Source organism: Rhodococcus opacus (genome assembly GCF_012396235.1).
GTDB lineage: Bacteria > Actinomycetota > Actinomycetes > Mycobacteriales > Mycobacteriaceae > Rhodococcus_F > Rhodococcus_F opacus.
The window spans coordinates 57672-154041 of the sequence record NZ_JAAXPA010000018.1; the positions used below are offsets into that span (position 1 = coordinate 57672).

Sequence of the window (96370 nt, forward strand, 5' to 3'; positions counted from 1 at the left end):
GCTGCCGAGCGGGTCGAACTACTCCTGCTCGAATCTCTTCTTGAAGCGGTCTTCCATTCGCGACGAGAATCCGCCACTCTTGCGCCCGCCTCGGGGCTTACCGCGATCGGCACGGCCGGTCTCACCTTGCGTGGTCGAGCCACCACGTGAGGACTGTCCGGACTTGCTCTTTCCTCCACCCCACAGGAGGAGGACTCCGGCACCGAACATGACGATGAAGCCGATCAGGCTGATGACGGGAAAACCGCCCGGCTTGATCGGAAGGGCGACGCCGGCAATGAGCAGGACCAGCCCCAGAACGAACAGGGCCACCGCCTGCAATCGACGACGACTCGATGCCGCACGCATGCGACCGCCTCGCACAGTGGAGGCGAACTTGGGATCCTCGGCGTAGAGAGCGCTCTCGATCTGGTCGAGCATGCGCTGCTCGTGCTCGGAGAGTGGCACGGTACCTCCCCCGGCACTGGAGTGTTGGCCACCGCCTCACGGTGCGAGACGGTGGGTAACCGACTTTGGCGGCTACCTAGATTTAATAATACGAGCAGTTCGATCCCCGTACCACCTACTCCACGTACGAGTTCGACACCAACCTTACGGACTCCCGCACCGAACCCCGTTCGGGGCACCGCAATGTCGCGGACGCCTCACCGTTTTCCCGCCGTTTGCGGCCCACAGCCCGGGCTACGACGCCCGCAGATCGAGACCTGCGCCACGTCCGATGTGATCTTCGACGTGCTGGAGAAAGCGTCCGACCTCGACAAAGAACTCGTCCGCCTCGAGATCGGTGAGGGTACGCGACATTCCCGCCTCGATCGCGGCGCGGGTGGCCGAGTGCCCGGCGAAGTAGTCGGCCCAGTTCACGAATTCCGGCGCCGCGGCGGCCATGAGAACCCAGGCGTTACGCGTTCGTGTCCGTCTGCTCCCCGCCGCAGGCCCCTCGACGGCGGCCAGCACTGCGCCCGCGCCGCGGAGCGCGGCCAGATACGCACTGTGGAATCGATCCGCCGGCCCACCGGCCCCCACCGATTGGGCGAGGAGCGCGTCGGCGCGATCGAGCAGCGTCGAACCCCGCCTGGAGCCCGGGTTGCGTATGTCACCCGGTCGGCGCGAGTTCCCAGAGGCCGGTCCCGTGACCGGGTTCGTCATCACTTCGAACACCTCCAAAACCCCGGTGCAACCACCCCGCCGGGCGTAGTCGGTTCGTGAGTTCGGGGGCCGGCGATGCTCGCTTCCCTCGAGCATCGCCGGATCCCCGCTATCGAACATCCGTTCGACCTATTCAATATAGCTGGACCCACCGACACGTCGTCAAGAGAAAGGTGAGACCGGTCGACACGAACGCTGACCAGACTCCACTCGTGGTCGAACTCACGGCCACCGAGTTCCGCGACCGCCTGCACGAGGCGCTGTCGATCTACGTCGCCGCCATGGGCTATCCCCACGGCACCGAATACCACCGGGCGCCGATGTGGAACGAGCACCTGCAGCGATCGGGGTGGCGTGGCGTCGGCGCGCTCGTCCCGGCCGGTGACGGATCCGCCGACACCGCGGCCGCCCGTCTCGTCGCCGTCGCCTACGGCTACCGCGGGGCACCCGAACAGTGGTGGCATCAGCAGGTCCGTTCCGGTCTGCGCCACACCGGGTGGACCCGGGACCAGATCGACGTGATCCTCGGCAACTACTTCGAACTCACCGAACTCCACGTCCACCCGGACGCCCAGGGACATCGGCTCGGCGAGACCCTGCTCCTCCGCCTCCTCGACCACAGGCCCGAACGCGGCGTGCTGCTCTCCACCCCGGAAGTGGCGGACGAGGACAACCGCGCATGGCGGCTGTATCGCCGCCTCGGCTTCAGAGATGTCCTGCGCCACTTCCGATTCGCCGGGGACAACCGGCCGTTCGCCGTACTGGGACGCGGGCTTCCCCTGTGATCGACGCGGTGGTGGTGGGATCGGGACACAACGCCCTCGTGTCGGCGTGCTACCTCGCGCGGTCCGGATGGTCGGTCGAAGTGATCGAACGCGACACCGTCATCGGTGGCGCGGTGTCCACCGTCGAACGCTTCCCCGGGTACAAGGTCGACCGCGGGTCGTCCGCGCACATCATGGTCCGTCACACGGGGATCGTCGAGGAACTCGACCTCGGCGCGCACGGCCTGCGGTACCTCGACTGCGATCCGTGGGCGTTCGCCCCCGCCCCCGCGGGGTCGGATCGGCCGGGGATCGTGTTCCGCCGCAGCCTGGACGCGACGTGCCGGTCCATCGAGGAGTCCTGCGGCGCCGCGGACGCCGACGCGTACCGCCGGTTCGTGGCGGTGTGGGGTCCGCGCAGCGCACGTGTCATGCGCGCGTTCTCGAATCCGCCGACCGGGCCCGCGCTCCTCTCGTCGTTCTGGGGGCTCGACACGGGCGGCGGCGGCAGCGACCTCTCCCGGCAGTTCCTCGGTTCCGGCGACGCGCTGCTCGACGAGTACTTCGACGACGAACGCCTCAAGGCCGCCCTCGCATGGTTCGGCGCCCAGTCCGGTCCGCCGATGTCGGAGCCGGGGACGGCGCCGATGGTCGGATTCGCCGCCCTGCTGCACACCATTCCGCCCGGCCGTGCCGTCGGCGGCAGCGGAGCCCTGACCGCCGCTCTCGCCGCGAAGCTGCGCGCCGACTCCGGGACCGTCTCGCTCGGCGACTCGGTGGTCTCGCTGAGCCGCGACGGCGACTCCTGGACGACGCGGACGGCGTCCGGACGGGAGATCCGCTCACGTGCGGTGATCGCGGGCTGTCACGTGCTGACCACGCTCGGCCTGCTCGAGCGCGGTGGGTACGACGCGCTGACCCTCGACCGGTGGCGTCGCCGGATCCGCGTGGGCCCGGGGATCGGGATGGTCGTGCGGCTGGCCACCGACGCCCTCCCCGCCTATCCGAGTGCGCCCGACGCGTCGGTCACCCACGGGCTGCAGTTGCTGGTCTCGGATCGCGCACACCTGCGGCTCGCGCACGGCGCGGCACTCGCCGGGGAACTCCCGCCGCGGCCCGCGGTGCTGGGAATGAGCTTCAGCGGCCTCGACCCCACCATCGCACCCGAGGGCAGGCACCAGGTGACCCTGTGGTCGCAGTGGCAGCCGTACCGGCTCACCGGCGGCCGGCGCTGGAGCGACCTCGCCGGACCGGAGGCCGATCGGATCGTCGCGGAGATCGACGCGCTGGCACCCGGTTTCGGTGAGTCCGTCCTCGACCGGCACGTGCAGTCGCCGCAGGACCTCGAAGACGAGATGGGGTTGCTCGGCGGCAACGTCATGCACGTGGAGATGTCGCTGGACCAGATGATGATGTGGCGTCCGCTCCCCGAACTGTCCGGACACCGGGTGCCGGGGGCCGGCCGCCTGTACCTCACCGGCGCCTCGACCCATCCGGGTGGCGGGGTGTCCGGCGCGAGTGGCCGCAGCGCTGCACGCATCGCGCTCCACGACGACCGGCGGGGTCTGGGACGCCTGCGGCGCAGGCGATGACCTCCCGCCTGCCCCTGCTGCTCGCGGGCGCGGCGATCGCGGCGCAGATCGTCTACCCGCTGGTGCACGGCGGGATCCGTGACGTCGTCACCGTCCTCGTCGTCGCGCTGCTCGCCGCGGCGTCCGTCACCCACGCGGCCGCGACCCGGGGTGCCCGCTGGACGGTGGGACTGGTGCTCGTGACCGCGGGGCTCGGTCTGTGCTCCGAGATCGTCGGCACGGCCACCGGCTTCCCCTACGGCTGCTACGACTACAGCGTCGGGCGGCTCGGGCCTGCACTCGCGGGGGTGCCTCTGGTGGTGCCGTTCGCCTGGACGGCCGGGTTCTATCCGGTGTGGTGCGTGGCGTCCGTGCTCGCGCGCGGCCCGTACCGACGGCTGACGCGCATCGCACTGACGACGATCGGTGTCGTCGGCTGGGACCTGTACCTCGACCCGCAGATGGTCGCGGACGGGCAGTGGCACTGGTGTGTCACCGACGCCGGCCTGCCCGGTGTCGAACACATTCCGCTGACCAACTACGCCGGGTGGTTCGTCGTCGCCGCCGTGATGGCCGTCGCCGTGGACCGGATCGACCGTCGTCTGGACGCCGGGACCCGGCACCGTGACGGTGTCCCGATCGGGTTGTTCCTGTGGACGTGGCTCGGTTCGGCGCTGGCACACTCGGTCTTCCTCGGCGCCCCCGAGTTGCGGTATTCGGCGATCTACGGGTGGTTGGCGATGGGAATCCTGGGAGTTCCCCTGCTCGTGTCGCTGCTTCGGCCGCGCGCCCGGCGACCCCGGACCCACGACACGCACCCTCACGCCTGACACCGATCCACTCCCCTGGCACGATACGACTGTGCAGCCGCCCTCAGTTCCGACCTCCACCCGCTCGCGGAGGGCCTTGTCCCTCGCGGCCCTCGGCCTCCTTCTCGTGCCCCTCCTCGCGGGATGCCTGCGGGTTCAGGTGTCGATGGGGGTGTCCGCCGACGACCGGGTCTCCGGTCAGATCGTCGCGGCCGCCGTGCCGGCGAACGATCAGGACAAGGGCCCGCAACTCACTCCGCCCGACTCGCTGTCGGGCAAGGTGCGCGTCCAGGAGTACAAGAAGGACGGGTACGTCGGCAGCCAGGCGTTCTTCAGCGACCTCACGTTCGGCGACGTGCAACAGCTCGGCTCCATGTCGGAGCAGGCCAACGGAAGTTTTCAGATCTCGCTCAAGCGGACCGGCGACCTCGTGACCCTCGACGGGAAGGCCGATCTCGGTTCGGTACCCGCCCAAGGCACGGACGTGCAGTTCACGATTGCTTTTCCGGCGCGCGTCGCCACCACCAACGGCACCCGGGAGGGCGACTCCATCGTGTCGTGGAAACTTCCCGCCGGCGACACCTCGACGATCCGCGCCGAGGTGCGGTACTCGGACCCCAGCACCCGCAGCTTCGCGGGCTGGGCGGGCATCATGACCGGCGTGACGCTGGGCGTCGCCGTGATCGTCGGTGCGCTGGCCTGGATGGCCCGCAACAAGGATCCGGTGATCGGCAGCGGTCGCGCACGGGACCACTCGGAGGTGTGACCTCTCCGCCGATCGAGTGGGTCGTGCGGATCGGCTCCCTGATCTCGGTTCTCGGTCTCGTCACGGCCGGCGCCAACCTCGTCCGCGCCCCACGGCTCCCCACGGCGACCCGCCCGGTCACCGAACCCGTCACGGTCTGCATTCCGGCCCGGGACGAGCGTGACCGGTTGCCCGACCTGATCGGCGACCTGCGAGAGCAGCGAGGCGTCGGCGACCTGCGGGTGTTCGTCTACGACGACGCCTCCACGGACGGGACGGCCGAGGTCGCGGAGGCCGCGAGCGGCGCGGACCCCCGCTTCTCCGTGGTGCGGGGAACCGCGGAACCGCCGCCGGGCTGGGTGGGCAAACCCGCGGCCTGCCATCGGGTGAGTGAGCACGCCTTCGCGCAGGGCCGCGGTGACGGCGGGATACTCGTGTTCCTCGACGCCGACGTGCGGTTGCGTCCGGACGCCCTGACTGCCGCCTGCGCCGTGCTGCGCGAGTCCGAGGCAGCGCTGGTCTGCCCGTGGCCGTTCCAGCAGGCGGGGTCGGTGACCGAGGTCCTGGTGCAGCCGCTGCTCGCGTGGTCGTGGGCGGCGACACTGCCGATCCGCCTGGCCAACCGGTCGCGGCGCCCGTCGACGGCCGTGGCCTGCGGACAGTTCATGGTCTTCGATTCCGCCGGGTACCGCGGGGTCGGGGGCCACCGGGCCGTCGCGGACAGCGTGACCGAGGACCTCGACATCGCACGGCTGCTCCGTACGCGGGGTCGTGCGAGCACACTGGTCGTGGCCGGCCGGTCGGCGTCGTGCCGGATGTACGAGGACGCCGACGCGCTGCGCCGCGGTTACGACCGCTGGCTGTGGACGGCATTCAGCTCCCGCCTCGGCGCCGCCGCGGTGCTCGGTGCGGCAAGCGTGGCGTACCTCGTGCCGCCGGTCGCGTTCGCGGCCGGACGGGGACGCGTGCGCGGGTGGGGTGCGGTGGGGTATCTCGCCGCCACGGCGTCCCGGCTGTGCGCCCGCGCACTGGAACGTCAGGGCCGCCTCACCGCCGCCGACGTCGCCGGCGCGGTCGCGCACCCGCTGTCCGTCGCCGCGGTGACGGCCCTGACTGTGTCGTCACACCGCAATCATCGACGCGGGCGCACCCGATGGAAGGGGCGGACGCTCAGCTGACCCGAGCCGGGGTGACCGGGGTGGGATCCGCCACACCCGAACCGACCTTGTCGCCGAGCCGGGCCAGCACCTCGCTGGTGGCGCGCGCGAAGTTGAGGGTGATGAAGTGCAGGCCGGGCGCACCCTCGGCGATGAGACGTTCGCTCATCTCGGTGGCGACGTCGATGCCGATCTCGCGCACGGCGGCGCGGTTCTCCTCGGGACCGTCCCCGGCGGCCGTGGCCAGACGCTTCTCGAGGTGCGCCGGGAGACGCGACCCCGACAGTTCGAGCACGCGGCGGACCGACCGCAGCGACGTGATCGGCATGATCTCGGGGATGATCGGCTTGGCCCCCTGCTCGGGGTCGTACGCCGAAACCCGGTCGCGCAGGCGCAGGTAGTCGTCGACGTCGAAGAACATCTGGGTGATCGAGTACTCGGCGCCGGCCCGCAGCTTCGACACCAGGTACCGGGTGTCGTGCGCGAGATCGGGCGCGCGGTAGTGGCCTTCGGGGAACGATGCGACGCCGACGTGGAAGTCGCCGAGGTCGCGGACGAGCCGGACGAGGTCCTCGGCGTACTCGACGCCGTCCGGATGCTTCTCCCACTCGCCCAGCGGGTCGCCGGGCGGGTCGCCACGCAGAACCAGGATGTTGCTGATTCCGCGGTCGGCGTAGGCGCCGACCATCGACCGCAGTTCGTCGACACTGTGCGACACGGCAGTGAGGTGCGCGACCGGCAGGAGGGTGGTCTCCTCGGCGAGCTGGCCGGTGACGCGGACCGTGCGGTCCCGCGTCGACCCGCCCGCACCGTAGGTCATGGACACGAAGGCCGGACCCAGCCGCTCGAACTCCCGCACCGCACGCCACAGACGAGCCTCGGCGGCCTCGTCACGCGGCGGCGAGAACTCGACGGAAAAGGGGACCCGGCCGTCGCTGGACGACCGGATCCGGTCGACGATGGACGGAGTGCGGGTCACCCAACCTTCGCTGGCCCGCCCCCTGACGGAATCGAATGTCACCCGTCCAGCATAGGTAGTGCCCAGGGCAATGCACCCACTGCGTCTACACGGGGCGGCGGGATCCGGGTATCCGGCCACCCGGGAGGGCGCCCACTATGGTGGTGTCGACGCCTGTCGCCGGTCTCGGCGCGCACGCGAGAATTCGATCCTGGAGGCAACACTGTCCGTTGGAACGCGCCCCGCCGCCCTCGCGGCCGAGGTCGAAAATGCGCTTCGCGACTTCTTCACCAGCCGGCAGGTCCTCGTCGACTCCGTGGGCGGTGGTTACCGCGAGGCCGTGACCACCCTCGAAGACTTCGTCCTGCGCGGAGGCAAGCGGGTCCGTCCCGCCTTCGCGTGGACCGGCTGGCTCGGGGCGGGCGGCGACCCTCGCGGCCCCGAGGCCGGACCCGTGCTCCGCGCCTGCTCCGCGCTGGAACTTGTTCAGGCCTGCGCACTGGTCCACGACGACATCATCGACGCGTCCACGACGCGCCGCGGGTTCCCCACCGTCCACGTCGAATTCGCGGAACAGCATCGTGCGGGGGCGTGGAGCGGTGATTCCGCTCACTTCGGCGAGGGCGTCGCGATCCTGCTCGGCGATCTCGCGCTGGCCTGGGCCGACGACATGATCCGCGAATCGGGCATCACCGCGGACGCGTCGGCCCGCATCTCCACCGTCTGGTCCGCGATGCGCACCGAGGTGCTCGGCGGGCAGTTCCTCGACATCAGCAACGAGGCCCGGGCGGACGAATCGATCGACGCCGCCATGAAGGTGAATCGGTACAAGACGGCGGCATACACCATCGAGCGGCCCCTGCACCTCGGTGCGGCGCTCGCAGGCGCCGACGAGACCCTGGTCTCGGCGTACCGCCGTTTCGGCACCGACATCGGTATCGCCTTCCAGCTCCGCGACGACCTGCTCGGCGTGTTCGGCGATCCGGCCGTGACGGGCAAGCCCTCGGGCGACGACCTGCGGGCGGGCAAGCGCACCGTCCTGTTCGCGATGTCGCTGCAGCGCGCCGACGCCGAAGACCCGGCGGCGGCCGAACTCCTCCGCGAGGGCATCGGCACCGATCTGTCCGATTCGGACGTGGACACCCTCCGGACCACGATCACGTCGCTCGGCGCGGTCGCGGACGTGGAGAAACAGATCGAGGAACTCGTCGAGAACGCGCTGTCGACGCTGGCGGCGAGCACCGCCACCGCGGAGGCGAGGCAGCAGCTCACCGAGATGGCCGTCGCCGCGACGCGCCGCGACTACTGAGGGTCCGGGATGGCCCGCGCGCTCCGGACGGTTCCCGGCCGCACCGATCACGTCGTGGTCGTCGGTGCCGGCCTCGCCGGTCTCTCGGCCGCTCTGCACCTCGCCGGATCGGGCCGGCGCGTCACCGTCCTCGAACGGGAGTCGTCACCGGGCGGCCGGGTGGGCACCTACCGTGGTCCCGGCTACGACATCGACAACGGTGCCACCGTCCTCACGATGCCCGAACTGGTCGGCGAGGCCCTGGCCGCCGTCGGCGCGGATTTCGAGTCCACCAGTCCGGCGCTCGTCCTCGAGCGGCTGGCGCCGGCGTATCACGCGCGGTTCGCCGACGGTTCCTCGCTGGACGTGCACTCCGATCCCGAGGCGATGGTCGCCGAGGTCAGCCGGGTGTGCGGGCCGGAGGAATCGGCCAGGTACCTGCGGCTGCGGCGATGGCTCGGCCGGATCTTCGACGCCGAGTACCACCGTTTCATGGACGCGAACTTCGACTCGCCGCTCGATCTCGTCTCGTCCCCCGCAGCCGCGCGGGATCTGCTGACGCTCACGGCCCTGGGCGGGTTCGGCAGGCTCGGAGCCCGGGTCGACCGCACGATCACCGATCCGAGACTCCGCCGGATCTTCACGTTCCAGGCCCTCTACGCCGGGGTCGCTCCCGCCGACGCCCTCGCGGTGTATGGCGCGATCGCCCACATGGACACCTCGCTCGGCGTCTACTTCCCCCGGGGCGGGATGCGCTCGATCGCGCTCGCCCTCGCCGACGCCTTCACCACCGCGGGCGGTGAGATCCGGTTCGACACCGAGGTCGCGGCGCTCGAGCGAAGCGGCGACCGCATCGGCACCGTCGTCACGGCGACGGGTGACCGCATCGACTGCGACGCGCTGGTACTCACCCCGGACACCGCCGTCGTCGACGCACTGCTCCGCCCGGTGACACGCCGGACGCCCCGCCGGGTGCGGGTGTCGCCGTCCGCCGTGGTCCTGCACGGGACCGTCCCCACCTCGGTCGCGTCCCAGTGGGCCGCCCAACGGCACCACACCATCGACTTCGGTCACGCGTGGAAGCGGACGTTCGCGGAGATCACCGCCCGCGCGGGGCGCGGACGGCTCATGACGGACCCGTCGCTGCTGATCACCCGGCCCGCCCTGTCGGATCCGGGCCTCGCCGTGGACCGGGCGGGCACTCCGTCGGAACCGCTGTCGGTGCTGGCGCCCTGCCCGAACCTGCACAGCGCACCGCTGGAGTGGTCGTCGCTGACCGGCCCGTACGTGAACGAACTGCTGCGCGAACTCGAGACGCGCGGGTACACCGGAATCGCGGAGCATTTCACGATCGACCACGTCGACACCCCCCTCACCTGGCTCGGCAAGGGCATGGCGGCGGGCAGTCCGTTCGCGGCGGCGCACGTGTTCCGGCAGACCGGACCGTTCCGGCGCCCCAACCTGGTCAGGGGGCTGGACAATGTCGTGCTCGCCGGTTCCGGCACCGTCCCGGGGGTCGGAGTTCCGACCGTCCTGCTGTCGGGGAAGCTCGCGGCCGCCCGCGTCACCGGGCCCACCGCAGCAAGAAGTGCAGAAAGACACACGAAAGCATCCAGTGCGGGAGGATAGGGCGAGGCGTGGCGGGAACTGGTGCCGGCAGCAATTAAACTGGTTCCTCGACCATGCGATGCGCACGACGACGAGCGCACCGACCGCAACCGAACGCACATCGGGGGAGGAATCTGCACTCATGACGTCCTCTGCCCGGCAGGCGACCGTCGCCGCTGCGACGCCCACGCCGCAGCGGTCGTGGCCCCAGACCACGGCCGACTTCCTCCGCAGCCCCGAGGGGCACGCCGCCATCCTCGGTTTCGTAGGCGCCGTGATGACCACGTTCGGTGGTTTCGGTGCGGGCAGCGTCCGCCGCGAGGACCCGCTCCTGGAGGCGATGCACCTGTCGTGGCTCCGGTTCGGTCACGGTCAGATCCTGTCGACGGTCATCGTGTGGGTGGGTGTCGTCGCGATGATCACGGCCTGGGTGCGGCTGGGCCGCGCCACGCTCGGCGGCGACGTCACCCTCCGGCAGTTGCGGATGGTCGTCCCGGTGTGGACGGCGCCGCTGCTGCTGGCCGTGCCGATGTTCAGCCGGGACGCCTACTCCTACCTGGCGCAGGGTGCGCTCCTGCGTGACGGGTTCGACCCCTACGCCGTCGGGCCGGTGGTCAACCCGGGCGTGCTCCTCGACAACGTCAGCAACGTGTGGACCACCACCACGGCGCCGTACGGTCCGCTGTTCCTGCTCCTCAGTCAGGGGATCACGGGGCTGACCGGCGACAACGTGATCGCCGGGACGATGCTTCTTCGCGTGACGATGCTGCCCGGACTCGCGCTCATGGTGTGGGGAGTCCCGCACCTCGCGCGCCACCTCGGCGGTAATCCGGCGATCGCCCTGTGGCTCGCCGTGCTCAATCCTTTGGTTCTCGTCCACCTCATCGGCGGTGTCCACAACGAACTGCTGATGGTCGGCCTGATGATCGCCGGCATCGCGCTCGTCCTCGAACGACACCATCTCGCCGGGATCGCCCTCGTGGCGGTCGCGGTCGCGATCAAGGCGACCGCAGGCGCCGCGCTGCCCTTCATGGTCTGGATCTGGATGCTCCACGAGAGGGAGAAGGCCGAGGCGGAAGGGCGCACACCCGCGTCGCCGCTCGCGTCGTTCGCGAAGACCGCGGGCGCGGGATTCGCCGTGTTCGTGGCCGTCTTCGCGGCCGCGTCCGCCGTCGCCGGTGTCGGGCTCGGCTGGATGACCGCGCTGTCCGGGTCGAACAAGATCATCAACTGGTTGTCGCTGCCGACGATCCTCGCCCACATCGTGACCGTCGGAACGTCGTGGTTCGCTGAGCTGCGGCTGGGTGAGGTGCTGGCCATCACCCGCCCGATCTGCGCGGTCGCCCTGGTTGCGATCGTGCTGGCGGCCTGGTGGCGCTACCGGAAGACCGAGCGTGAGGCGATTCTCGGAATTCTCATCGTCCTGGTCGCGATCGTGATCCTGTCGCCCGCGGCACTGCCCTGGTACTACTCGTGGCCGATCGCCATCGCGGCCGGCTTCGCGTTGTCGACGCGGACCCTGATGATCCTCGTCGGGTTGTCCACCTGGTTGATGCTGGTCTTCCAGCCCGACGGCTCGATCGGTCTCTACACGTTCGCGCACGTCGTGCTCGCGACGTTCGCCGCGGTCGTCGCGGCGGTATCGCTCCGCACGGTCGATCCGCTGCGGCTGCGCGCACCCCGGCCCGTCGAGCACGAGCGCACCTCCGGCCTCACAGATGCTGCGGCGTCGTCCCGCGTCGAATGACCGGTCGATGACCGAGCTGGCCGACAGTTACCGGTTCTGCGGCGCGGTGACGGCGGAGCACGGTCGCACCTACCATCTCGCGACCCGGTTGCTCCCCGAGCGCCGCCGGGCCGCTGTGCATTCCCTCTACGGGTTCGCCCGCACGGTCGACGACATCGTGGACGTCGATCCCGGTCGGACGGCCGGCGACTGCGCCGCCGAACTCGATCGGATCGACGCGGCACTGCGACTCGGCTTCACCGACCGGAACGCGGTCGGGCCGGCTGCGTGCGCACCGGAGATGCAGCGGGTCCTTCCCGCGTTCCTCGACACCGTGGCTTCGTTCGACATCCCCCACGACTACTTCTTCGCGTTCCTGGAGTCCATGCGGATGGATGTTCCGGGAACCGCGGAGCATCGGGCCGAGTACGGCACCATGACCGAACTCCGGACCTACATGTACGGATCGGCCGTCGTGATCGGGTTGCAGATGCTGCCCGTCCTCGGAACCACCGGGCCCGCCGCCGATGCCGAACCACACGCTGCGGCTCTCGGTGAGGCGTTCCAGCTGACCAATTTCCTTCGCGACGTCGGCGAGGACCTGGATCGGGGCCGGGTCTACCTCCCGGCCGACGAATTGGCCGCGTTCGGTGTCGACACCGAACTCCTCGCGCACAGTCGTCGCAGCGGCACGACGGACCAGCGGATCGTGCGGGCCCTCGCCCACCTGATCTCGATCACCCGTTCCGTGTACCGGGACGCGGAACCGGGCATCGCGATGCTGGACCGACGGGTGCAACCCGGGATCCGGACCGCGTTCGTGCTGTATTCCCGCATTCTCGACGAGATCGAGCGAGGCGGTTACCGGGTTCTCGACCGGCGCGCCACCGTGTCCCGGAGACACCGGTGGGCGACGGCGCTGCCTCAGTTCGCCCGGCTCGCGGTGCCGGCCCGTGGCCGAGCGTGGTGACCGGCGGTCAGAATCCCATCGCCTGAGCGCGGCGGATCACTTCGCGGGCGAGGTCGCCGTGCAGGGCCTGGACGGGTGCGCCGGGGAGGCTGTCATCCTCACGGAACAGCCACTGCAGGATTTCCTCGTCCTTGAATCCGCCGTCGTGCAGCACGGCGATGAGACCGGGCAGCCACTTGACCGTCTCGCCGGTCTCGTCGAAGAAGAGTTCGGGAACACCGAGGACGCCGTCGCGTCGGACGGCGATCAACTGCTGATCGCGCAGAAGCTGCTGCACACGGGTGACGGCCACACCGAGGTTCTTCGCGACGTCCACCAACTGGAGGAGCGAGACGGAAGGGTCCAGGACATCGTCACAGTAAGGGATGGCACTCACTCCCCTAACGTTATCTGGTCGCTTCCTGCGTGGCGCTACCGGTCGGTGTCGCTGGCTACGATTGAGGGACGCGTGGCCGGGCCGCGCGCACTGACGGGGGAACGGACACTGTGCACGATGGAGGTCAACGTTTGATCGGCGAGCTGCTCGACCGGCGCTATCGGGTGGATGCCACGATCGCGCGTGGCGGCATGTCCACCGTCTACCGGGGGCTCGACACGCGTCTCGACCGTCCGGTAGCCATCAAGGTGATGGATCCGCAGTTCGCGGCCGACCCGGCGTTCGTCACCCGGTTCGAGTTCGAGGCCCGCTCGGTCGCACGACTCAAGCACCCGTCGCTGGTCGCGGTCTACGACCAGGGGCACGACCGCGAGCACGCGTTCCTGGTGATGGAACTCGTCGACGGCGGAACGCTCCGCGAACTGCTCCGGGAACGCGGGCCGATGCCGCCGCACGCGGTGGCCGCGGTCGCGGGCCCGGTTCTCGACGCGCTCGCCGTCGCTCACCGGGCCGGTCTCGTGCACCGCGACATCAAACCCGAGAACATCCTGATCTCCGACGGCGGTGAGGTGAAGATCGCCGACTTCGGTCTGGTGCGGGCCGCCGCCGCGTCGACCACCACGTCAAACAGTGTGATTCTGGGCACGGCGGCATATCTGTCGCCGGAGCAGGTGACGTCCGGGATCGCGGACACCCGCAGCGACGTCTACTCCACCGGTGTCCTGCTGTTCGAACTCCTCACTGGACGGACCCCGTTCACCGGGGACACGTCGTTGTCCGTCGCCTATCAGCGGATCAACCAGGACGTTCCGAGGCCGGGTTCGTACATCGCGGGCGTCCCGCCCGAGTTCGACGAACTCGTCGCGGAGGCCACCCACCGGGAACCGTCGCACCGCTTCGCCAACGCCGAGCAGATGGGCTCGGCCCTGCGCGGCATCGCGGCGGCGCTCGACCTGCCCGCCTATCGGGTGCCCGCCCCGCGACGCTCGGCGCAGCACCTGAGCGCCGCGGCCGCCGCGAGCGCGCCTCCCCTGAGCGCGCCGCCGGGCCCCGCCGCACCGCCCACCGTGCACCTTCCCCCCGCCGCGCCGCTGTCGCCGCCCAGCCCGCTACCGGCGCAGCCCGGTGTCCAGCACACGCGGGTCGTCACCACCCAGACTCCGCGCCCGCCGATCGACGAACCGTCGTTCGGGGTGGAGGACGAACCCGACGACGGCTACCACTACCCCGACTTCGCCGCCGAACGGCAGCGGTCGCGCCGGACCACGATCGTGTGGTTGCTCGTGATCCTGATGCTCGCCCTGGCGGTGGGTTTCGGTGGCTGGTGGATGGGTTCGGGCAGATTCACCGCGGTCCCGACCACCGACGGTCTCGATCGCGGTGCGGCGGTGACGGCGATCGAAGCGGCCGGTCTGTCGACGGAGATCCGGGGGCAGTATTCCGACACGGCTGCGCTCGACACGGTGCTGGGTACCGATCCCACCGGCGGTTCGCGGATCTCCCGCGACGGCACGGTGGCTCTTCTCGTCTCCCTCGGGAGGCCGACGGTCCCGCCGCTGCCCGCGGGCGGTGAGCGCGCCGGAATCGAGCAGGAACTGCGGAACCGCACGTTCACCCCGGTCGACGGCGGTCAGGCGTTCAGCGCGAAGGTCCCGATCGGTGCGGTGGCCGCACTCGACCCGGCACCGGGTACCGAGCTCGCGACCGGTTCCACGGTCAAACTGATCGTCAGCAAAGGTGCACCGCCGGTCGACGTTCCCGACGTGAAGGGCATGTCGGAAGCCGAGGCCCGCGCGTCACTCGAGGCGGTGGGCATCGTCGTGCAGGACGTCACCACGGACTTCGACCGCAACGTCGCCGCCGGGGACGCGATCGCCACCAGCCCGAAGGCGGGCGCCCGCGTCAATGCGGGTACCAGCGTGACGTTGAGTGTGTCGAATGCGGTGCGAATTCCGTCGATGCTGGGCCGGACGGTCGGATCCGCGCGGGACGAACTGAGCCGTCTCGGACTCGACGTCAAGGTGCGTTCGGTGACCGACACGGACAGGTCGTTCGTCATCAGCCAGAACCCGGGCAGCGGCGATCTGGTGAAGCCCGGGAGCACGGTCACCCTGGTCTCACTGCCCTGACCCCGCAGGTGCAGGGCAGTGAGGGTCCGAATGATGCGGGCGATCAGCCGCGCAGCATCTCCGCGACGAGGAACGCCAGTTCCAGGGACTGCTGGGTGTTCAGGCGAGGGTCGCACGCCGTCTCGTAGCGACCGGACAGGTCGAGGTCCGAGATGTCCTGCGCGCCGCCGAGGCATTCGGTGACGTTCTCACCGGTGAGTTCGACGTGGATGCCGCCCGGGTACGTGCCGAGACCGTTGTGGACCTCGAAGAATCCCTGCACCTCGTCGACGATGCGGTCGAAGTGGCGGGTCTTGTATCCCGTGGACGCCTCGTGCGTGTTGCCGTGCATCGGGTCGCACTGCCAGATCACCTGGTGACCGGTGGCCTGGACCTTCTCGATGATGGGCGGCAGCAGGTCGCGGACCTTGTTGTTCCCCATGCGCGAGATCAGGGTGAGGCGACCCGGCTTGTTGGTGGGGTCGAGGCGCTCGACGTACTCGACCGCCATCTCCGGTGTGGTGCTGGGTCCGATCTTCAGGCCGATCGGGTTCGACACGAGTTCGGCGAACGCGATGTGCGCCCCGTCGAGCTGACGGGTGCGGTCGCCGATCCACAGGAAGTGAGCGGACAGGTCGTACAGCTTGGCGTGGTCGTCGTCGTTGTCGAGGCGCAGCATCGCGCGCTCATAGTCGAGGACGAGCGCCTCGTGGCTGGCGAAGATCTGCGCGTGGTGCAGGCTGGGATCGGTGACGCCGCAGGCGTTCATGAACTGCAGCCCGCGGTCGATCTCCGCGGCGAGTGCCTCGTACCGGGCCCCGGCCGGCGACGACGCCACGAACTCGCGGTTCCAGTCGTGCACCTTGTGCAGGTCGGCCATGCCCGCGCCGGTGAGCGCGCGGACCAGGTTCATCGCGGCGCTGGCGTTCGCGTACGCCCGCACGAGCCGCGACGGGTCGTGGGCGCGCACGGCCTCGTCGGCGACGAGGGAGTTGATCATGTCGCCGCGGTACGACTGCAGGCCCAGGGCGTCCACGTTCGACGACCGCGGCTTGGCGTACTGGCCGGCGATGCGGGCGACCTTGACGACGGGCAGGCTCGCTCCGTACGTCAGGACCACGGCCATCTGCAGCAGGGTGCGGATGTTGCCCTTGATGTGCGGCTCGGTGTTGTCGGCGAACGTCTCGGCGCAGTCACCGCCCTGGAGGAGGAACGCCTCGCCGCGCGCGACCTGGGCCAGCTTCTCCTGCAGGGCCACGACCTCGCTGGCCACCGTGATCGGTGGCACGCTCTCGAGGACCGTCCGCATCGCGGCGGCCTGACCCTCGGGCCATTGCGGCTGCTGGGCAGCGGGCTTGGCCAGCGCTGCATCGAGGCGCTCACGCATCTCGGTGGGCAGCGGCGGGAGTTCGGGCAAGCGGTCGATCGGCACGTCGACAGTCCAGTTCACCCATACAGGATATTCGCTCGACCGGAGCGATGGCGAGTCAGGTCACCGGAGTGAGCGCGCCGCCCGAACTGCCTCGAACTTCGCCAGGTTGTGCCGGGCGTCGGCGAGGGCGTCGTGCGCGTCACCCGGTGCAGGTGGGAGCGCCGGGCTGCCGTGTTCCTCCCAGTACTGGCGGAGTTCCCGCGTGTACCGGGGCAGCGACTGCGGCAGCTCCGTCATGTCCCCCCACAACTGGCAGAGGGCGACGTGGTCGTAGGCGGCCACCCACGCCCACAGTTCGGGGACGATGCCGGGCCGGGGAATCAGGAACGCGTAGAGGTCGTCGCGAATGCGGGCGCGGCTCTTCCAGAGGGGCGACGACGGCGGCGGCAGCTTCGGCAGCACGTTCCTGCGCACCCACTTGCCCGCGCGGTCGGGATCGAACTCGGTGGACACCGCGTAGAATTCACGTCCGTCCTCCGCGACCACCCCGATCGACACCAGGTCGATCGTGCGACCATCCTCGATGAACTCGCAGTCGTAGAAGTAACGCACGCCCGCAAACTATGCCTCACCCGTTGGCGTCATCCGGATCCACCCCTACCTCGTGAAGGAGGCCTCGGTGCGCGCAACCTCCGACGGTCGACAGTCCGCCGCCCCTGTCGCGGACCTGATCGACCCCCCGCGGGTGCCTCTGCATCTCCGCATCGGAGGTCTCGTCGTCCGAGTCCTCGTCCTCGCCGGGCTCGCAATCGGATTCGCCTACAACCTGCTCGGACTGCCCGGCCTGCGGGACTTCGGCAGTTACTACCGGCTGGATCTCGACGTCTACCGCCTGGGCGGTTCGGTGTTTCTGCACGGCCCGACCCTGTACGGGTCGATGCCGGCCACCCAGATGGGCAACTTCCTGCCGTTCACTTACCCGCCGCTCGCCGCCGTCGTCTTCAGTCCGCTGTCGACGGTGTCGCTGGCGACTGCCGGGACCGTCGTGACGGTGTTGTCGCTGATCGCGTTGTTCGGTGTTCTCGTCGTCACGCTCGACTCGCTGGGCATCGCACCCCGCACCACGCTGGTGTGGACTGCCCTCGGTGCGCTCGCGGTGTCGATGGCCCTCGAACCCGTCTCGTCGACCCTGGACTACGGGCAGATCAACATCCTGCTGATGCTGCTGGTCGCCGCGGACTGCCTGCCGAAGAAGACGCCGTGGCCGCGCGGCGTGCTGATCGGCCTCGCGGCGGCGGTGAAGCTGACGCCCGCCGTGTTCATCCTGTACTTCCTGGTGCGCAAGGACTTCCGCTCCGCCGTCGTGACCGGGGTCAGTTTCCTCGCGTTCAGCGCAGTGGGCGCGATCGCGACGTGGAACGACTCCGTCACCTACTGGACGCACACGCTCTTCGATTCCGATCGGATCGGCACCCCGGCGTATCCGGCGAACCAGAGCATCACCGGTGTGCTGGCCCGGCTCGGCCTGAGCGACTCGGTGCGCACCCCGTTCTGGCTGCTGCTGAGCGTCGTGGTTCTCGCACTCGTGATTCTCGCGATGGCGCGGGCGCTCCGGTCCGGCGAGACCGCGCTCGCGCTCGGACTCAACGCCGTTCTCGGACTGCTCGTCTCCCCCGTGTCCTGGTCGCACCACTGGGTGTGGTCGGTGCCGGTGATCCTCGTGCTCGGGGTCCTCGCCTACCGCCGTCGAAGTGTCGCCCTGGCGGTCACGGCCGTGGCCGGCGTCGTCGTCGTGAGGCTCGCCGCGCACTGGAAACTCGGGGTGGGCCGCTGGAGCGGAACCCACTGGAATCTGTGGGATCAGTTCCTGGCGTCGTCGTACGTGTGGTGGGGACTCGCCGTGGTGCTGGTCGCGATCGTCGCGTTCCGCACCCGCCCCTCACAGTCCGACGAGGACGATCGGTCGGAGACCTCCGACGATCTCACCGTCCCCGTCGGCTGAGAGGTCGCGGCGGTCAGCTCGCCCGCGTGTCCGGCAGTCGCGTGACGGTGGTCGCGTCGCTCGCCGGCGCCACATCGGCCACCGAGGCGTCGGCGGCGGGCGCCTTCTTCTTCAGCGTCGCCGCGTAGATGTCGACGTACTCCTGACCCGACAGCTTCATCAGCTTGTACATGACCTCGTCGGTGACGGCCCGCTCCACGAAACGGTTGCCGCCCATGCCCTCGAACCGCGAGAAGTCGATGGGCTCACCGACGCGGATGGTGACCTTCGAAGGACGCCACACCCGGGAGCCGATCGGGTTGACCTTCTCCGTTCCGATCATGGCGACCGGGATGACCTTCACACCGGATTCGAGAGCCATGCGGGCCAGGCCCGTCTTGCCCTTGTAGAGGCGGCCGTCGGGCGACCGGGTGCCCTCCGGGTAGATGCCGAGCAGCTTGCCCTGCGAGAGGACGCGCAACCCGGCGTTCAATGCGTCCTGCGCGGCGTCCGCGCCCGTCCGGTCGATCGGCACCTGGCCGACCACCGAGAAGAACCAGCGCTGGAATGCGCCCTTGAGTCCCGTCCCGGTGAAGTACTCGCTCTTGGCGAGAAAAGTGATCCTCCGCGGCACACGCAACGGCAGGAAGAACGAATCCAGCACGGCCTGATGGTTACTCGCCAAGATGGCGCCACCCTCCGCCGGAATGTTCTCCGTACCCTCCACGGTCGGCCTACCCAGCCCCCAGAGAACCGGCCCCAAAAACACGTACTTGAAGAGCCAGTACCACATGGCGTCCCTCCCGTTCACAACCCAAGCTTCGTTCGGGTCGACTCTACTTCGGGTGGGTGAGGGTCGCTACACACGCCCGGGAGCCCCGCACAGCATCACACTCTGCGGGTTTACAGCAGTAGGCCGGACGTCAACCCACCCGATCGGGCAGGACGGCCCGAGCGAGTTCCGCCGCTCCGATCATGCCCGCCGCCTCCCCCAGCTGGGTAGGCCGGATGCGGGCGAGCGGCCGGTGCCCGGCCCCCGTCGTCAGCGCCGCGTAGTGCTCGCGGGCCTCGTCGATGAACAGCGGTGAGGAACTCGCGACCCCACCGGCGATCACGACGAGATCCGGGTCGTACACGTCCCCGATGAGCGCCAGGCCGACGCCGAGCCAACGGGCGAACTCCCGCATGGTCTCCAGTGCCAGTGGATCGCCGTCCTGTGCCGCGCCCGCGATCCGCCGGCCCGTCAGCGCACCGGGATCGACCGCCACCTCCCGCGCCAGGACGGTCGACGTCGCCGGATCCGCGGCCAGAAGTTCGATCGCGGTGTCGACGAGGGCCGTCCCGCTGCAGTACCGCTCCCAGCAGCCGTGTTTGCCGCACGCGCACGGGCGCCCGTCGGGGACCACCTGGATGTGGCCGAGTTCGGGTGCGACGCCGTGGCTGCCGCGGTACAGCCGGCCGTCCGCGAGGAGCGCCGCGCCGATACCCGTGCCGATCGCGAGCATCACCACGTTCCGGCCGCCTGCGGCCGCACCGAACCGGTGCTCGGCCCAGGCCGCCGCGTTCACGTCGTGCTCGAGGATCACCGGCAGACCGAGACGCTGCCCGAGGTCCCGGCCGACGGGTGCACCCACCCACGGCAGATGCGGCGCGAACCGCACCGTCGTGCGGTCGGGCGTGATGAACCCGGCGACCGCCAGCCCCACCGCGGCGACGTCGTGCCGCGCGGACAGCTCCCGGACCGCGCGGTCCAGGCCGTTCTCGAGTGCCTTCGCCGACGCCGGGGTCGGCGACTGGAGCGAATCGAGCACCTCACCGGCCGAGTCGACCACCGACGCACGGATGCTCGTTCCACCCACGTCGATGCCGATGGTCAGCGCCGCGCTGCCGCCACGTTCGCTGCCCGTGCCTGTGCTCATGGAGATGATTGTGCCCATGCCGGATCGCCGACGTGCACGAGTCCGGCGATCCGGTCCGCGCAGAGCACACTCAATGCTTGATGGTGACCGTGATCGGCTCGAACGCCGAGCCGCCGTCCGGTTCGGGCGTTCCACCGCCCGGGCCGGGTTCCGGAGTGTCGGGGCCGCCGGGGTCCGGGGTGTCGTGAACGGCATGCTCGTCGAGGACCTGCCGCAGCACCGCGATCAGCACGGACGCCTGGCCGGCGAGCAGGGTCACGAGATCGTGCTGCTCACCGCGGATCAGGGCCGCGAGTGCGCACACCGGGCACCACGTGCACCCCGACCACTGCCCGGTTCCGGGCACCCCACCCTCGGCGTCCGCCGGGGCGTGCGGCGCCGCCGCGCGCTGGAGAATCGGCTCGAGACGGTCCAGTGCGGTCTCGGCGAGCGCCCGCAGCTCGGCCACCAGCTGCGCGTGGTCGTCGTTCATACCGGCCACACCTGCGGGTCGGGCGTGAAGCGCACGACCAGATCGCTTCCGTCGAGTTCTGCGCCCGCGACGACGCACCGGCGCAGGACCGAGGCGAGGCGGACCCGGCGGCGCACCCCTTCAGCTCCCACGACCAAGTCGTCCTCCACTCGACCCAACGTGAGGGTCGACGGGTTCACGAGCGGAAGATACATCCGCATCGTGTACACAGAATCCACACCGGCCCCCGATTCCAGCCCCACCCGCACTGCAGGCGGGTTCTTCCCCAACACCGCAACCGCGTCCGTGTCGTCGGCATACAACTCCCGGGCGATTCCGCCGAGATCGGCCCACCCTACCGGCTCCGTCACCGACCGGGTCACCGAGAGGATCACCGTGGCGCCCGCGGAGGCGGTCAGCTCGGCGAGCACCCGCTGCTGCAGGGCTCGCCGCCTGATCAACCATGCCACACCGGGATCGTCGTGTCCTGCCGGCGAATCGAAGTGCGGCAGAAGGTTGTTCACGAGGATCGCATCGATGCGCAGGCCGGACAGCGCGGCCACCGCCACGGTGCGCCGGGTCTCCGTCAGCACCACCCGCTCCGGCGTCGTCACCAGTCGCACAGTGGTTTTCGCCCGGTTCGCGAGCATCTCCCGGACCTCGCCGACCGCGGCGACGACCTGTTCGATCAGCGTCACCAGCATGACGAGGCGCGGATCGGAACCCAGGAGCGCGACGATGCGGCGGTGCTGCGGCCACACCCGCTCGATGTACTCGAGGGCCATTGCAGGCGCGGCGAGCGTCCGCAGGCAGTCCGCGGTGGGCGGGCAGTCGACCACGACGGCGTCGTAGTCGCCCTCGGTGGCGAACCGGACGATCTCGCGCAGCCCGAGCACGTCCTGCACGCCGGGAAGCCCCGTCAGCTCCTCCGGTTCGAGCGCCGACAGCTGGGCACCGTGGTCGTGCGATCCGGCGGCGGCGAGAACCGCTGCCAGACTCCGGAATCTGTTCTCGAGCAACGTGAGGGTGTCGAGTTCGAGCACGTCGAGGGTGTCGGTGACGGACACGAGGTCCCGGGCGGCGGCGATCCCGATCACATCGGCGAGGGAGTGCGCCTGGTCGAGGGAGACGAGGAGAGTCCGGTTTCCCGCCTCTGCGGCCGCCTGCGCCGTCGCGGCCGCAAGCGTCGTCTTCCCGACGCCCCCCTTCCCTACGAAGAACTGGACCCGCGCAGGTCCGGCACGACCCTCGCTGCTCAGCCTTCCACCCGCTTCTTGAGTTCCTTGAGCGCGGTGTCGGTGATCGCCTTCTCCGCCTTGCGCTTGAACAGGCCGATCATCGGAATGGTGAGGTCGACGGTGAGCTCGTATGTGACGGTGGTGCCGCCGCCCGGCTCGTCCTCCAGAACGTACGAACCGAACTGCGACTTCTGGATCTCACCGGACTCGAGCTCCCAGCTGACCGATTTGCCGTCGGGAGCCCAGTCGTAGCGGAGTACGTACGTGTCCTTGACCATGCCCGCGTCGAGCACGAACCGCACCCGGTCGGCCCGGCCGCCCTGTCCGGGTTCCATGACCTCGACGGACTTCGCTGCGGCCACCCACGCCGGGTACGCGTCGAAATCGGCGATCACATCCATCACCCGGGCGGGCGGCGCCTCGATACTGATCGACCTCTTGGTCCTCTCGGGCATGGAGTGAACGCTTCCTTTCGCCTGGCCGACCCGCTCGTCGATCGCGGGGCCACGCCGTTACCGGTGTCGTATGTCTGTGTTGTGCCCGACTATCACACACGATCTCGGCGCCCTGACACAATGCCGACCCCGCCGCGCGGCCGGATCTGCCTCAGGACGGCGGTTCTCCCGCAGCGCGACCGGCCTCGAGTTCCTTCTTCACCTCGAAGGACATGACCTTTCCCTCGACGCGCCTGCGACGGTTCAGTGCGGCCAGATCGGGGGTGCCCTCGCTGCGGGCCGGTTCGGCGTGGAGGAAGTAGTGGACGATCGCCCCGTCCAGCACCGGCTCGAGCCACACTTCCATCGTTCCGGTGAGGGGTCCGGCCACCGTCCACCGGATGCCCTTCTCGGCCCGGTCCTCGCGGACGGCGAGAGTGAGATCGGGCCACCACCGGCGCCAGCGGGCCGGCGGGGCGATCGCCGCCGCGACCTGCTGTGGTGGGGCCGCGATGAACGTCTGGTCTGCGACCTGAATGCTGCTCACGGCGACTAGCTTCACATACCGCTGCCGGCGGTGGCCGCGGGGTTCCGCAGCACCTCGCCGGCAGGGCTCTGACCACGCTTCTTCGGCCTGGAAGCAGGCCGGGCGGGGGAAGGTCTAAAGTTGGGACGACAATCCTACTCGTCAGTATCTTCAGTGTCGGAGGTTTTCGTGCCCGAGTTCAGCGCGCCACAGTCGTTCACGATCGCGGAGGACGCGTCCGCGGTCGACTCGGTGTTCGCCCACGCCGTGGCCGACCCGACGCTGGTCGTGTACAAGCGCAAGATCGGCGGACGCTGGACCGACGTCACGGCCGCCGAGTTCGCGGCTCAGGTCACCGCGGTCGCCAAGGGTCTCATCGCCCTCGGCGTCCAGCAGGGCGACCGGGTGGCACTGATGTCGGCCACCCGGTACGAGTGGCCCCTCGTCGACTTCGCGATCTGGGCAGCGGGCGGCGTCACCGTCCCGATCTACGAGACGTCCTCCGCCGAGCAGGTCCGGTGGATCCTCGAGGACTCCGCCGCGATCGATCTCGTCGTCGAGAACGCGACGCACGCGGCAACCGTGAAGGCCGTCGCGGCCGAGGCGACCGCGCTCCGCGGCGTCTACCAGATCGAGGTGTCCGACGGCGGCCGTGGCGTCGTCGAGGAACTGACCGAACTGGGCGCCGACGTGCCCGACTCCGAAGTCCAGGCCCGCGTGGCCGCGCTGAAGTCGAGCGATCCGGCCACCCTCATCTACACCTCCGGCACCACCGGCAGGCCCAAGGGCTGCCAGCTCACGCATTCCAACCTCATCGCCGAGTCCAAGGGCATCCTCGATTCCAGTCTCGGCACCCTGCTGAAGACGCCCGGCGTCAGCACCCTGATGTTCCTGCCGATGGCGCACGTCCTGGCGCGCGCCGTCAGCATCGCGTCGTTCGACGCCGGCGCCGCACTCGGACACACCAGCGACATCCCGAACCTCGTCCCCACGTTCGGCGAATTCCGCCCCGACTTCATCCTGTCCGTGCCGCGTGTGTTCGAGAAGGTGTACAACAGCGCCCGCGCCAAGGCCCACGGCGAGGGCAAGGGCAAGATCTTCGACGCCGCCGCCGAGACGGCTATCGCCTGGAGCGAGGCTCAGGACAAGGGCAGGCCGGGGCTGGTGCTCAAGGCCAAGCACGCGCTGTTCGACAAGCTGGTGTTCTCGAAGCTGCGGGCGGCGCTCGGCGGCAAGTGCCAGCTGGCGATCTCCGGCGGCGCCCCGCTCGGCGCCCGCCTCGGCCACTTTTTCCGCGGCATCGGCATCACGATCTACGAGGGCTACGGCCTCACCGAGACGTCCGCGGCGTTCGCGGTCAACACGATCGGCGAGCAAAAGGTCGGCTCGGTCGGCAAGCCGTTGGCGGGCAATTCCGTTCGCATCGCCGACGACGGCGAGATCCTGCTGTCGGGGCCGGTCGTCTTCAGCGGCTACTGGCGCAACGAGAACGCGACCGCCGACGCGATCGAGAACGGCTGGTTCCACACCGGCGACCTCGGATCGGTCGACGCGGACGGGTACATCACCATCACCGGCCGCAAGAAGGAGATCATCGTCACAGCGGGCGGCAAGAACGTCTCCCCCGCCCAGCTCGAGGATCACCTGCGTGCGCACCCGCTGATCAGCCAGGCCATCGTCGTCGGAGACCAGCAGCCGTTCATCGGCGCGCTGATCACCATCGACGCCGACGCGCTGCCCGCGTGGAACGAGCGCAACAGCAAGCCCGCAGGCACGACGGTCGCGGATCTGCTCGCCGACGCCGACCTCACGGCCGAGATCGACGAGGCCGTCGCGGAGGCCAACAAGCTCGTGTCGCACGCGGAGGCCATCAAGAAGTTCCGGGTCCTGCCCGTCGACTTCACGGAGGAGACCGGCGAGCTCACGCCGACGATGAAGCTCAAGCGCAACGTGGTGCACGACAGCTTCGCCGACGACATCGCCGCCATCTACGCCAAGTAGTGCCCTCCGGGCTCGTGAGTACTTGTCAACCGCGGGCGGTTGACAAGTACTCACGAGCGGTCATGCAAGCAGTGCCTGGAGCTTGGCGGCGAGCACGTCCCATCGCCACTCCGCCCTGACCCATTCGCGGCCGGCCGCCCCCATCGCGGCCGCGCGGTCGCGGTCCGACAGGACCGAGATCACCGAACGCGCCACCTCGGCCACCGACGTGCCGTCCACGACCATGCCGGTTTCGTTCTGCCGCACCGTTTCCGGGGCGCCACCGGACTGTCCGGCGACGACCGGCACACCGGTGGCGGACGCCTCGAGGAAGACGATGCCGAGGCCCTCGACGTCGAGTCCCGCGCCCCTCGTGCGGCACGGCATCGCGAACACGTCGGCGATCGTGTGGTGCGCCGCCAGCTCGGCGGACGGCACCGTGCCCGTGAACACGACGTGGTCCTCCACCCCGACCGAGCGCGCGAGCGAGCGCAGGCGGTCCTCGTAGGGGCCGCCGCCGACGATCACGAGCACGGCGCCGTCGATGTGCTCGCGGATGCCCGGGAGCGCCTTGATGAGAATGTCCTGGCCCTTGCGGGGCACGAGACGGGACAGGCACAGGACCGTCGGCCGCTCCCCCAGCCCGTAGCGGGACCGCAGTTCGGCCCGCGCGCCGCTGTCCGGGGTGAACAGGTCGGTGTCGACTCCCGGCGGCAGGTGTTCGAGCGCGGCACTCGCGCCGAACGCGGACGCGAAGCGGCCCCTCGTGTACCGGCTGACATACGTGACGACGTCGGTCCGGTCGCCGATCCGTCCCAGGGCCTGTCGCGCGGCGGGGAGCATCGACCAGCCGACCTCGTGCCCGTGGGTACTCGCGACCACCCGTTCCGCCCCGGCGCGGCGCAGCGTCGAACTCAGCAACGCGAGCGGGGCGGCTGCGCCGAACCAGACGCCCGTGCAGTCGTGTTCGGCGAGCAACGTGGCGGCGCGGCGGGCGACGAACGGGGTGGGCACCATCAAGGTGGTGGGGTGCCGGACGACCTGAAACGGTTGCCGCGCATCGAACTTGATGTGCGAGTCGCCGCGCCAGCGCGGGGCGTAGACGACCAGGTCGTCGGCGGGCAGGTGCTTGGCGAAGGTGTGCAGGTACGACTGAATTCCGCCGGGTCGCGGCGGAAAATCGTTCGTCACCAACAGGGTTCGGCGCATGTGATCACCGTAGGCGGTGGACCGTGCGGCGACGGACGCAGGGTCACCCCAGGTGAGCACCCACCCAGTCGGTCCAGCGGTCGCGGAATTGACCGGCGTCGACGCCGAGGACGTCGGACAGCCGCCCGTCGACCGTTTCCGGATCGGCCTCTCCCACGGCCAGCGTCCGGTACAGCTCGGTCAGCCTCGATTCGCCGTACTGCTCCGCGACGAAGGCGTTGATCGACCACGCCGTCTCGTAGGCGACCGAACCGCGTTGTCCGTACCCGGAGAAGTCGGTGTCCTCGGGAAAGTCGGTCGGCGGACCCTCGGCACCCACCTGCGCGGTCAGTGCCGGCGCGATTTGCCGTTCGGCCTCGCCGGTCCCCCGGTAGGCCGCGTACTCCGCGTAGCCCTCCAGCACCCACATCGGCGAGCGGTCCACCGTCTCGGCGCGTGCCGCCACGTGGATCAGCTCGTGCCGCAGGATCGCCCGCCGGGTGATCTCGGTCAGCCGGTCCGCCGACGCGGGGCTGAACACGATTCGCTGTCCGGTGACCGTGGCGGCGTCAGGGTCGACGGCGTCCGAGATGGCGACGGCGGCGATGTCGCGTCCGTCGTGATTCGGCCCGACGAGAGCCGTGAACTCGTCCTGCGATCCCGCGACCCACACGAGCGCGCGGCCCGCCCAGTTCGAACCCCACAGCTGGGTGGCGTTGACGACGGCGGCGGGGAGTTCGTCCGCCAGCCGGTCGACCATGGTGGCGTTCTCGGGATGTCCGAGCACCACCGACGTCCGCCCGTCACCGGTTTCGACGCGGCGCGACACGACGGGTCCGAAATCCCACGGTCCGCGCCAGGTCCGCCGCTCGCCGTCCACGGTGGCGCTGTCGCTGACGAGTGCCCAGCGGTCGCCGCGCCGGGCGACGACGAGAGCCACCGGTTTGCGGGTGGGACTCTCGTCCGCGATCGCGTAGCGGAGTTGCACGGCGGGGGCCCACACCTCGTCGGCCCCGATCGCGTCGACGAGACTCGACGGCACCGCCGTCTCGGCTCCCTCGGCGATCTCGTAGCCCCAGTCCGAGAATTCCACCCCGGCAACGTTGCCCGCCCGCCGCGTCTCGGCGGCCAGGAATCCCGGTGCCGCCGCCCGATCCATCAGACCGGACAACCGGGCCGCGTCGTTCGTCCGCACGGCCGACGCCCAGGTGTCGAGGAGCGTCTGGACGGCTGCCGCACGCGCCTCGGCGTCGGCCTGCACGGTGCCGACGGCTCCGTCGGCTGCTCGCTCGGTCCGGGAGAACCCGGTCAGTGCGAGTACGACGACGACGGCGAGAACGAGTCCGGCCAGTGCGGCCAGCTCCCACGGGCGCGCCTGACGGCGCGAGGTCGGATCCGTTGCGGGAGACGGGTCTGAAGCGGGCACGCCGGTGAGTGTATGAGCACGCCCGGGCGCCGCCGTCGGACGGTCGCCGTCAGTAGCGGCGCGCCCCGTAGAAGGGGAACTTCGCCATCGACTCGATCTTCACCGGAACACCGAACGTCGAGGCGTGGAGAATGTTGCCGTTTCCGGCATAGAGGCCGACGTGGGACGCGTCGTTGTAGAAGAGGACGACGTCGCCGGGCTGCAGGGCGTCGCGGGACACCGGGGTGCCGCCGCTGGCCTGCGCCTGACTGGACCTCGGCAGCGTCTTGCCGATCTGCTTGTACGCCCACACGACGAGTCCCGAGCAGTCGAATTCGTCCGGACCGGTGGCGCCCCACACGTACGGGTCGCCGATGCGGGTCATGCCTGCCTGCAGCGCGCTCGTGCCCGAACCGGGGGTGAGGTGCGCGAGGATCGTGTTCGGGTCGAAGCCGGGCGGGAAGGGCGTCCCCGCCAGCTGGTCGCGTTCGGCGCCGGTGAGATCTCCGAATGCCTTGATCACGTCGGCGATCTGCGCCTGCAGGTCGCTCTGTTTGCGTTGCAGGTCGTCGCTCACGGCTTTGGCCTGCTCGGTCGCGGACCGCGCGGCATCAGCGGACTTCTTCGACGCCTCGGCCGCCTCGGTGGCTTCCGACGTGGCCGATTGGAATTGCGCGACCTGATTGCGGGTGTCGTTGGAGATGGCGTCCAGAGCGGACATCTGGTCCAGGAGTTGCTGCGGCGAATCGCTCACCATCACGGCGAAGAGGCGATTGGTCCGTGCGCCCTGGTAGTTGGCGGTGGCGAGCTTGTTCACCACGGGCTGGAAGACGGCGACGCGCGCGTTGGCGGCGTCGAGCACACCCTGGTCGGCCGCAAGCTTGGCGTCGGCGTCGCGTTGCGCCGACTGTTTGGCCTCGAGATCGATCTGCGCGTTGTGGAGTGCTTCCGACGTCTGCTCGGACTGCCGGGACAGGTCACCGAGCTTCGTCAGCGCTTCGGTCGGGTTGGTGGTGACCGGGTCTGCACCCGCCTGGATCGCGGGCAGCGACACGAGCGCCACCGACAGCACGCCGGCTGTCAGCACGCTGCCCAGGGAGCGCTTCATCTTGTGTGAGGCCACGGAAATGCAGTTCTCCGATCGTCGATCTCCACCAGCCGGGTCGGGTGTCCGATGCGCGGCTCAGGGATTTCCGCGGCCGAGGCGACCGTGGAGTGCCGAAGAGGTGGTGACCCGCGTTGCCGCCCGGTTGGCGCGACAAGACTTCGCAAGGTCTCGGATAGGTTACGGAATGGCATACGTTTGTGTCCACCCATGTCACGAACGGGTGGCGGGGACCACCGGCGAGTGGACGACTCGCTGTCTGCCTGGGGCGCAACGACATCGAGGGTGGGTTCGAATCGTGATTCGAACCCACCCTCGGTGGTCGTGCGAGATCCTACGAAGCTACCCCGTGCATCCCCGCCCTCGACTCGGTGGATGCCTCGCCTCGTGTGTGGATCAGTAGCGGCGTGCGCCGTCGAAAGGCATGGACGCGATGGGCGCCAACTTGACGGGCTGACCCTCGGTGGAGGCGTGAATCACGTTGCCGTTGCCGGCGTAGATGCCCGAGTGCGATCCGCCGTAGAAGGAGACCACGTCGCCGGGGCGGAGATCGGACTGCGACACGGGAGTGCCTGCCGCTGCCTGCGCGTAGCTGGTGCGCGGCAGATTCAGTCCGGCCTGCTTGAACGCCCACTGCACCAGGCCGGAGCAGTCGAACGAGTTGGGGCCGGCGGCGCCGTAGACGTACGGCGAGCCGAGCTTGGTCTGAGCAGCCTGAACGGCCTTGTCACCTGCGGTGCTGGCCGGCGCCGGGGGCGCGGGGAGGTTCGGGACACCGGGGATCTGCGGGATGACGACACCCGGGATCTCGAAAGTTCCGACTCCGGGGATGGTGACGGGATCTGCGGCCGCGGGGGCCGCGGTAGCGGTGAGCGCTCCGACTGCGAGCGCGCCGGCGACGACTGCCCGTCGCACATTCCGCTTGGAAACTTGTGACGCCACGAAAGGGGTACTCCGTTTCTTCCATTCATCCGCCGACCGAGTTAGCTGACGGGTTCGGGCTGGGAAGATCAGCCCTACCCACCGGTGCGTGAGGACGTCCCGGCGGGATTCACCCCAGTAGAAACTTGGGTTCCCGGTACGACCGCTCTCGCGAGTGGCCGATTAGGCGGTGACTAGCGATGCTGCCCCGGTGTTGGGGCTGCGAGACTCCGCTAGGTCTCAGGAAGGTTACGAAATGGAATACCCCGATGTCGACCGGAACACGCGGAAAGTGTCCGTTTGGGCCGATTCCGGCTTTGCGGGCGCGCGATACCCACATTCGGTAACGACTGGATAACAAGCGGTTTGTTTCCGATCTCTTTCCGACAGCGGGAGTGGGCATTTCGCGGACCCTCACGACTCCCCGATTCCTCCCCACGCCGTGTTCCTGCTGTTCAACGGGGTGCCGCGGACCGAACCCGCGGCACGCGCCGGACCCGCCGCAACCGACCGCCGCACCATGCGAATCCCTCGTTCGCGGCCCCGCGGCCGCCCCTCGCACCGCCCGCGACCGCCGCCCGAGACGGGCAGTGTGATCCTCGTCTCTCCGGGCTCTCCGGGCGGTTCTGTCGGTGCCCGTCCATACGCTCCGATCCGTGAGTGTCCCCGGTGTACCCGAACAGCTGAGATTCGACGAGCTCGACACCCCACTGCGGGACACCACGTTCGTGGTGGTCGATCTCGAGACCACCGGTGCACGGCCGGGTGAGGACGCCATCACCGAGATCGGCGCCGTGAAGATCCGCGGAGGCGAGGTGATCGCCGAAATGGCCACTCTCGTCGACCCGGGACGGTCCATCCCGCCGCACATCGTGGAGATCACCGGCATCACCACCGCCATGGTGATCGACGCCCCGCGGATCGAGCGAGTGCTGCCGGCGTTCCTGGAGTTCGCACGCGGGGCCGTGCTCGTCGCGCACAACGCCCCGTTCGACACGGGCTTCCTCAAAGCCGCGGCGTCCGCCACCGACACCCCCTGGCCCAAGTTCACCGTGCTCTGCACCGTCAAACTGGCCAGGCGCGTCCTCAGCCGCGACGAAGCGCCGTCCGTCAAGCTGTCGTCGCTGGCCCGGCTGTTCGACGTCGGGACCACTCCGACCCACCGGGCACTCGACGACGCCCGTGCCACCGTCGACGTCCTGCACGCCCTGATCGCGAGGGTCGGCAATCAGGGGGTGCACAGTCTCACCGAACTCGTCGACTACCTGCCCGACGTCTCCTCACACCAGCGGGCGAAACGCTCACTCGCAAGCCATCTCCCCCACGCTCCCGGCGTCTACCTGTTCCGCGGACCGTCCGACGAGGTCCTCTACGTCGGCACGGCGACCGATCTGCGCCGGCGGGTGCGCAACTACTTCACCGGCTCCGAGACGCGTGGACGGATGAAGGAGATGGTGGCCCTGACCACCCGGATCGACCACGTCGAGTGCGCGCATGCGCTCGAGGCCGGTGTGCGCGAGCTCCGGCTGCTCGCCGCGCACACGCCGCCGTACAACCGGAGGTCCAAGTACCCGAAACGCGGCTGGTGGATCACGCTCACCGCGGAGGCATTCCCCCGGCTGTCGGTGGTGCGTACCCCGGCCGCCGACTCGCTCGGTCCGTTCCGGTCCCGCTCGACCGCAGTCGACGTCGCCGACGTCCTCGCCGAGTACTGCATTCTCCGGACGTGCACGAGCCGCATCCCGAAGGGAAGGGAGCACGGTCCGCAGTGCCCGCCCCGCGAGCTCGGACGCTGCCCGGCGTCCGTCCACGACCGCATGACGGAGGACGCCTACCGTCCCGGGCCGGAACTCTTCCGGCAGTTCCTGCGCGGCCTGGACGACGCCCCGCTGCACCGCATGCGCGCACGGGTGGAGGAGCTGGCCGCCGGCGAGTTGTTCGAGAACGCCGCACGCCTGCGTGATCGCACCGCGGAGGTCGTCCTCGCGTTGCGCAGAATGCAGCGCCTGGCCGCCCTCACCGCCCTCGATCAGCTCGTGGCCGCTCGCCCGGCCGTCACCGGCGGCTGGGAGTTCGCGGTGATCCGTTCCGGGCGACTCGCGTCCGCGGGCTGCGCCCGGCGCGGAATCCATCCGATGCCGGTGGTCGATGCGCTCGTTCTCACCGCCGAAACCGTCGTTCCCGACGCAACTCCGCTTCGCGGCGCGTCCCCCGAGGAGGCCGGGCTGCTGGCGCGCTGGCTCGACCAGGAGGACACCCGCATCGTCAGCGCCTCCGCGGGCTGGTGCGAGCCCGCACGGGGCGCCGGATCCTGGTCCGAGTGGTGCGCACTCGCGCGAGCGGGCAGCGCGTCGACACGGGACGCCGAGACCCGACCACCCGCGCCGAGTTCCGCCGACCACCGCTTAGGCTGGCGATCATGATCAACGCCATCGTCCTGATCCACGCCGAAGCCCACCGCATCCCGGAGACCGCTCAGGCGGTCGCCGACATCGAGGGCGTCGACAAGGTCTATTCCTGCGCAGGCGACGTCGACCTGATCGCGATCGTGCGGGTCCGGGACCACGCGAAGATCGCGGAGGTCGTCACCGAGGGAATCAACAAGGTGGACGGCGTCTCCCGGACGGCGACGCACATCGCGTTCCAGTCCTACTCCAGCGCCGACGTCGAAGCGGGCTTCTCGATCGGCGAATAGTTCCGCCGGCTATTTGCTGGCGGAAAGGCCCGACGTGAGTTCGGCCCACCGCGCGAGCAGCGTCGCGGCCGCTCCACTGTCGATCGACTGTGCCGCCGTCGAGAGTCCGTCCGACAACGCGTCTTCGAGCGTGCGGCCGCCGAGTCCCCGGTACGCCGCGATCGCCGCCGCGGCGTTGAGGAGGACAGCGTCGCGGACGGGTCCGGTCTCACCGGCGAGGAGTCGCCGCGCCACCGCCGCGTTCACCTCGGCATCGCCGCCGCGCAGTTCGTCGAGCGACACCCGCGCGATCCCGATGTCCCGGGGATCGAGCTGACGGGTGGTCACCGCCCCGTCCGCCACGATGTACACGGTCGACGTCGTCGACGTCGTCAACTCGTCCAGGCCGTCGTCACCCCGCACCACGAGCGCCGAGTTGCCGCGCTGCGCGAGCACACCGGCCACCACCGAGATCAGGCCCGGGAACGCGCAGCCGATGAGGCCGGCCCGCGGACGCGCCGGATTAGTGAGCGGTCCGAGCACGTTGAAGACGGTCGGGATGCCGATCTCCTTGCGCGGCGCGCCGGCGAAGCGCAGGGCGGGATGGAACACCGGCGCGAAGCAGAAACCGATGCCGACCTCCCGGACGCAGCGGGCCACCTCGTCGGGACCGAGATTGATCTTCACCCCGAGCGCCTCGAGAACGTCCGCCCCGCCGCTCTTGGAGGACGCCGCCCGGTTTCCGTGTTTGACGACGCGAATGCCGGACGCCGCGACCACGAGTGACGCCATCGTGGAGATGTTCACGGTGTTGGATCGGTCACCTCCGGTTCCGACGATGTCGACGACGTCGTCGTCGACGGGGACCTTGCGCGCGTGCCCGAGCATCGAGTCCGCCAGTCCGCGCAACTCCTCCGGTGTCTCGCCCTTCATCTTCAGGGCGACACCGAACGCCGCGATCTGCGCGGACGTGGCGTTGTCGGACATGATCTCGTCCATCGCCCACTTCGCCTCGTCCACCGAGAGGTCACGTCCGTCGGTGAGCGTGCCGAGGACCGACGGCCACGTGCGTGCCGGCCGCACACCGTCGTTCGTCCCCTGAGCAGTCGGGCTCTGCATCGTCGTGTCCCCTTGTACTAGTGGCGGATCCGGTCCTGGAAGCCTAGTCACCGGACGGATCGGACTCGCGCGCCGGTTGCGTCGCGTCCCAGCCGTCGACCGAGCCACCGAGTCGCTGCGCCAGCCCGGCCATTCTCGACCGTTCCTGAGAACAGTGCAGCGCGTCGAGGATCTGGACTCGCTGCAGCACGAGTCCGACCGTCGCACCGTCCTCGCCGGGGGATGCCGGCCCGTGCGGATTCTGCGGTCGGTAGCCGTCTTGGGCGGCGATCGACACGGCGTCGGCCACCGACGACGCGGGCAGCCGCAGATGGTGCCGCAGCACCGCTTCCGCGTCGGCGTCCCACCGCGGTTTCTCGGCGGCGGCGCGGTCGAGAGCGGTCGAGCACGCCTCCACGTCGTCGAAGCTCGAGGCGACGACCACGAGGTCGTGCCGATCCTGATCGAGAGGGGCCGGTTGCCGACTGCCGAACAGCCTCCGCAGCCACCCCGTACTGTTGTCACGAGAGCGCATGGCTCCACCCTTTCACGGTCCGCCACCAGGGCTGTCAGCAGGGAGAATCGGACAAGCGGGGCGCATCGACGCGCCGAGGGTGGACCCGGGTAGTCGTCTCTTACGACGAAGCGTCATACTTCTGTCTGTGACGAGCGCAGTAGGGACTTCAGGATCAGCAATCACCCAACGCGTGCACTCGCTGAACCGACCTAACATGGTCAGCGTTGGCACCATCGTGTGGTTGTCAAGTGAGCTCATGTTCTTCGCAGGGCTCTTCGCCATGTATTTCGTGGCGCGAGCGCAGGCGAATGGGAACTGGCCGCCGGAGCCGACCGAGCTGAATCTGTTCCTCGCCGTACCGGTGACGCTGGTGCTGATCGCCTCGTCGTTCACCTGCCAGATGGGTGTGTTCGCGGCCGAGCGCGGCGACGTCTTCGGCCTCCGCCGGTGGTACCTCCTGACCCTGGCGATGGGCACGTTCTTCGTCCTCGGACAGGCCTACGAGTACATCCACCTCGTCGAGCACGGCACCTCGATCTCCAGCAGCGTGTACGGCTCGGTGTTCTACATGACCACCGGCTTCCACGGCATGCACGTGATCGGCGGCCTCATCGCGTTCGTCTTCCTGATCGCCCGCACCAAGGTCAGCAAGTTCACGCCCGCCCAGGCCACCGCCGCCATCGTCGTCTCGTACTACTGGCACTTCGTCGACATCGTGTGGATCGGTCTGTTCGCCACGATCTATTTCATCCGTTGATCAGCTGAACGCCCCAGGCAGCCCCCTGACGTCCAGTCCGTCCCGACATACCAAAGGGATACAGATGAGTTCATCCCCCCCTCCCGCATCCGATACCACAGCGTCTGCCGCGAAGGCACGCCGCCAGCGGAAGCTCCGCAGGCGCGTCACGGGCGCCCTGGTCCTGATGATGGGACTGGTCAGCGCCGGTTTCCTCGCGTCCGCGTTGACGCCGACCCCGCAGGTGGCCACCGCCACCGACGATCAGGCAGCACTGATCCGCGAGGGCAAGCAGTTGTACGACACCTCGTGCATCACGTGCCACGGCGCGAACCTGCAGGGTGTGCAGGACCGCGGCCCGAGCCTGATCGGTGTCGGCGAGGCCGCCGTCTACTTCCAGGTGTCGTCGGGACGCATGCCTGCCTCGCGTAACGAAGCCCAGGTCGAGCGCAAGCCCGTCAAGTTCGACGCCGAGCAGACGGACGCCATCGGCGCGTACGTCCAGGCCAACGGCGGCGGCCCCACGGTCATTCGTGACGAGAACGGCGAGGTCGCCCAGTCTTCGCTGCGCGGTGGCGACATCGGACGCGGCAGCGAACTGTTCCGCCTCAACTGCGCGTCCTGCCACAACTTCACCGGACGCGGCGGTGCACTCTCGTCCGGTAAGTACGCGCCGGTCCTCGACCCGGCCAGCGAGCAGCAGATCTACACCGCGATGGTCACCGGCCCGCAGAACATGCCCAAGTTCTCGGACCGTCAGCTGACCCTCGAGGAGAAGAAGGACATCATCGCCTACATCAAGTCGTCAGGCGAGACGAAGCAGCCCGGCGGCTACGGACTCGGCGGCATCGGTCCCGCCTCCGAGGGCTTGGCCATGTGGGTCATCGGAATCATCGCTGTCGTCGGTGCAGCACTGTGGATCGGAGCAAGGTCATGAGCGACGCTGGCCAGCCGGGCGGCGCCACGCCAAAGAAGTACACGGATGCAGAACTCGAGAACCTGAGCCGCGACGAACTGGTCGAGCTCGGAACCAACCTCGACCATGTCGACGTCGCGTTCCGCCGCAACCGCTGGGCGGTTCCGGGGACGAAGGCCGAGAAGCGCGCCGAGCGGTCGGTCGCCTTCTGGTTCGCCCTCTCCGGCATCTCCGCGATCGCGTTCATCGCGATCTACCTCTTCTGGCCCTGGGAGTACGCAGGCGCCGGCGAGGAGCACTACTCGGCCTACAGCCTGTACACGCCCCTGATCGGCCTCACCATGGGTCTGGCCATCCTCGGCCTCGGTGTCGGTGCGGTGCAGTTCACCAAGAAGTTCATCCCCGAAGAGGTGTCCATCCAGGACCGCCACGACGGTGGATCGTCCGAGGTCGACCGCAAGACGATCGTCGCGGAACTCGGCGACTCGTTCGACACGTCGACACTGGGACGCCGCAAGCTCCTCAAGCGCACCCTCATCTTCGGCGGCGGTGCCCTCGGCATCATGTCCGTCATGCCCCTCGGTGGTCTGATCAAGAACCCGTGGGCCAAGCGCGACGACTCCCCGCTGTGGGTGTCGGGATGGACCCCCCGCTACGAGGGTGAAACCATCTACCTGCGCCGCGACACCGGTCGCCCCGAGGACGTCGTCCTCGTTCGCCCGGAAGACCTGGACGCCGGCGCCATGGAAACGGTGTTCCCGTTCCGTGAGTCCGATCGCGGCGACCACGACGCGCTGCTCGAGGCGCTGCGCGGCATCCGTAACGCAACCATGCTCATCCGCCTCCGCACGGAGGACGCGGCATGGGTCACCAAGCGCAAGGGCCAGGAGAGCTTCAACTACGGCGACTACTTCGCCTTCTCGAAGATCTGCACCCACCTCGGCTGCCCCACCTCCCTGTACGAACAGCAGACCAACCGAATCCTCTGCCCGTGCCACCAGTCGCAGTTCGATGCGCTGACCTACGGAAAGCCGATTTTCGGTCCGGCCGCTCGTGCACTTCCGCAGTTGCCTATTACAGTGAACGAAGAGGGTTTCCTAGTCACAACGGGTGACTACATCGAAGCTCTCGGCCCGGCATTTTGGGAGCGTCGACCGTGACCGACAACAAACCGTCCAAACTGAGCGCGATGGCCACCGGCCAGGCCGAAGCGATGGACTCGCGCTACCACCTCGCAGCGGGAATGCGGCGGCAGATCAACAAGGTCTTCCCCACCCACTGGTCGTTCCTGCTCGGCGAGATCGCGCTGTACAGCTTCGTCATCCTGCTGATCTCCGGTGTCTACCTGACCCTGTTCTTCGATCCGTCGATGGCGCACGTCGTCTACAACGGTGCGTACGAGCCCCTGCGCGGCGTCACGATGTCCCGCGCGTACGAGACCACGCTGAACATCTCGTTCGAGGTCCGTGGCGGCCTGTTCGTCCGTCAGATCCACCACTGGGCCGCGCTGATGTTCGCGGCGTCGATCGTCGTGCACCTGATGCGCATCTTCTTCACCGGCGCCTTCCGGCGTCCGCGTGAGGCCAACTGGGTCATCGGCTGCCTGCTGCTGATCCTGGCGATGTTCGAGGGATTCTTCGGCTACACCATCCCCGACGACCTGCTGTCCGGCACGGGCCTGCGCGCCGCGTTCTCCGGCATCACGCTGAGCATCCCGATCGCAGGCACCTGGATGCACTGGCTGATCTTCGGCGGCGACTTCCCCGGCGACCTGATCATCCCGCGCCTGTACGTCGCGCACGTCCTGCTGTTCCCGGGCATCATCCTCGCCTTGATCGCCGGTCACCTCGCGCTCGTCTGGTACCAGAAGCACACGCAGTTCCCCGGCCCCGGCCGCACGGAGAACAACGTCGTGGGTGTGCGCATCCTCCCGGTGTTCGCCGTCAAGTCGGGTGCGTTCTTCGCGATCACGTTCGGTGTTCTGGCCGTGATGGGTGGCGTGCTGCAGATCAACCCGGTCTGGACCATCGGCCCCTACAACCCGTCGCAGGTGTCGGCCGGTTCGCAGCCCGACATCTACATGATGTGGACGGACGGCCTGGCCCGTCTGTGGCCGGCATGGGACATCTACCTGTTCGACCGCTACACCATTCCGTCGGTGTTCGCTGTCGCGTTGATCATGGGTCTGGTGTTCACGGTGCTGATCGCCTACCCGTGGATCGAGAAGCGCCTGACGAAGGACGACGCTCACCACAACCTGCTGCAGCGTCCGCGTGACGTTCCGGTGCGTACCGCGATCGGTGCGATGGCGATTGCGTTCTACGCCGTCCTGACGATCTCCTGCATCAACGACATCATCGCGTACCACCTGAGCATCTCGCTGAACGCGATGACGTGGATCGGCCGCATCGGCATGGTGCTGCTGCCTCCGATCGCCTTCTGGGTGGCCTACCGGTTCTGCCTGGGTCTCCAGCGCAGCGACCGTGAGGTCCTCGAGCACGGCATCGAGACCGGCATCATCAAGCGGATGCCGAACGGTCAGTACATCGAGATCCACCAGCCGCTCGGCCCGGTCGACGACCACGGTCATCCGATCCCGCTCGAGTACCAGGGTGCGACCGTCCCGAAGAAGATGAACAAGCTCGGTTCCGCCGGCAAGCCCGGTTCCGGCAGCCTCGTCACGGCCGACCCGGTCGAGGAGAGCCTGGCTCTCGAGCACGCCCTGCACCACGGCGAGCACGAGCAGCTCACGATGCTGCGGGAGTACCAGGACCGCGCCCACGGCAACGGTTCGTCGACTTCCGGCAACGGATCGTCCGGCAACGGCGAGGCCCACTAGCCTCACCTCCGCAACCGAGCAGAGCCCCGAACCACTTCCGGTTCGGGGCTCTGCTCGTCTGTGGGCGTGCCCGCTCCCCTCCCCCGCGGCTGTGCGCGGAACACGAGCGCGACCGCCCCGAGTCCCAGAAGTAGACCGAGCGCGGTGAGGATTCCGAACGGCTCGCCGAACATCACGGTCCCCCAGATCGCCGTCACCGGTGCCATCAGGAACATCAGAGCATTGACCCGGGTGACCCCGCTCCGACGCAGCACGAGCCAGTACAGGCCGTAGCCGCCGAACGTGGACAGGCCGATCAACCAGGCCACCGACCACCAGAACGATGCCGTCGGCGGTGGCGACACCTGTCCGGCGCACGCGGCGAGGGCGGTGAAGAGCACGGCACTGGTCGCGCAGTGCACGGTCATGGACACGACGGGGTCGGTGTCGGTCGGTGAGCGACTCTCCAGGAAGGTCGCGGCCACCAGCGACAGCATCCCGGCGAACGGCACGAGATACGCCCACCACGACACACCGGACCCAGAGGTGGCGTCGCCTGCGGTGACGATCACGACCCCCGCCAGTCCCAGCAGCAACCCCCACCACTGCCGGGGCGCGACGTACTGCCCCAGCAGCGGGCCGGCCAGTACGGCGACGACCAGGGGCTGGGTGCCGTCGATCAGCGCGGTGGTACCGGTCGAGACGCCGAGCCCGATCGCCTGGTAGACGGTCAGCAGATATCCGGTCTGCGACAGCGCGCCGACCGTCACCTGACGACCGAACGCACGGGACCCGAGTCCACGCCACCGTGCGCGGTCGAACAGCGCGGCCGCCAGGGCGAGTGCCACGGCGAGTGGCAGGAACCGCCAGGTCAGAACCGTCAGAGGGGACGCGTCCCCGGCGCCGAGTTTTGCCCCGATGAAGCCGGAGCTCCAGCACACGACGAACAGCACGGCGAGAAACGCATTCACAACTGACCACCACCCAAGTAAACAGATCGGTATACCTCTTCAACCTATACCGATCTGTATACTTTTGTCATGGATTCTGTGCCGTCACCGCGACGCGTCGCACTGACCCCGGGAGCGAGGCGAGCGCTGGACGCGGCCGGCCGCCTCTTCTACGAGCGGGGAATTCACGCGGTCGGCGTGGATCTCATCGCCGCCGAGGCCGGCGTCACGAAGAAGACGCTCTACGACCGTTTCGGATCGAAGGAACAGATCGTGGTCGAGTACCTCGCCGACCGGGACGAGCGGTGGCGGGCATTCCTCGCAGTCCACCTCGACACCGTCGGCGACTCCCCCGAGCGGCGCCTGACGGCGATCTTCGACGCGTCCGGGGAGTGGACCGCGGAGAACAGCGCGAAAGGGTGCAGCATGGTCAACGCGCACGCTGAGATCAGCGACCCGTCACATCCGGCGTACGCGGTCATCATCGGCCAGAAACGGTGGATGCTCGACCTGTTCACGGGGGTGTGCCGGGACGCGTCGGTGCGCGATCCGGAGACACTCGCGCGCACCATCATGCTGCTCCACGAAGGTGCCCTGGTCTCGCACGGATTGCACGTGTTTCCGGAGGCGGTACGACTCGCGTCCGATCAGGCGGCGGCACTCCTCGCCGCCGCGGCGGACCCGGCCGGCTAGGGCCGACGACAAAGCGGAGGCGCCGAACCCCGGTGGGATTCGGCGCCTCCGCTGTCCGACTGTGGGTGGAACTAGTGCTTCTCGGGCCCGACGTAGTACTCGAAGACGAGGCCTGCAGCGGCCGCGAGCACGGCAATCACGGCGACCACAATCATCCACGGCTGGAAGAACGCCATCGCTACTGCGACGAAAGCAGCAGAGGCGGCGAGCAGGATCGGCCAGTAACTACCGGGGCTGAAGAAGCCCAGGTCGCCTGCGCCATCGGCGATCTCCGCGTCCTCGTAGTCCTCGGGACGGGTGTCGAGGCGACGGGCGACGAACCGGAAGTACGTTCCGATGATCAGCGTCAGTCCCGCCGACAGGCAGATGCCCGTCAGACCCGCCCACTCGATACCGGTTCGTGAAACGGCGGTGAAGACGCCGTAGACGATCGCGACGAGAATGAAGAATACCGTCAGGATCTCGAAGAGCTTGGCTTCGATCTTCATATCAGCACTTGTCCTTGGTCAGTGAGGTATCAGCAGCAGGTTCAGTTACCTTCGACACCGCTCGCCTGCTTGTAGCCGCGATCGGTGGTGAAGGGAGACGTCGACGTCGCAACCGGGGACTCGCCGATGGCCTGCAGAGCCTCCGCCGTGGTCAGATCCCGGCCGCCCTCGCTCGCCGGCTTACGCAGCTCGATGTACTGCGCGAACTTGTCGGGGCTCACGGCGCGAACCTCGAAGTTCATCATCGCGTGGAACGTGCCGCACATCTCGGCGCAGCGCCCGACGAAGGCACCTTCCTTCTCGATCTCACTGATCTGGAAGACGTTGTCGGAGTGGTTCTCCTTCGGGTTCGGGTTCACGTCGCGCTTGAACAGGAACTCCGGCACCCAGAAGGCGTGGATGACATCGGCCGAGGCCAGTTCGAACTGGATCCGCTTGCCGGTCGGCAGGACGAGGATCGGGATCTCGTTGCTCGAGCCGATCGTCTCGATCTTGTCGTAGTGCAGGTAGGACAGGTCCTGCGGGGTCTTGCCGTGGATTGGCCCGGGCTGAGCGTGCTCGCCCTCGGCCTCCGCCTCGGATGCCGGTGCGGACTCGACCGCAGCCTGCGCTTCCTGATCGACGCCGTCGTACTTGCCGCCACCCTCACCGAGGTCGATGGAGCGGTAGCCGAACTTCCAGTTCCACTGGTACGCAGTGACATCCACCACCACGTTGGGGTTGTCCTCCTTCTCGAGGACATGGTTCTGCACGATCACCGTGAAGTAGAACAGCACGGCGATGATGACGAACGGAACCGCGGTGTACGCCAGCTCGAGCGGCACGTTGTATGCCGTCTGCCGCGGGAACTCGGGTGAGTCCTTCTTCTTACGGTGGAAGATCACCGCCCAGAAGGTGAGTCCCCACACCAGCACACCCATGACGAGGGCGGCGATGACCGACCAGGTCCACAGTTCACGCATGCGGTGCGCCTGCGGGGTTACGCCCGAAGGCCACCCGAAACGAAGCACCTCGTTGTCGATTGAACAACCCGACAGCAGCAAGGCAGCAATGCCCAAAGATACTGCCAACCCTGCCCGCCGAAGGATCCGACCTTGCGCCACGTTCACGCCTTCCTGATCGCCGCAAATTCCACTAGGGCACACCCGATGGGAAGGCCCAATTACTACGCAGCGTAGACCAAAGGTGGCGGCTCTCCATCCTCGGGTCGGGCGACGACGTGTCGCTGCCGACGCCGCGGCGGTGCCGCTGTTCGCGCCGGGCACCGTCACCGGCGGCCCGAACCGGACGCTCCGGCAATCTGCGGCATACTTTCCGGCAGAGATCCCTGACCACTCCACCTCGTGGAGCCTTCCAAGATTCTGAATTGAGGTACCGGACGCTGTGTGCGGACTGCTCGGGCTACTGACCTCTGGAGAAACCAGCGACAACGCCGTCTCACAGGTCGACCAGGCGATGCACTGCCTGCGGCACCGTGGGCCGGACGAGCACGGGACCTGGCACGACGACCACCTGGTCTTCGGGTTCAATCGGCTGTCGATCATCGACATCGAACACTCCCACCAGCCCCTGCGGTGGGGTCCGGTGGAGAATCCGGAACGCTACGCGCTGACGTTCAACGGCGAGATCTACAACTACCTCGAGGTTCGTGCCGAACTCGCCGAGCAGTTCGGTGCGCAGTTCGTCACAGAGGGCGACAGCGAGGCCATCGTCGCAGCGTTCCACTACTGGGGCGAGGACGCGGTCCGCCGCCTGCGCGGCATGTTCGCGTTCGCGATCTGGGACACGGAGACGCGGGAATTGTTCCTCGCGCGCGATCCGTTCGGCATCAAACCGCTCTTCCTGGCGACGGGCGTCGGCGGCACCGCGTTCGGTAGCGAGAAGAAGAGCCTGCTGGAACTGGCGAGCCTGATCGGCATCGGCACCGAACTCGATCCGCGGGCCGTCGAGCACTACACCGTCCTTCAGTACGTGCCGGAGCCGGAAACCCTCCACAGGCAGATCCGCCGGCTCGAGTCCGGCTGCTTCGCGCGTGTGCGGCCGGGCGAAGAACCCGTGATCACCCGCTATTTCGCGCCCACGTTCCCGGTGCGTCCGTTCGCCGCGGGCACCGAGCAGGCCCGGTACCGCGAGATCGCGGAGGCGCTCGAGGATTCGGTCGCCAAGCACATGCGCGCCGACGTCACGGTCGGTTCCTTCCTGTCGGGTGGCATCGACTCGACGGCCATCGCGGCGCTCGCGATGCGTCACAACCCGAACCTGATCACGTTCACCACCGGTTTCGAACGCGAAGGCTATTCCGAGGTCGACGTCGCAGCCGAATCCGCAGAAGCGATCGGCGCGCGTCACGTGGTGAAGGTGGTGAGCCCGTCCGAGTTCGCCGCCGCCATCCCCGAGATCGTGTGGTACCTCGACGACCCGGTCGCCGATCCCGCGCTGGTGCCGTTGTGGTTCGTGGCCAAGGAAGCGCGCAAGCACGTCAAGGTCGTCCTGTCCGGTGAGGGCGCCGACGAGCTGTTCGGCGGCTACACCATCTACCGCGAGCCGATTTCGCTGAAGCCGTTCGAGTACCTGCCCAAGGGACTGCGGCGGGCCGCCGGGAAGCTGTCCGAGCGCATCCCCGAGGGTACCCGCGGAAAGAGCCTGCTCAACCGCGGTTCACTGACCCTGGAAGAGCGGTACTACGGCAACGCGCGCAGCTTCAACGACGCACAGTTGCGCGCCGTCCTGCGCGACTTCCGGCCGGAGTGGACGCACCGCGACGTCACCGACCCGATCTACGCGCAGTCGCAGGGGTGGGATCCGGTGGCCCGGATGCAGCACCTGGACCTGTTCACGTGGTTGCGCGGCGACATCCTCGTCAAGGCCGACAAGATGACGATGGCCAACTCGCTCGAACTTCGGGTGCCGTTCCTCGATCCCGAGGTCTTCAAGGTGGCGTCGCAGGTGCCGCTGGATCAGAAGATCACCAAGAGCACCACCAAGTACGCGCTGCGTCAGGCGCTGGAAGGCATCGTGCCCGGGCACGTGCTCCATCGGGCGAAGCTGGGCTTCCCGGTGCCGCTGCGGCACTGGCTGCGCGGCACCGAACTGTTCGACTGGGCACACGAGCAGATCGCGGCGTCGGGCACCGATCACCTGCTCGACAAGGCGGCGATCGCGAAGATGCTGAACGACCACCGGGACGGCGTGTCCGACCACAGCCGTCGCCTGTGGACCGTGCTGATCTTCATGGTCTGGCACGGCATCTTCGTGGAGAACCGCATCGTTCCGGAGATCGCCGAGCCGGCGTACCCGGTCTCGCTGTAGGCGCTTCGCGCCCGTGCGCCTTCTTGGTAGTTGGCGCTACCAAAACGGCGCACGGGCGGCGGAGCCGCCTGTTACGGCAGAACGGCAGCGATCTCGTCGGCGGCGGTGGAGCCGTAGGCGTCCGCGAGGCGCTTGACGGCCTCGTCGCGGTCAAACGTCCATTCCTGGGTTCCGACGGTCTCCAGCACGAGCACCGCCACCAGCGACCCCAGCTGCGCGGAGCGCTCGAAACTCAGGCCCGCGCTGTGCGCGAGGAGGAATCCGGCCCGGAATCCGTCACCGACACCGGTCGGGTCGACCTTCGCCTTCTCGGGAACGACGGCGACGCGGGTCCAGTTGCCCTCGGAGTCGACGATCTCGACGCCCTTGGAACCGAGGGTCGTGACGCGGACGCCGACCTGAGCGCGGATCTCCTCTTCGGTCAGTCCGGTCTTCTGCCGCAGCAGTCCCCACTCGTACTCGTTCGTGAACAGGTATTTTGCACCGCGGATCAGCGCCGACGCCTCCTCGCCGTTCAGTCGGGCGAGCTGCTGCGACGGGTCGGCGGCGAACGGGATTCCCTGCCGGCGGCATTCCTCGGTGTGGCGGATCATCGCCTCGGGGTCGTTGGCGCCGATCAGGACCAGATCGAGCGCTTCGGCGTCCTGCGCGATACCGGACAGCTGGATTTCGCGGGCCTCACTCATCGCACCGGGGTAGAACGACGCGATCTGCGCCATGTCCTCGTCGGTGGTGCACACGAAACGCGCGGTGTGCGCGGTGGTCGAGATCCGGACGGCGGTGCAGTCGACACCGTTGCTCTCGAGCCACTGGCGGTAGTCAGCGAAGTCGGCCCCGACAGCCCCGACCAGCAGTGGAGATCCACCGAGGACGCCCATGGCGTAGGCGATGTTGCCGCCCACTCCCCCGCGCCGGACTACGAGGTCGTCGACCAGGAAGCTCAACGAGATGTGGCTGAGCTGATCGGCGAGCAGCTGCTCGGCGAACCGGCCCGGAAACCGCATCAGGTGGTCGGTGGCGATGGAACCGGTAACCGCAATTGTCACGGGCGGATGCCTTTCGATGAGTTCGGTCGGGATTTCTCACCGTACCCCGGGGTACCACCACGATCGGTCGGCAGCACGGGGACCCGGGTACGTGGAGATCGGGCACGAAAAAAGTCTGACGCGGCAGCCGGTCGGCGCCGCGTCAGACTTGTCGATTCAGTTGTACTTCGGCCTGGGACTCAGTTGAAGGAGTCGCCGCAGGCGCACGAACCAGTCGCGTTGGGGTTGTCGATGGTGAAACCCTGCTTCTCGATGGTGTCGACGAAGTCGATCGAGGCACCCTCGACGTACGGTGCGCTCATCCGGTCCACCGCGAGGGCGACGCCACCGAAGTCCACGATCAGGTCGCCGTCCAGGTTCCTGTCGTCGAAGAACAGCTGGTAACGCAGCCCTGCGCAGCCGCCGGGTTGCACGGCGATACGCAGTGCGAGGTCGTCACGACCTTCCTGATCGAGCAGCGCCTTCGCCTTGGCGGACGCGGCTTCGGTCATCTTGACGCCGTGGACGGCGGTCTCGTTCTGCACAGTCATGGGCTCTCCCTGTAGTTCGTAACAAACCCGTGAACGCTTCAACGGTACTCCGCGCCCGACTTATTCCCGGGTTCCATTCCCTGCGGCAGCGTCCGCAGATCGATCCACGTCCATGGTATCCGACGTCGCGGATTCCGGTTACTGCCCTGCGGCCGCACCGTCCCATCCGCGGGCTGCGGCCGCGGCAAGGTCTCTCAGCTGCGCGTATGCGTCCGACATCGCGAGTTCGACCGATCCCGCGTGGTCCACCAGCGACAGTGCCTCGTCGATGCCCGCGCTGTCGAGATCCGCGGGGTCGAGGAGCACCTGCCCGGCCAGGACGAGCGTCCCGATCGACCGCCGGCGGGCGGCAGCGGCAAGCGCGATCACGAGTTTCCCGCGCAGCGACTGCTGGTCGAGCCGGCCTTCCCCGGTGATCACGAGCTGGGCGGAGGCGAGTTGCCGATCCTGCCGGGTGCGTTGCGCGACCACGTGAGCACCGGATTCTCGGGTCGCGCCGAGGGCGAGCAGCGCGGCCCCGATGCCACCGGCGGCGCCGGCCCCGGCCTCGGCGGCGACCTCCCGGGCCGTCACCCGCTGCAGTTGCCCCGCCCATGCGGCGTTCCGGTCCTCGAGGAATGCGACGGTGTCGGGGTCGGCGCCCTTCTGCGGTCCGAACACGCGGGCGGCGCCGTGCTCGCCGAGCAACGGGTGCTCGACATCGGACGCGGCCACCAGTTCCACCGAGCGCAGGCGGGCGACGGCGGCATCCGCACTCCCGAAACCCTGCGCGAGGGCTTCGACGAGGCCGCGGCCGCCGTCGGTGCAACTGCTGCCGCCGAGACCGACGACGATTCTGCTCGCCCCGGCATCGAGGGCCGCTACCACGAGTTGGCCGACGCCCCGGCTGTGCGCGTCGCGGGCGGTGCGGGGCGTCGGCGGTCCGCCCAGCAGTCCGAGTCCGCAGGCCTGGGCGGATTCGAGGTAGGCGTCGGTGCCGTCGAGGAGCCAGCGGGCCGTGACGTCGGCGCCGAGGGGCCCTTCCACGACCGCGGTCCGGACGGTGCCGCCCGCAGCCGCGACCACGTCGACGAATCCGGGGCCGCCGTCGGACTGCGGCGCCTCGATCAGCTGGTCGTCCGGGCGCACGGCCGACCATCCCGCCGCGATCGCGGCGGTCGCCTCGACGGCGGTCAGCGTTTCACCGAAGGAGTCCGGTGCGATCATCACTCGCATCGGCGAAGTGTATGGCGACGGGCGCGACCCGGCATTTCGATGTGAGGGCGGTTTTCCTCCCGGCGCCGTCTTCCCATACTCTGGAAGGGTGAAATTGCTACGCCGCGGTGATTCGGACAATTCAGACAAGCGGGACGTCGAGGTCGCCGAGTCGTCCACGGCCCCGGAGGCGGAGTCCGCCGAACAGGCAGGCAAGGGCCGCCCGACCCCCAAGCGACGCGACGCCGAGGCGAAGCGACGCGGACCGGTCGCGCCCGCGCCCCTGACGGCGAAAGAGGCACGCGCCCGTAAGAAGGCCACCCGCGGTAGCAGGGAAGAGCGCAAGGTCGCCGCGGCGGAGCGACGCGCCACCGCCGCCGAGCGACGCGCCCGCATGCTCGCCGGCGAGGACAAGTATCTCCTCCCCCGCGACAAGGGCCCGGTCCGCGCGTACGTCCGCGACATCGTGGACGCCCGGCGCAACCTGGTCGGCCTGTTCATGCCGCTGGCCCTGGTTCTCATCATGGCGATGTTCGTCAGCCCGGCGTTGCAGGCGATCGTGACGCTCGCCATGCTCATCATGATGATGTTCATGGCCATCGAGGGCGTCTGGCTGGGCCGCAAGATCAACAATCAGGTGCGGGAGCGCTTCCCGGACACCCCCGACGGCGGTTTCAAGCTCGGGTGGTACGCGTTCGTGCGTGCGTCGCAGATCCGCAAGCTGCGCGCCCCCAAGCCGCGGGTGCGCCCCGGCGACGCCATCTGACGGTCAGTTGTGGGGCGCGCGGTGCGTCTCGGCGAGCAGCCGCCCCAGGTCGGCGTCGCGGTCGTAGGACAGGTCGGTCATGGGATCGGCCGGTCGGAAGAAGTTGTCGCGGTAGCTTTTCCGCAGTCGCGGATGGAGTGGACCCAGGTGCCGACCGGCGTACATCACGGCCGCATGCAGCACGAGGAGAAGTGCAACGAGGACGAGGAATTCGGTCATGGCTGAAATTTTCCGCCCATTCACTTCCCGCCAACAGTGGCGGAATTGACGTTCTTCGTCAAAATACTGCCACTCCGGTCGGTTGGTAGCGTTTCCCTCCGTGCCCACCGCCGATTCCCCGGACCGCCCGAGCCGTCCGAACCAGACGTCGCGAACACTCGTGCTCGGCGGTGCACGCTCCGGAAAATCCGCTCACGCCGAGGAACTGACCCAGGCCCTGGCCGGGGCGGGCCGGGTGCGCTACGTCGCCACCAGTCACCGCGACCCCGACGACCACGACTGGGAACACCGCATCGCTCAGCACCGCGATCGGCGTCCCCGCAGCTGGCTCACCGTGGAAACCGCGCACCGGCTCGACCTCGCCGACCAACTGCGTTCCCCCACCGAAACTGCGGCCACCCTCGTCGACGATCTCGGCACCTGGCTCACCGTCGAACTCGACGGCGCCGCAGCCTGGGACTCGCCGCGCGGCACCATCACCCCACGCACGGACGAACTCGTCGCGAGCGTCCGCGACTACCGCGGCGCACTCGTGCTGGTGACTCCCGAGGTGGGCCTCGGCGTCATCCCCGAGACCCGGTCCGGTCGCCTGTTCCGCGACGAGATCGGCTCCCTCAACGCGCGGCTCGCCCAGGTCTGCGATCGCGTGGTCCTCGTCGTCGCCGGACTGACCATGACCCTGAAAGATGATCCCGCACGCGAGTCGTGCGGGGCAGAAGTGTCCACTCGAGCGAGAGGCCAAGCGTGACCAGCGAGTCCGTGAGCACCGACCCCGGTCGGTTCGAACCCGTCACCCCACCCGACGAAGGGGTGCGCGCACAGGCCGAGGCCCGTCAGTTGCAGCTCACCAAACCGGCCGGCTCGCTCGGACGCCTCGAGACGCTCGCATGCTGGGCCGCGGCCTGCCAGGGTGTCTGCCCGCCCGTCCCCTTCGCGCGGGCGCGCGTGGTGGTGTTCGCCGGCGACCACGGAGTGGCACGGACCGGCGTCTCGGCGTATCCGCCCGAGGTGACGGCCCAGATGGTCGCCAATTTCGTCGGCGGCGGGGCCGCCGTCAATGCTCTCGCGAACCGGGCCGGCGCAAGCGTGCGCGTCGTCGACCTGTCCGTCGACGGCGACACGGATCCGTCGGTGTCCACGTTCAAGATTCGCCGCTCGTCGGGGGCGATCGACCGCGAGGACGCGCTCACACACGAGGAGACACTGAAGGCCATCGAGGCCGGACGGTCCATCGCCGACTCCGAAATCGATTCCGGCGCAGACCTGTTGATCGCCGGCGACATGGGAATCGGCAACACCACGCCGGCCACCGTTCTCATCGCCGCGCTGACGGACACCGAACCGGTGGCGGCGGTCGGCCGGGGCACCGGTGTCGACGACGCCGGCTGGATCCGGAAGACGGCGGCGATCCGCGACGCGATGCGCCGGGCCCGGCCGGTGGTCCGGGACACGGTGGCGCTCCTGCGTACGGTGTCGGGCGCCGACCTCGCCGCGATGGCCGGCTTCCTCGCCCAGGCCTCCGCCCGCAAGACCCCGGTGATTCTCGACGGCGTGGTCGTCACGGCGGCCGCGATGGTCGCGGAGGAACTCGCGCACGGCGCCCGCGCGTGGTGGCTGGCCGGCCACCGTTCCACCGAACCGGCCCACACGATCGCACTGAAGCACCTGCAACTCGACCCCCTCCTCGAACTCGACATGCGACTCGGCGAGGGATCCGGCGCCGTCACCGCGCTGCCGATCCTGCAGGGCGCCGTCGCCACGCTCGCGGAGATGGCGACGTTCGCGGAGGCCGGAGTCAGCACCCGCGACGCCGAAAACGGCGAGGACACCGCCCCCGGCTCCGCCGCCGATACCGCGGGCTGACCGTGTCGGGCGTACTGCTCGCGTTCTCCTGGCTGACGGTCCTCCCCCTGCGCGGACCGGATTCCGTGGACCGCGTGTCGGGCCGCCGCGCGATCCGGGCGGCGCCGGTGACCGGGGTCGCGCTGGGAGTCCTGGCCGCGGTGCTGCTGTGGGCGCTCGTGTCCGCCGGTCTCGACCCCGCCCTCGCCGGCCTGATGACGGTGGGTGCACACGCTCTCGCCACCCGGGGGATGCACATCGACGGTCTGTCCGACACCGTCGACGGGCTCGGCTGTTACGGGCCGCCGGAGCGGGCGCGGGCCGTGATGCACAGCGGCGGCGCGGGCCCGTTCGGGGTGTGCGCCCTGGTGATCTGCCTGGGCGCGCAGGGACTGGCGTTCGGATCTCTGGCCGCCGCAGGACAATTCGCGTGCGTGGCCGTCGCCGTGGCGGCCGGGCGGGTGGCGGTCGTCTTCGCCTGCCGGCGCGGAATTCCCGCGTCGTCGACGGAAGGATTCGGCGCACTGGTCGCCGAGACCCAGTCACCGTGGACCGGCATCGCCTGGACCGTTCCGCTCCTCGCGGCGGCCGCGTGGTGCACCTCGCCGTGGTGGCAGGGACCGATCGTCGTGGCAGTCGCGCTGACGCTCACCGCGTTCCTGGTGGCTCACTGCGTCCGGCGATTCGCCGGCCTCAACGGCGACGTGCTCGGCGCCGTGCTCGAGATCACCGTCACCATCTCGGCGATCGGTCTCACGTTCTGAGCGACCGCCGAAACCGAGATCAGCGCAGTTTCGTCATCCACCCGTGGGTGTCGGCGAACGTTCCCCGCTGAATGCCGGTCAGCGTGTCGCGCAGGGCCATGGTGACCTCGCCGGGCTCGCCGTCGGCGATCGTGAACTCACCCTCGGCCGACTTGACCCGGCCGACAGGCGTGATGACCGCCGCCGTACCGCACGCGAACACCTCGGTGATCTCGCCCGACTTGGTCTTGGTGCGCCATTCGTCGGTGCTGATCCGACGCTCGTCCACCGCGAAACCGGCGTCGGTCGCGAGGGTCAGCAGCGAGTTACGGGTGATACCCGGCAGCAACGAACCGGACAGGGACGGCGTCACGAGGCGGGCGTCGGATCCGGAGCCGAACACGAAGAAGAGGTTCATGCCGCCCATCTCCTCCACGTACGACCGTTCGATGGCGTCGAGCCACACCACCTGGTCGCAACCCTCGTCGGCGGCCTGCGCCTGCGCGAGAAGCGAAGCCGCGTAGTTACCCGCGAATTTCGCGGCGCCGGTGCCACCGGGTGCGGCGCGCACGTATTCCGTCGACAGCCACACGCTGACCGGCTTCACTCCACGCGGGAAGTAGGCGCCTGCGGGCGAGGCGATCAGCAGGTAGCGGTACTCGTCGGCCGGACGCACACCGAGTCCGGCCTCGGTGGAGAACATGAACGGGCGAAGGTACAGCGCGTCCTCACCACCGGCGGCGGGCACCCATTCGTGATCCAGCTCGAGCAGTTCGGTGATCGACTTGACGAACAACTCCTCCGGTAGTTCCGGCATCGCGAGACGACGCGCCGACGTCGCGAGTCGTTCGGCGTTCGCCTCGAGGCGGAACGTCGAGATGCCGCCGTCGGGCTGCCGGTACGCTTTCAGCCCCTCGAAGATGGCCTGCCCGTAGTGCAGCACCATCGCGGCGGGGTCGAGCTGGAGCGGCCCGTACGGTTCCACCTTGGCGTCGTGCCAGCCGAGCTCCGTGGAGTAGGTGATCGACACCATGTGGTCCGTGAAGTACCGACCGAATCCGGGCGCCGCCAGTATCTCTCGCCGTACCTCGTCGGAGGTGAGGGCGGGATGCGGGACGCGAACGAACTCGGTGACACCTGTCATGCCCGTGATCTTATCGAACGCCTTCCGCCGCCCCACGGCCGACAGGTCGTCCGCGACAGGCGCTTACTTGGTGTTGATCTCCACGAACGGCGGAGACACCACCTCGGCGCGCAGGGAGCGTCCCCGGACGTCCACGGCGATCTCGTCTCCCGCCGACACGCCGGCTCCGGAGTCGAGCAGCGCCAATGCGATCCCGACCTTGAGCGTGGGCGAGAACGTGCCCGACGTGGTCTCGCCGATCGACTCGCCGTCGCGCAGCACGGTCTGACCGGCGCGGAGAACCCCGCGGTCCATCGCCTTGATGCCCCACAGCGTGCGCGCCGGGCCGGACTCCTTTTCGTCGGTGAGCGTCTCCTTGCCCCAGAACTTCGGCTTCTTCCACCCGATCGCCCAGCCGCATCGCGCCTCGAGCGGGGAGATCTCCAGCGACAGTTCGTGCCCGTGCAGTGGGTATCCCATCTCGGTGCGCAGCGTGTCCCGGGCGCCGAGACCGGCGACCTGGCCGCCGTGGGCGCGGACCTGCTCGACCGCGGCCCGGAACAGCTTCTCGCTGTCCTCCCAGCGCGGCAGCAGTTCGAACCCGACCTCGCCGGTGTACCCGCTGCGGCACACGCGGACGGGGACCCCGTCCCAGGTGGCGTCCGCGAAGGCCATGTACTCGATGTCGGTGGGCAGGCCGAGGGCGGTGAGTACGTCCGCCGACTTCGGGCCCTGGACGGCGATCACACCGAAGTCCCGGTGCTGGTTCTCCACGGTGACGCCCTCGGGCGCCGTGGCGGCCAGTGCCGCGACCACGTCCGCGGTGTTGGCCGCGTTGGGGACGAGGAACACCTCGTCGGGGCTCACGTAGTAGGCGATCAGATCGTCGATCACTCCGCCCGACGGCGTGCAGCACAGCGTGTACTGCGCCTTGCCGGGACCGATCTTGTCGAGATCGTTGGTCAGCGCCGAGTTCACGAAGGCTGCGGCGCCGCTGCCCCGCACGAGGGCCTTGCCGAGGTGGCTGACGTCGAACACCCCCACCGACTCGCGCACCGCGGTGTGTTCGGCGACGACACCGGCGTACGAGACGGGCATCTCCCAGCCGCCGAAGGGAGCGAACGTGGCCCCGAGTTCGACGTGAACGGCGTGGACGGGGCCTTGGGACAACTGCTCCTCGGTCATGGGCCTCAACTTATCCGACCCCCGGGCGCACCGGGTAGGCGACGGCGGACGAGCACTACCATCGGAACGGACGTCAACCATCCGACACCACCCGATCCCGAACCGCTGCAGGAGAGACACCGTGAGCACTCACACAGCCCGACCCCTCGGACCACAACTCGCCCTGGCCGGCACTGTCGGCAAGCGGGTGGACGTGCTGGTGATCGGGTTGACGTCGAGCTCGGACGGACCCGAAATCGCCCTCGGCGACGGCATCGTCGACGAATCGGTGCTGACCGATCTGCTCGACAAACTCGTCGCGGTCGGCGCCTCCGGCAAGGCGGAGGAGACGACCCGCATCCCGGCACCCGACACGCTTCCGGTCGACAGTGTGCTCGCCGTCGGACTCGGTTCGGCCGAGAAGCTCGACGCCGAGCAGATCCGCAAGTCCGCGGGCGCCGCGGCGCGTTCACTCAGTGGCGTCGGCACCGTCGCGACCACCCTGTCCGTGCTCGATCTCGGTGCCGCAGCCGAAGGTTTCGCCCTCGGCGCGTACCGCTTCAACGAGTTCAAGTCCGCGAAATCCGCTCCCGGCCCGGACGCACAACCTGTCTCGCGGGTGGAGCTGCTGGTGTCGTCTCCGCGTGCGAAGGAGTCGAAGGAGACCCTCGCGCGCTCCGCGGCAATCGCCGACGCCGTCGCCACTGCGCGCGAATTCGTCAACACTCCCCCGAGCCACCTCTTCCCCGCCGAATTCGCCGACCGCGCAAAGGCTCTCGGCACCGACGCCGGACTGAAGGTCGAGGTCCTCGACGAGAAGGCGCTCGAAAAGAACGGGTACGGCGGCATCCTCGGGGTGGGCAAGGGCTCGTCTCGTCTGCCGCGGCTGGTCCGGCTGAGCTACTCCGCCAAGAAGCGGAACGCCCCCAAGGTCGCGCTCGTCGGCAAGGGCATCACGTTCGACACCGGCGGCATCTCCATCAAGCCCGCCGCAGGCATGGAGAACATGACGTCCGACATGGGCGGCGCCGCAGCCGTTGTCGCCACCGTGGTCCTCGCCGCCAAGCTCGGACTGCCCGTCGACGTCACCGCCACCGTCCCGATGGCCGAGAACATGCCGTCGTCCACCGCGCAGCGTCCCGGCGACGTCCTCACCCAGTACGGCGGCACCACGGTGGAGGTCATCAACACCGACGCGGAGGGACGTCTCGTCCTCGCCGACGCCATCGTCCGCGCGTGCGAGGACGACCCCGACTACCTCATCGACACCGCGACCCTCACCGGCGCGCAGATGGTGGCACTGGGCAACCGGACGCCCGGTGTGATGGGCACCGACCAGTTCCGCGACCGCGTCGCCGCCATCTCCCAGGAGATCGGTGAGAACGCGTGGGCCATGCCGATGCCCGCCGAACTGCGCTCGGACCTCGATTCGAAGGTCGCCGACCTCGCCAACGTCACCAACCATCGCTGGGGCGGCATGCTCGCGGCGGCCCTGTACCTCAAGGAGTTCGTCGCCGACGGCGTGCAGTGGGCGCACATCGACGTCGCCGGACCGGCGTACAACTCGTCGGGACCGTGGGGATACACCGGCCGCGGCGGCACCGGGGTGCCCGTGCGCACCATGATCTCGGTGATCGAGGACATCGCCGCCAACGGGTAGGCGCTCCGCGCCCGTGCGCCTTTCCGGTAGCTGGAACAACCAGAAAGGCGCACGGGCGGCGAAGCCGCCTACAGGTCGCGCTCGCGCTCGCGCTTCCGCTCGATACGGCGCCGCGCGTCGTGATCGCGCATCCGCTGCGGGTAGCCGGTCTTGCGGACGTCGTACACGGGGATGCGGAGGTCCTCGCCGAGTTTGCGGGCGCCGCGTTCACCGCCCACCCGGCGCCGGGTCCACTCGCCGTCCGCCGCAACAAGCACGACAGTGACTTCCGTCACCGTCGTCTGAGGTTCCACGTAGGCCTCCACACCGGGGTGCGTGCGAGTCCAGTTCGCGAGATACGCGGCGTCCTCGGGGGACGCCTGAGATCGACCGGACCGAGGCCGCGAGAATCGGTCGAACAACCCCACGTCGAGCCTCCTCGAGTGCGTGCGCCCGACGATGCCGGCGACTGTCCTCCAAGTTTGCCAGCGAACGCCCGGTTTCCGCCGCACACGAAAACTACTGGCCGGTAGCGATTACGTCGCGACACACCGGAGTCCCCGACGGGTGCCCCTCGGCGGACACGCCCGCCGGATCAATGGAAAGATGTGGAGCGCCGACACAGCGAGTGGGTGACGACGAATCGGAATTACCTGCAAGTAGACGCAAGACACGTGCATCTCGAAGCACAATGGTTCACGACCACAAGTCGACAAAATTCAACAACCCGAACACAACTGTCGAGGAGTCAAAAGACATGGCCTTCTCCGTCCAGATGCCAGCGCTTGGTGAGAGTGTCACCGAGGGAACTGTCACGCGGTGGCTCAAGCAGGAAGGAGACACGGTCGAAGTTGACGAACCCTTGCTCGAAGTCTCCACGGACAAGGTGGACACGGAAATCCCGTCTCCCGTGGCCGGCGTTCTCAGCAAGATCGTTGCTCAGGAAGACGACACCGTGGAAATCGGTGGCGAGCTTGCCGTGATCGGCGACGCCGGTGAGGCTCCTGCCTCCGACTCCGCTCCCGCACCCGCCGCCGAAGAGCCCGCCGCAGAGCCGGCTCCCGCCGCGGAGGCGCCGGCCGCCGAGCCCGCGCCCGCAGCATCCGGCAACGGTTCCGCCGAGGGCACCGCCGTGAAGATGCCCGAACTGGGCGAGTCCGTCACCGAGGGCACCGTCACCCGCTGGCTCAAGGCCGTCGGCGACGAGGTCGCCGTGGACGAGCCGCTCGTCGAGGTGTCCACCGACAAGGTCGACACGGAGATCCCGTCCCCCGTCGCCGGTACTCTCCTCGAGATCAGCGCCGAGGAAGACGACACCGTTTCCGTCGGCGGTCAGCTCGCCGTCATCGGTTCGGGTGCACCCGCCGCCAAGCCGGCCGCGGAACCGAAGCCCGAGCCGACCCCCGAGCCCGCGAAGCCCGCTCCGGCCCCGGAGCCCGCGAAGCCCGAGCCCGCCAAGAGTGCACCGGCAGCATCCGCGCCTGCTCCCGCAGCCGCCGCACCCGCTCCCGCGGCCACGTCCGGAGACAGCACCCCGTACGTCACCCCGCTGGTGCGCAAGCTCGCCACGGACAACAACGTCGACCTGTCCTCGGTGACGGGCACCGGAGTCGGTGGCCGCATCCGTAAGCAGGACGTCCTCGCTGCCGCCGAGGCCAAGAAGGCACCGGCCGCCGCTGCCGCGCCTGCTGCCGCCGCTCCCGCAGCCGCCTCCGCCGGGGTCCGCCCCGAACTGGCCCACCTGCGCGGAACCACGCAGAAGGCCAACCGGATTCGTCAGATCACCGCCACGAAGACGCGGGAGTCGCTGCAGACCACGGCGCAGCTCACCCAGACCTTCGAGATCGACGTCACCAAGATCGCGGCCCTGCGCGCGCAGGCCAAGAACACCTTCCTCGAGCGCGAGGGCGTCAAGCTCACGTTCCTCCCGTTCTTCGCGAAGGCCGTCGTCGAGGCGCTGAAGTCGCACCCGAACATCAACGCCAGCTACGACGAGGCGAACAAGCAGATCACCTACTACGACGCCGAGCACCTGGGCATCGCGGTCGACACCGACCAGGGCCTGCTGTCCCCCGTGATCCACAACGCCGGCGACCTGTCGCTGGCCGGCCTGGCCCGCGCGATCGCGGACATCGCCAAGCGCGCCCGCTCCGGTGGGCTCAAGCCGGACGAGCTGTCCGGTGGCACGTTCACGATCACGAACATCGGCAGCCAGGGCGCCCTGTTCGACACCCCGATCCTCGTGCCCCCGCAGGCCGCGATGCTCGGAACCGGCGCGATCGTCAAGCGTCCCGTGGTCGTGACCGACGAGTCCGGCAGTGAAAGCATCGGCGTCCGCTCGATGTGCTACCTGCCGCTCACCTACGATCACCGCCTCGTCGACGGCGCCGACGCCGGCCGCTTCTTGACCACGATCAAGCAGCGTCTGGAGCAGGGAGCGTTCGAGGCCGACCTCGGCCTCTGATCGTCACCGGACTTCGAGCCGAACGTAGTTTCGCAGGGGCACCATTTCCATCAGGGATGGTGCCCCTGCGCTGTGAAGGAGGCTGTTGCACATGCGAGTGGTCATCGCCGGTTCCTCCGGGCTGATTGGCACCGCTCTCGTCTCGTCTCTCCGCGGCGACGGTCACGACGTCGTCCGCCTCGTCCGCCGGTCGTCCGCGGGTCCCGACGAGTCACGCTGGGATCCGCAGAAGGACCGGATCGACACGGGGATCCTCGCGGACGCGGATGCGGTCGTGAATCTGTGCGGCGTCGGGGTCGGCGACAAACGCTGGACCGGGGCGTACAAGCAACTGATCCGGGACAGTCGCATCGCCGCCACCGACGTCCTGGCCGAGGGCGTCGCGGAGGCCGCGGTGCCCGTGTTCGTGAATGCGAGCGCGGTCGGCTACTACGGCGACACCGGCGATCGGGTCGTCGACGAGACCTCGCCCTCCGGGACGGGTTTCCTCGCGGACACCTGCCGCGACTGGGAGGCCGCGACAGCCCCCGCCGACACCTCGAAGATCCGGACGGTTCTGCTGCGGAGCGGCATCGTCCTCTCTCCCCACGGCGGCCTGCTCGGCAGGCTGAAGACGCTGTACACGTTCGGGCTCGGCGGCCGGCTCGGCAACGGCCGCCAGTACCTGTCGTGGATCTCGTTGGAGGACGAGGTCGATGCGATCAAGTTCGTCCTCACCCGCGACGACGTCGCCGGCCCCGTGAACGTCACCGGCCCGGCGCCCGTCACCAACGCCCAGTTCAACGGCGCGGTCGCGCGGACGCTGCACCGCCCCGCACCGTGGATCGTTCCCGGGTTCGCGCTCAGCGCGCTGGTCGGAGAGTTTGCGCAGGAGGGCATTCTGGCCGGACAGCGCGCGATACCCACGGTGCTCGAGAATGCGGGATTCCGGTTCCGGCACAACACCATCGGGGAAGCGCTCGACGCCGCCCTCGTGCAGTGAACCCAGGTCGTGCCGGTGCGGCCGCAGCCCCGGCGTAACCTCTAGCGCATGAGCAGCGCGACACAATCCGCCCGTTTCAGCCCCTCCCCGATTTCCGTCGAACATCTCGGCACGATCGGGTACGTCGACGCCTGGGATCGACAGCGCGAGCTGGCGGCCGAACGCGCCGAGAACGTGGGTACCGACACGCTGCTCCTGCTCGAACACCCGGCCGTCTACACCGCGGGGCGCCGGACCGAACCCGAGGACCGTCCGACCGACGGCACTCCCGTCATCGACGTCGACCGCGGCGGGAAGATCACCTGGCACGGTCCGGGTCAGCTGGTGGGCTACCCGATCGTCAAGCTGGCCGAACCGGTCGACGTCGTGCGGTACGTGCGCCGGCTCGAGCAGGCACTGATCACCGTGTGCACCGACCTCGGCGTCGACTGCGGCCGGGTCGACGGTCGCTCCGGTGTGTGGCTGCCGGCGTCCCTCGACAACGGGCAGTGGCTGCCCGAGCGCAAGGTGGCGGCCATCGGCGTGCGGGTACAGCGTGGTGTCGCACTCCACGGCTTCTCGCTCAACTGCAATTCCGTTCTCACGGGGTTCGACGCGATCATCCCGTGCGGTATCCGCGACGCCGGGGTCACGTCGCTGTCGCGGGAACTGGGCCGCGACGTCACTGTCGAGGAGGTCACGCCCGTCGTCACGGCGGCCGTCGTCGCCGCGCTCGACGGCGAACTTCCGGTGACCGAACACGACATCGAGCGGGTCACGTTCGACTCCGCCGCCGCCGGGACGACGTCCTCCGCGCCCACCTTCACTACTGTTCAGTACGGTTGACCTCCGCTCCCCGGCCCGCCGGGCGCGACGGGCCGGGCGTACGATCGTCTCCGTGACTGTGGCCCCAGAAGGACGCAAATTGCTCCGCCTCGAGATCCGAAATGCGGAGACTCCGATCGAACGCAAACCGAACTGGATCAAGACGAGAGCGAAGATGGGCCCGGAATACTCCGAGCTCAAAAGCCTCGTCAAGCGCGAGGGTTTGCACACCGTCTGCGAAGAAGCCGGCTGCCCCAACATCTACGAATGCTGGGAAGACCGCGAGGCGACCTTCCTCATCGGCGGTGAACAATGCACCCGCCGCTGCGACTTCTGCCAGATCGACACCGGCAAACCCGACGACCTCGACCGCGACGAACCCCGCCGCGTCGCCGAATCCGTCCAGGCGATGGGACTGCGCTACTCCACCATCACCGGCGTCGCCCGCGACGACCTCCCCGACGGCGGCGCCTGGCTCTACGCCGAAACCGTCCGCCTGATCCACCAGCTCAACCCCGGCACCGGCGTCGAACTGCTCATCCCCGACTTCAACGCCAAACCCGACCAGCTCGCCGAGGTGTTCTCCACCCGCCCCGAGGTGCTCGCCCACAACGTCGAAACCGTCCCCCGCATCTTCAAACGGATCCGGCCCGCGTTCCGCTACCAGCGCAGCCTCGACGTGATCACCGCCGCCCGCGAAGACAACCTCGTCACCAAGTCCAACCTCATCCTCGGCATGGGCGAAACCCCCGACGAGGTCACCCAGGCGTTGCACGACCTGCACGACGCCGGCTGCGACATCATCACCATCACCCAGTACCTGCGTCCCTCCCCCCGCCACCACCCGGTCGAACGGTGGGTCAAGCCCGAGGAATTCGTCGAGCACTCCAAGACCGCCGAGGAAATCGGCTTCGCCGGCGTCATGGCCGGACCCCTCGTCCGCTCCTCCTACCGCGCCGGCCGCCTCTACGCACAGGCGATGGCCCACCACGGCCGCGAATTGCCTGCAGGACAGGCACATCTCACCGAAAGCGGCGATGCGTCGCAGGAGGCAAGTTCCCTCATGGCGCGGCTCGCCCGCTGACCTCCCCGCGTGCGCGGTGGTCGACACCGGACGGGTCATCACCGCGCACGGCCAGGGACGTATCCTGAAGAGCATGGCGAACGGCAGTAAATCCGGTAAAGCGGGCAAACCCAGTAAAGAAGCAAAGGCAGCCGCCAAGGCAGCCCGCAGGCAGGCGTCGAAGGAACGCAGAACTCAGCTCTGGCAGGCGTTCCAGATGCAGCGCAAGGAAGACAAGCTGCTGTTGCCGCTCATGCTCGGCACGCTCATCGGACTCGCGGTGGTGTTCTTCCTCGTCGGTCTGATCTGGGGCCTCCAGTGGTTCCTCCTCCCGATCGGTCTCCTCCTCGGCGTGCTCGGGGCCTTCATCATCTTCGGCCGGCGCGTCCAGAAGACGGTGTACGGCAAGGCCGAGGGCCAGGCGGGCGCGGCCGCGTGGGCGCTCGACAACATGCAGGGCTCCTGGCGCGTGACCAGCGCGGTCGCGGGCACCACGCAGCTCGACGCCGTTCACCGCGTGATCGGACGTCCCGGCGTCATCCTCGTCGCCGAGGGATCGCCGCAACGCGTGAAGTCGCTCCTGGCCCAGGAGAAGAAGAAGACGGCGCGCCTCGTCGGCGACACCCCGATCTACGACATCGTCATCGGCAACGACGAGGGCCAGGTCCCGCTGTCGCAGCTGCAGAAGCATCTGAACAAGCTCCCGAAGAACATCGACACCAAGCGGATGGACGCCATCGAGTCGCGGCTCGCCGCGCTCAGCAGCCGCGGTGGCGGTGCCGCACTGCCCAAGGGTCCGATGCCCGGCGGCGCGAAGATGCGCGGCGTGCAGCGCACCATCCGTCGTCGCTAGAAGCCTGTCGCCCCACTACTCCGCCCGATGTCGATCCGACATCGGGCGGAAGACGTTCTGCGGGGTCAGCGGGTGCGAACCAGCGCGGTGCCGGTGGCCCGGTCCTGCATGCCGCGACCGTCGATGTCCGTGATGGTCCCGGGCACGACGAACACGAGCAGCGCCTGACGCACCAGGGCCCGGACGAAGCCGACCCGGGCGGGCCCGTCCACCCGCGCCACCTGCATGCCGAGGAACAGCTGCCCCGGTGTGAAGGAGAACAGCGACACCGTGGCGATACCGACGACGAACCAGACCAGCAGAGTGAAGGTCGAGAACGGACCCTCGAAGAAGTTGTCGCCGATGATCAGTGCCGCGACGCCCGCCGACGACACCCAGTCGATCATCAGAGCGGCGAGACGGCGGCCCGTGCTCGCGAGTGAACCGGGACCTTCCGCCTGCAGGCCGAGGCGCTCGCCCCGGAAGGACTGCTTCGTCTCGTCCGCGCCGTTCGGCAGGGCAGCCGAAGGTCCGGAAAGCCAGGAACCGGTGATACGTGCCATGCTGTCCAGGATAGGCGTCGACTCTCCGAGGACCTCACACCGGAGCTTTGGGCTGTGTGCGCAGTCACAGCCGGTGCAAAAGCCCAGGAAGATTCGACGCGTAACACGGGCGAAACAAAAGGTTGACCAGCGGGCAACACCAAGTCCTTACCGTCTGGCTCGACGAATTCGCCAATATCCACTTGGCTGAAGCGACTTAAGGAGCACAAGCGTGGCGTTCACCACGGCCGAAGAGGTCATCAAGTTCATCAAGGACGAGAACGTCGAATATGTCGACATCCGGTTCAGCGACCTGCCGGGCGTGCAGCAGCACTTCTCGATCCCGGCGTCCGCGTTCAACCAGGACGTCTTCGAGGACGGCCTCGCGTTCGACGGTTCGTCCGTCCGCGGCTTCCAGTCGATCCACGAGTCGGACATGATGCTCCTTCCCGACGTCGCCACCGCCCAGCTCGACCCGTTCCGCGCCGCCAAGACGCTGAACATCAACTTCTTCGTGCACGACCCGTTCACGCGTGAGTCCTACAGCCGCGACCCGCGTAACGTCGCGCGCAAGGCCGAGGAATACCTGAAGTCGACCGGCATCGCCGACACCGCCTTCTTCGGCGCCGAGGCCGAGTTCTACATCTTCGACTCGGTCCGCTACGACTCCGGCATCAACGGCGCGTTCTACGAGGTCGACTCCATCTCGGGTTCCTGGAACACCGGCAACGACGTGAACGCCGACGGCAGCCCCAACCTGGGCTACAAGGTCCGCCCCAAGGGTGGATACTTCCCCGTCGCTCCGTACGACCACTACGTCGACCTGCGCGACGAGATCTCCACCAACCTGCAGAACGCGGGCTTCGAGCTCGAGCGCGGCCACCACGAGGTGGGCACCGGCGGCCAGCAGGAGATCAACTACAAGTTCAACACGCTGCTCGCGGCCGCGGACGACCTGCAGCTGTTCAAGTACATCGTGAAGAACACCGCCTGGCAGCACGGCAAGTCGGCCACCTTCATGCCGAAGCCGCTGTTCGGTGACAACGGTTCGGGTATGCACGTCCACCAGTCGCTGTGGAAGGACGGCAAGCCGCTGTTCCACGACGAGGCCGGCTACGCGGGTCTGTCCGACATGGCGCGTCACTACATCGGCGGCATCCTGCACCACGCACCGTCGCTGCTGGCGTTCACCAACCCGACGATCAACTCGTACCACCGTCTGGTGCCGGGCTACGAAGCCCCCATCAACCTCGTGTACAGCCAGCGCAACCGCTCGGCGGCCGTGCGTATCCCGATCACCGGCAACAACCCGAAGGCCAAGCGCCTCGAGTTCCGCGCCCCCGACTCCTCGGGTAACCCCTACCTGAACTTCGCGGCGCAGATGATGGCCGGCCTGGACGGCATCAAGAACAAGATCGAGCCGCAGGCTCCCGTCGACAAGGACCTCTACGAGCTCCCGCCGGAGGAGGCCCGCAACATCCCGCAGGCTCCCACCAGCCTGTCGGCCGTCATCGATCGCCTCGAGGCAGATCACGACTACCTCACCGAGGGTGGCGTGTTCACGTCCGACCTGATCGAGACGTGGATCTCGCTCAAGCGTGAGCAGGAAATCGCTCCGGTCAACCTGCGTCCGCACCCGTACGAGTTCCAGCTGTACTACGACGTGTAAGTCGTCAGCAGCCGCTGACCTGCGTCGGGGCGTTCGGTAGAGCGCCCCGGTACGCAGTAGCTTCGGTCGAGCCCACCCGCGCCGCGATCACTACACCGATCGCGGCGCGGGTGGGCTCTTCTGCGTCCGGCCACAGATGGCCGGGCGCGGTCGGGCGCGGGGCGAACCTTCTACTTGTCGCCCTGTCGGCGCACCATCTCGGTGATCCAGACGGGCGCGTACGGAGACGTGCAGCCCGGGGACGTCGGGTAGTCCTTCAGCACCTCCAAGCGCTCACCGATGTCGAGTGCGCGGGCGCGGTGCTCCGCGTGCTCGATCCCGATCTGAGCCAGGCAGTGGTTCATCGCCCACTGCAGGCGATCCGGGGCGTCTTTCATCTCCGCCTCGATGACGTCGAGTAGTCCCGCGAGGTCGAGGTCCTCGGGCTTCTTCGCCACGCGTTCGGTGGTCAGCGCCCAGCCGGCACTCGCGACCACCGGATCCGGATCGGCGGACCACGCCAGGCGCAGCTCCTCGGAGTGCGGGTTCTTCTTCACCACGTAGTTCACGAGCCAGTCGTGCACCTTGGGTGCGCGCGCCTCGCGCACCATGACGTCCAACTCGTCACGCTCGAACACCCTCGGGCGGCAGATCAGGATCGCCAGCAGTCGCGCCGCGGTGTCACCCGTCTCCCAGAGCCGGCACGCCAGTTCCTGCTGCGTCTTCAGCCTCTTCGCGAGCGCGCGCAGCTTGCCGAGGTTCACACCGTGATCGTCACCGTGCTTCTCGTTCACCTCGCGTGCCCTCGGGTCCTCGAGCTCGGCCAGCTCGGCCATCACCTCGGCGACCGTCGTCTCGGTCAGCGTCGTCTCGGCCACCTGAGCCTCCTGTCCGTTCCTGGGAGAGTCAGCCTACGACGGACGCGGGCCCCGTCGTTTCGTACGTCACTCCCCGGCCGCGCGGTCCGGAACCCGCCCGAGTGCCGCGGGCCGCGTCGTATGATCCAGGGAACCGACCACACGGACCGTTGCGGAGCGTGCGGTCGACGCCTTGCGGGATACTTGCTCCGTTCTCCAGCCCCCTCGGGTCGAGAAGCAGGTGGTGCGGGATGTCAGTGCCCACGACGCCGTCCGGCGTGCCGGTTCCGCGCCGTGTCGTGGTCATTCTGCTGCTGGTGATTCCGCTCAGCCAGATCCCGCTCGACATCTACACCCCGGCATTGCCGCAGATGGTGCTCGACCTGGACGCGTCCGCGGCCGTGGTGCAGAACACGGTGACGGCCTACATGCTGGGCATGAGCCTGGCGTTCATTCCGGTCGGACTGATCGCGGATGCGGTGGGCCGCAAGCGAACTCTGCTGACCTGCCTGGCGATCCTCGTCGTCACCAGCGTGGGATGCGCACTCGTGCAGAACATCACGCTCCTGCTCGGTCTGAGATTCGTGCAGGGTATCGGTGGGTGCGCGTGCCTCGTCCTCGCCTACGCGATCGCCGCCGACTGCTACCGCGGCGCCCGGCTCACGTCCGTGTCCGGTCTCCTCGGGGCCGCGTGGGGGCTGGCACCCGTTCTCGCACCCGCCGTGGGTGGGGTACTGGTGCAGTTCATGTCGTGGCGTCTGGTGTTCGGGCTGATCGCGCTTCTGGCGGCCCTGGCCGTTCCCCTCGTCGTCGCGGGATTGCCGGAGACGCTTCCACCGGAACTGCGGGCACCGGTCGACGTCGGCGCCGCGGCGCGGGTGCTGGGTGCGGCTCTGCGCCACCGCATCTTCGTGGGGTTCGTGCTCGTGTTCGGACTGATGGCATCTGCACAGATGGTGTTCGGTGTCGTCGCGCCCTTCCTCTACCAGCAGATTCTCGGATTCTCCCCGGCCGCCTACGGTGCGGTGGCGCTCGTCGTGGGCGGCGCCAACCTCGTCGGCGAACTCGCCTGCAGCGCGCTGGCTGTCCGGGTCGGCACACGCAGGCTCGCGTTCGGCGCGTGGTGGGTGTTCGTGGCGGGCGCGCTCGTACTCACCGTTACGGCCGGGCTGTCCGTCGTCACCGCACCGGCCATCACGATCGGCGCCTGCCTCGCGCTCGCCGGATGCGGGGTGCTCTGCCCGCAGATGTACGGGCTCGCTCTCGGACTGTTCACCCGCAATCTCGGACTGATCGGCGGGGTCGTCACGGCGGCCTGCTATCTCGTCGTCAGTGCGGCGATGGCCGTCGCCGGAGTACTACCGGAGAACAGCCAGGCACCGCTGGGCTGGCTGTACCTGACCCTGGGCGCGGGAGCCGGGATCCTGCTGCTCCTCACCACGTCCACCCGGCGGTCCCAGGGTTCCCCCTCCGCCGCGCCTGCACCACGACCAGAACGGAGGTGACCTCACGTGCCGCATTCACACCCGCGCAGCCCTGCCGCGTCCCCGGTGTCGGTGATCTTCCAACGCCGGATCGACGACGCGAGTTACGCCGACTACGCACGGTGGCAGAAGCGTGCGGCGGAGGCCCTCGCGACCGTTCCGGGTTTCATCGATCAGGACATCGTGCCGCCGTCGCCGCCCGTGCAGGACGACTGGGTGGACGTGCTGCGGTTCGCCACCGTCGAGGACGCCCGCGCGTGGCTCGACAGCGACCGCCGGACGGAGCTCGTGGCGGAGATCAAGCACGCCTTCATCGGCAACGAGGACGTCCACCTGCTCACCGGCGAGCAGACCCGGGAGCAGTCGGCGACGTCGGTGGTCATCTCCTGTCACGTCGCCCCCGAGGACGAGTCGGCGTTCATGGACTGGCAGCGGAAGATCTCCGCCGCCGAGGCGGGGTTCCGGGGTTTCCGGGGGCACAAGGTCGAGAGGCCGGTGCAGGGGATCACCGAGGACTGGACGATCGTGCTGAGCTTCGACACCGAGGACAACCTGGCGTCGTGGATGGATTCACCCGAGCGGGCTGCCCTCCTGAAGGAGGGCGAGAAGTTCAACAAGAATCTCCGAATCCGCAAAGCGAGCTACGGTTTCGACTTCTGGTTCCGCGGCGCGGGCGGTGACGAGCCGCCCCCGGTGCCCGTTGCCCGGAGCAATCTCCTGGCGCTGCTGGTGCTGTATCCGCTGGTGGTGATCTGGGGCCATTTCGTCAGCGCACCGTTCATCGAGGCGCACGGGGTTCCGATCGCCGTCGCCCTGTTTCTCGCGAACCTGGTCACCACTCAGATCCTCGGCTGGTGGGCGGTTCCGGCTGCGTTCAAGGTGTTCGGATGGTGGATGGACCCGGCGATCTCCCCCCGCCGGCGGAACCTCGGTTACGCCGTGATGATCGCGCTGTTCGGGATTTCGATCGCCGTGTGCACCCTGCTGTTCATGATCCCGACCACGTAACAGACTTTCCGATTCACCTGCGCGATGTTCGGGTACGTAGCACTGTGAAGGACCGAGGTCTGTTTCACATCGGGAGAAAGGTGTTCACGGTTGGACATGCAGCAACTGTGGGACTTCGTCTCCGCCCGCAAGCAGCAACTGGTCACCGACTCGTTCCTGCACGTCAGCGCAGTCGTGCAGTCGGTGGTGATCGCCACGATCGTCGCGGTGGCGATCGGTATCCTCGTGTACCGCAGTCCGGCGGGCTCCTCGATCGCCACCGCACTCGCGAGCACGATCCTCACCATCCCGTCGTTCGCTCTGCTCGGCCTGCTGATCCCGATCCTCGGCCTCGGTGTCGCCCCCACCGTCACCGCTCTCGTGCTGTACGCGCTGCTGCCGATCATCCGGAACACCATCCTCGGACTCGCCTCCGTCGACCCCGCGGTCACCGACGCCGCCCGGGGCGTGGGAATGAGCCGCACGACGGTGCTGAGCAGGATCGAACTCCCGCTCGCCTGGCCGTCGATCCTGACGGGAATGCGGGTGAGCACGCAGATGCTGATGGGCATCCTCGCGATCGCCGCCTACGCCAAGGGTCCCGGGCTCGGCAACCTCATCTTCTCGGGACTGTCCCGTGTCGGCAGCCCGACCGCGATACCGCAGGCCCTCACGGGGACCGTTCTCATCGTGATCCTCGCCCTCGTACTCGACGGAGTCCTCGCCGTCATCGGCCGACTCACCACCTCCAGGGGGATCCGTGACTGACCTCGATACACCGCCGACCAACGGAAGCACCGTCTCCGGAGTGGACATCGTCCTCGAAGACGTCGTCAAGAGCTACCCGGGCCAGGAGAAGGCGGCCGTCGACAACGTGTCGATGCGCATCCCCGCCGGCGAGATCGTGGTTCTCGTCGGCCCGTCCGGCTGCGGCAAGACCACCACCATGCGCATGATCAACCGGCTCATCGAACCGACGTCGGGGAAGATCACGATCGGCGGGAAGGACGCCCTGTCCATCGACCCGGACAAGTTGCGGCGCGGCATCGGCTACTCGATCCAGCAGGCCGGACTGTTCCCGCATCTCACGATCGCCAAGAACGTCGGCACGGTCCCCGGTCTGATCGGCTGGGACAAGAAGAAGATCGCCGACCGTACCGACGAGATGCTCGACCTCGTCGGACTCGAACCCGACCTCTACCGCGAGCGCTACCCCCGGCAGTTGTCGGGCGGTCAGCAGCAGCGGGTCGGGGTGGCGCGGGCACTGGCCGCCGATCCCCCGGTACTGCTCATGGACGAGCCGTTCGGCGCGGTCGACCCGATCACGCGCGGACTGCTGCAGGACGAGTTGATGCGACTGCAGTCCGATCTCGGCAAGACGATCGTCTTCGTGACGCACGATTTCAACGAGGCGGTCAAGCTGGGTGATCGGATCGCGGTCCTGGGCAACCAGTCGCACATCATGCAGTACGACACTCCGGATGCGATCCTCGCCCATCCCGCCAACGACATGGTGGCCGGGTTCATCGGCGCGGACGCGTCGCTGAAGCAGCTGACGCTCACCCGGGTGGCGGAGGTCGAACTCCTCGACTGCCCCACCGCGTACGAGGACGGCTCGGTGGACGATCTGCGGGCGGCGATCGCACCCCGCAAGATCAAGTGGGGCGTCCTCCTGGACGCGCGGGACCGACCGACCCACTGGGTGTCGTTGCGGCATCTGGCCAACGCCACCTCGCTGCGCGGCATCGGCGACCCGATCGAAGAGGTGGTGTCCACCCAGTCGACGCTGCAGGACGCGCTCGAAGCGCTCCTGGCGGAGAGCAGTGCGTCGACGATCGTCACCGGCCGGCGGGGCGAGTACCGCGGCCTGATCACCATCGACACACTGGTGACGCACCTGTCCGCGCTGCGTGAGGAACACGCGCACGACGACGAGGACAGCGAGCCGAAGCAGAACGGGGCGAGCGAGGGCGGGACACCGTCATGACGGCTGCCGTCGCCACGACGCCCACCGCACCGGCCGCCCGGCGGTCGGAGCGGGCCCGCTTGCTGGTCCAGCCGATCATCGTCGTGATCCTGGTGGCGGGTGTGCTCGCCTGGGCCTTCAACCGCGAACTCACCGCCACGCAGAAGGGCAGTCTCAACGCCGCCAACATCGCGACCCTGACGTGGCAGCACGTGCTGATCACAGTCGCGGTGGTCGCGATCGTCGTCGTCATCGCGGTTCCGCTGGGGATCCTGTTGACGCGGCCCGGGTTCACCAAGCTGGCACCGATCTTCCTCGGAATCGCCAACATCGGACAGGCCGCGCCGGCCATCGGACTGCTGGTGCTGCTCTTCCTCGCGACGGGGACCACCGGATTCTGGATCGGGGTGCTCCCCATCGCGTTCTACTCTCTCCTGCCCGTTCTCCGGAACACGATCCTGGGTCTGCAGGAGGTCGATCCCGCCGTCATCGACGCCGGGCGCGGACAGGGCATGACCGCCGGTCTCGTCCTGCGGAAGGTCGAGTTCCCGCTCGCCGTGCCGTACATCCTCGCGGGACTGCGCACGTCGCTCGTGCTCGCCGTGGGCACCGCGACACTCAGTTTCCTCGTCAGCGCCGGCGGTCTGGGAATCCTCATCGACACCGGATACAAGTTGCGCGACAACGTGACTCTGGTGGTTGGAGCCGTGCTGGCGGTCGCGCTCGCGCTGCTGGTCGACTGGTGCGGCGCCCTGGCCGAGGAGTTCCTCGGCCCGAAGGGGCTGCGCTGATGGACCACCTCCGGAAGGCGATCGCCGCGACGGCGGTGACACTGTGCGGTGTCCTCGCCGCGTCCTGCGGCCTCGAATCCGGTGGCGCCCTGCCGCTGTCGGTGGAACCGGGCAGCATCCAGCCCGTCCCCGAACTCGAGGACGTCAAGATCACCGTCGGCTCCAAAGACTTCACCGAGCAGGTCACCCTCGGGTACATCATCGAGTTCGCGCTCAGTGCCGCCGGCGCCGAGGTGCGCGACCTCACCAACATCCAGGGGTCCAACAGCACCCGGGACGCGCAGCTGGACGGGCAGATCGACGTCACCTACGAGTACACCGGGACCGGGTGGATCAACTACCTCGGCAACGAGATTCCGATTCCCGACCCGACCGCGCAGTTCGAGGCGGTCCGCGACGAGGACCTCGAAAGCAACGGCATGGTGTGGGTGGATCCGGCCCCTATGAACAACACGTACGCACTCGCGATGAGCAGGCAGACCGCCGAGGAAACCGGGATCACCACCCTGTCGGAGTACGCGGATCTGGTCAACCGCGACCCCGCCGCCGCGACGACCTGCGTCGAAACCGAATTCAACGTCCGGCAGGACGGGTTCCCGGGTATGGCCGCCAAGTACGGCTTCGACCCCGCCCGCGCGAACCGCCAGATCCTGCAGACCGGCATCATCTATCAGGCCACCGCGGACGGGACGCAGTGCAAGTTCGGCGAGGTGTTCACGACGGACGGCCGCATCATCGCGCTCGATCTGGTGCTGCTGGAGGACGATCGCCAGTTCTTCCCGAAGTACAACCCGGCGATCACCATGCGCAAGGATTTCGCCGAGGCACATCCGCAGGTGGCGGAGGTGATGGCCCCGATCTCCGCGGCGCTCACCAACGAGGAGATCACCGAACTGAACCGGCGGGTCGACGTCGAGGGCGAGGAACCAGCGGACGTGGCCCGGGACTGGCTGGTGGAGAAGGGATTCGTCACGCTCCCGTGACGCTCAGCTGCCGAGGGCGATCTTCGCGATCAGGCCTCGATGATCCGAACCCGTCAGGACAACCGATTCCACGGACTCCGCCTGCGCTCCGCTCGTGACGATGTGATCGATCGCGATCATCGGCGGGAACGGCTGCCGGTCTGCGGGATACGTGTTCTGGATTCCGGCACCCACCTGGTCCGCGGCATCGCGGTAGCGTCCGGTCACGAGGTTGCGGTACTTCACGTGGTCGCGGGTGGAGTTGAAGTCGCCGCTGACGATCACCGGTCCCGAGTCGGCGGGGACGGCGTCGAGAATGGTCTGGATGCGGTCCATTTCGCGCGACCACAGCGACGGATCCGACGGCCACGGCGGGACCGGGTGGAATGCGTACAGTGCCGTGCTCGCACCGTCCGGGAGTTCCACCCGCGCCGACAGCGCGGACAGGACGAATTCCGAGTGGTGGACCTTGTCGTTCAGCGGGTACCGGCTCCAGATCCCGGTTCCCTCGCCGCCACTGCCGGGCATGAGGAACGAGAACGGCAGCGTCGATTCGATTCCCGCGGCCACCAACCGGTCGACGGCCTCCGGTGTCAGTTCGTTGGTGGTGAGCACGTCGACGTCGTGGTCCCGGATCTGCCGGACGAGGGAGTCGGCGTCCGCGTTGCCGAGCCAGATGTTGGCCTGCATCACCGTCAGTTCCGGCCCGGACGCCGTCACCGAACTGTTGGCCACGTACAGCGGGCCCTGCGACAGGGTGGCCACCGCGGCCACGGCCAGCGCGACCCCGAAACCGATCCAGTGCCGGGTGATTCCCAGCAACAGCACCCCGGCCGCGGCGGCCGCCATCAGGTACGGCGCCGCGGACGCCAGCACGAGCAGACGCTGGTTCTGGACGTCGAGGAATCTCAGCACGACGCCGAACACGCCGACGAGCACCGCGAGCCACCCGAGCGCCGTCAGCGCCCGCACCCCCCAGGTGGCGATCACTCCCCGAAGACTCTCTCCACCACCGCCTTGGCCCGCCGGGTCACCCGCAGGTAGTTGTCGAGGAACTCGCCCGCGTCGCCGCCACCCCAGCCGGCGATCTGCGCGACCGCGGACAGCACCCGGCCCGAGCCGGGCAGCTGATCGGTGGCCTTGCCGCGAACGAGCACGAGGCAGTTGCGCGCCTTCGTCGCCGTGATCCACGCGTCACGCAGCAGATCGACGTCGGACTCGCTGAGCAACTCGGCGGCGCCGATCGCGTCGAGTGTCTCGAGAGTCGACGTGTTGTGCAGCGACTCGATCTCGTGGGCGTGCCGGAGCTGGATCAGCTGCACGGTCCATTCGATGTCGGCGAGACCGCCGCGCCCGAGCTTGGTGTGCGTCGCGGGGTCGGCGCCGCGCGGCAGTCGCTCGGAGTCGACGCGCGCCTTGATGCGCCGGATCTCACGGACCGCCTGCTCCGACACCCCGCCCTCCGGGTAGCGGGTCTTGTCGATCATGTGCAGGAAGCGCAGTCCCAGATCGGCGTCGCCCGCGACGTGATGCGCGCGCAGCAGTGCCTGGATCTCCCAGGCCTGCGCCCACTGCGCGTAATAGGCCTCGTAGGACGCCAGCGTGCGCACCATCGGGCCGCTGCGTCCCTCCGGGCGCAGGCCCGTGTCGACCTCCAGCGGCGGATCGGTGCTGGGCGCGCCGAGCAGAGCCCGCACCTTGTCGCCGATGCTGTTGGCCCACTTGACGGCGACCGTCTCGTCGATCCCCTCGCGCGGCTCGCACACGAACAGCACGTCCGCGTCGGAACCGTAGCCGAGCTCACCGCCACCGAGCCGGCCCATGCCGATCACCGTGAAGGTCGCGGGAGCGGGCGTGCCGAGTTCCTTCTCGCTCGCCTTGGTCACGGCCGCCAGGGCGGCATTGAGCACGGCCGCCCACACGGACGACAGCGCCTTGCAGACGCCCGGCACGTCGAGCATGCCGAGGATGTCCGCGGAGGCGATACGGGCCAGCTCGTAACGGCGCAGGGAGCGCGCCGCCGCGATCGCGCGGGCCGGGTCGTCGTGGCGTGCCGACGCCGTCAGGATGCCGCGCGCGACGTCCTCCGGCTTCGACTCCAGCAGCCGCGGTCCGGCCGGCGAATCCGCGAACAGGCGCACCACGTCCGGCGCCTTGATCAGCAGGTCGGGAACGTAGGCCGAGGATCCGAGTACCGTCATCAGCCGCTCGGCGACCGAGGCCTCGTCACGCAGCAGCCGGAGGAACCAGGTCTGATCGGTCATCGCGTCCGACAGCCGCCGGTACGCGAGCAGACCCGCATCGGGATCCGGTGTGTCGGCGAGCGATTCGAGCAGCGTCGGCAGCAGCAGCGCCTGGATACGGCCCTTGCGGGACGCGCCGCTGGTGAGTGCGGTGAGGTGCCCGAGCGCGTTCTCCGGGGCGGTGTAGCCCAGCGCCGCCAGCTGGCGGATGGCCGCGTCCGGGCTCAGCCGCAGAGCCTCCTTGTCGATGCGCGCCACCGATTCGAGCAGCGGCCGGTAGAACAGCTTGGCGTGCAGCCGTCGCACGCGGTGCGAGTTGCGCTTGATCTCCGCATTGAGAACGCCGAGTGCGTCCTTGCTGCCGTCGGGCCGCATGTGCGCCGCGCGAGCCAGCCAGCGCAGCGCTTCCTCGTCGTCGGCGGGCGGGAGGGTGTGCGTGCGTCGCAGCTTCTGCAACTGCAGCCGGTGCTCGAGCAACCGCAGGAACTCGTAGGACGCAGCGAGATTCGCAGCGTCGTCGCGGCCCACGTAGCCGCGGGCGGCGAGGGCGGTCAGCGCGTCGATGGTGCTCTGGACGTGCAGCGCCTCGTCCGCGCGCCCGTGCACGAGTTGCAGGAGCTGGACGGCGAACTCGACATCGCGCAGACTGCCGCGGCCCAGTTTCAGTTCGCGTTCGCGGAGTTCCGGCGGAACCATCTCCTCCACCCGGCGGCGCATCGCCTGCACCTCGGGAACGAAGTCCTCGCGCTCCGACGCGGTCCACACCATCGGGCTGAGGGCGTCGACGTACTGCTGTCCGAGCGCGACGTCGCCGATCATCGGGCGGGCCTTGAGCAGCGCCTGGAATTCCCAGGTCTTGGCCCAGCGCTTGTAGTACGCGACATGCGAATCGAGGGTGCGGACGAGTTCGCCGCGCTTGCCCTCCGGCCGCAGCGCGGCGTCCACGTCGAAGAAGGCCGAGGACCCGACGCGCATCATCTCGCCCGCGATCCGGCTGGCGATCGCGTCGGCGGGTTCGGCGACGAAGACCACGTCCACGTCGCTGACGTAATTGAGTTCGCGGGCACCGCACTTGCCCATGGCGATGACGGCCAGCCGCACGGGGCACGGCGCGTCGGGACACACGGCTGCGACGGCCACCGCGAGGGCGGCGTTCAGCGCGGCGTCCGCCAGATCGGACAGCTGATGCCCGACAGTCTGGTACGGAAGTACCGGTTCGTTCTCGACAGTCGCTGCGAGGTCGACGGCGGCGAGCAGCATCAGCTCGTCGCGGTACGCCTTGCGCAGCGCCGCGATGGCATCGGGTCCGGTCACCTTCGCCCGGTACAGTTTTGCGTCCGGGTGGGCGCCGTCCTCGGGTTCGGCCCCGACCGCGGCCATCATCGTGGCGGTCGCCTCGTCCTTCGACGGGAGGCGGACGTCGCCGGCGAGGATCTTCCAGGACGCGGGATCCGCGACCAGGTGGTCGCCGAACGCGCTGGACGCGCCGAACAGCCCGAACAACCGGCCACGCAGGCCCTTGTCGGTGCGGAGCGCCGCATCGAGTTCGGCCCAGCCCTCGCCGAGCCCGTCCTTCAGGCGCACCAGGGTGCGGAGGGCGAGGTCGGCGTTCGCGGCCCGCGACAACGACCAGAGCAGTTCGATGCTGTCTTCACCGACCCAGCCCAGATCGCGGAGTTCGGACGGAGCGGTCGGCTCGACGAGACCCAGACGACCCGGACCGGGAACGGCAGAACGCGCTGCCGGAGGCTTCACCATGCTCTTGCTCACAACCCCAGATACGTCTTGAGTTCGAACGGCGTCACGTGGCTCCGGTACTCCTCCCACTCGCGACGCTTGTTGCGCAGGAAGAAGTCGAACACGTGCTCGCCGAGTGCTTCGGCCACCAACTCCGACTTCTCCATCTCGCGCAGCGCGCCGTCGAGGTTGCCGGGCAGTTCCCGGTAGCCCATGGCGCGGCGCTCGGCCGACGTCAACGCCCACACGTCGTCCTCGGCCTCCGGGGGAAGTTCGTAGCCCTTCTCGATTCCGCGCAGACCGGCGGCGAGGAGCACCGCGAACGTCAGGTACGGGTTGCAGGCCGAATCTGGGCTGCGGATCTCGACGCGACGCGAGGACGCCTTGTTCGGCGTGTACATCGGGACGCGGACCAGCGCCGACCGGTTGGACGGGCCCCAGGACGCCGCCGTCGGGGCCTCGCCACCGTGGATCAGACGCTTGTAGGAGTTCACCCACTGGTTGGTGACGGCGCTGATCTCGTTGGCGTGCTCGAGGATGCCGGCGATGAACGCCTTACCGGTCTCCGACAGCTGCATCGGATCGTCCGGGTTGTGGAAGGCGTTGGTGTCGCCCTCGAACAGGCTCATGTGGGTGTGCATCGCCGAGCCGGCCTGATCGCTGAACGGCTTCGGCATGAACGTGGCGCGCACGCCCTCGGCGATCGCGACCTCCTTGACGACGTAGCGGAACGTCATCACGTTGTCGGCCATCGACAGGGCGTCCGCGTACCGCAGGTCGATCTCCTGCTGGCCGGGAGCCGCTTCGTGGTGGCTGAACTCGACGGAGATGCCCATCGACTCGAGTGCGTCGATCGCGTGCCTGCGGAAGTTGGGAGCGGAGTCGTGGACGGCCTGGTCGAAGTAGCCGCCGGAGTCGGCGGGCTTCGGCGGCGTGCCGTCGATCGGCCCGTTCTCCAGCAGGAAGAACTCGATCTCGGGGTGCACGTAGCAGCTGAAGCCCAGATCGCTCGCCTTGTTCAGCTGACGGCGCAGCACGTGCCGCGAATCCGCCCAGGAGGGGGAACCGTCGGGCATGGCGATGTCGCAGAACATGCGGGCGGAGTGCTGATGCCCCTTGCTCGAACTCCACGGCAGCACCTGGAACGTGGAGGCGTCCGGCTTCGCGACCGTGTCCGCCTCGGACACCCGGGAGAAGCCCTCGATCGCGGATCCGTCGAAGCCGATGCCCTCCTCGAAGGCACCTTCCAGTTCCGCGGGGGCGATCGCCACCGATTTCAGGTATCCGAGAACGTCCGTGAACCACAATCGGACGAACCGAATGTCGCGCTCTTCGAGGGTGCGAAGCACGAATTCCTTTTGGCGATCCATGTCCGCGAGAGTAAGCAAAGTTCGTTAAATCTGTGTTACTTCGTTGATTCGACTATGCCGGATTCCGCATCGTGCCAGCGTGCGGGCACCTCGGACGATCCCATCACAGGCGTGGGTCAGCACGTCAGGTCCGCGGGCGGCGCCGCGAGGTCGACGAGATAGTCCGAGACGGCGTCGTCGACGCACGCCTCGCCGTCGAGAACGACGGTGTGCTGAGTGCCCCGGTACGTGACGAGCGAGCCGTTCATCTGCTTCGCCAGATCCACGCCCGCCTGGTACGGCGTCGCCGGGTCCTCGGTCGTCGACACGACGACGACAGGCGGGATCCCGGGCGCCGACACGGTGTGCGGCGAGCCCGTGTTCGGCGCGGGCCAGAACGCGCAGACGTCCAGCGGCGCGCTGCCGGTGCCGCGACCGTCGTCGAGGAACGGCGCCGCCTGGCGGTACCGCACGTCCGCCTCCCCGACGGCCGCGCGGTCGGTGACGGGCGGATCGTCCATGCAGCGGATGGAATTGAAGGCGTCGTTGAGGTTGGAGTACGTGCCGTCGTCGGCGCGCCCCTCGTACAGATCGGCCAGCATCAGCAGCGAATCGCCCGTCCCCGTCTGCAGGCTCTCCAGGCCTCCACGGAGCGGGCCCCACAGATTCGGCGAGTACAGGGCCTGCTGGACGCCGGTGATCGCATCGGTGTAGCTGAGTCCGCGCGGGTCGGTGGTCGCGGCCGGCCTGGCGATCAGCGGGTCGACGAGCGCCCGGAACCTCGCGTTCGCCTGCGCCGGGTCGGTGCCGAGCGGGCAGTCCGGTTGCTGCATGCATTCCGCGGCGAACGCGTCGAACGCGGACTGGAATCCGGCCGCCTGCAGGATCACTTCCTCCGTCGGGTCCTGCTCGGGATCGAGGGCACCGTCGAGGACCATCGCGCGCACGTTGCCCGGGAACGTCTCCGCGTACGTCGAGCCGAGCCGGGTGCCGTACGAGTAGCCGAGGTAGTTGAGCTTCTCGTCACCGAGCACCGCCCGGATGACGTCCATGTCGCGCACCACGTCGTACGTTCCGACGTGTGCGAGGACGTCGACGCCGGTCCGCTCCGCACACTTGTCCGCGTACTCACGGTTCTCGGCCTCCGTCTGCGCGATTCCGGCGGGACTCATGTCGACGTCGTCGTCCTTGCGCCGCGCGTCCACCTCCGGCGGGGTCAGGCAGGTCACCTGCGGCGTGGACGCGCCGACGCCGCGCGGATCGAAACCGATGACGTCGAACCGCTCCGCGATGTCGGTGCCGTCGGCCACGGACGCCAGCCCGATACCCGACGCCCCCGGGCCACCGGGGTTCACGAGCAGCGATCCGACCTTGTCGCCGGTCGCCTTCGACCGGGAGACGGCGATCTGCGCGGTCGCACCCCCGGGGTTCGCGTAGTCGTTCGGCACGGTCACCTTCGCGCAGTCGAGAGTGTCGCCGAGCGGAGACCCGTCCGTGCTGTAGCCCTCGCACGACCCCCACTGCACCTGCTGCGTGTAGAACTCCTCGAGCCCGGCGGGGATCGGTCCGGCCGGAGCCGCCGCGGCCGCCGACGGTTCGGCGACGGCCTCACCGGTGTCCCGTCCGCCTCCCGCACAGCCTGCGACGACAAGGACGACGGCGATGCACCCCGCGAACGCGGCCGGTACCCGAGCACTCTTCGACATAGGACGATCGTGCCAGGGGTTCTGCGCCGGCAGGCCTTCCCGCAGGTCAGAGGACAGACGGTGGGTGTGACCTATCGCACCCGCGCGAGCCCTTCGCTCCCCCGCGGGGCGGTGGCAGACTGTAGGCGTCATCACCCGCACCCGGGGACCCGCCAAGGGCCTCGAGGCCAGAAAGGGACAACGATGTCCGATAGCAAGTCGTCCGCGAGCACGTCCGAAGATCGGCTCTACGGATCAGCACCATCGCACGACGTTCCCAAGCGCAAGACCCGAACCCACCACCTGCAGGCCATGAAGGCCGAGGGTGAACGCTGGGCGATGCTCACCGCCTACGACTACTCCAGCGCCCGCATCTTCGAGGAAGCCGGGATTCCCGTTCTCCTCGTCGGCGACTCGGCTGCCAACGTCGTCTACGGATACGAGACCACCGTCCCGGTCACGATCGACGAACTCCTCCCCCTCGTTCGCGGCGTCGTCCGCGGTGCGCCGCACGCTCTCGTGGTGGCGGACCTCCCGTTCGGCAGCTACGAGAGCTCCCCGGAGCAGGCTCTCGCGTCCGCGACCCGGTTCATGAAGGAAGGGCTGGCCCACGCGGTCAAGCTCGAGGGCGGCGAGCGTGTCGCGCCGCAGATCGCCGCGATCACCGCGGCAGGCATCCCCGTCATGGCCCACGTCGGGTTCACCCCGCAGAGCGTGAACTCGCTCGGCGGTTTCCGCGTACAGGGCCGCGGCGACGCCGCCGAGCAGTTGGTCGCCGACGCGATCGCCGTGCAGGAGGCCGGCGCGTTCTCCGTCGTCATGGAGATGGTGCCCGCCGAGATCGCAGGCCAGGTCACCCGCAAGCTCACCATCCCCACCGTGGGCATCGGAGCGGGCGTCGAGTGTGACGCCCAGGTCCTCGTGTGGCAGGACATGGCCGGCTACACCAGCGGCAAGACGGCGAAGTTCGTCAAGCGCTTCGGTAACGTCGGTGACGAGTTGCGTAACGCAGCCGCCGCATACGCGACCGAGGTACGCGCCGGAACGTTCCCGGCGGAAGAGCACAGCTTCTAGGTCGTCCTCGACTCACCGGGCCGGCACACACTCGAGGGGGATGTTCATGGGACAGCGACGCGTGCAGGGCACCGGACGTCGTCACCGCCCGGCCGTGATGGCGGCCGCGGCGGTGGCGGCCGCGGCGGTCGTCACGGGGTGTGCCGGACCGGGCCCCGCACCCGCACCCGGCACCACCCCACCCCCGGCCACCACCGCGGTTCCCGGCCCCGGCCTGGTGCCGGGTGGTGTCACCGAGGCGCAGGCCGCCCAGCTGTGCACCGACCTCGAAGGTCAGTTGCAGAGTTGGCGCACCTACACCCCGACCATCGGCAAGACCGGGTTGAACGGTCTGGTCGGCACGTGGATCGCGAAGAACAACCTCAACGCGCTCGACTTCCTGCAGGACCGGGGCCGGATCGACGTCATCACGACGGCGGCCTGCCCCGGCATCCGGCAGGAAGCGGTGACCGCTCTGGTGATCCCCGATCTGGCGTCCGGCCTGATCGGGTTCTGAGGCCGACGTGACCCAGCTGCGCACCCTGTACCCGCCGCTCGAGCCGTACCAGTTCGGGCATCTCGACGTCGGCGACGGTCAGCAGATGTACTGGGAGCAGAGCGGGAACCCCGCCGGGAAGCCGGTCGTGTTTCTCCACGGCGGGCCCGGCGGCGGCACCGATCCCGCGCAACGACAGTTCTTCGACCCGCAGGTGTACCGGATCGTGCTGCTCGACCAGCGCGGATGCGGCCGTTCCACACCCCACGTCGCCGACGGGGCCGATCTGTCGGTCAACACCACCGACCGTCTCCTCGGCGATGTGGAGTTGCTGCGCAGCCATCTCGGTATCGACCGGTGGCAGGTCTTCGGCGGGTCGTGGGGCTCCACGCTGGCTCTCGCCTACGCCCAGAAGCATCCCGGCCGGGTCACCGAGCTGGTGTTGCGCGGCATCTTCCTGCTGCGCCGCAGCGAGATCGACTGGTACTACAACGGCGGTGCCGGACATCTGTTCCCCGAACTGTGGGAGGAGTTCCTGGCGCCGGTGCCGGAGTCGGAGCGGGGTGGCGACCTCGTCGAGGCCTACCACCGGCTCCTGCAGTCCGACGATCCCGACGTCGCGACGCGGGCCGCGGTCGCGTGGTCCACGTGGGAGGGCGCGACGAGTTCGCTGCTCCCCAAACCGGAACGGGTGGTGGAGACGTCCCAGCCGAGGTTCGCGCTGGCCTTCGCCCGCATCGAGAACCACTACTTCCACAACCGCGGGTTCCTCGACGAGGGTCAGCTTCTCCGGGACGCCGCCGCGCTGGACGGCATTCCGGGCGTGATCGTGCAGGGGCGCTACGACGTGGTGTGCCCGGCGACCAGTGCGTGGGCGCTGCACCGGGCCTGGCCGGGTTCGCGGCTCGAGATCGTCGACGACGCGGGACACTCGGCGATGGAGCCGGGCATCGTGCATCACCTCGTCGAGGCAACGGACCGGTTCCGCGACTGACGCGCTATGCGGGGTAACCGAACTCGACGGTCCGCTTCGCGACGTCGGCGGAGACGAGCCTGATCTTCACCTGTTCGCCCTCGGCGGGGTCGCCCACGCATTTCGCCATCACGGACACGGACGGGACGAACACGTCCGCGGTGCGCTTGCCGTTCCGTGACCGCAGCACGGTCGCGTCGAACGTCTCCCCCACCCGGTCGGCGAGCACCGTCGCTTCGGTGAGGTCGATGCAGGCGCGGTCGATCTTGCTCGCGAGGGAATCCGAGCCGACCATGATCTCGGGCATCGAACCCAGGGCGTCCCGCGCCCAGGACGGCACCGGCGTTCCGGCGGTGACGGCGAGGCACACCTCCGTCGAGTACCGATCCGAGAGCCGGCGCAGCGGCGCGGTCACGTGGGCGTACGGGGCGCCGATGGCGGCGTGCGTGGTCAATTCGGGCAGGGCGCCGTCGAACGCCGCGTAGTCGGCGCCCCGCAGCAGCGACGGCGCCTCGGTCATCAGCACCAGCGTCGACGCCGAATTCGGGTCGAGCCGCGCCAGGAGTTCACCGACGCCGACGCTCTCCGGCCAGTCGATCCCCAATGCCGACGCCGTGCGTCGCAGCGCCTCGACCGCGTCCGGTCCGGCGGGCGGCAGGGTGCGGAGCAGCCCGACCTTCGCGTCGAGCATCATGTCCGCGGCGCACATTCCGGTGAGGAGCGAGACCTCGGCGTTCCAGTCGTCGGCCTCGGTGCGGGGCGCGAGGTCGACCCGCCAGCCGTCGCCGTCCGGCACCACTTCCTGCTCGGGGAGCCGGAGTTCGATCGCTCCGCGCGCCACCGCCGCCGCCGTGCGGAGCCGGCCGAACTCCGGCAGCGACGCGATGGACGGATGCAGTCTCCCCGCCTCCGAATCGGCCTGCACCCCGGCGTAGTTCAGCCGTGCCACGGAACGCACCGTCGCACGGGACACCGTGCAGGACAAGGGTGTGGCCGATTCGTCGAGTTCGATCCGCCACACCACCGCCGGGCGGTCCTCGTCGGGGAGAAGACTCGCGGATCCCTCGGAGAGTTCCTTCGGGTGCAGCGGCACCTTGCCGTCGGGGAGGTAGAACGTCTGCCCGCGTTTGCGGGTTTCCACGTCGAGCACCCCACCGGGCTCCACGACGGCGCCGACGTCCGCGATCGCGTAGTGCAGGACGAATCCGACCTGTGTCCGCTCCAGATGCAGCGCCTGATCGAGATCCAGGGAATCGGGCGGATCGATGGTGACGAACGCCAGATCGGTGCGGTCCTCCCGCTCGGACGCGTACCGGTCGGACGCCGCCCGCGCCTGCGCGACCGCCGCGGGCGGATACCCCTCCGGCAGGTGGAATTCGGTGCGCACGGTGCCGAAATCGATTCCGCGCGCGACGAAACGACTCATCGGCACCTCACGCACACCCTCTCGACAACGCTAGTTGTTCCACTCCTCGTCTGCCCGGTCCGCCGCCTTGTTCCGCTCCGCGGCGATCTGCAGCGCCTTCTCGGCGGACGCGCGATCGGGGTACGGGCCCATCCGGGACATCGACGATGCCGCCTTCCCCTGCGTGACCGTGCCGTCCTCGACGTTGTAGTACCAGAGATGATCTTCGTCAGTCATGCCCTCAGTGTGGCACCGGTGGGACGTGTGGGGTTGTGGATCACGCTCATACTGTTACCCTCGGAGTCCTGTCCGGTGATACGGTCCCCGGCGCCGGTCAGTGCGGTGCCGATGGCTCGCCTCCCGGCGCAGTGCCCGAACAGAGAATGGAGCGAGCATGTCAACGATCATTTTTGATCAGCTACTTCCCTACCTCGGTGCCGAAGGCGCCACCTACTGGGCCCAACTGCTGATGGTCGATCCCGTCTGACGGCTATCGATCAGTCGATACGTCGAAGCCCCCGCCGGACCTGTCCGGCGGGGGCTTCGACGTGAGCGGGCAGGCACGTCCGCGACACATTCGTGACGATTCTCCGAACGCTTCGCCCTGCCCTGGGGACGGGACGTCTCTAGGCTGACCTGATGGCAGTGAATCCAGCGATCGAGGGTCGTGTCTATCCGCCGACCGAGCCCTACCTCGTCGGCCGCGAGAAGATCAGGGAATTCGCCCGCGCCGTCTTCGCCACCAACCCGACGTCCTTCGACGTCGGCAGTGCCCGCGCCGCCGGTCACGCCGATCTCGTTGCCCCGCCCACGTTTCCCGTCATCGTGCAGGAACGCGCACTGGCGCAGCTCGTCGCCGATCCGACGTCGGGAATCGAGCCGGTCAATCTGGTGCACAGCACCGAACACGCCACGTCCATCCGCCCGGTCGTCGCGGGCGACGAACTCTCCGCGGTGCTCACCGTCACGAACGTGACGTCACGCGGTCCGCATACACTGCTCGTCGCCGACATCGAGATCCTCGACGCCGCAGGCGATCACGTGAGCACCATGACGTCGACGCTGTTCGTCAGGGGGGAGGAATGACGTCGCCGCAGCGAATCATGCTCGGCGACACCGTCGCCAAGGCCCGATATCACGTGACCCGGGAATCCCTGGTTCGCTATGCCGGGGCGTCCGGTGATTTCAACTCCATCCACTACCGGGACGACGTCGCGAACGCCGTGGGCCTGCCCGGTGTGCTGGCGCACGGAATGCTGACGCTGGGACTGGCGACGCAGTGCGTCGTCGACTGGCTCGGCGACCCGGCACGGGTCACCGGATACCGCGCCCGCTTCACCAAGCCGGTGATCGTCGCCCCGGACGACGGCGCGGTCGTCGAGGTCGTCGCGAAGGCCGCACAGGTCGACGAGGCCGCGGGCACTGCGAGGATCGACCTGACGGTGACGTTCGACGGGCACACCGTGCTCGGCAAGTCACAAGTCTGGATTTCACTGCGCTGAGCGCGCCCGACATACTGGGCCGATGATCGGTGTCGTGATGACCGCGTTCGCGGTGCTCGGTCTCCTGACCGTCATTCCGGGTCCGGACATGGCGGTGGTGACGCGCGCCGGCCTGTCCGGTGGACGCGGCGCCGCGCTGCGAGCGACGTTCGGCGTGGTCGCCGGGTTGATGGTGTGGGGCGCGCTGACCGTCGTCGGGCTCGGCGCGGTGCTCGCCGCCTCCGCGGAGGCCTACACCGTCGTGAAGATCGTCGGCGGGATGTACCTGGCGTATCTGGGCCTCTCCACCCTCTGGCGCAGCCGGTCGCGACAACGCACCGCCGCGCCCGGACCGGCACAGGTTCCGTCGCCGGGGTCGAGTTGGCGGGCCGGGTTCCTGACCAACCTCCTGAACCCGAAGATCGCAGTGTTCTACACCGGCCTGCTCCCCCAGCTCGTTCCGCCCGGGTGGCCGACCGCCCCGACCCTGGCGTTGCTCGTGCTCGTTCACGGGCTCCTCGGGATCGTCTGGCTCGGCGCGTACAGCCTTCTGCTGACCCGTGCCCGCACCACGCTGGAGAAGCCGTCGGTGCGGCGGGTCCTGGATCGGATCACCGGAACGGTCCTCTTCGGTTTCGGCGCCGTCGTCGTCGCCGAGGCGCGGTAGGGCCGAGGTCAGTTCCGGGAATCGCCGGAAGTCGCCGAGCTGCCGCCGAGCAGAATCGTGCTGATCAGATTCGGGTCGTCGGTCATCGGGACATGCCCGATGCCGGGCAGGACCAGTATCCGCGCCTGCGGGAGGAATCGGCGCACCCGCCGTGCCTGATACACCGGCAGAATCAGGTCGCGGCGCCCCCACGCCACGGTGACCGGAACCGTCGCGTCGACGACCGGCGGAAGATCGAACGAGGCCGTCACCCCCTTGTCGACCAGGGCGTTGGTGGTGAGCGAGTGCGCGTCGACCACGGCATCCTCGTACGGCACCCGGCTGGGCCGTGCGAAGAAGGCGGCAAGCGAGGGATAGCGGACAGCCTTGTATCGCAAAGCCTTCGGAGCGTTCGGACCCATTGCCCGGGCGAGTCCGCGCAGGGCCCGGAACGTGTAGATGGTGCGGGCCTGATCGGCGTGGTTGACGAAGAAGCCGGCCGGTGAGAGCGCCGTGGCCGAGGCGACCTCGCCCCTGGCCGCCAGCGCGAGGGACAGCCAGCCTCCGAGCGAGTTTCCGGCGACGTGGGGCCGTTCGCCGGGCGGCGTCACCGAGCGGACGAACCCGCTCAGTTCCTCGAGGAGTTGATCCATCATGTCCGGGCCGTCTTCGAGTGCCGCCGATTCTCCGTGTCCCGGAAGGTCGACGGTGACCACTCGGCGATAGGGCGTCAACTGGTCCAGCAGGGCGTTCCAGGCCTGCCGGCGATGCACCACCCCGTGCACGAGTATCAGGGTGGGGCCGGAGCCGGCGATGTCGTGGGGCAAGTCCATGGACAGATGTTACCGCTATCACGAGTAACATCTACTGCCGCCGATAGAGGGGCCCCATCACCCACGGACGTGGGCGACGGGCCCCGGCATCGACCCCGATTCGGGTCAGTCGGGCCGTTGCGGGAAAGATGCTAACCGGTCTGTTTGTTACTCGCCAGTCAGGATCGAGACCTCGCCGACCGGCGCACGGGTGAGGCGGACGAGTTGGCGTGTAAGCCGGATCCTGTCCCCGAGCGCCGAAGCGCCGGGTGGCGACCATCCATCTGGGCACACCGTCGCCGGGTACCTCGAGCGGTTCACCCGCAGGCTCGGGCGAGCAGCCCTCGGACACCTGCGCAGCCGCACCGGGACCCGGAGGATCCGGTGCGGCCTTCAACCTTGCTCCGGGCGGGGTTTACCTAGCCACCCCGGTCACCCGGGGTGCTGGTGCGCTCTTACCGCACCGTTTCACCCTGACCGACGCCTCACCCCGGAGGATGTGGCGTCGGCGGTCTGTTTTCTGTGGCACTGTCCCGCGAGTCACCTCGGGTTGCCGTTAACAACCGCCCTGCTCTGTGGAGTCCGGACTTTCCTCGACTCAGGGCCTGTGCACTGATGTGCTGGTTCCCTGTGCCGCGGTCGCCCGGCCAACTCGTCCGCCCGATCAGCCTACAGTTCGCGCGAACGTGTCATGCCGCCGCACTATGGTCTGATCATGACCCGATACGCCGCCCTCCTGCGCGGCATCAATGTGGGCGGCATCAACATCAAGATGGCCGACCTCCGCAGCACCTTCGTCGATCTGGGATTCGAGAACGTGAAGACCGTCCTCGCGTCGGGCAACGTGCTGTTCGATTCCGACCGTGACGACGTCCCCGCACTGAAGAGTGAGATCGAATCCGGGCTGCGTGCCGAATTCCACTACGAAGCCTGGGTTTTCGTCCTCGACCTCGACACGGTTCGACAGATCGTCGACGACTACCCGTTCGACCCCGAGCGAGAAGGCTGGCACCCGTACGTGCTGGTGACGCCCGAACCCGAGGTCCTGGACACCCTTCTGAGCATCGGGGACGAGCTGGATCCGGAGGTCGAACGGGTGCGGGCCGGCGACGGCGTCCTGTACTGGGAAGTCGAACGGGGTATGACGCTCAGGAGCAGGTTCGGCAAGAGCACCGGCGCTCCCAAGCTCAAGGCGTTCACCACGACCCGGAATCTGCGCACCCTCCACAAACTCCTGAAGTGACCCGTCGGTGACAGTTCTGGCGGTGGCGCTCGTCGCCGGAGTCCTCGTCTTCGCGGTCGTGCGTCCACGGAGGCTGCCCGAGATCGTCGCGGCCGCACCGGCCGCGGTCGTCGTCCTCGCCACCGGTCTGGTGACGCCGGCGGAGGCCTGGGACGAAGTGTCGGAGATGGCCCCGACCGTCGGGTTCCTGGCGGCGATCCTCGTCCTTGCGCACCTCGCGGACGCCATGGGGGTGTTCACCTGGATCGCGGGCCGGTTGCGGCGCGGGGCGCGGGGGGATCCGAAGAGGTTGCTGACTCTCGTGTTCGCGGCGGCGGCGCTGACCACCGCGGTCCTGAGCCTCGATGCCACGGTGGTCCTGCTGACACCGGCGGTGATCGCCACCGCCCGCTCGCTGCGGATGGATCCGCGCCCCCATTCGTATGCCACCGCGCACCTGTCGAACACCGCGTCGACCCTGCTGCCCGTCTCCAACCTGACGAACCTCATCGCGTTCTCGGCGACCGGGTTGAGCTTCCTGCATTTCACCGCCGTGATGGCGCTGCCGTGGGCCGTGGCGATCCTCGTCGAATTGATCTTGTTCCGAGTGTTCTTCCGGCGGCACCTCGTCCGGCCCGAAGCCGAGCCGGAGCCGAAACGTGACCCGCCGGCGCCGGTAGTCGCACTGTCGATCATCGCGGCCACACTCCTGGGGTTCGCGGTGTCCGGCTTCGTCGGGGTCGCACCGGCGTGGGTGGCCGCGGCGGGGGCGATCGTGCTGGGCGTCGTCGCCCTGCGCGACGGCCGGACCAGCGTGGGCCGGATCGTGTATTCGATCGACGTGTGGTTCTGCGGGTTCGTCCTGATCCTCGGCGTCGTCGTGGCCGGGGTCGCGAACGGTCCGATCGGCGAATGGATCGCCACGCGACTGCCGACCGACACGTCGTTCACGGCGTTGCTCACGATGGCCGTCGTCGCCGCGGTCGCCGCGAACCTGGTGAACAACCTCCCCGCCACGCTGCTCCTGCTGGCAGCGCTCGGACCGCACGCTCCGACCGGACTCGTGCTGGCGATGCTGCTCGGTGTGAACCTCGGCCCCAACCTCACGTACGTGGGGTCGCTGGCGATCATGCTGTGGCGGCGCGTCGCCGCGCGCGCCGGATCTCCCGCAGATCTCCGGACGTTCACGCTTCTCGCGCTGGTGACCACGCCGTTGACCCTGCTCGCCGCGGTCGTTGCCCTCTGGGCCTGTGAGTACTTGTTAACCGCCCGCGGTTAACAAGTACTCACAGGTGGGAGGTGTCGTTGACCAGGCGGACGGACGAGCCGCCGTCGGGATAGAACTCGGCGATGCTCAGCGACGCCAGATCAAGATGCAGCTTGTACAGCAGGGACGGTCCCGCGTCGAGCGCCAACTGCAACAGGGTCTTGATGGGGGTCACGTGGGTGACCACGAGGATCGTGGAGCCGGCGTAGGAGGCGGTGAGGTCGTCGCGGACCTTCAGGATGCGCTCCCGCACCTCGTCGAAGCTCTCCCCCGCGGGCGGGCACACCGACGTGTCCGACAACCACTTGCGGTGCAGTTCGGGGTCACGCTCGGCAGCTTCCCGGAACGTGAGGCCCTCCCACTCGCCGAAGTTGGTTTCGGTGAGGCCCTCGTGCACGGTGACCGGGAGTCCGAGCACCTTCGCCGCCGCCGTCGCGGTCTGCTGCGCGCGTCCCAGCGGGGACGACACCACGGCCGCGATTCCGCTGTTGCCTGCAAGGCGAGCGGCCGCGCCGTTCGCCTGGGCCTGCCCGATCTCGGTGAGGGCCGGGTTCCCGCGACCCGAGTACCGCCGGTCGACGGACAGCGCGGTCTGCCCGTGCCGGAGCAGCAGCATCCGGGTCGGGGCGCCCGTCGTGTCCATCCAGCCGGGTGCCGTGGGGGTGGCCTTCTCCGGCTGGACGGCAGCCGGTTCCGGTTCGGCGTCGGAATCGCCGGCGGCGCCGTCCATGGCTTCGTTGGCGAGGCGGTCGGCGTGCGCGTTCTCCGCCCGCGGAATCCAGGTGTACGTCACAGAATCGAACTGCCGGGCGAGTGTGGACGCCTGGCGCTGCAGCGGAATCATGTCCGGGTGCTTCACCTTCCAGTGCCCGGACATCTGCTCGACCACCAGTTTGGAGTCCATCCGCACGTCCACCTCGGACGCGCCGAGTTCGGCGGCGGCGTCGAGACCGGCGATCAGGCCCCGGTACTCGGCGACGTTGTTGGTGGCGATCCCGAGGCTCTCCTTGCGTTCCGCGAGAACGGTGCCGTGGGTGGCGTCGAACACCACGGCGCCGTAGCCGGCGGGTCCGGGATTGCCGCGCGAACCACCGTCGGCCTCGACGACGACCCGACCGGCACTCACAGACCCGACTCCTTCGTGCGCACCAGGATCGCGCCGCATTCCGAGCAGCGCACCACGACGTCGGGTGCGGTGGCGGTGATGCGGGAGATCTCGCCGCGGTCGAGTTCGATGCGGCACGCTCCGCAGCGCCGGGCCTGCAGCAGCGCCGCTCCGACACCGTTCTGGCTGCGCTGCTTCTCGTAGACGGCGATCAGGTCGGCGGGGAACTGGTCGGCCAGCGCTGTGCGGTCGCGGATGCAGCGCTGCTCGGCGGCGTCCAGATCCGCGACGGCGTCGTCCCGGCGGCGGGCGGCGTCGATGAGGTCTTCCTCGATCTGCGACAACTGCGCACCGGCGTGGTCGTGGTCGGACTGCGACGCCTCGCGCCGTTCCATCACCTCGAGCAATTCGTCCTCGAGCAGTCCCTGACGGCGGACGAGGCTGCCGAGTTCGTGTTCGAGTTCGGTGAGCTGCTTCGATCCGACCGTTCCGCTCTGGAGCAGCGTGCGGTCGCGGTCCTCGCGCTGACGGACGGCGTCGACCTCACCTTCGAGCTTGCGGATGTCGCGGTCGAGATCGTCGAGGACGATTTCGACGGCCACCGCCGCGTCCTTACGGGTGACGCGCTCCGCCTCGAGCCGCTCGACTTCCTGACGCTCCGGAAGCGCGGTGCGTCGGTGGGCGATCCTCGACAGCTCCGCATCGACGCCGGCGAGGTCGAGAAGCTTGGACTGCACCTGTGGTTCGACGTTCACGCGTGGTAACTCCTGCTGTCTTCTGTGAAGGGTTCTTGTGTGCAGATTGCTGGGTGTCAACCGTACCCCGGCGGATCACCGGTTTCGGCCGGACGGCGCTACGACGGCGACGCGCTGACCGACCACGGATCGGTCCGTACGGCCGACACCCGAACCTGCCAATCCGGTGTATGGCCGAACGCGGTGTCGAGGACGCCCTTGGCCTGGTCACACCACGGCTGCTCGCTCGCCCAGTGCGCGACGTCGATCAGGGCCGGCCCCCCGGCGCGCAGGTGCTCGTCCGCCGGGTGGTGTCGCAGATCGGCGGTGACGTAGGCGTCCACGCCGAGTCGGGAGACGGCGTCGAGGTACGAGTCGCCGGAGCCGCCGCACACCGCGACGGTGCGGATCGTCGCTTCGGGGTCGCCCGCGGCCCGCACGCCCCACGTCGTGGCGGGCAGCGCGTCCGCCACCCGGTCGGTGAAGTCCCGCAGCGACAGCGGGTCGGGCAGCTCCCCGACCCGCCCGAGTCCGCGGGGTCCGGGGAACGTCGCCATCTCGAACACGTCGAACGCGACCTCCTCGTACGGGTGGGCGGCGCGCATCGCGGCGAGCACGTTCTGCCGGATGCCGCGCGGAGCGATCACCTCCACCCGGCTCTCCTCGACACGTTCGAGCGCACCGACCGCGCCGAGGGTGGGGTTCGCACCGTCGGTCGGGAGGAACTGGCCCTGCCCGGTGACGGACCAACTGCAGTCGCGGTAGTTGCCGATGTGCCCGGCGCCCGCGTCGAACAGGGCGCGCCGCACCGTATCGGCGTCGCCGGCCGGGACCAGGACGACCCACTTGTCCAGGTTCTCGGTGGGGTGCGGGTCGATCGGTCCGGTGACGGTGAGTCCGAGTGCCGCGGCCAGGGCGTCGGAGACGCCGGGGTCCGCGGAGTCGGCGTTGGTGTGCGCGGTGAACAGGGCGCATCCGGTCTTGATCAGCTTGTGGACGAGTGCGCCCTTCGGCGTGTGGGCGCCGACGGTGTCGACGCCGCGCAGCAGCAGTGGGTGGTGGACGAGGAGAAGGTCGGCGCCGGCGTCGATCGCCTCGTCGACGACGGCGGCGGTCGGATCGACCGCGATCGTCACCGTCGTCACCGTGTCGTCGGGGTCGCCGCACACGAGTCCGACGGAGTCCCACGATTCAGCGAGGGCGGGCGGGTACGCCGCATCCAGGGTCGCGATCACGTCGGCGAGACGCACCGGATTCACAGGATCTCCTTCATCGCGTCGATCAGGACATCGGTCTGCTCACGGGGTCGCACCGCGACCCGGAGGAAGTCGGGACCGAGTCCGGGGAACGTGTCGCACCGCCGCACGGCGATGCCCCGCTCGCGCAGTTGCTTCCGCACGAGTTCGCCGTCCGGCAGTCGGAGCAGCAGGAACGGTGCGACGGCGGGCTGGTGCACCGCGACGCCGATCTCGTTCAGCCGCCGGATCAGGTAGTCCCGCCACGCACCCAGCACGACGGCGTGCTCCCGGGCGGCGGCGACGGCGTCCGGTTCGCTGCATGCGGCGATCGCCTCCACCTGCAGGCTTCCCAGTGGCCAGTGCGCCCGCCCCACCTGCAGGCGTTCGAGGATCTCCGGGGAGCCGAGCGCGTATCCGCAGCGCAGCCCGGCCAGTGCCCACGTCTTGGTGAGGCTGCGCAGCACCAGTACGTCGGGCAGCGAACGACCGGCGAGCGACTCGACCTCACCCGGCACCGCGTCGGCGAACGCCTCGTCGACCACGACGATCCGGCCGGGCCGGCGCAGCCGCAGGATCTCCTCCGCCGGGTGCAGCACGGAGGTGGGGTTGGTCGGGTTGCCGATCACCACCAGGTCGGCGGAGTCGGGGACCGCGGCGGCATCCAGGACGTACGGGTCGTCGAGGAGCACCTGCGTGACGGGCACGTTCGCCTCCCGCAGGGCCCACTCCGGTTCCGTGAACGACGGATGGATCAGTGCCGCCTCCCGGACCCCGAGCCGCGGGAGCAGGGAGAAGCCCTCGGCCCCACCCGAGAGGAGCAGCACCTCCTCGGGCGAGCGGCCGTGCCGGGCGGCGACGGCGGTCCGGGCGACGCGATCGGCCCCGACGGTGGGATAGGAGCCCAGGCGCGGCAACGCGTCCGCGAGGCGCAGTCGCAGCCATTCCGGGGGCCCGTCGCCCTGCACGTTCACTGCGAAATCGAGGAGACCGGGCCCCGCATCCACGTCTCCGTGGTGACGCAGGCTCTCCCGGCTACCGGCACGAATGTCCACAACCGTCGAGCCTAAGGGACAATGGTCCGGTGACATCTCTCTCCACCTCCCCGTCCTCCGCCCCTTCGGCCCTGTCGGCTCCGATCGTGCTGTTCGATCTCGACGGCACGCTCACCGACTCCGCGCCCGGCATTCACGCCGGGTTCCGTCATGCGCTCGCGACGATCGGGCAGCCGGAACCGACCGACGAGATGATCGACGCCGTCATCGGCCCGCCGATGATCGACACGTTCCGGTCGATGGGGCTGGACGAAGACGTCGTGCAGCAGGCGATCGCGGCCTACTTCGAGCGCTACGACAGCGTGGGGTGGGCGGAGAATGCCGTCTTCGACGGCATCGAGAAGGTGCTGATCGACGCCCGCGACAGCGGCCGACGGCTCGCCGTCGCCACGTCGAAGTCCGAACGGTTCGCGATCCGCATCCTCGAACACTTCGAGCTGGCCCACTACTTCGAGTTCATCGGCGGCGCCAGCGACGACGGCAGTCGCCGCGCCAAGTCGGACGTGATCGCCCACTCCCTCCGGAACCTGGGAGTCGCCGCCGCCGAGGGCGCCACCCCCGACGTCCTGATGGTCGGCGACCGTGACCACGACGTCCTCGGTGCCGCGCACTGGGGTATCCCCGCGGTGTTCGTCGAGTGGGGTTACGGTTTCCCGGCCGAGGCCGAGCGCGCGCACACGACGGCGGAGACCGTCGCCCACCTCGGGAAGCTGCTCGATGCCGCAGCCTGACACCCCGCTGCACGTGACGTTCGTGTGCACCGGCAACATCTGCCGCTCCCCCATGGCTGAGAAGATCTTCGCCGAACACCTCCGCCGGGAAGCCCTCGACGACCGGGTGATGGTGAGCAGCGCCGGGACCCACGGCTGGCACGTCGGCCGCGAGGCCGACATCCGCACCAACGAGACCCTGAAGCTGAACGGGTACCCGACGGGCCACACGGCCGCGGAGGTCGGACCGTTCCATCTCGGCGCCGATCTGGTGGTCGCACTGGCGGCCAACCATGACCGTGAGCTTGCCCACATGGGGGTGCCCGACGAACGCCGCCGGTTGCTGCGCAGCTTCGACCCGGACGCGGACACGTCGTCCGTCCCCGACCCCTTCTACGGCGACCTCGAGGACTTCGAACGGGTCCGCCTGCAGATCGAGGCCGCGGTGCCCGGGTTGCTCGACTGGGTGCGCAGCCGGTAACCCACGATCAGGGTCCCCACCTGCGAGCGGCTACCGTGGAGGCGTGCGAAGGCTGAGATTTCTGTTGCGACCCGGCTGGTTGGTGTTGGCCTTGGTGGTCGCCGGATTCGCATTCATGTGTTTCTACGTGCTCGCGCCGTGGCAGCTCGGCAAGAACACGTCGACGGAGCACCGGAACCAGCTGATCGCCGACTCGGTCGACGCCGACCCCGTTCCGCTGGAGACCCTGCTGTCCGGCGCGGCCCCGAATCCGGACGACGAGTGGCGCCGCGTCACCGCGACCGGGTCCTACGTCCAGAACAGTGACCTGCTGGTCCGGTTGCGGTCCATCGAATCGCAGCCCGCCTACGAGGTCCTGACCCCGCTGCAACTGACGGACGGTCGCACGATCCTGGTCAACCGCGGCTACGTCCGACCGGTCCAGGGAACCGAGCCGCCGCCGGTGGATCCGCCACCGGCCGGGCCGGTGACGCTCGACGGTCGCGTCCGCAAGTCGGAGGGCACCATCGCCGGCAAGGAGCCGATCGACGAGAACGGGCTCCGCCAGGTGTATTACATCGACGCGGGTCAGATCGGCGGTTTCATCGGCACCGACCTCGTCGACGCGTACGTGCAACTCGAACCCGATCAGCCCGGCGGCCTCGGGACCATCCCGCTCCCGCAACTCGACGCGGGCCCGTACCTGTCGTACGGCTTGCAGTGGCTGGCGTTCGGCATCATGGCCCCACTCGGCCTGGCCTACTTCATCCGCGCGGAGTGGCGCGAACGCCGCAAGGAGAAGTCCGCGAAGACCTCCGAGGCCTCCGCTCCGGCTCCCGCACCGGTGGCCCGGAAGAAGCCGTTCACCCGAAGCAAGCCGGTGGAATCAACTCCTCGGACGGCGGCGGAAGCGAAGCTGGCCGACCGCTACGGCAAGGGCCGCTGACACCAGCGCCGCGCCGCCCTGCACCGCGGCGGACAGCTTCACCGCACGGTCGAGGTCGACGGGCCGGGGCGACGCCCCGGAGCCGAGGACGGGTCGCATCTCGACGCCGTGCGCGTATTCGGTGCGCCCGCCCAGTGAGATCCCGAGTGCGCCCGCCGCGCTGGCCTCCGCGACGCCCGCGTTGGGGCTGGGGTGCTGGGACGCGTCGCGTCGCCACGCCTCCCACGCCTCGTTCGGCGACCCGCCGACCGTCGGTGCGGCCGCGACGGTCAGCGCACCCGTCAGGCGGGCGGGCAGCAGGTTGAGGACGTCGTCCCACCGCGCCGCCGCCCAGCCGAAGTTGCGGTACTTCGGCGAGCGGTACCCGACCATCGCGTCCAGGGTGTTGGACGCCCGGTAGACGAACAGTCCGGGGATGCCTGCCACCGCGCCCCACACGAATGCCCCGACCGCCGAGTCGGACGTGTTCTCGGCCACCGACTCCAGCGTCGCCCGCGTGAGCCCGTCGACGCCGAGCACGCTGGGGTCGCGACCGCACAGCGACGGCAGCAGGGAGCGGGCGGCGGCAAGATCGTCCGCCTCCAGGTGTGCGGCCATGGTCGATCCGGTCCGTCCGAGCGACGTTCCGCCGAGCACGGCCCACGTCGCGGCGGCCGTTCCGGCCGCCTCGCCTGCCCATCCCCCGCGCCGCGCCACCTGCGTCGCGGCGACCCCCAGACCCGCCGCTCCGCCGACCAGGACGGCCACGTGCAGGATCCCGGCCGACCGGGAGTCGCGGTACGTCGCCTTCTCCAATGCCATTGCCGTGCGGCCGAATCCGGCCACGGGATGCCACCGGGCAGGATCGGCGAACACACGGTCGGCGGCGAAGCCGAGAAGCAGTCCGGCAGCACGCGCGGTGGCGGGACGGGAGGTTCGATGCACGCCGATATTTGTATCAACTAACGTTGCAGGCGATGTAAAGGAGCGTCCCATGAGTGCCGCGATCGACGAGTACCTGGCAGGCAAGGACCCGGACGCCACCGAGCGCCTACTGCAGTTCCGTGACCTCGTTCTCGCGTGCGGGGAGGTGGACGAGCGAGTCCACCGGACGGAGATCGCGTGGGCTCGTGCCCGCGTCTTCGCTGCCGCGTTCATCTATTCGTCGCGGCTCGAGATCGCCCTCGACCTGCGCCGGCGCGTCCATCACCCCCAGCTGCGCGAGGCGTTTCCCACCACGAAGACGGTGATCACGCACCGCTTGACGATCACCTCCGACGATCAGCTCGACGACACGCTGGCCGCGCTCCTCGCCGAGGCCTACGACACGGTGGGTCCGGGCACTCGCGCGCGCTAGCCGGGTGGACAATTGCGCACCGATTCGCCGGAAACCCGCGCAATAGCGTGTGCGTCTCACCAATCCGTCGGCAGCTGCGAACGCGCACCCGTTCCGGTCGGAATGTCGGATTCCTGAAACTCTGCTGAGTATCTCGCCAAGCGCCCTTTCCTGCGCCTACCATGGTAAATGCCGCCTCGTTCCCCCCATTCAGGGCGGCGCACGGCCCCGCCCTGCTCACATCTTCGGTGCTGACTCAACACACCCACGTGGCCCGGCGGGGTTCTGCGCGTCCGGTGGACATTCGTGTGAGGCATTGGTTTCGCCGACTGCGCCTGGGACGATCGAGAGGTGTGCAGCGACCTGACGAAGCTCGGCGACGACGAACTGCTCGCCCAGCTGGATGAGCACCGAGCCCTGCTCGGGGAGTCGATCGCGAACGACTACGGCTGCGAAACGGTCCGCGGAGTCACGAGCCGGATCACAGCATTCGAGGCCGAACTCGATCGCCGCGGCTCCGCGGTCTCGCGCGATGCAACCTGACGGGCTACGTGCGGGACGTGCGGCTCGTGGCGGGCGCGGACCAGACGCCGGTCACTTCCCCGTCCTCCTCGTAGCGGTCGATCTTCACGATGCCCGCCCCGGATTCGGTGGGCCGGTGCGTCTCGTTGACGGCCTGGAAGTCTGATTCGAAGGTCTTGTCGCTCGACGTGCCGTTCCGCAGCGTCACCTTGTACCTGGGCATGTCAGGAATATGCCACTGCAGGCGGAGGTCCGGGCGATGAACAGGTTAACTTCACGAAACCGGTCACAGCACCGCAGCCGAACTGAAATGACACAAATCTGTGTCATTTCAGTCAGAACTGCTATCTTCGATACTGTGCCGTCCGACACACAGCTGATCTTCGCCGACCATGTCGGCCGCTTCTACGCGCGCCAGTACGGATTCCCGCCGATGGCGGGACGGCTGCTGGGATACCTGTTCGTCTGCGATCCGCCGCAACAGACGATCGACGAACTGGGCGAGGCGTTGCTGGCGAGCCGGAGCGCCATCACCGGGGCGGTCAAGCTGCTCGAGGGCTATCGGATGGCGCGGCGAACCCGTGTGGCCGGCGAGCGAGTGGACCGGGTGAGCCTGGACCCGGCGAGTCAGCAACCGCAGAACTTCGATTCCGCCCTCCACCGGGAGCATGCGGCGCTGTTCCGGGAGGGATTGGCGTTGCTGGCCGACGCTCCACCCGAACGCCGCGCCCCACTCGAGGAAATGGTCGCGCTGGCCGACTTCCTCAGCGAGCGACTTCCCGCCCTGCTGGACGAGTGGCACACGCATCGCGACGAGCTCCGGGATCGGCACACGAAGAAACTCGATCGAGAAGAGGAAGTACATCATGACTGAATCCGACCTGTCCGTCCTGCGCGAGCGCGCCGAGAACGGTGACGCCACAGCGGTGGACATCCTGATCGAGCTCGCCGGCGAGCGGGGTGACATGGACGAGCTCCGGCGCCTCGCCGACAACGGCAGCTCCGACGCGGCCGACCAGCTCATCGAAGTCGCTACCGAACTCGGCGACATGAACGAACTTCGCCGCCTCGCCGACAACGGCAACATCACCGCCGCCGAACAGCTCATGGAACTCACCGAGGAGTGAGACGAGGTGAGCGGCAGCCGACCGCGGCAGCGGCGCGAACACCGGCATCGAGAAAGCCCCGACCCGCGCGGAAACGCAGATCGGGGCTTTGCCTGACGGTGGGCGCGGAGGGTTTCGAACCCCCGACCGCTGGTGTGTAAAACCAGAGCTCTACCACTGAGCTACACGCCCGAACATCCGGCGAGAACCTCGCCGGATGCGCATCAGGACTCTAGCGTGGCGAGAGCCTTCTCCCAAGCTCCCTGGTCACGGGCCTCTCCGGGCCCGTTCATCTCGGCGAACCGGATGACGCCTTCCTTGTCGATGACGAAGGTGCCGCGGTTCGCGAAGCCCAGCTTCTCGTTGAAGACGCCGTACTGCTGCGCGACCGCACCGTGCGGCCAGAAGTCGGCGAGCAGCGGGAAGGTGTATCCCTGCTCGGCGGACCAGATCTTGTGTGTCGGCGACGCACCGACGGACAGCGCGAGAATCGCAGTCTCGTCGTTCTCGAACTTCGGCAGTTCGTCGCGAACCTTGCAGAGTTCACCCTGACACGTTCCGGTGAACGCGAGGGGGTAGAACACGAGCAGGACGTTCTTCTTTCCGCGGTAATCGGAAAGCGTCACTTCCTGATTGTTCTGATCCTTGAGAGTGAAATCGGGGGCGGTGGTGCCCACCTCGAGCGGCATGACGTGATCCTTAGGTGAGTGAACGAAAAGTGAGACTGCTCAGCGCTTGTTCGCGGGACGCGACTTCGGCTGAACCAGACGGCTTCCCGACCAGTCCCCGAGGTTAGCCGCCGACGTCTGGGTGAGACCGGCTGTAGGTGCGGACTCGGCGATCTCGCTGGGCTCGACGTGACCGGGCTGACCGGTCTTGGGGGTGAGGACCCACACGAATCCCTCGTCGGCCAGGGGGCCGATGGCATCCATGAGGGCGTCGACGAGGTCTCCGTCTTCGTCGCGCCACCACAGCAGCACGACGTCGATCACCTCGTCGGAATCCTCGTCGAGCAGTTCTCCACCGATGGTGTCCTCGACCGCGGCACGCAGGTCGTCGTCGGTGTCCTCGTCCCAGCCCAGTTCCTGTACCGCCATGTCGGCAGTGATCCCGAGTTTCTGAGCGTAGTTTTGGGCGTCCGCCGCGGCGACCACGGTGGGGTCCTCCTTTTGTTGACGGTGCTCGGATACCCGAACACCTGCCGGATGAAGATCAATTAG

97 protein-coding genes, 1 tRNA gene, 1 other RNA gene and 1 riboswitch are annotated in these 96370 nt (G+C 68.7%); of the genes, 52 read left to right on the forward strand and 47 right to left on the reverse strand.

Features of this window, described 5'->3' with window-relative positions; genetic code table 11:
- Window positions 1-18: 18 nt before the first annotated feature.
- Window positions 19-447 carry an SCO2097 family morphological protein gene (locus HGB39_RS23070; protein ID WP_005247640.1) on the reverse strand — a complete coding sequence of 143 codons (429 nt, stop codon included), beginning with the start codon at window positions 445-447 and terminating at the stop codon, window positions 19-21.
- 234 nt (window positions 448-681) lie between these two features.
- Window positions 682-1146: an SAV_6107 family HEPN domain-containing protein gene (locus tag HGB39_RS23075; protein WP_231137658.1), complete on the reverse strand. Its 465-nt coding sequence runs from the start codon at window positions 1144-1146 to the stop codon at window positions 682-684.
- A 173-nt stretch (window positions 1147-1319) separates the two neighbouring features.
- Here HGB39_RS23075 and HGB39_RS23080 point away from each other — a divergent pair, with 173 nt between their 5' ends.
- From HGB39_RS23080 to HGB39_RS23100, 5 genes are read left to right on the forward strand one after another with little or no spacing between them, the layout of a single operon-like run.
- Window positions 1320-1931, forward strand: coding sequence for a GNAT family N-acetyltransferase (locus tag HGB39_RS23080; RefSeq protein ID WP_005260186.1), 612 nt, complete (start codon window positions 1320-1322; stop codon window positions 1929-1931).
- Window positions 1928-3502, forward strand: coding sequence for a phytoene desaturase family protein (locus HGB39_RS23085; RefSeq protein ID WP_064080813.1), 1575 nt, complete (start codon window positions 1928-1930; stop codon window positions 3500-3502). Before HGB39_RS23080 ends, HGB39_RS23085 begins: the two co-directional genes overlap by 4 nt.
- Window positions 3499-4311, forward strand: a complete 813-nt coding sequence (locus HGB39_RS23090) for a carotenoid biosynthesis protein (RefSeq protein WP_064080812.1) — start codon at window positions 3499-3501, stop codon at window positions 4309-4311. Before HGB39_RS23085 ends, HGB39_RS23090 begins: the two co-directional genes overlap by 4 nt.
- Window positions 4312-4342: 31 nt before the next feature.
- Window positions 4343-5056 carry an LppM family (lipo)protein gene (locus tag HGB39_RS23095; protein ID WP_064080811.1) on the forward strand — a complete coding sequence of 238 codons (714 nt, stop codon included), beginning with the start codon at window positions 4343-4345 and terminating at the stop codon, window positions 5054-5056.
- Window positions 5053-6213: a glycosyltransferase family 2 protein gene (locus HGB39_RS23100; RefSeq protein WP_064080810.1), complete on the forward strand. Its 1161-nt coding sequence runs from the start codon at window positions 5053-5055 to the stop codon at window positions 6211-6213. Before HGB39_RS23095 ends, HGB39_RS23100 begins: the two co-directional genes overlap by 4 nt.
- Here HGB39_RS23100 and metF read toward each other — a convergent pair.
- Window positions 6206-7171 (reverse strand): methylenetetrahydrofolate reductase [NAD(P)H], encoded by a 966-nt coding sequence (metF, locus tag HGB39_RS23105; RefSeq protein ID WP_005260176.1) that lies wholly within the window; start codon window positions 7169-7171, stop codon window positions 6206-6208. The genes HGB39_RS23100 and metF overlap by 8 nt on opposite strands.
- A gap of 70 nt (window positions 7172-7241) precedes the next feature.
- Between metF and HGB39_RS23110 the strand changes: the two genes are divergently transcribed.
- The 4 genes from HGB39_RS23110 (at window position 7242) to HGB39_RS23125 (ending at window position 12742) form a co-directional block, all read left to right on the forward strand.
- Complete coding sequence (locus HGB39_RS23110; protein ID WP_005566020.1) at window positions 7242-8459, forward strand: polyprenyl synthetase family protein; 1218 nt, start codon at window positions 7242-7244, stop codon at window positions 8457-8459.
- Window positions 8460-8468: 9 nt separating this feature from the next.
- A complete protein-coding gene (crtI, locus tag HGB39_RS23115; protein WP_005566018.1) occupies window positions 8469-10067 on the forward strand; it encodes a phytoene desaturase family protein in 1599 nt (532 codons plus the stop codon).
- Window positions 10068-10188: 121 nt separating this feature from the next.
- On the forward strand, window positions 10189-11793 hold the full coding sequence (locus HGB39_RS23120; protein ID WP_043789455.1) for an alpha-(1->6)-mannopyranosyltransferase A: 1605 nt from the start codon (window positions 10189-10191) through the stop codon (window positions 11791-11793).
- A 7-nt stretch (window positions 11794-11800) separates the two neighbouring features.
- Window positions 11801-12742 carry a phytoene/squalene synthase family protein gene (locus tag HGB39_RS23125; protein WP_005260169.1) on the forward strand — a complete coding sequence of 314 codons (942 nt, stop codon included), beginning with the start codon at window positions 11801-11803 and terminating at the stop codon, window positions 12740-12742.
- Window positions 12743-12749: 7 nt separating this feature from the next.
- Here HGB39_RS23125 and HGB39_RS23130 read toward each other — a convergent pair whose 3' ends face one another.
- On the reverse strand, window positions 12750-13118 hold the full coding sequence (locus HGB39_RS23130) for an Rv2175c family DNA-binding protein (RefSeq protein WP_005260167.1): 369 nt from the start codon (window positions 13116-13118) through the stop codon (window positions 12750-12752).
- A 110-nt stretch (window positions 13119-13228) separates the two neighbouring features.
- Here HGB39_RS23130 and pknB point away from each other — a divergent pair, with 110 nt between their 5' ends.
- The gene (gene pknB, locus HGB39_RS23135; RefSeq protein WP_242322849.1) at window positions 13229-15247 is read left to right on the forward strand and encodes a Stk1 family PASTA domain-containing Ser/Thr kinase; all 2019 of its coding nucleotides are present in this window, start codon (window positions 13229-13231) and stop codon (window positions 15245-15247) included.
- 43 nt (window positions 15248-15290) lie between these two features.
- Here pknB and HGB39_RS23140 read toward each other — a convergent pair whose 3' ends face one another.
- Together HGB39_RS23140 and HGB39_RS23145 are read right to left on the reverse strand one after the other, a co-directional pair.
- Window positions 15291-16676, reverse strand: coding sequence for a class II 3-deoxy-7-phosphoheptulonate synthase (locus HGB39_RS23140; RefSeq protein ID WP_005247669.1), 1386 nt, complete (start codon window positions 16674-16676; stop codon window positions 15291-15293).
- A 42-nt stretch (window positions 16677-16718) separates the two neighbouring features.
- Complete coding sequence (locus HGB39_RS23145; RefSeq protein ID WP_005260165.1) at window positions 16719-17210, reverse strand: polyadenylate-specific 3'-exoribonuclease AS; 492 nt, start codon at window positions 17208-17210, stop codon at window positions 16719-16721.
- Between the two features lie 67 nt (window positions 17211-17277).
- On the opposite strand from HGB39_RS23145, the gene HGB39_RS23150 reads away from it, so the two are divergent.
- Window positions 17278-18600, forward strand: coding sequence for a glycosyltransferase 87 family protein (locus HGB39_RS23150; protein WP_005260163.1), 1323 nt, complete (start codon window positions 17278-17280; stop codon window positions 18598-18600).
- A gap of 13 nt (window positions 18601-18613) precedes the next feature.
- Here HGB39_RS23150 and HGB39_RS23155 read toward each other — a convergent pair whose 3' ends face one another.
- From HGB39_RS23155 to HGB39_RS23180, 6 genes are all read right to left on the reverse strand, one after another.
- Window positions 18614-19372 carry a lysophospholipid acyltransferase family protein gene (locus tag HGB39_RS23155; protein ID WP_005260161.1) on the reverse strand — a complete coding sequence of 253 codons (759 nt, stop codon included), beginning with the start codon at window positions 19370-19372 and terminating at the stop codon, window positions 18614-18616.
- Window positions 19373-19502: 130 nt separating this feature from the next.
- Window positions 19503-20516, reverse strand: a complete 1014-nt coding sequence (locus HGB39_RS23160; RefSeq protein WP_005573209.1) for an ROK family protein — start codon at window positions 20514-20516, stop codon at window positions 19503-19505.
- Between the two features lie 52 nt (window positions 20517-20568).
- On the reverse strand, window positions 20569-20970 hold the full coding sequence (locus HGB39_RS23165; protein WP_005260157.1) for a hypothetical protein: 402 nt from the start codon (window positions 20968-20970) through the stop codon (window positions 20569-20571).
- Window positions 20967-22208 (reverse strand): ArsA family ATPase, encoded by a 1242-nt coding sequence (locus tag HGB39_RS23170; RefSeq protein WP_080606193.1) that lies wholly within the window; start codon window positions 22206-22208, stop codon window positions 20967-20969. The genes HGB39_RS23165 and HGB39_RS23170 overlap by 4 nt, the downstream gene beginning before the upstream one ends.
- Window positions 22205-22642 (reverse strand): SRPBCC family protein, encoded by a 438-nt coding sequence (locus tag HGB39_RS23175; RefSeq protein WP_005247694.1) that lies wholly within the window; start codon window positions 22640-22642, stop codon window positions 22205-22207. Before HGB39_RS23175 ends, HGB39_RS23170 begins: the two co-directional genes overlap by 4 nt.
- A 151-nt stretch (window positions 22643-22793) precedes the next feature.
- Window positions 22794-23168 (reverse strand): hypothetical protein, encoded by a 375-nt coding sequence (locus HGB39_RS23180; protein ID WP_005260151.1) that lies wholly within the window; start codon window positions 23166-23168, stop codon window positions 22794-22796.
- Window positions 23169-23336: 168 nt separating this feature from the next.
- On the opposite strand from HGB39_RS23180, the gene HGB39_RS23185 reads away from it, so the two are divergent.
- A complete protein-coding gene (locus HGB39_RS23185; protein ID WP_005573207.1) occupies window positions 23337-25148 on the forward strand; it encodes an AMP-dependent synthetase/ligase in 1812 nt (603 codons plus the stop codon).
- A gap of 60 nt (window positions 25149-25208) precedes the next feature.
- Here HGB39_RS23185 and HGB39_RS23190 read toward each other — a convergent pair whose 3' ends face one another.
- The 4 genes from HGB39_RS23190 to HGB39_RS23205 all read right to left on the reverse strand — a co-directional run bounded on the left by HGB39_RS23190 (window position 25209) and on the right by HGB39_RS23205 (window position 29767).
- Complete coding sequence (locus HGB39_RS23190) at window positions 25209-26336, reverse strand: glycosyltransferase family 4 protein (protein ID WP_005573205.1); 1128 nt, start codon at window positions 26334-26336, stop codon at window positions 25209-25211.
- Between the two features lie 43 nt (window positions 26337-26379).
- Window positions 26380-27741: a peptidase MA family metallohydrolase gene (locus tag HGB39_RS23195; protein WP_005573202.1), complete on the reverse strand. Its 1362-nt coding sequence runs from the start codon at window positions 27739-27741 to the stop codon at window positions 26380-26382.
- A gap of 49 nt (window positions 27742-27790) precedes the next feature.
- Complete coding sequence (locus HGB39_RS23200; protein ID WP_005260128.1) at window positions 27791-28843, reverse strand: C40 family peptidase; 1053 nt, start codon at window positions 28841-28843, stop codon at window positions 27791-27793.
- 378 nt (window positions 28844-29221) lie between these two features.
- Complete coding sequence (locus tag HGB39_RS23205; protein ID WP_029537328.1) at window positions 29222-29767, reverse strand: NlpC/P60 family protein; 546 nt, start codon at window positions 29765-29767, stop codon at window positions 29222-29224.
- Between the two features lie 14 nt (window positions 29768-29781).
- A riboswitch (cyclic di-AMP (ydaO/yuaA leader) is annotated at window positions 29782-29946 on the reverse strand.
- A gap of 456 nt (window positions 29947-30402) precedes the next feature.
- Between HGB39_RS23205 and HGB39_RS23210 the strand changes: the two genes are divergently transcribed.
- On the forward strand, window positions 30403-32169 hold the full coding sequence (locus HGB39_RS23210) for a DEDD exonuclease domain-containing protein (RefSeq protein ID WP_054247637.1): 1767 nt from the start codon (window positions 30403-30405) through the stop codon (window positions 32167-32169).
- Complete coding sequence (locus HGB39_RS23215) at window positions 32166-32441, forward strand: Lrp/AsnC family transcriptional regulator (RefSeq protein ID WP_005247708.1); 276 nt, start codon at window positions 32166-32168, stop codon at window positions 32439-32441. Before HGB39_RS23210 ends, HGB39_RS23215 begins: the two co-directional genes overlap by 4 nt.
- Window positions 32442-32450: 9 nt before the next feature.
- Here the strand turns inward: HGB39_RS23215 and trpD are convergent, their stop codons facing one another.
- Window positions 32451-33539, reverse strand: a complete 1089-nt coding sequence (gene trpD, locus HGB39_RS23220; RefSeq protein ID WP_043793439.1) for an anthranilate phosphoribosyltransferase — start codon at window positions 33537-33539, stop codon at window positions 32451-32453.
- Between the two features lie 43 nt (window positions 33540-33582).
- Window positions 33583-34053: a hypothetical protein gene (locus HGB39_RS23225; protein WP_005573196.1), complete on the reverse strand. Its 471-nt coding sequence runs from the start codon at window positions 34051-34053 to the stop codon at window positions 33583-33585.
- A gap of 127 nt (window positions 34054-34180) precedes the next feature.
- Here HGB39_RS23225 and ctaE point away from each other — a divergent pair, with 127 nt between their 5' ends.
- The 4 genes from ctaE to qcrB all read left to right on the forward strand — a co-directional run bounded on the left by ctaE (window position 34181) and on the right by qcrB (window position 38526).
- Window positions 34181-34792 carry an aa3-type cytochrome oxidase subunit III gene (gene ctaE / locus HGB39_RS23230; RefSeq protein ID WP_005260123.1) on the forward strand — a complete coding sequence of 204 codons (612 nt, stop codon included), beginning with the start codon at window positions 34181-34183 and terminating at the stop codon, window positions 34790-34792.
- A 64-nt stretch (window positions 34793-34856) separates the two neighbouring features.
- Window positions 34857-35708, forward strand: a complete 852-nt coding sequence (gene qcrC / locus HGB39_RS23235; RefSeq protein ID WP_005247712.1) for a cytochrome bc1 complex diheme cytochrome c subunit — start codon at window positions 34857-34859, stop codon at window positions 35706-35708.
- Window positions 35705-36847 carry a cytochrome bc1 complex Rieske iron-sulfur subunit gene (gene qcrA, locus HGB39_RS23240; protein WP_005573193.1) on the forward strand — a complete coding sequence of 381 codons (1143 nt, stop codon included), beginning with the start codon at window positions 35705-35707 and terminating at the stop codon, window positions 36845-36847. Before qcrC ends, qcrA begins: the two co-directional genes overlap by 4 nt.
- A gap of 29 nt (window positions 36848-36876) precedes the next feature.
- Entirely contained in the window at window positions 36877-38526 is a 1650-nt protein-coding gene (qcrB, locus tag HGB39_RS23245; protein WP_052024082.1) for a cytochrome bc1 complex cytochrome b subunit, read from the forward strand.
- Window positions 38527-38528: 2 nt separating this feature from the next.
- On the opposite strand, the gene HGB39_RS23250 is transcribed toward qcrB, so the two are convergent.
- Complete coding sequence (locus tag HGB39_RS23250; RefSeq protein ID WP_005573191.1) at window positions 38529-39476, reverse strand: DMT family transporter; 948 nt, start codon at window positions 39474-39476, stop codon at window positions 38529-38531.
- Between the two features lie 69 nt (window positions 39477-39545).
- Here HGB39_RS23250 and HGB39_RS23255 point away from each other — a divergent pair, with 69 nt between their 5' ends.
- On the forward strand, window positions 39546-40148 hold the full coding sequence (locus tag HGB39_RS23255; RefSeq protein WP_005573190.1) for a TetR/AcrR family transcriptional regulator: 603 nt from the start codon (window positions 39546-39548) through the stop codon (window positions 40146-40148).
- 71 nt (window positions 40149-40219) lie between these two features.
- On the opposite strand, the gene HGB39_RS23260 is transcribed toward HGB39_RS23255, so the two are convergent.
- Both HGB39_RS23260 and ctaC read right to left on the reverse strand, forming a co-directional pair.
- Window positions 40220-40636 (reverse strand): cytochrome c oxidase subunit 4, encoded by a 417-nt coding sequence (locus HGB39_RS23260; protein WP_005573189.1) that lies wholly within the window; start codon window positions 40634-40636, stop codon window positions 40220-40222.
- Window positions 40637-40677: 41 nt separating this feature from the next.
- Window positions 40678-41745 carry an aa3-type cytochrome oxidase subunit II gene (ctaC, locus tag HGB39_RS23265; protein ID WP_016880030.1) on the reverse strand — a complete coding sequence of 356 codons (1068 nt, stop codon included), beginning with the start codon at window positions 41743-41745 and terminating at the stop codon, window positions 40678-40680.
- A gap of 274 nt (window positions 41746-42019) precedes the next feature.
- Here ctaC and asnB point away from each other — a divergent pair, with 274 nt between their 5' ends.
- Entirely contained in the window at window positions 42020-43945 is a 1926-nt protein-coding gene (gene asnB, locus HGB39_RS23270) for an asparagine synthase (glutamine-hydrolyzing) (RefSeq protein WP_005573188.1), read from the forward strand.
- 71 nt (window positions 43946-44016) lie between these two features.
- Here asnB and HGB39_RS23275 read toward each other — a convergent pair whose 3' ends face one another.
- The 3 genes from HGB39_RS23275 to HGB39_RS23285 form a co-directional block, all read right to left on the reverse strand.
- Window positions 44017-44991, reverse strand: coding sequence for a carbohydrate kinase family protein (locus HGB39_RS23275; protein WP_005573186.1), 975 nt, complete (start codon window positions 44989-44991; stop codon window positions 44017-44019).
- A 179-nt stretch (window positions 44992-45170) separates the two neighbouring features.
- Window positions 45171-45521 carry an iron-sulfur cluster assembly accessory protein gene (locus HGB39_RS23280; RefSeq protein ID WP_005247725.1) on the reverse strand — a complete coding sequence of 117 codons (351 nt, stop codon included), beginning with the start codon at window positions 45519-45521 and terminating at the stop codon, window positions 45171-45173.
- A 138-nt stretch (window positions 45522-45659) separates the two neighbouring features.
- Window positions 45660-46736 carry a glycerate kinase family protein gene (locus tag HGB39_RS23285; RefSeq protein ID WP_064080154.1) on the reverse strand — a complete coding sequence of 359 codons (1077 nt, stop codon included), beginning with the start codon at window positions 46734-46736 and terminating at the stop codon, window positions 45660-45662.
- A gap of 88 nt (window positions 46737-46824) precedes the next feature.
- On the opposite strand from HGB39_RS23285, the gene HGB39_RS23290 reads away from it, so the two are divergent.
- Window positions 46825-47481, forward strand: a complete 657-nt coding sequence (locus tag HGB39_RS23290) for a DUF3043 domain-containing protein (protein WP_005573613.1) — start codon at window positions 46825-46827, stop codon at window positions 47479-47481.
- 3 nt (window positions 47482-47484) lie between these two features.
- Here the strand turns inward: HGB39_RS23290 and HGB39_RS23295 are convergent, their stop codons facing one another.
- Window positions 47485-47700 (reverse strand): hypothetical protein, encoded by a 216-nt coding sequence (locus HGB39_RS23295; protein WP_005573615.1) that lies wholly within the window; start codon window positions 47698-47700, stop codon window positions 47485-47487.
- Window positions 47701-47800: 100 nt separating this feature from the next.
- On the opposite strand from HGB39_RS23295, the gene cobU reads away from it, so the two are divergent.
- The 3 genes from cobU to HGB39_RS23310 are packed head-to-tail and all read left to right on the forward strand — an operon-like array spanning window position 47801 to window position 50306.
- Window positions 47801-48448 (forward strand): bifunctional adenosylcobinamide kinase/adenosylcobinamide-phosphate guanylyltransferase, encoded by a 648-nt coding sequence (gene cobU, locus HGB39_RS23300; RefSeq protein WP_005573616.1) that lies wholly within the window; start codon window positions 47801-47803, stop codon window positions 48446-48448.
- Entirely contained in the window at window positions 48445-49563 is a 1119-nt protein-coding gene (gene cobT, locus HGB39_RS23305; RefSeq protein WP_064080155.1) for a nicotinate-nucleotide--dimethylbenzimidazole phosphoribosyltransferase, read from the forward strand. Before cobU ends, cobT begins: the two co-directional genes overlap by 4 nt.
- A 2-nt stretch (window positions 49564-49565) precedes the next feature.
- Complete coding sequence (locus tag HGB39_RS23310; RefSeq protein ID WP_064080156.1) at window positions 49566-50306, forward strand: adenosylcobinamide-GDP ribazoletransferase; 741 nt, start codon at window positions 49566-49568, stop codon at window positions 50304-50306.
- Between the two features lie 19 nt (window positions 50307-50325).
- Here HGB39_RS23310 and HGB39_RS23315 read toward each other — a convergent pair whose 3' ends face one another.
- Window positions 50326-51429 (reverse strand): branched-chain amino acid aminotransferase, encoded by a 1104-nt coding sequence (locus tag HGB39_RS23315; RefSeq protein WP_005260097.1) that lies wholly within the window; start codon window positions 51427-51429, stop codon window positions 50326-50328.
- 63 nt (window positions 51430-51492) lie between these two features.
- Window positions 51493-52593 (reverse strand): glycine cleavage system aminomethyltransferase GcvT, encoded by a 1101-nt coding sequence (gene gcvT, locus HGB39_RS23320; RefSeq protein ID WP_005561151.1) that lies wholly within the window; start codon window positions 52591-52593, stop codon window positions 51493-51495.
- A 121-nt stretch (window positions 52594-52714) separates the two neighbouring features.
- Here gcvT and HGB39_RS23325 point away from each other — a divergent pair, with 121 nt between their 5' ends.
- Window positions 52715-54232 carry a leucyl aminopeptidase gene (locus HGB39_RS23325; protein ID WP_005561152.1) on the forward strand — a complete coding sequence of 506 codons (1518 nt, stop codon included), beginning with the start codon at window positions 52715-52717 and terminating at the stop codon, window positions 54230-54232.
- A gap of 68 nt (window positions 54233-54300) precedes the next feature.
- Here HGB39_RS23325 and HGB39_RS23330 read toward each other — a convergent pair whose 3' ends face one another.
- Window positions 54301-54639, reverse strand: a complete 339-nt coding sequence (locus HGB39_RS23330) for a hypothetical protein (RefSeq protein WP_005561154.1) — start codon at window positions 54637-54639, stop codon at window positions 54301-54303.
- A gap of 329 nt (window positions 54640-54968) precedes the next feature.
- On the opposite strand from HGB39_RS23330, the gene sucB reads away from it, so the two are divergent.
- The 5 genes from sucB (at window position 54969) to HGB39_RS23355 (ending at window position 60377) form a co-directional block, all read left to right on the forward strand.
- On the forward strand, window positions 54969-56675 hold the full coding sequence (sucB, locus tag HGB39_RS23335; RefSeq protein WP_064080157.1) for a 2-oxoglutarate dehydrogenase, E2 component, dihydrolipoamide succinyltransferase: 1707 nt from the start codon (window positions 54969-54971) through the stop codon (window positions 56673-56675).
- A gap of 91 nt (window positions 56676-56766) precedes the next feature.
- Complete coding sequence (locus HGB39_RS23340; protein ID WP_005561156.1) at window positions 56767-57657, forward strand: TIGR01777 family oxidoreductase; 891 nt, start codon at window positions 56767-56769, stop codon at window positions 57655-57657.
- A 48-nt stretch (window positions 57658-57705) separates the two neighbouring features.
- The gene (gene lipB / locus HGB39_RS23345) at window positions 57706-58482 is read left to right on the forward strand and encodes a lipoyl(octanoyl) transferase LipB (protein ID WP_005561158.1); all 777 of its coding nucleotides are present in this window, start codon (window positions 57706-57708) and stop codon (window positions 58480-58482) included.
- A 52-nt stretch (window positions 58483-58534) separates the two neighbouring features.
- Window positions 58535-59545 (forward strand): lipoyl synthase, encoded by a 1011-nt coding sequence (gene lipA / locus HGB39_RS23350; RefSeq protein ID WP_005561159.1) that lies wholly within the window; start codon window positions 58535-58537, stop codon window positions 59543-59545.
- Window positions 59546-59618: 73 nt separating this feature from the next.
- Window positions 59619-60377, forward strand: coding sequence for a DUF4191 domain-containing protein (locus HGB39_RS23355; protein WP_005247752.1), 759 nt, complete (start codon window positions 59619-59621; stop codon window positions 60375-60377).
- Window positions 60378-60442: 65 nt separating this feature from the next.
- On the opposite strand, the gene HGB39_RS23360 is transcribed toward HGB39_RS23355, so the two are convergent.
- Complete coding sequence (locus HGB39_RS23360) at window positions 60443-60919, reverse strand: RDD family protein (RefSeq protein ID WP_005561161.1); 477 nt, start codon at window positions 60917-60919, stop codon at window positions 60443-60445.
- 211 nt (window positions 60920-61130) lie between these two features.
- Here HGB39_RS23360 and glnA (HGB39_RS23365) point away from each other — a divergent pair, with 211 nt between their 5' ends.
- On the forward strand, window positions 61131-62567 hold the full coding sequence (glnA, locus tag HGB39_RS23365; RefSeq protein ID WP_005561162.1) for a type I glutamate--ammonia ligase: 1437 nt from the start codon (window positions 61131-61133) through the stop codon (window positions 62565-62567).
- Window positions 62568-62737: 170 nt separating this feature from the next.
- Here glnA (HGB39_RS23365) and HGB39_RS23370 read toward each other — a convergent pair whose 3' ends face one another.
- Entirely contained in the window at window positions 62738-63424 is a 687-nt protein-coding gene (locus HGB39_RS23370; protein WP_005561163.1) for a DNA alkylation repair protein, read from the reverse strand.
- A gap of 230 nt (window positions 63425-63654) precedes the next feature.
- Here HGB39_RS23370 and HGB39_RS23375 point away from each other — a divergent pair, with 230 nt between their 5' ends.
- The 6 genes from HGB39_RS23375 (at window position 63655) to HGB39_RS23400 (ending at window position 69614) form a co-directional block, all read left to right on the forward strand.
- Window positions 63655-64908: a multidrug effflux MFS transporter gene (locus tag HGB39_RS23375; RefSeq protein WP_005254250.1), complete on the forward strand. Its 1254-nt coding sequence runs from the start codon at window positions 63655-63657 to the stop codon at window positions 64906-64908.
- 6 nt (window positions 64909-64914) lie between these two features.
- Window positions 64915-65895 (forward strand): putative antibiotic biosynthesis monooxygenase, encoded by a 981-nt coding sequence (locus HGB39_RS23380; RefSeq protein ID WP_005254251.1) that lies wholly within the window; start codon window positions 64915-64917, stop codon window positions 65893-65895.
- A 96-nt stretch (window positions 65896-65991) separates the two neighbouring features.
- Window positions 65992-66642, forward strand: coding sequence for an ABC transporter permease (locus HGB39_RS23385; RefSeq protein ID WP_005254252.1), 651 nt, complete (start codon window positions 65992-65994; stop codon window positions 66640-66642).
- On the forward strand, window positions 66635-67861 hold the full coding sequence (locus HGB39_RS23390) for an ABC transporter ATP-binding protein (RefSeq protein ID WP_005561165.1): 1227 nt from the start codon (window positions 66635-66637) through the stop codon (window positions 67859-67861). Before HGB39_RS23385 ends, HGB39_RS23390 begins: the two co-directional genes overlap by 8 nt.
- The gene (locus tag HGB39_RS23395; protein WP_005254254.1) at window positions 67858-68631 is read left to right on the forward strand and encodes an ABC transporter permease; all 774 of its coding nucleotides are present in this window, start codon (window positions 67858-67860) and stop codon (window positions 68629-68631) included. The genes HGB39_RS23390 and HGB39_RS23395 overlap by 4 nt, the downstream gene beginning before the upstream one ends.
- Window positions 68631-69614, forward strand: coding sequence for a glycine betaine ABC transporter substrate-binding protein (locus tag HGB39_RS23400; RefSeq protein WP_005254255.1), 984 nt, complete (start codon window positions 68631-68633; stop codon window positions 69612-69614). Before HGB39_RS23395 ends, HGB39_RS23400 begins: the two co-directional genes overlap by 1 nt.
- 3 nt (window positions 69615-69617) lie before the next feature.
- On the opposite strand, the gene HGB39_RS23405 is transcribed toward HGB39_RS23400, so the two are convergent.
- The 4 genes from HGB39_RS23405 to HGB39_RS23420 form a co-directional block, all read right to left on the reverse strand.
- Window positions 69618-70583 carry an endonuclease/exonuclease/phosphatase family protein gene (locus HGB39_RS23405; protein WP_005561166.1) on the reverse strand — a complete coding sequence of 322 codons (966 nt, stop codon included), beginning with the start codon at window positions 70581-70583 and terminating at the stop codon, window positions 69618-69620.
- Window positions 70580-73594 carry a bifunctional [glutamine synthetase] adenylyltransferase/[glutamine synthetase]-adenylyl-L-tyrosine phosphorylase gene (locus tag HGB39_RS23410; protein WP_005254257.1) on the reverse strand — a complete coding sequence of 1005 codons (3015 nt, stop codon included), beginning with the start codon at window positions 73592-73594 and terminating at the stop codon, window positions 70580-70582. Before HGB39_RS23410 ends, HGB39_RS23405 begins: the two co-directional genes overlap by 4 nt.
- A gap of 8 nt (window positions 73595-73602) precedes the next feature.
- Complete coding sequence (glnA, locus tag HGB39_RS23415; RefSeq protein ID WP_005247775.1) at window positions 73603-74943, reverse strand: type I glutamate--ammonia ligase; 1341 nt, start codon at window positions 74941-74943, stop codon at window positions 73603-73605.
- Window positions 74944-75059: 116 nt separating this feature from the next.
- A complete protein-coding gene (locus HGB39_RS23420) occupies window positions 75060-76628 on the reverse strand; it encodes an alpha/beta hydrolase (protein ID WP_005561167.1) in 1569 nt (522 codons plus the stop codon).
- A gap of 183 nt (window positions 76629-76811) precedes the next feature.
- Between HGB39_RS23420 and panB the strand changes: the two genes are divergently transcribed.
- From panB to pip, 3 genes are read left to right on the forward strand one after another with little or no spacing between them, the layout of a single operon-like run.
- Complete coding sequence (panB, locus tag HGB39_RS23425; RefSeq protein WP_005247779.1) at window positions 76812-77681, forward strand: 3-methyl-2-oxobutanoate hydroxymethyltransferase; 870 nt, start codon at window positions 76812-76814, stop codon at window positions 77679-77681.
- A gap of 40 nt (window positions 77682-77721) precedes the next feature.
- Complete coding sequence (locus HGB39_RS23430; protein ID WP_005254259.1) at window positions 77722-78177, forward strand: hypothetical protein; 456 nt, start codon at window positions 77722-77724, stop codon at window positions 78175-78177.
- A 7-nt stretch (window positions 78178-78184) separates the two neighbouring features.
- Complete coding sequence (pip, locus tag HGB39_RS23435; protein WP_005254260.1) at window positions 78185-79150, forward strand: prolyl aminopeptidase; 966 nt, start codon at window positions 78185-78187, stop codon at window positions 79148-79150.
- A gap of 4 nt (window positions 79151-79154) precedes the next feature.
- Here pip and HGB39_RS23440 read toward each other — a convergent pair whose 3' ends face one another.
- Together HGB39_RS23440 and HGB39_RS23445 are read right to left on the reverse strand one after the other, a co-directional pair.
- Window positions 79155-80555, reverse strand: a complete 1401-nt coding sequence (locus HGB39_RS23440; RefSeq protein ID WP_043790274.1) for an RNB domain-containing ribonuclease — start codon at window positions 80553-80555, stop codon at window positions 79155-79157.
- Window positions 80556-80585: 30 nt separating this feature from the next.
- Window positions 80586-80771 (reverse strand): hypothetical protein, encoded by a 186-nt coding sequence (locus HGB39_RS23445; RefSeq protein ID WP_005254262.1) that lies wholly within the window; start codon window positions 80769-80771, stop codon window positions 80586-80588.
- 402 nt (window positions 80772-81173) lie between these two features.
- Between HGB39_RS23445 and HGB39_RS23450 the strand changes: the two genes are divergently transcribed.
- From HGB39_RS23450 to HGB39_RS23460, 3 genes are read left to right on the forward strand one after another with little or no spacing between them, the layout of a single operon-like run.
- The gene (locus HGB39_RS23450) at window positions 81174-81620 is read left to right on the forward strand and encodes an FAS1-like dehydratase domain-containing protein (protein WP_005254263.1); all 447 of its coding nucleotides are present in this window, start codon (window positions 81174-81176) and stop codon (window positions 81618-81620) included.
- Window positions 81617-82036, forward strand: coding sequence for a MaoC/PaaZ C-terminal domain-containing protein (locus HGB39_RS23455; RefSeq protein ID WP_005567677.1), 420 nt, complete (start codon window positions 81617-81619; stop codon window positions 82034-82036). Before HGB39_RS23450 ends, HGB39_RS23455 begins: the two co-directional genes overlap by 4 nt.
- A gap of 22 nt (window positions 82037-82058) precedes the next feature.
- Window positions 82059-82682 carry a LysE family translocator gene (locus HGB39_RS23460; RefSeq protein ID WP_005567679.1) on the forward strand — a complete coding sequence of 208 codons (624 nt, stop codon included), beginning with the start codon at window positions 82059-82061 and terminating at the stop codon, window positions 82680-82682.
- Between the two features lie 8 nt (window positions 82683-82690).
- Here the strand turns inward: HGB39_RS23460 and HGB39_RS23465 are convergent, their stop codons facing one another.
- Together HGB39_RS23465 and rnpB are read right to left on the reverse strand one after the other, a co-directional pair.
- Window positions 82691-83494 (reverse strand): alpha/beta fold hydrolase, encoded by an 804-nt coding sequence (locus HGB39_RS23465; protein WP_005254266.1) that lies wholly within the window; start codon window positions 83492-83494, stop codon window positions 82691-82693.
- Window positions 83495-83690: 196 nt separating this feature from the next.
- Window positions 83691-84128, reverse strand: an RNA gene (gene rnpB, locus HGB39_RS23470) — RNase P RNA component class A.
- A 60-nt stretch (window positions 84129-84188) separates the two neighbouring features.
- Between rnpB and HGB39_RS23475 the strand changes: the two genes are divergently transcribed.
- Together HGB39_RS23475 and HGB39_RS23480 are read left to right on the forward strand one after the other, a co-directional pair.
- A complete protein-coding gene (locus HGB39_RS23475) occupies window positions 84189-84716 on the forward strand; it encodes a DUF1697 domain-containing protein (protein ID WP_043790276.1) in 528 nt (175 codons plus the stop codon).
- 7 nt (window positions 84717-84723) lie between these two features.
- Window positions 84724-85974 carry an SLC13 family permease gene (locus tag HGB39_RS23480; protein WP_043790267.1) on the forward strand — a complete coding sequence of 417 codons (1251 nt, stop codon included), beginning with the start codon at window positions 84724-84726 and terminating at the stop codon, window positions 85972-85974.
- Window positions 85975-85981: 7 nt separating this feature from the next.
- On the opposite strand, the gene HGB39_RS23485 is transcribed toward HGB39_RS23480, so the two are convergent.
- From HGB39_RS23485 to cobC, 4 genes are all read right to left on the reverse strand, one after another.
- Window positions 85982-87088 (reverse strand): bifunctional RNase H/acid phosphatase, encoded by a 1107-nt coding sequence (locus HGB39_RS23485; protein ID WP_064080129.1) that lies wholly within the window; start codon window positions 87086-87088, stop codon window positions 85982-85984.
- Window positions 87085-87822, reverse strand: coding sequence for a zinc ribbon domain-containing protein (locus HGB39_RS23490; RefSeq protein WP_005254270.1), 738 nt, complete (start codon window positions 87820-87822; stop codon window positions 87085-87087). The genes HGB39_RS23485 and HGB39_RS23490 overlap by 4 nt, the downstream gene beginning before the upstream one ends.
- 98 nt (window positions 87823-87920) lie before the next feature.
- On the reverse strand, window positions 87921-89060 hold the full coding sequence (locus HGB39_RS23495) for a Nif3-like dinuclear metal center hexameric protein (RefSeq protein WP_005567684.1): 1140 nt from the start codon (window positions 89058-89060) through the stop codon (window positions 87921-87923).
- On the reverse strand, window positions 89057-90091 hold the full coding sequence (gene cobC, locus HGB39_RS23500; RefSeq protein WP_005567688.1) for an Rv2231c family histidinol phosphate aminotransferase CobC: 1035 nt from the start codon (window positions 90089-90091) through the stop codon (window positions 89057-89059). The genes HGB39_RS23495 and cobC overlap by 4 nt, the downstream gene beginning before the upstream one ends.
- A gap of 29 nt (window positions 90092-90120) precedes the next feature.
- On the opposite strand from cobC, the gene HGB39_RS23505 reads away from it, so the two are divergent.
- Genes HGB39_RS23505 through HGB39_RS23515 form a run of 3 tightly spaced genes read left to right on the forward strand, consistent with a single transcriptional unit; the run spans window position 90121 to window position 92207 of the window.
- Window positions 90121-90822, forward strand: a complete 702-nt coding sequence (locus tag HGB39_RS23505; RefSeq protein ID WP_005567691.1) for an HAD-IA family hydrolase — start codon at window positions 90121-90123, stop codon at window positions 90820-90822.
- A complete protein-coding gene (locus tag HGB39_RS23510; RefSeq protein WP_005254274.1) occupies window positions 90809-91282 on the forward strand; it encodes a low molecular weight protein-tyrosine-phosphatase in 474 nt (157 codons plus the stop codon). The genes HGB39_RS23505 and HGB39_RS23510 overlap by 14 nt, the downstream gene beginning before the upstream one ends.
- Window positions 91283-91325: 43 nt before the next feature.
- A complete protein-coding gene (locus tag HGB39_RS23515) occupies window positions 91326-92207 on the forward strand; it encodes an SURF1 family cytochrome oxidase biogenesis protein (protein WP_043790269.1) in 882 nt (293 codons plus the stop codon).
- Here HGB39_RS23515 and HGB39_RS23520 read toward each other — a convergent pair.
- Window positions 92148-93131, reverse strand: coding sequence for a cobalamin biosynthesis protein (locus HGB39_RS23520; RefSeq protein ID WP_005567694.1), 984 nt, complete (start codon window positions 93129-93131; stop codon window positions 92148-92150). The genes HGB39_RS23515 and HGB39_RS23520 overlap by 60 nt on opposite strands.
- A gap of 49 nt (window positions 93132-93180) precedes the next feature.
- Between HGB39_RS23520 and HGB39_RS23525 the strand changes: the two genes are divergently transcribed.
- Window positions 93181-93543, forward strand: coding sequence for a DUF5655 domain-containing protein (locus HGB39_RS23525; RefSeq protein WP_005247817.1), 363 nt, complete (start codon window positions 93181-93183; stop codon window positions 93541-93543).
- A 330-nt stretch (window positions 93544-93873) separates the two neighbouring features.
- Window positions 93874-94065 (forward strand): hypothetical protein, encoded by a 192-nt coding sequence (locus tag HGB39_RS23530; RefSeq protein WP_005254278.1) that lies wholly within the window; start codon window positions 93874-93876, stop codon window positions 94063-94065.
- Between the two features lie 4 nt (window positions 94066-94069).
- Here the strand turns inward: HGB39_RS23530 and HGB39_RS23535 are convergent, their stop codons facing one another.
- Window positions 94070-94267 carry a hypothetical protein gene (locus HGB39_RS23535; RefSeq protein WP_005567696.1) on the reverse strand — a complete coding sequence of 66 codons (198 nt, stop codon included), beginning with the start codon at window positions 94265-94267 and terminating at the stop codon, window positions 94070-94072.
- 135 nt (window positions 94268-94402) lie between these two features.
- Between HGB39_RS23535 and HGB39_RS23540 the strand changes: the two genes are divergently transcribed.
- Both HGB39_RS23540 and HGB39_RS23545 read left to right on the forward strand, forming a co-directional pair.
- Window positions 94403-94918, forward strand: coding sequence for a GbsR/MarR family transcriptional regulator (locus tag HGB39_RS23540; protein ID WP_005567698.1), 516 nt, complete (start codon window positions 94403-94405; stop codon window positions 94916-94918).
- Window positions 94911-95171, forward strand: a complete 261-nt coding sequence (locus HGB39_RS23545; RefSeq protein WP_005247825.1) for a hypothetical protein — start codon at window positions 94911-94913, stop codon at window positions 95169-95171. Before HGB39_RS23540 ends, HGB39_RS23545 begins: the two co-directional genes overlap by 8 nt.
- 99 nt (window positions 95172-95270) lie before the next feature.
- On the opposite strand, the gene HGB39_RS23550 is transcribed toward HGB39_RS23545, so the two are convergent.
- The 3 genes from HGB39_RS23550 to HGB39_RS23560 all read right to left on the reverse strand — a co-directional run bounded on the left by HGB39_RS23550 (window position 95271) and on the right by HGB39_RS23560 (window position 96304).
- A tRNA-Val gene (locus HGB39_RS23550) sits at window positions 95271-95342 on the reverse strand.
- 32 nt (window positions 95343-95374) lie between these two features.
- Complete coding sequence (locus HGB39_RS23555; RefSeq protein ID WP_005247827.1) at window positions 95375-95839, reverse strand: peroxiredoxin; 465 nt, start codon at window positions 95837-95839, stop codon at window positions 95375-95377.
- 39 nt (window positions 95840-95878) lie between these two features.
- Entirely contained in the window at window positions 95879-96304 is a 426-nt protein-coding gene (locus HGB39_RS23560) for a DUF3052 domain-containing protein (protein ID WP_005247829.1), read from the reverse strand.
- Window positions 96305-96370: the final 66 nt, after the last annotated feature.

Bases quoted from the DNA above. Each gene is read 5' to 3' on its own strand.
- HGB39_RS23075 (WP_231137658.1), bottom strand. From the start codon at position 1,146: ATGACGAACCCGGTCACGGGACCGGCCTCTGGGAACTCGCGCCGACCG.
- HGB39_RS23090 (WP_064080812.1), top strand. From the start codon at position 3,499: ATGACCTCCCGCCTGCCCCTGCTGCTCGCGGGCGCGGCGATCGCGGCG.
- HGB39_RS23110 (WP_005566020.1), top strand. From the start codon at position 7,242: ATGCACCCACTGCGTCTACACGGGGCGGCGGGATCCGGGTATCCGGCC.
- crtI (WP_005566018.1), top strand. From the start codon at position 8,469: ATGGCCCGCGCGCTCCGGACGGTTCCCGGCCGCACCGATCACGTCGTG.
- HGB39_RS23120 (WP_043789455.1), top strand. From the start codon at position 10,189: ATGACGTCCTCTGCCCGGCAGGCGACCGTCGCCGCTGCGACGCCCACG.
- HGB39_RS23125 (WP_005260169.1), top strand. From the start codon at position 11,801: ATGACCGAGCTGGCCGACAGTTACCGGTTCTGCGGCGCGGTGACGGCG.
- HGB39_RS23155 (WP_005260161.1), bottom strand. From the start codon at position 19,372: ATGTGGTACTGGCTCTTCAAGTACGTGTTTTTGGGGCCGGTTCTCTGG.
- HGB39_RS23160 (WP_005573209.1), bottom strand. From the start codon at position 20,516: ATGGGCACAATCATCTCCATGAGCACAGGCACGGGCAGCGAACGTGGC.
- HGB39_RS23165 (WP_005260157.1), bottom strand. From the start codon at position 20,970: ATGAACGACGACCACGCGCAGCTGGTGGCCGAGCTGCGGGCGCTCGCC.
- HGB39_RS23175 (WP_005247694.1), bottom strand. From the start codon at position 22,642: ATGCCCGAGAGGACCAAGAGGTCGATCAGTATCGAGGCGCCGCCCGCC.
- HGB39_RS23190 (WP_005573205.1), bottom strand. From the start codon at position 26,336: ATGCGCCGAACCCTGTTGGTGACGAACGATTTTCCGCCGCGACCCGGC.
- HGB39_RS23215 (WP_005247708.1), top strand. From the start codon at position 32,166: ATGATCAACGCCATCGTCCTGATCCACGCCGAAGCCCACCGCATCCCG.
- trpD (WP_043793439.1), bottom strand. From the start codon at position 33,539: ATGCAGAGCCCGACTGCTCAGGGGACGAACGACGGTGTGCGGCCGGCA.
- HGB39_RS23225 (WP_005573196.1), bottom strand. From the start codon at position 34,053: ATGCGCTCTCGTGACAACAGTACGGGGTGGCTGCGGAGGCTGTTCGGC.
- qcrC (WP_005247712.1), top strand. From the start codon at position 34,857: ATGAGTTCATCCCCCCCTCCCGCATCCGATACCACAGCGTCTGCCGCG.
- qcrA (WP_005573193.1), top strand. From the start codon at position 35,705: ATGAGCGACGCTGGCCAGCCGGGCGGCGCCACGCCAAAGAAGTACACG.
- qcrB (WP_052024082.1), top strand. From the start codon at position 36,877: ATGGCCACCGGCCAGGCCGAAGCGATGGACTCGCGCTACCACCTCGCA.
- HGB39_RS23255 (WP_005573190.1), top strand. From the start codon at position 39,546: ATGGATTCTGTGCCGTCACCGCGACGCGTCGCACTGACCCCGGGAGCG.
- HGB39_RS23260 (WP_005573189.1), bottom strand. From the start codon at position 40,636: ATGAAGATCGAAGCCAAGCTCTTCGAGATCCTGACGGTATTCTTCATT.
- HGB39_RS23280 (WP_005247725.1), bottom strand. From the start codon at position 45,521: ATGACTGTGCAGAACGAGACCGCCGTCCACGGCGTCAAGATGACCGAA.
- HGB39_RS23285 (WP_064080154.1), bottom strand. From the start codon at position 46,736: ATGCGAGTGATGATCGCACCGGACTCCTTCGGTGAAACGCTGACCGCC.
- HGB39_RS23295 (WP_005573615.1), bottom strand. From the start codon at position 47,700: ATGACCGAATTCCTCGTCCTCGTTGCACTTCTCCTCGTGCTGCATGCG.
- HGB39_RS23315 (WP_005260097.1), bottom strand. From the start codon at position 51,429: ATGACAGGTGTCACCGAGTTCGTTCGCGTCCCGCATCCCGCCCTCACC.
- gcvT (WP_005561151.1), bottom strand. From the start codon at position 52,593: ATGACCGAGGAGCAGTTGTCCCAAGGCCCCGTCCACGCCGTTCACGTC.
- sucB (WP_064080157.1), top strand. From the start codon at position 54,969: ATGGCCTTCTCCGTCCAGATGCCAGCGCTTGGTGAGAGTGTCACCGAG.
- HGB39_RS23340 (WP_005561156.1), top strand. From the start codon at position 56,767: ATGCGAGTGGTCATCGCCGGTTCCTCCGGGCTGATTGGCACCGCTCTC.
- lipB (WP_005561158.1), top strand. From the start codon at position 57,706: ATGAGCAGCGCGACACAATCCGCCCGTTTCAGCCCCTCCCCGATTTCC.
- HGB39_RS23355 (WP_005247752.1), top strand. From the start codon at position 59,619: ATGGCGAACGGCAGTAAATCCGGTAAAGCGGGCAAACCCAGTAAAGAA.
- HGB39_RS23360 (WP_005561161.1), bottom strand. From the start codon at position 60,919: ATGGCACGTATCACCGGTTCCTGGCTTTCCGGACCTTCGGCTGCCCTG.
- HGB39_RS23375 (WP_005254250.1), top strand. From the start codon at position 63,655: ATGTCAGTGCCCACGACGCCGTCCGGCGTGCCGGTTCCGCGCCGTGTC.
- HGB39_RS23385 (WP_005254252.1), top strand. From the start codon at position 65,992: ATGCAGCAACTGTGGGACTTCGTCTCCGCCCGCAAGCAGCAACTGGTC.
- HGB39_RS23395 (WP_005254254.1), top strand. From the start codon at position 67,858: ATGACGGCTGCCGTCGCCACGACGCCCACCGCACCGGCCGCCCGGCGG.
- HGB39_RS23400 (WP_005254255.1), top strand. From the start codon at position 68,631: ATGGACCACCTCCGGAAGGCGATCGCCGCGACGGCGGTGACACTGTGC.
- HGB39_RS23410 (WP_005254257.1), bottom strand. From the start codon at position 73,594: ATGGTGAAGCCTCCGGCAGCGCGTTCTGCCGTTCCCGGTCCGGGTCGT.
- glnA (WP_005247775.1), bottom strand. From the start codon at position 74,943: ATGGATCGCCAAAAGGAATTCGTGCTTCGCACCCTCGAAGAGCGCGAC.
- HGB39_RS23420 (WP_005561167.1), bottom strand. From the start codon at position 76,628: ATGTCGAAGAGTGCTCGGGTACCGGCCGCGTTCGCGGGGTGCATCGCC.
- panB (WP_005247779.1), top strand. From the start codon at position 76,812: ATGTCCGATAGCAAGTCGTCCGCGAGCACGTCCGAAGATCGGCTCTAC.
- HGB39_RS23430 (WP_005254259.1), top strand. From the start codon at position 77,722: ATGTTCATGGGACAGCGACGCGTGCAGGGCACCGGACGTCGTCACCGC.
- HGB39_RS23440 (WP_043790274.1), bottom strand. From the start codon at position 80,555: ATGAGTCGTTTCGTCGCGCGCGGAATCGATTTCGGCACCGTGCGCACC.
- HGB39_RS23445 (WP_005254262.1), bottom strand. From the start codon at position 80,771: ATGACTGACGAAGATCATCTCTGGTACTACAACGTCGAGGACGGCACG.
- HGB39_RS23450 (WP_005254263.1), top strand. From the start codon at position 81,174: ATGGCAGTGAATCCAGCGATCGAGGGTCGTGTCTATCCGCCGACCGAG.
- HGB39_RS23455 (WP_005567677.1), top strand. From the start codon at position 81,617: ATGACGTCGCCGCAGCGAATCATGCTCGGCGACACCGTCGCCAAGGCC.
- HGB39_RS23460 (WP_005567679.1), top strand. From the start codon at position 82,059: ATGATCGGTGTCGTGATGACCGCGTTCGCGGTGCTCGGTCTCCTGACC.
- HGB39_RS23465 (WP_005254266.1), bottom strand. From the start codon at position 83,494: ATGGACTTGCCCCACGACATCGCCGGCTCCGGCCCCACCCTGATACTC.
- HGB39_RS23475 (WP_043790276.1), top strand. From the start codon at position 84,189: ATGACCCGATACGCCGCCCTCCTGCGCGGCATCAATGTGGGCGGCATC.
- HGB39_RS23510 (WP_005254274.1), top strand. From the start codon at position 90,809: ATGCCGCAGCCTGACACCCCGCTGCACGTGACGTTCGTGTGCACCGGC.
- HGB39_RS23525 (WP_005247817.1), top strand. From the start codon at position 93,181: ATGAGTGCCGCGATCGACGAGTACCTGGCAGGCAAGGACCCGGACGCC.
- HGB39_RS23535 (WP_005567696.1), bottom strand. From the start codon at position 94,267: ATGCCCAGGTACAAGGTGACGCTGCGGAACGGCACGTCGAGCGACAAG.
- HGB39_RS23545 (WP_005247825.1), top strand. From the start codon at position 94,911: ATGACTGAATCCGACCTGTCCGTCCTGCGCGAGCGCGCCGAGAACGGT.
- HGB39_RS23555 (WP_005247827.1), bottom strand. From the start codon at position 95,839: ATGCCGCTCGAGGTGGGCACCACCGCCCCCGATTTCACTCTCAAGGAT.